This window comes from Hymenobacter monticola (assembly GCF_022811645.1).
Lineage (GTDB): Bacteria > Bacteroidota > Bacteroidia > Cytophagales > Hymenobacteraceae > Hymenobacter > Hymenobacter monticola.
Window position 1 is genome coordinate 4,481,236 of the sequence record NZ_CP094534.1, and the last position, 111,147, is coordinate 4,592,382.

The 111,147-nt window shown below is 61.9% G+C and carries 107 protein-coding genes (2 of these 107 cut by a window edge); 60 read left to right on the forward strand and 47 right to left on the reverse strand.

Annotation, left to right across the window (positions count from 1 at the left end; all coding sequences use genetic code 11):
• Positions 1-570, reverse strand: partial view of a carboxypeptidase-like regulatory domain-containing protein gene (locus MTP16_RS18610; RefSeq protein ID WP_243512781.1) — the 5' portion only. The gene continues 156 nt to the left of window position 1, outside the view; only the first 570 of its 726 coding nucleotides appear in the window; it begins with the start codon at positions 568-570; the stop codon falls past the left edge of the window.
• Between the two features lie 253 nt (positions 571-823).
• Positions 824-1,255, reverse strand: a complete 432-nt coding sequence (locus tag MTP16_RS18615) for a hypothetical protein (protein WP_243512782.1) — start codon at positions 1,253-1,255, stop codon at positions 824-826.
• Between the two features lie 122 nt (positions 1,256-1,377).
• Between MTP16_RS18615 and MTP16_RS18620 the strand changes: the two genes are divergently transcribed.
• The 4 genes from MTP16_RS18620 to MTP16_RS18635 all read left to right on the forward strand — a co-directional run bounded on the left by MTP16_RS18620 (position 1,378) and on the right by MTP16_RS18635 (position 5,505).
• Positions 1,378-2,709 (forward strand): NAD(P)/FAD-dependent oxidoreductase, encoded by a 1,332-nt coding sequence (locus MTP16_RS18620; RefSeq protein ID WP_243512783.1) that lies wholly within the window; start codon positions 1,378-1,380, stop codon positions 2,707-2,709.
• Positions 2,710-2,734: 25 nt separating this feature from the next.
• Complete coding sequence (locus tag MTP16_RS18625) at positions 2,735-2,962, forward strand: hypothetical protein (protein WP_243512784.1); 228 nt, start codon at positions 2,735-2,737, stop codon at positions 2,960-2,962.
• Positions 2,963-3,040: 78 nt separating this feature from the next.
• Positions 3,041-4,402: a 4Fe-4S binding protein gene (locus MTP16_RS18630; protein WP_243512785.1), complete on the forward strand. Its 1,362-nt coding sequence runs from the start codon at positions 3,041-3,043 to the stop codon at positions 4,400-4,402.
• 23 nt (positions 4,403-4,425) lie between these two features.
• Positions 4,426-5,505 (forward strand): formylglycine-generating enzyme family protein, encoded by a 1,080-nt coding sequence (locus MTP16_RS18635; RefSeq protein WP_243512786.1) that lies wholly within the window; start codon positions 4,426-4,428, stop codon positions 5,503-5,505.
• Between the two features lie 9 nt (positions 5,506-5,514).
• On the opposite strand, the gene MTP16_RS18640 is transcribed toward MTP16_RS18635, so the two are convergent.
• Genes MTP16_RS18640 through MTP16_RS18650 form a run of 3 tightly spaced genes read right to left on the reverse strand, consistent with a single transcriptional unit; the run spans position 5,515 to position 7,467 of the window.
• Positions 5,515-6,507 (reverse strand): alpha/beta fold hydrolase, encoded by a 993-nt coding sequence (locus MTP16_RS18640; protein WP_243512787.1) that lies wholly within the window; start codon positions 6,505-6,507, stop codon positions 5,515-5,517.
• Between the two features lie 37 nt (positions 6,508-6,544).
• Positions 6,545-7,000 (reverse strand): SRPBCC family protein, encoded by a 456-nt coding sequence (locus MTP16_RS18645; RefSeq protein WP_243512788.1) that lies wholly within the window; start codon positions 6,998-7,000, stop codon positions 6,545-6,547.
• Positions 7,001-7,011: 11 nt separating this feature from the next.
• Complete coding sequence (locus MTP16_RS18650; RefSeq protein WP_243512789.1) at positions 7,012-7,467, reverse strand: peroxiredoxin; 456 nt, start codon at positions 7,465-7,467, stop codon at positions 7,012-7,014.
• Positions 7,468-7,605: 138 nt separating this feature from the next.
• Here MTP16_RS18650 and MTP16_RS18655 point away from each other — a divergent pair, with 138 nt between their 5' ends.
• The 3 genes from MTP16_RS18655 to MTP16_RS18665 all read left to right on the forward strand — a co-directional run bounded on the left by MTP16_RS18655 (position 7,606) and on the right by MTP16_RS18665 (position 11,270).
• Positions 7,606-8,304 carry a glycosyltransferase family 2 protein gene (locus tag MTP16_RS18655; protein ID WP_243512790.1) on the forward strand — a complete coding sequence of 233 codons (699 nt, stop codon included), beginning with the start codon at positions 7,606-7,608 and terminating at the stop codon, positions 8,302-8,304.
• A 154-nt stretch (positions 8,305-8,458) separates the two neighbouring features.
• A complete protein-coding gene (locus MTP16_RS18660) occupies positions 8,459-9,916 on the forward strand; it encodes a glycosyltransferase (RefSeq protein WP_243512791.1) in 1,458 nt (485 codons plus the stop codon).
• Complete coding sequence (locus MTP16_RS18665; protein ID WP_243512792.1) at positions 9,906-11,270, forward strand: glycosyltransferase 87 family protein; 1,365 nt, start codon at positions 9,906-9,908, stop codon at positions 11,268-11,270. Before MTP16_RS18660 ends, MTP16_RS18665 begins: the two co-directional genes overlap by 11 nt.
• On the opposite strand, the gene MTP16_RS18670 is transcribed toward MTP16_RS18665, so the two are convergent.
• From MTP16_RS18670 to MTP16_RS18690, 5 genes are all read right to left on the reverse strand, one after another.
• A complete protein-coding gene (locus MTP16_RS18670) occupies positions 11,233-12,126 on the reverse strand; it encodes a hypothetical protein (RefSeq protein ID WP_243512793.1) in 894 nt (297 codons plus the stop codon). The genes MTP16_RS18665 and MTP16_RS18670 overlap by 38 nt on opposite strands.
• Positions 12,127-12,258: 132 nt before the next feature.
• Positions 12,259-12,795, reverse strand: coding sequence for a rhodanese-like domain-containing protein (locus tag MTP16_RS18675; protein ID WP_243512794.1), 537 nt, complete (start codon positions 12,793-12,795; stop codon positions 12,259-12,261).
• 44 nt (positions 12,796-12,839) lie between these two features.
• Positions 12,840-13,379, reverse strand: coding sequence for a heme NO-binding domain-containing protein (locus tag MTP16_RS18680; protein WP_243512795.1), 540 nt, complete (start codon positions 13,377-13,379; stop codon positions 12,840-12,842).
• Between the two features lie 131 nt (positions 13,380-13,510).
• Positions 13,511-14,422 carry an anti-sigma factor gene (locus tag MTP16_RS18685; RefSeq protein WP_243512796.1) on the reverse strand — a complete coding sequence of 304 codons (912 nt, stop codon included), beginning with the start codon at positions 14,420-14,422 and terminating at the stop codon, positions 13,511-13,513.
• 8 nt (positions 14,423-14,430) lie between these two features.
• Complete coding sequence (locus MTP16_RS18690) at positions 14,431-14,991, reverse strand: RNA polymerase sigma factor (RefSeq protein WP_243512797.1); 561 nt, start codon at positions 14,989-14,991, stop codon at positions 14,431-14,433.
• Positions 14,992-15,195: 204 nt separating this feature from the next.
• On the opposite strand from MTP16_RS18690, the gene MTP16_RS18695 reads away from it, so the two are divergent.
• Positions 15,196-16,596 carry an NAD-dependent succinate-semialdehyde dehydrogenase gene (locus tag MTP16_RS18695; RefSeq protein WP_243512798.1) on the forward strand — a complete coding sequence of 467 codons (1,401 nt, stop codon included), beginning with the start codon at positions 15,196-15,198 and terminating at the stop codon, positions 16,594-16,596.
• A gap of 296 nt (positions 16,597-16,892) precedes the next feature.
• Positions 16,893-18,731: a hypothetical protein gene (locus tag MTP16_RS18700; RefSeq protein ID WP_243512799.1), complete on the forward strand. Its 1,839-nt coding sequence runs from the start codon at positions 16,893-16,895 to the stop codon at positions 18,729-18,731.
• A 14-nt stretch (positions 18,732-18,745) separates the two neighbouring features.
• Here the strand turns inward: MTP16_RS18700 and MTP16_RS18705 are convergent, their stop codons facing one another.
• The 3 genes from MTP16_RS18705 to MTP16_RS18715 form a co-directional block, all read right to left on the reverse strand.
• Positions 18,746-19,513 (reverse strand): YdcF family protein, encoded by a 768-nt coding sequence (locus MTP16_RS18705; RefSeq protein WP_243512800.1) that lies wholly within the window; start codon positions 19,511-19,513, stop codon positions 18,746-18,748.
• Between the two features lie 44 nt (positions 19,514-19,557).
• The gene (locus MTP16_RS18710; protein ID WP_243512801.1) at positions 19,558-19,914 is read right to left on the reverse strand and encodes a thioredoxin family protein; all 357 of its coding nucleotides are present in this window, start codon (positions 19,912-19,914) and stop codon (positions 19,558-19,560) included.
• Positions 19,915-19,985: 71 nt separating this feature from the next.
• Positions 19,986-21,740 carry a DUF885 domain-containing protein gene (locus MTP16_RS18715; protein WP_243512802.1) on the reverse strand — a complete coding sequence of 585 codons (1,755 nt, stop codon included), beginning with the start codon at positions 21,738-21,740 and terminating at the stop codon, positions 19,986-19,988.
• A gap of 226 nt (positions 21,741-21,966) precedes the next feature.
• Here MTP16_RS18715 and aspA point away from each other — a divergent pair, with 226 nt between their 5' ends.
• From aspA to MTP16_RS18760, 9 genes are all read left to right on the forward strand, one after another.
• On the forward strand, positions 21,967-23,370 hold the full coding sequence (gene aspA / locus MTP16_RS18720) for an aspartate ammonia-lyase (RefSeq protein WP_243512803.1): 1,404 nt from the start codon (positions 21,967-21,969) through the stop codon (positions 23,368-23,370).
• Positions 23,371-23,549: 179 nt separating this feature from the next.
• Positions 23,550-24,425, forward strand: a complete 876-nt coding sequence (locus tag MTP16_RS18725; protein WP_243512804.1) for an alpha/beta hydrolase — start codon at positions 23,550-23,552, stop codon at positions 24,423-24,425.
• 70 nt (positions 24,426-24,495) lie between these two features.
• Positions 24,496-24,735 (forward strand): lipoprotein, encoded by a 240-nt coding sequence (locus MTP16_RS18730; protein ID WP_243512806.1) that lies wholly within the window; start codon positions 24,496-24,498, stop codon positions 24,733-24,735.
• Positions 24,736-24,816: 81 nt separating this feature from the next.
• Positions 24,817-25,836, forward strand: coding sequence for an aldo/keto reductase (locus MTP16_RS18735; RefSeq protein WP_243512808.1), 1,020 nt, complete (start codon positions 24,817-24,819; stop codon positions 25,834-25,836).
• Positions 25,837-26,141: 305 nt separating this feature from the next.
• Positions 26,142-27,530 carry a DNA/RNA non-specific endonuclease gene (locus MTP16_RS18740; protein ID WP_243512809.1) on the forward strand — a complete coding sequence of 463 codons (1,389 nt, stop codon included), beginning with the start codon at positions 26,142-26,144 and terminating at the stop codon, positions 27,528-27,530.
• 96 nt (positions 27,531-27,626) lie between these two features.
• A complete protein-coding gene (locus tag MTP16_RS18745; protein WP_243512810.1) occupies positions 27,627-27,995 on the forward strand; it encodes a DoxX-like family protein in 369 nt (122 codons plus the stop codon).
• A gap of 11 nt (positions 27,996-28,006) precedes the next feature.
• Positions 28,007-28,732: a DUF2071 domain-containing protein gene (locus tag MTP16_RS18750; protein ID WP_243512811.1), complete on the forward strand. Its 726-nt coding sequence runs from the start codon at positions 28,007-28,009 to the stop codon at positions 28,730-28,732.
• A gap of 2 nt (positions 28,733-28,734) precedes the next feature.
• Positions 28,735-29,499, forward strand: coding sequence for a class I SAM-dependent methyltransferase (locus tag MTP16_RS18755; protein WP_243512812.1), 765 nt, complete (start codon positions 28,735-28,737; stop codon positions 29,497-29,499).
• Positions 29,483-29,884 carry a hypothetical protein gene (locus MTP16_RS18760; RefSeq protein WP_243512813.1) on the forward strand — a complete coding sequence of 134 codons (402 nt, stop codon included), beginning with the start codon at positions 29,483-29,485 and terminating at the stop codon, positions 29,882-29,884. Before MTP16_RS18755 ends, MTP16_RS18760 begins: the two co-directional genes overlap by 17 nt.
• A 14-nt stretch (positions 29,885-29,898) precedes the next feature.
• Here MTP16_RS18760 and MTP16_RS18765 read toward each other — a convergent pair whose 3' ends face one another.
• The 6 genes from MTP16_RS18765 to rsmA form a co-directional block, all read right to left on the reverse strand.
• A complete protein-coding gene (locus tag MTP16_RS18765; protein ID WP_243512814.1) occupies positions 29,899-30,732 on the reverse strand; it encodes an alpha/beta hydrolase family protein in 834 nt (277 codons plus the stop codon).
• A gap of 99 nt (positions 30,733-30,831) precedes the next feature.
• Positions 30,832-31,671 (reverse strand): nuclease A inhibitor family protein, encoded by an 840-nt coding sequence (locus MTP16_RS26040; RefSeq protein WP_317244074.1) that lies wholly within the window; start codon positions 31,669-31,671, stop codon positions 30,832-30,834.
• A gap of 168 nt (positions 31,672-31,839) precedes the next feature.
• Complete coding sequence (gene greA, locus MTP16_RS18780) at positions 31,840-32,316, reverse strand: transcription elongation factor GreA (protein WP_243512816.1); 477 nt, start codon at positions 32,314-32,316, stop codon at positions 31,840-31,842.
• 102 nt (positions 32,317-32,418) lie between these two features.
• Positions 32,419-33,384 (reverse strand): NAD(P)-dependent oxidoreductase, encoded by a 966-nt coding sequence (locus tag MTP16_RS18785; protein WP_243512818.1) that lies wholly within the window; start codon positions 33,382-33,384, stop codon positions 32,419-32,421.
• 9 nt (positions 33,385-33,393) lie between these two features.
• Positions 33,394-34,008 carry a hypothetical protein gene (locus MTP16_RS18790; protein WP_243512820.1) on the reverse strand — a complete coding sequence of 205 codons (615 nt, stop codon included), beginning with the start codon at positions 34,006-34,008 and terminating at the stop codon, positions 33,394-33,396.
• 43 nt (positions 34,009-34,051) lie between these two features.
• Positions 34,052-34,876, reverse strand: coding sequence for a 16S rRNA (adenine(1518)-N(6)/adenine(1519)-N(6))-dimethyltransferase RsmA (gene rsmA / locus MTP16_RS18795; protein WP_243512822.1), 825 nt, complete (start codon positions 34,874-34,876; stop codon positions 34,052-34,054).
• 127 nt (positions 34,877-35,003) lie between these two features.
• On the opposite strand from rsmA, the gene MTP16_RS18800 reads away from it, so the two are divergent.
• From MTP16_RS18800 to MTP16_RS18865, 14 genes are all read left to right on the forward strand, one after another.
• Complete coding sequence (locus MTP16_RS18800; RefSeq protein WP_243512823.1) at positions 35,004-36,362, forward strand: TSUP family transporter; 1,359 nt, start codon at positions 35,004-35,006, stop codon at positions 36,360-36,362.
• Between the two features lie 115 nt (positions 36,363-36,477).
• Positions 36,478-37,935, forward strand: coding sequence for a leucyl aminopeptidase family protein (locus MTP16_RS18805; protein WP_243512824.1), 1,458 nt, complete (start codon positions 36,478-36,480; stop codon positions 37,933-37,935).
• A gap of 160 nt (positions 37,936-38,095) precedes the next feature.
• Positions 38,096-39,130: a 4-hydroxythreonine-4-phosphate dehydrogenase PdxA gene (gene pdxA, locus MTP16_RS18810; protein ID WP_243512825.1), complete on the forward strand. Its 1,035-nt coding sequence runs from the start codon at positions 38,096-38,098 to the stop codon at positions 39,128-39,130.
• A 104-nt stretch (positions 39,131-39,234) separates the two neighbouring features.
• The gene (locus tag MTP16_RS18815) at positions 39,235-39,768 is read left to right on the forward strand and encodes a YceD family protein (RefSeq protein WP_243512826.1); all 534 of its coding nucleotides are present in this window, start codon (positions 39,235-39,237) and stop codon (positions 39,766-39,768) included.
• A gap of 69 nt (positions 39,769-39,837) precedes the next feature.
• A complete protein-coding gene (gene rpmF / locus MTP16_RS18820; protein ID WP_243512827.1) occupies positions 39,838-40,068 on the forward strand; it encodes a 50S ribosomal protein L32 in 231 nt (76 codons plus the stop codon).
• Positions 40,069-40,183: 115 nt separating this feature from the next.
• Entirely contained in the window at positions 40,184-41,125 is a 942-nt protein-coding gene (plsX, locus tag MTP16_RS18825; RefSeq protein ID WP_243512828.1) for a phosphate acyltransferase PlsX, read from the forward strand.
• 150 nt (positions 41,126-41,275) lie between these two features.
• Complete coding sequence (locus MTP16_RS18830; RefSeq protein WP_243512830.1) at positions 41,276-42,283, forward strand: beta-ketoacyl-ACP synthase III; 1,008 nt, start codon at positions 41,276-41,278, stop codon at positions 42,281-42,283.
• A 135-nt stretch (positions 42,284-42,418) separates the two neighbouring features.
• Entirely contained in the window at positions 42,419-42,982 is a 564-nt protein-coding gene (gene efp, locus MTP16_RS18835) for an elongation factor P (protein ID WP_243512832.1), read from the forward strand.
• Between the two features lie 59 nt (positions 42,983-43,041).
• Complete coding sequence (gene accB, locus MTP16_RS18840; protein WP_243520090.1) at positions 43,042-43,521, forward strand: acetyl-CoA carboxylase biotin carboxyl carrier protein; 480 nt, start codon at positions 43,042-43,044, stop codon at positions 43,519-43,521.
• A 126-nt stretch (positions 43,522-43,647) separates the two neighbouring features.
• Entirely contained in the window at positions 43,648-44,991 is a 1,344-nt protein-coding gene (gene accC, locus MTP16_RS18845) for an acetyl-CoA carboxylase biotin carboxylase subunit (protein ID WP_243512834.1), read from the forward strand.
• Between the two features lie 75 nt (positions 44,992-45,066).
• On the forward strand, positions 45,067-45,663 hold the full coding sequence (locus MTP16_RS18850; RefSeq protein ID WP_243512836.1) for a hypothetical protein: 597 nt from the start codon (positions 45,067-45,069) through the stop codon (positions 45,661-45,663).
• Positions 45,664-45,679: 16 nt separating this feature from the next.
• Positions 45,680-46,033, forward strand: a complete 354-nt coding sequence (locus MTP16_RS18855; RefSeq protein WP_243512838.1) for a hypothetical protein — start codon at positions 45,680-45,682, stop codon at positions 46,031-46,033.
• Positions 46,034-46,109: 76 nt separating this feature from the next.
• Complete coding sequence (locus MTP16_RS18860; RefSeq protein WP_243512839.1) at positions 46,110-46,496, forward strand: hypothetical protein; 387 nt, start codon at positions 46,110-46,112, stop codon at positions 46,494-46,496.
• A 105-nt stretch (positions 46,497-46,601) separates the two neighbouring features.
• On the forward strand, positions 46,602-46,943 hold the full coding sequence (locus tag MTP16_RS18865; RefSeq protein WP_243512840.1) for a hypothetical protein: 342 nt from the start codon (positions 46,602-46,604) through the stop codon (positions 46,941-46,943).
• Here the strand turns inward: MTP16_RS18865 and hutF are convergent.
• Both hutF and MTP16_RS18875 read right to left on the reverse strand, forming a co-directional pair.
• Entirely contained in the window at positions 46,930-48,255 is a 1,326-nt protein-coding gene (gene hutF / locus MTP16_RS18870; protein WP_243512841.1) for a formimidoylglutamate deiminase, read from the reverse strand. The two genes, MTP16_RS18865 and hutF, sit on opposite strands and share 14 nt — an antisense overlap.
• A 25-nt stretch (positions 48,256-48,280) precedes the next feature.
• On the reverse strand, positions 48,281-49,084 hold the full coding sequence (locus MTP16_RS18875; RefSeq protein ID WP_243512842.1) for an N-formylglutamate amidohydrolase: 804 nt from the start codon (positions 49,082-49,084) through the stop codon (positions 48,281-48,283).
• On the opposite strand from MTP16_RS18875, the gene MTP16_RS18880 reads away from it, so the two are divergent.
• From MTP16_RS18880 to MTP16_RS18890, 3 genes are all read left to right on the forward strand, one after another.
• A complete protein-coding gene (locus MTP16_RS18880) occupies positions 49,083-49,493 on the forward strand; it encodes a Uma2 family endonuclease (protein WP_243512843.1) in 411 nt (136 codons plus the stop codon). The genes MTP16_RS18875 and MTP16_RS18880 overlap by 2 nt on opposite strands.
• A 123-nt stretch (positions 49,494-49,616) precedes the next feature.
• On the forward strand, positions 49,617-51,017 hold the full coding sequence (locus MTP16_RS18885; protein ID WP_243512844.1) for a dihydrolipoamide acetyltransferase family protein: 1,401 nt from the start codon (positions 49,617-49,619) through the stop codon (positions 51,015-51,017).
• A gap of 130 nt (positions 51,018-51,147) precedes the next feature.
• The gene (locus tag MTP16_RS18890; RefSeq protein ID WP_243512845.1) at positions 51,148-51,345 is read left to right on the forward strand and encodes a hypothetical protein; all 198 of its coding nucleotides are present in this window, start codon (positions 51,148-51,150) and stop codon (positions 51,343-51,345) included.
• A gap of 71 nt (positions 51,346-51,416) precedes the next feature.
• Here MTP16_RS18890 and MTP16_RS18895 read toward each other — a convergent pair whose 3' ends face one another.
• Complete coding sequence (locus MTP16_RS18895; protein WP_243512847.1) at positions 51,417-54,047, reverse strand: valine--tRNA ligase; 2,631 nt, start codon at positions 54,045-54,047, stop codon at positions 51,417-51,419.
• A 364-nt stretch (positions 54,048-54,411) separates the two neighbouring features.
• Here MTP16_RS18895 and MTP16_RS18900 point away from each other — a divergent pair, with 364 nt between their 5' ends.
• The 3 genes from MTP16_RS18900 to MTP16_RS18910 all read left to right on the forward strand — a co-directional run bounded on the left by MTP16_RS18900 (position 54,412) and on the right by MTP16_RS18910 (position 57,213).
• Positions 54,412-55,329 (forward strand): carbon-nitrogen hydrolase family protein, encoded by a 918-nt coding sequence (locus tag MTP16_RS18900; RefSeq protein ID WP_243512848.1) that lies wholly within the window; start codon positions 54,412-54,414, stop codon positions 55,327-55,329.
• Positions 55,330-55,465: 136 nt separating this feature from the next.
• A complete protein-coding gene (locus tag MTP16_RS18905; protein WP_243512849.1) occupies positions 55,466-56,674 on the forward strand; it encodes an adenine nucleotide alpha hydrolase family protein in 1,209 nt (402 codons plus the stop codon).
• Between the two features lie 179 nt (positions 56,675-56,853).
• Positions 56,854-57,213, forward strand: coding sequence for a hypothetical protein (locus MTP16_RS18910; RefSeq protein WP_243512850.1), 360 nt, complete (start codon positions 56,854-56,856; stop codon positions 57,211-57,213).
• A 154-nt stretch (positions 57,214-57,367) separates the two neighbouring features.
• Here the strand turns inward: MTP16_RS18910 and MTP16_RS18915 are convergent, their stop codons facing one another.
• Positions 57,368-58,228, reverse strand: coding sequence for a DUF4197 domain-containing protein (locus MTP16_RS18915; RefSeq protein WP_243512851.1), 861 nt, complete (start codon positions 58,226-58,228; stop codon positions 57,368-57,370).
• Between the two features lie 112 nt (positions 58,229-58,340).
• Here MTP16_RS18915 and MTP16_RS18920 point away from each other — a divergent pair, with 112 nt between their 5' ends.
• Positions 58,341-59,642, forward strand: coding sequence for a competence/damage-inducible protein A (locus MTP16_RS18920; protein WP_243512852.1), 1,302 nt, complete (start codon positions 58,341-58,343; stop codon positions 59,640-59,642).
• A gap of 1,295 nt (positions 59,643-60,937) precedes the next feature.
• On the opposite strand, the gene MTP16_RS18925 is transcribed toward MTP16_RS18920, so the two are convergent.
• From MTP16_RS18925 to MTP16_RS25930, 6 genes are all read right to left on the reverse strand, one after another.
• Positions 60,938-62,164 carry a bifunctional 3,4-dihydroxy-2-butanone-4-phosphate synthase/GTP cyclohydrolase II gene (locus MTP16_RS18925; protein WP_243512853.1) on the reverse strand — a complete coding sequence of 409 codons (1,227 nt, stop codon included), beginning with the start codon at positions 62,162-62,164 and terminating at the stop codon, positions 60,938-60,940.
• A gap of 64 nt (positions 62,165-62,228) precedes the next feature.
• A complete protein-coding gene (locus MTP16_RS18930; protein WP_243512854.1) occupies positions 62,229-63,398 on the reverse strand; it encodes a glycosyltransferase in 1,170 nt (389 codons plus the stop codon).
• Positions 63,395-64,651 carry a glycosyltransferase family 4 protein gene (locus MTP16_RS18935; protein ID WP_243512856.1) on the reverse strand — a complete coding sequence of 419 codons (1,257 nt, stop codon included), beginning with the start codon at positions 64,649-64,651 and terminating at the stop codon, positions 63,395-63,397. The genes MTP16_RS18930 and MTP16_RS18935 overlap by 4 nt, the downstream gene beginning before the upstream one ends.
• A 110-nt stretch (positions 64,652-64,761) precedes the next feature.
• Positions 64,762-65,817 (reverse strand): potassium channel family protein, encoded by a 1,056-nt coding sequence (locus tag MTP16_RS18940; protein ID WP_243512857.1) that lies wholly within the window; start codon positions 65,815-65,817, stop codon positions 64,762-64,764.
• A 214-nt stretch (positions 65,818-66,031) separates the two neighbouring features.
• On the reverse strand, positions 66,032-68,131 hold the full coding sequence (dnaG, locus tag MTP16_RS18945; protein ID WP_243512858.1) for a DNA primase: 2,100 nt from the start codon (positions 68,129-68,131) through the stop codon (positions 66,032-66,034).
• A gap of 188 nt (positions 68,132-68,319) precedes the next feature.
• The gene (locus MTP16_RS25930; protein ID WP_262922644.1) at positions 68,320-68,448 is read right to left on the reverse strand and encodes a hypothetical protein; all 129 of its coding nucleotides are present in this window, start codon (positions 68,446-68,448) and stop codon (positions 68,320-68,322) included.
• A gap of 232 nt (positions 68,449-68,680) precedes the next feature.
• Here MTP16_RS25930 and leuS point away from each other — a divergent pair, with 232 nt between their 5' ends.
• On the forward strand, positions 68,681-71,464 hold the full coding sequence (gene leuS, locus MTP16_RS18950) for a leucine--tRNA ligase (protein WP_243512859.1): 2,784 nt from the start codon (positions 68,681-68,683) through the stop codon (positions 71,462-71,464).
• 75 nt (positions 71,465-71,539) lie between these two features.
• Here leuS and MTP16_RS18955 read toward each other — a convergent pair whose 3' ends face one another.
• Positions 71,540-72,934 carry a discoidin domain-containing protein gene (locus MTP16_RS18955; protein WP_243512860.1) on the reverse strand — a complete coding sequence of 465 codons (1,395 nt, stop codon included), beginning with the start codon at positions 72,932-72,934 and terminating at the stop codon, positions 71,540-71,542.
• Between the two features lie 397 nt (positions 72,935-73,331).
• Here MTP16_RS18955 and MTP16_RS18960 point away from each other — a divergent pair, with 397 nt between their 5' ends.
• A complete protein-coding gene (locus tag MTP16_RS18960) occupies positions 73,332-75,854 on the forward strand; it encodes a M14 family metallopeptidase (protein WP_243512861.1) in 2,523 nt (840 codons plus the stop codon).
• Positions 75,855-76,001: 147 nt separating this feature from the next.
• Here the strand turns inward: MTP16_RS18960 and MTP16_RS18965 are convergent, their stop codons facing one another.
• The 3 genes from MTP16_RS18965 to MTP16_RS18975 form a co-directional block, all read right to left on the reverse strand.
• On the reverse strand, positions 76,002-76,352 hold the full coding sequence (locus tag MTP16_RS18965; RefSeq protein ID WP_243512862.1) for an MmcQ/YjbR family DNA-binding protein: 351 nt from the start codon (positions 76,350-76,352) through the stop codon (positions 76,002-76,004).
• Positions 76,352-76,540, reverse strand: coding sequence for a DUF6728 family protein (locus tag MTP16_RS18970; protein WP_196284434.1), 189 nt, complete (start codon positions 76,538-76,540; stop codon positions 76,352-76,354). The genes MTP16_RS18965 and MTP16_RS18970 overlap by 1 nt, the downstream gene beginning before the upstream one ends.
• Positions 76,541-76,668: 128 nt before the next feature.
• Positions 76,669-77,391 carry a phytanoyl-CoA dioxygenase family protein gene (locus tag MTP16_RS18975; RefSeq protein ID WP_243512863.1) on the reverse strand — a complete coding sequence of 241 codons (723 nt, stop codon included), beginning with the start codon at positions 77,389-77,391 and terminating at the stop codon, positions 76,669-76,671.
• A gap of 98 nt (positions 77,392-77,489) precedes the next feature.
• On the opposite strand from MTP16_RS18975, the gene MTP16_RS18980 reads away from it, so the two are divergent.
• Complete coding sequence (locus tag MTP16_RS18980) at positions 77,490-77,963, forward strand: nuclear transport factor 2 family protein (protein ID WP_243512865.1); 474 nt, start codon at positions 77,490-77,492, stop codon at positions 77,961-77,963.
• 38 nt (positions 77,964-78,001) lie between these two features.
• Positions 78,002-78,529, forward strand: coding sequence for a hypothetical protein (locus tag MTP16_RS18985; RefSeq protein WP_243512868.1), 528 nt, complete (start codon positions 78,002-78,004; stop codon positions 78,527-78,529).
• Between the two features lie 25 nt (positions 78,530-78,554).
• On the opposite strand, the gene MTP16_RS18990 is transcribed toward MTP16_RS18985, so the two are convergent.
• Both MTP16_RS18990 and ispG read right to left on the reverse strand, forming a co-directional pair.
• Positions 78,555-78,839, reverse strand: a complete 285-nt coding sequence (locus MTP16_RS18990) for a hypothetical protein (protein ID WP_243512870.1) — start codon at positions 78,837-78,839, stop codon at positions 78,555-78,557.
• Between the two features lie 13 nt (positions 78,840-78,852).
• The gene (gene ispG / locus MTP16_RS18995; RefSeq protein WP_243512872.1) at positions 78,853-80,850 is read right to left on the reverse strand and encodes a (E)-4-hydroxy-3-methylbut-2-enyl-diphosphate synthase; all 1,998 of its coding nucleotides are present in this window, start codon (positions 80,848-80,850) and stop codon (positions 78,853-78,855) included.
• Positions 80,851-81,171: 321 nt separating this feature from the next.
• On the opposite strand from ispG, the gene MTP16_RS19000 reads away from it, so the two are divergent.
• From MTP16_RS19000 to MTP16_RS19010, 3 genes are all read left to right on the forward strand, one after another.
• A complete protein-coding gene (locus MTP16_RS19000; RefSeq protein WP_243520092.1) occupies positions 81,172-82,047 on the forward strand; it encodes an SDR family oxidoreductase in 876 nt (291 codons plus the stop codon).
• A gap of 84 nt (positions 82,048-82,131) precedes the next feature.
• A complete protein-coding gene (locus MTP16_RS19005; RefSeq protein WP_243512873.1) occupies positions 82,132-82,620 on the forward strand; it encodes a TlpA disulfide reductase family protein in 489 nt (162 codons plus the stop codon).
• 35 nt (positions 82,621-82,655) lie between these two features.
• Positions 82,656-83,264: a thioredoxin family protein gene (locus MTP16_RS19010; RefSeq protein WP_243512875.1), complete on the forward strand. Its 609-nt coding sequence runs from the start codon at positions 82,656-82,658 to the stop codon at positions 83,262-83,264.
• A gap of 121 nt (positions 83,265-83,385) precedes the next feature.
• Here MTP16_RS19010 and MTP16_RS19015 read toward each other — a convergent pair whose 3' ends face one another.
• The 3 genes from MTP16_RS19015 to MTP16_RS19025 all read right to left on the reverse strand — a co-directional run bounded on the left by MTP16_RS19015 (position 83,386) and on the right by MTP16_RS19025 (position 85,411).
• On the reverse strand, positions 83,386-84,360 hold the full coding sequence (locus MTP16_RS19015) for an NAD(P)H-quinone oxidoreductase (protein WP_243512876.1): 975 nt from the start codon (positions 84,358-84,360) through the stop codon (positions 83,386-83,388).
• A gap of 107 nt (positions 84,361-84,467) precedes the next feature.
• The gene (locus tag MTP16_RS19020; RefSeq protein WP_243512877.1) at positions 84,468-85,010 is read right to left on the reverse strand and encodes a PAS domain-containing protein; all 543 of its coding nucleotides are present in this window, start codon (positions 85,008-85,010) and stop codon (positions 84,468-84,470) included.
• A gap of 35 nt (positions 85,011-85,045) precedes the next feature.
• A complete protein-coding gene (locus tag MTP16_RS19025) occupies positions 85,046-85,411 on the reverse strand; it encodes a hypothetical protein (protein ID WP_243512878.1) in 366 nt (121 codons plus the stop codon).
• A 200-nt stretch (positions 85,412-85,611) separates the two neighbouring features.
• Between MTP16_RS19025 and MTP16_RS19030 the strand changes: the two genes are divergently transcribed.
• The gene (locus tag MTP16_RS19030; RefSeq protein WP_243512879.1) at positions 85,612-86,148 is read left to right on the forward strand and encodes a hypothetical protein; all 537 of its coding nucleotides are present in this window, start codon (positions 85,612-85,614) and stop codon (positions 86,146-86,148) included.
• A gap of 158 nt (positions 86,149-86,306) precedes the next feature.
• On the opposite strand, the gene MTP16_RS19035 is transcribed toward MTP16_RS19030, so the two are convergent.
• Positions 86,307-88,496 (reverse strand): glutamine synthetase III family protein, encoded by a 2,190-nt coding sequence (locus MTP16_RS19035; RefSeq protein ID WP_243512880.1) that lies wholly within the window; start codon positions 88,494-88,496, stop codon positions 86,307-86,309.
• Between the two features lie 246 nt (positions 88,497-88,742).
• On the opposite strand from MTP16_RS19035, the gene MTP16_RS19040 reads away from it, so the two are divergent.
• Together MTP16_RS19040 and mtaB are read left to right on the forward strand one after the other, a co-directional pair.
• Entirely contained in the window at positions 88,743-90,605 is a 1,863-nt protein-coding gene (locus tag MTP16_RS19040) for an LTA synthase family protein (RefSeq protein WP_243512882.1), read from the forward strand.
• Positions 90,606-90,656: 51 nt separating this feature from the next.
• Positions 90,657-91,991 (forward strand): tRNA (N(6)-L-threonylcarbamoyladenosine(37)-C(2))-methylthiotransferase MtaB, encoded by a 1,335-nt coding sequence (mtaB, locus tag MTP16_RS19045; RefSeq protein WP_243512883.1) that lies wholly within the window; start codon positions 90,657-90,659, stop codon positions 91,989-91,991.
• Positions 91,992-92,171: 180 nt separating this feature from the next.
• Here mtaB and MTP16_RS19050 read toward each other — a convergent pair whose 3' ends face one another.
• From MTP16_RS19050 to MTP16_RS19065, 4 genes are read right to left on the reverse strand one after another with little or no spacing between them, the layout of a single operon-like run.
• Positions 92,172-93,011: a hypothetical protein gene (locus MTP16_RS19050; protein ID WP_243512885.1), complete on the reverse strand. Its 840-nt coding sequence runs from the start codon at positions 93,009-93,011 to the stop codon at positions 92,172-92,174.
• Between the two features lie 45 nt (positions 93,012-93,056).
• Entirely contained in the window at positions 93,057-93,935 is an 879-nt protein-coding gene (locus tag MTP16_RS19055) for a hypothetical protein (RefSeq protein ID WP_243512886.1), read from the reverse strand.
• Between the two features lie 9 nt (positions 93,936-93,944).
• On the reverse strand, positions 93,945-95,183 hold the full coding sequence (locus tag MTP16_RS19060; RefSeq protein WP_243512887.1) for an ABC transporter permease: 1,239 nt from the start codon (positions 95,181-95,183) through the stop codon (positions 93,945-93,947).
• Between the two features lie 43 nt (positions 95,184-95,226).
• Complete coding sequence (locus MTP16_RS19065; protein WP_243512888.1) at positions 95,227-95,667, reverse strand: YciI family protein; 441 nt, start codon at positions 95,665-95,667, stop codon at positions 95,227-95,229.
• A 142-nt stretch (positions 95,668-95,809) separates the two neighbouring features.
• Here MTP16_RS19065 and MTP16_RS19070 point away from each other — a divergent pair, with 142 nt between their 5' ends.
• The 3 genes from MTP16_RS19070 to MTP16_RS19080 all read left to right on the forward strand — a co-directional run bounded on the left by MTP16_RS19070 (position 95,810) and on the right by MTP16_RS19080 (position 100,072).
• Positions 95,810-97,072, forward strand: a complete 1,263-nt coding sequence (locus tag MTP16_RS19070) for an asparagine synthetase B (RefSeq protein ID WP_243512889.1) — start codon at positions 95,810-95,812, stop codon at positions 97,070-97,072.
• A 185-nt stretch (positions 97,073-97,257) separates the two neighbouring features.
• Positions 97,258-98,052, forward strand: a complete 795-nt coding sequence (locus tag MTP16_RS19075; RefSeq protein ID WP_243512890.1) for a phosphatase PAP2 family protein — start codon at positions 97,258-97,260, stop codon at positions 98,050-98,052.
• Between the two features lie 169 nt (positions 98,053-98,221).
• A complete protein-coding gene (locus tag MTP16_RS19080; protein WP_243512891.1) occupies positions 98,222-100,072 on the forward strand; it encodes a glycoside hydrolase family 2 TIM barrel-domain containing protein in 1,851 nt (616 codons plus the stop codon).
• Here MTP16_RS19080 and MTP16_RS19085 read toward each other — a convergent pair.
• Entirely contained in the window at positions 100,069-100,386 is a 318-nt protein-coding gene (locus tag MTP16_RS19085) for a hypothetical protein (RefSeq protein WP_243512892.1), read from the reverse strand. The genes MTP16_RS19080 and MTP16_RS19085 overlap by 4 nt on opposite strands.
• 206 nt (positions 100,387-100,592) lie before the next feature.
• Here MTP16_RS19085 and MTP16_RS19090 point away from each other — a divergent pair, with 206 nt between their 5' ends.
• The 4 genes from MTP16_RS19090 (at position 100,593) to MTP16_RS19105 (ending at position 104,068) form a co-directional block, all read left to right on the forward strand.
• The gene (locus tag MTP16_RS19090) at positions 100,593-101,696 is read left to right on the forward strand and encodes an Mrp/NBP35 family ATP-binding protein (protein ID WP_243512893.1); all 1,104 of its coding nucleotides are present in this window, start codon (positions 100,593-100,595) and stop codon (positions 101,694-101,696) included.
• Positions 101,697-101,703: 7 nt separating this feature from the next.
• Positions 101,704-101,961: a NifU family protein gene (locus MTP16_RS19095; protein WP_317244076.1), complete on the forward strand. Its 258-nt coding sequence runs from the start codon at positions 101,704-101,706 to the stop codon at positions 101,959-101,961.
• Between the two features lie 173 nt (positions 101,962-102,134).
• Positions 102,135-103,424 carry a fumarylacetoacetase gene (gene fahA / locus MTP16_RS19100; protein WP_243512894.1) on the forward strand — a complete coding sequence of 430 codons (1,290 nt, stop codon included), beginning with the start codon at positions 102,135-102,137 and terminating at the stop codon, positions 103,422-103,424.
• 161 nt (positions 103,425-103,585) lie between these two features.
• The gene (locus MTP16_RS19105) at positions 103,586-104,068 is read left to right on the forward strand and encodes a hypothetical protein (RefSeq protein WP_243512895.1); all 483 of its coding nucleotides are present in this window, start codon (positions 103,586-103,588) and stop codon (positions 104,066-104,068) included.
• Positions 104,069-104,091: 23 nt separating this feature from the next.
• Here the strand turns inward: MTP16_RS19105 and miaE are convergent, their stop codons facing one another.
• The 3 genes from miaE to lpxK all read right to left on the reverse strand — a co-directional run bounded on the left by miaE (position 104,092) and on the right by lpxK (position 107,930).
• A complete protein-coding gene (miaE, locus tag MTP16_RS19110) occupies positions 104,092-104,688 on the reverse strand; it encodes a tRNA-(ms[2]io[6]A)-hydroxylase (RefSeq protein WP_243512896.1) in 597 nt (198 codons plus the stop codon).
• 66 nt (positions 104,689-104,754) lie between these two features.
• Complete coding sequence (locus MTP16_RS19115; protein WP_243512897.1) at positions 104,755-106,740, reverse strand: putative porin; 1,986 nt, start codon at positions 106,738-106,740, stop codon at positions 104,755-104,757.
• A 92-nt stretch (positions 106,741-106,832) separates the two neighbouring features.
• Positions 106,833-107,930, reverse strand: a complete 1,098-nt coding sequence (lpxK, locus tag MTP16_RS19120; RefSeq protein WP_243512898.1) for a tetraacyldisaccharide 4'-kinase — start codon at positions 107,928-107,930, stop codon at positions 106,833-106,835.
• Positions 107,931-107,984: 54 nt separating this feature from the next.
• Between lpxK and MTP16_RS19125 the strand changes: the two genes are divergently transcribed.
• The 4 genes from MTP16_RS19125 to MTP16_RS19140 all read left to right on the forward strand — a co-directional run.
• Entirely contained in the window at positions 107,985-108,674 is a 690-nt protein-coding gene (locus MTP16_RS19125; protein WP_243512899.1) for a uracil-DNA glycosylase family protein, read from the forward strand.
• 62 nt (positions 108,675-108,736) lie between these two features.
• Positions 108,737-109,858, forward strand: a complete 1,122-nt coding sequence (locus tag MTP16_RS19130) for a Nif3-like dinuclear metal center hexameric protein (RefSeq protein ID WP_243512900.1) — start codon at positions 108,737-108,739, stop codon at positions 109,856-109,858.
• Positions 109,848-110,609: a zinc ribbon domain-containing protein gene (locus MTP16_RS19135; protein ID WP_243512902.1), complete on the forward strand. Its 762-nt coding sequence runs from the start codon at positions 109,848-109,850 to the stop codon at positions 110,607-110,609. The genes MTP16_RS19130 and MTP16_RS19135 overlap by 11 nt, the downstream gene beginning before the upstream one ends.
• Before the next feature lie 110 nt (positions 110,610-110,719).
• On the forward strand, positions 110,720-111,147 hold the beginning of the coding sequence (locus MTP16_RS19140; protein ID WP_243512903.1) for a tetratricopeptide repeat protein. It continues 1,120 nt past the right edge of the window; 428 of the gene's 1,548 nt are visible here — the first part of the coding sequence; it begins with the start codon at positions 110,720-110,722; the stop codon falls past the right edge of the window.

A 111,147-nucleotide genomic window follows, 5' to 3' on the forward strand; every position in this document is an offset into this window, starting at 1 on the left:
GGTGCTGGTGCCCTTGCTGCTGCCTTTTAGGAAAACGGTGGCGCCCGCCAGCGGCTTGCCGTTTTCGTCCTCAATCTTGCCCGACATGGTGACGGAGGCGGGCGCGGCTGAGGCCGCCGCGGGCGCCGGGGCCGCAGCTTCGGGCGCCGGCTCGGGTGCCGAAGCAGGGGCCGCAGTGGGCATGGCGGTGGCAGCAGGAGCCGCTGCCGAGGCGGTCGCCGAGGCAGTGGGGCGGCTGGCAGCAGTTTTGATGGTTGCTTTTGAAGCATCGGCGGCAGCTTCCTCATCGGCGGCCGGAGCGGCTTTGAGGCCGGCGGCTATGCTGTCGGCGGCCGTGGGCATTTTGGCGACTACGGCGGCATCATCCAGCATAAAGGATGGCGTGACGGACGACAGGCCGCTGCCGTGGCCCTTGGGCAGGGCCACGTAGCCCACCACCAGCGCCAGAATCACGCCCACCAGAATATACGTCAGGCGATTGTTGCCGCCCGAGGTCACGTCCTCGTCCTGCGCGTCCAGGTTGGGGTTGTAAGGTTGCTCTTCGGTTTTGGGTAAATTTTCCGGATTCATCGGCAAGGCATTAAAAAAGTGGGTGGTGAAAAGACCTAAAATCGCCGCGCGTGCCATTACTGCGGCCCTAGATATGCCCGGCAAGTTAATGATTTAGCCCAGCATCGCGCAGCCAGCTCCTCTTTTTTTGAACATATCGGGGAAGTAGCCCGACGGTGTTCGTCATCTAGCCAAACAAAAGCGGGGCCAGCGCCTTCCCTTTGGAAGAGCACTGGCCCCGCAATGAGGCAGTTGCAACGGGTGCGGCCGGCAGCTATTCGTCGCTGATGGTTTCGTTTTTGCCGGCTGGCGTGGGGGCACCGCTGGTGCCCTTTTCGCCAAATTCCTGGTCGCGGGTGCGAATATTATGGTCGAGCTCGTAGCTGCCTTCGGCCTCGAAGCCCGGGCCTTGCGCCTGCTCGCCGGCGCCGGAGTGGTCGTTGCCGCCCTGGGGGCTGGTTTCGGAACCGCCAATGTGCAGGTTTTCGAGTTGGTCCTTCTGGTTGTCGCGCTGGGTGTAGCCGTTGGCGCCGGTGTTGCGGGCGGCGGTGGGGTCGTTGCTAGACTTGTTGTTGCTCTGGTCCTGCTTGTACTCCTTTTGTTTTTCCAGCTCTTCGTTTTTCACGAAATTCTTGTTTTCGGTAATGCCAGCGTTTTCGCCTTCGTTGGGGTCGGTGCCGTCGCCGGAGAGGTTGTCGGGAATCATTGGTCGGATGGGTTGAGGTGAAAAGTACCTGGGCTTACGCAGGGCCCGGCATTCCGTTTCCGTTCGGGCGGTTCAGCGCCGCGGGGGCTACATTTGGCGCCCGGCTTCAGCTTTTATAATCCATGCACTTAGTCATCGTCGGCAACGGCATCACCGGCATCACATGCGCGCTCACCGTGCGGCGCCTGCGCTCCGAGGCCCGCATCACGCTGGTCTCGGCCGAAAGCGCCCACCACTACGCCCGCACCGCGCTGATGTACGTGTACATGGGCCACCTGCGCCCCCAGGACATCAAGCCCTACGAGGACTGGTTTTGGGCTGAAAACCGCCTGGAGCTGGTTCACGCCATCGCCACCAACTTGGATACCGCCCACCAACAGCTCATTCTCGACAACGGCACTACTCTCACCTACGACCAGCTGCTGCTCGCCACCGGCTCCGAAAGCCGCCGGCCCGGCTGGCCCGGCCAGCACCTGGCCGGCGTGCAAAGCCTCTACGGCCTGCCCGACCTCGAAGCCATGGCACGCGACACCCGCGGCATCACCCGGGGCGTGGTGGTGGGCGGCGGCCTCATCGGCGTGGAACTGGCCGAAATGCTGCACTCGCGCGGCATCGAGCCGCTGGTGCTGGTGCGCGACGGCCGCTACTGGGCATCGGTGCTCCCGCCCGAGGAAGCCCATTTGGTCGACCTGCAGTTCAGCGAAAACCACGTGCCGGTGCGCTACCACACCGAACTAGCCGAGATTTTGGGGGATGCCCAGGGCCGGGTGCGGGCCGTGCGCACCACCCAGCGCGAAGAAATTGCCTGCCAATGGGTGGGCATTGCCACGGGCGTGGCCCCCAACCTGGCGCTGGCCAAAACCTCGGCCGTGGAAACGGACCGCGGCATTTTGGTTGATGAATTTCTGCGCACCAGCGTCCCCCACGTATACGCAGCCGGCGACTGCGCCCAATTCCGCCGGCCCGCCGCGGGCGAGGTGCCCATCGAGCAGCTCTGGTACACCGGCCGCATGCAGGGCGAAACCGTGGCGCATACCATTTGCGGCCAGCCCACGCCTTACCGGCGCGGCGTGTGGTTCAACTCGGCCAAGTTCTTCAACCTGGAATACCAAACCTACGGGCAGGCGCCGGCCGGCCCTACGCCCAGCCTGGAGAGCTTTTACTGGGAACATGCAGCGGGGCGCGCGGCTTTCCGGGTGTACTTCCGGGCCGACGCACCGCACGCCGTGGTCGGCTTCAATGCCCTGGGGCTACGCCTGCGCCAGGCTGTGTGCGAGGAGTGGATTCGGCAGCGGGCGCCGGTGGCCGCCGTGCTGGCCGGATTGGGGGCGGCTAACTTTGACGCGGAGTTTGCGCCGCAGCACGAAGCCGCCATCGTGGCGGCGTTCAATCGGCAGTTCCCGCAGCAGGCCGTGGTGCTGCAGCGGCGCAAGGGCTTGTTTGCCCGTTTTTAGATTTTCCGTTTAACCTGCTTTTCCCGTGGATTTTTCCAAACTGTACCGCCCTTCGGCCCTCAACAGCTTCCAGTTCATTGCCCTCACCGGCCTGCTGATGAGCGCCGGCGCGCACCTGATTCTTTACTTTTTTGTGGGCCATATCCCGACGGGCTTCAACTGGCTCTACGTGTGTTGGATAGGTTTTTACATCTTCGGCACCCTCATCAACCTCTTCGGCAAGCCGGGCGACGGCCATCATCACCACCATTAATAGCCGGACCGCAATCTGCACGCGGCATTGCATCGTTTCTACCAGCCCACGCCCGTTTTTCTCTCCCTACCGGTCCCGATGACTCCAACCCTTGCCGCCCCGCCCCTGCCCGCCACCCCAGCCGCCGAGAAGCTGACCCTGGCCGTGGTGGCGGGTGGCCTGCTGGCCCTGCTCCTGGCCCTGGCCGATGCCGACGCCGGTCGCCAGCGCCTATGGTTTTGGGCAGCGCTGGCGCTCATCAGCGGGGGCACGCTGGGCTGGAGTTGGCTCAAGTTTGGCACGCGCCCGGCCGGCGTGCAGCACGACCACCTGTGGCAACGGGCCAGCACCAGCCGGGGCGTCATGGCCTGGGTGACGGGCCTGGTGCTCACTGGCTTCTACGTGCTGCTCTACTGGTTCAGTACCGACGATGGCCACGGCCATTTCGGCCTGCTCGACCACCTGGTGCACCCGCTCGACGGCTTCAGCCAGGCCCTGCGCGGCCGGCCGGCCGACCAGTGGTTTCTCTACGGCACCTTCTACACGCTGGCCGTGCTGCTGATGGGCGCCCGGGCCCTGTGGAAGTACCGACACTCGCGCTACCACCTCATCCGCACGGCATCGGTGATGTTTTTTCAGCTGGGCTTTGCCTTTTTGCTGCCGGGCCTGCTCCAGTTTTTTCAGCAGCCTGAGTACTATTTCAGCTACTTCTGGCCGCTCAAGTATGACTACCTGTTTCCAGCCACGGTGACGGGGCTGCTTCAACACGGCGGGCTGGGCGTATTCATGGTGTTCTGGGGCGCGATGATGTCGTTTTTGGCTACGCCCGTCCTCACTTATTTCTTTGGCAAGCGCTGGTACTGCTCCTGGGTGTGCGGCTGCGGCGGCCTGGCCGAAACCGCCGGCGACCCCTACCGCCACCTCTCCGACAAGAGCCGCGCCGCCTGGCGCTTAGAAGTTCGCCTCATCTATCCTATCCTTGCCATCATCGTGGCCATCACGGCGCTGCTGTGGGTGCATTTTGCCACCGGCAGCACCTTGCTGGGCGAGGCCGGCGGCGTGGCGGCCAAGTGGTACGGCTTCGCCATTGGCGCGGTGTTCTCGGGCGTGGTGGGCGTAGGCTTCTACCCGATTCTGGGCTCGCGGGTGTGGTGCCGCTTCGGCTGCCCTATGGCGGCTTACCTGGGCCTCTTGCAAAAGCACTTCTCCCGCTTCCGCATCAGCACCAACGGCGGCCAGTGCATCTCCTGCGGCAACTGCTCCAACGTGTGCGAGATGGGCATCGACGTGAAGCAGTACGCCCAGCGCGGCGAGCCCATCGTTCGGGCGGCCTGTGTGGGCTGCGGCCTGTGCAGCACCGCCTGCCCCCGCGGTGTGCTCAACCTGGAAAATGGACCGCGCGAAGGGCGGTATCAAGCTTCGCAGTTGATTCATGCGGACTCGCTGCGGATATTGAGCTAGCAGGCAAAAAGCAGCTTTCTACTATGGCCAGATTTATAAAAGCATTTGGTGCGGTGTTGGTATTAGCAGGTAGCGCCTGTAGTCCACTCACGAAGATTCAGTATTTGTGCCCAAACAGCAGCCGCCCTGCCGCTTACAGCACAACATCAGCCCTGCCGCTCTACCCTACCGAGCGGTATTCGGACCGGCCTTTTGCGTTCGAAACCTACCCAAAAGGATTTAATGAATCCCGCGTGTTCCGTTTTGAGGCCTGCCCTGATTCAGCAGCCCAAGCATTCCGACGCATTCCAGCCCTGCCTAAAATAGATAAATCACAACGCCTTGCACAGGGCCCCGGCACCGTTTTCATTGTCAGTAAAAACATTGAAATGGACGAGGCGGAAGTTACAAACAAGGAATGGCAGCATTTTCTCAACTGCATCCATACCGACTCCGCCGAAGAAGTTTATGAGTCCTTTCTGCCTAACGCGAACGCTCAACCACTACCGGATTATTTTAGTAATTCCTTCTACCAACACTTTCCGGTTGTGGGCATCTCTTACGAGCAAGCGCTGGGCTTTTGCCGGTGGCGTGGCGCTATTGTAACCGAGTACTTCAATAAAAGCAGTGGTCCCAAGGTCAAGCACCAGCGGTTCACTTTTCGGCTGCCGACCGAACAGGAATGGGAGTCTGCCGCCGGTAATTTTATCAGCCGCGAGTACGGCACGCCCTGTACCTCGCGCCAAGTGTACGTGCATCCGGCCTCGGCTGCTTATTTGCAAAAACGAGCTCGAACCGATATTCCAGTCGAACAAATTGCCCGCGACATTGCCCAATTCAACGCTGCCAAAACCAGGCTTATATGGTTTAACTGCCAACGTGAGCTGCCTTATTTCCTCAATTCGCCAACCCCTGATTACGCCTACAGCACCGCGCCCAATGACTATGGCCTTTACCACATGATTGGCAACGTAGCTGAATTCGTACAGGAACCAGGCATCACCAAGGGCGGCAGCTACCGCGACCCGCTGGCACTGTGTACCATTGCCAGCCGGGGTAAATACACCGGCCCCGCACCTACTGTTGGGTTTCGGTGTGTGGGCGAGGCGTCTTTTATGCCCTAGAACGGCTTGCTACCCCAAAAACGCCAGTAGCGCCTTATAGAATTGCGCCGGTGATTCCAAGTGCGGAATGTGGCCCACGTTGGGAAGTTCCACCAGCTTGGCTCCCTTGATTTGGGCGGCGGTGCGGCGGCCCAGCGCTGGGTACTGGCCCATTTGGGCCAGCACTTTGGGGTCTTTTATCAGCGCCTTGCCCACCACGGTACGGTCGGCCTGGCCGATAATGAGCAGCGTGGGCACGGTAATGCGGCTGAACTCGTAGCTGACCGGCTGCTGATAAATCATGTCGTAGGTCAGCGCGTTGGCGCGGGCCACTTTGGGGAAGTCGAGGCTGCGGGTTTGGGCGGCCAGGGGCAGCAGCCATTGGTCGTGGGCAGCCGGGTAGCCGTTGGGGTAATAGGTCGCGTGGTACTTGCGAATGCTGGCCTCGGTGCTATTCCGCTCGGTGGCTTCGGCCTGCGCCACGGGCTGGTACGGCACGCCCACGCGGTAGTCTTCTAGGCCAATGGGGTTTTCGAGCACCAGCTTTTCGGTGGTTTCCGGATACATCAGCGCGAAGCGGGTGGCCAGCATACCGCCCATGCTGTGGCCTACGATGGCGGCCTTTTTCACGCCCAGCGTGTCGAGCAGCTGCTTGGTATTGCGCGCCAGCTGGTGAAAGGAATAGTGAATGTCGGCCTTGTCGGACTTGCCAAAGCCGATTTGGTCGGGCACTACCACCCGGAACCCTGCGGCAGCCAGCGTCTTAATCGTTTCACGCCAGTAGGCCCCGAAGAAGTTTTTGCCGTGCAGCAGCACCACGGTCCGGCCGTTCGGCCGGGCGGCGGGCGCCACGTCCATATAGGCCATGCTTAGGGCCTGCCCCTCTATTTTCAACGGCAGCGTTTTGACTGGAAACGGGTAGTCGTAGCCATCCAGCGTGGCATTGAGCGGGGCCGTCTGGGCCGAAGCACGGGGGCCGGCCAGCAGCAACGGCAGCAGGAGCAGCAAGAGGAAGCGAAGCATAGGCAAGGAGATTTATATAACCACGCTTACGCAAAATCTATGGGCGCTGCTCAAGCTGTTGCTTGAGCATGGCGTTGCGGATTCGCAGGAACCTGGTCAGATAGCCGGTTAGAAAAAGGCGGTCGAACCAGCGACCGAGAAATCCCGCCGGGCTGCTGAATTCGAACACGTCGCGCATCCGTGTCCCGCCCGGTGAGGCCTCAAAATAATGGTCGTGCCGCAGGGTTTTGAAGGCGCCCTGCACCAGGTCATCGCGGAAATGATGGGGCGGACTGGCGGCCGTGATACGCACCGTGAGCCGCTGGCGAAAGCCCAAATGCCGGGCCTCCCAGGTCACTACATCGCCCAGCCCAAGGTTGCCGCAGGCGGGCGCATCCAGCACCCGTTCGCCGGTTTGCCGGGCCGAGTCAAGGTGGGCCTGCACGTTGAGCGCCAGCGCGTAGCAGTCCTCCGGCGGAGCGCCAATGAAAGTCTCCAGCTCGATGCGTGCCATGCCGCAGGGCTTTAAGCCGGCAGCCCGGCCAGCACTTTCTTCGCGTTGCTCACGTGGTCGGTGGCGCCGCTCAGGGAGTTGAAGATGTATTGAACAATGCCCTCTTTGTCAATCACAAACGTGACGCGGCCGGGCAGCAGGCCCAGCAGGGCGCGCGGCACCTCGTAGAGCTTGCGTACCTGGCCGTCGGTGTCGGCCAGCAGTTCGAAGGGCAGGCGGTGCTTCTGGGTGAACTTCTGGTGCGAAGCTTCGCTGTCGGAGCTCACGCCAACGACTTCGGCGCCAAGGTCTTTGAAATCTTCGTACTGGTCGCGGAACGAGCAGGCTTCGGCCGTGCAGCCGGGCGTGTCGTCTTTGGGGTAGAAGTACAGCACCACGTGGCGCCCGCGCTGGTCGGAAAGCCGGAAGGTGGCGCCGGAAGTGGTTTTGAGGGTGAAATCGGGGGCGGGCTGGCCTACTTGAAGCATGGGGGTCGGAGTTGATTGAGGGCCGCGGCACGAACGGGCACGGTGCGGCTTTCCGGCGGCGGCGGCATCTTTGCAGTGCATATAGTGCCGGCCGGTCCTTTTTGTTTGGCCGCAGCGGCTTGCTGCGCTCCCCGTTTTATGATTCAGCCCCGCATCAGCGTCATCATTCCGGCCCACAACGAGGCTGGCGCCATTGCATTGGTGCTAGGCGAAATCCCGGCTGGGCTGGCGCAGGAAGTCATCGTGGTCGACAACAACTCGACCGACGACACCGGCGCCATTGCCCGGGCCTGCGGGGCCACGGTGCTGCGCGAGCCCCGCCCCGGCTACGGCTACGCCTGCTTGGCCGGCATGGCCCACGCCTTCGCCCGGCCGCAATCCGAGTGGCCCGACGTCGTCGTATTTCTCGACGGCGACCATTCCGATTACCCCGAACAAATGCCCGAACTTCTGGCCCCGCTCCTGCGCGGGGAGGCCGACCTTGTGATTGGCTCGCGGGCCCTGGGCGAAAGCGAAAAAGGGGCCCTGATGCCCCAGCAGCGGTTCGGCAACTGGCTGGCGGCGCGGCTGCTCAACCTGCGCTACCACGGCAACGTCACCGATTTGGGCCCGTTTCGGGCCATCCTCGTCCCCGCCCTGCTGGCCATCGGCATGGAAGATAAAACCTACGGCTGGACGGTGGAAATGCAGGTGAAAGCCTTCCGCCAGGGCCTGCGCGTGGTGGAGGTGCCCGTGCGCTACCGCCGCCGCATCGGCACCAGCAAGGTGTCGGGCACTGTGCGCGGCACCCTGGGCGCAGGCTATAAGATTCTGTGGACCATTTTCCGGTATTGGTAATGCGCTATCAGGGCTTTTGTCATCCTGAGCGTAGCGAAGGACCTTATCACGACTGAATCCTAAATCATTATTACTAACGCAAGCTTGATAAGGTCCTTCGCAAGCCCAGGATGACAGACGCTTTCACATTGTTACCCCAACCCGCTCTTCGCTGATGCCGCTTCTGCCCATATTGCTGGTGGCGGTTTACGGCCTGTGCCTGCTGTTCATTTTGGGGTTTAGCCTGGGCCAGTGGGAGCTCACGCGGCTGGGCCGGCGGGCCCACCAGGCGCCCCCGCCCCCCCTCCCGCCGGTGCCCGCCGTGTGGCCGCGCGTCACGGTGCAGCTGCCGCTCTACAACGAACAAAACGTGGTAGAGCGCGTCATCGACGCCACTGCCGCGCTCGATTATCCAGCTGATTTGCTGCACATTCAGGTGCTCGACGATTCCAACGACGCGACCGTGGACCTGGCCGCCGCCCGTGTGGCCCACCACGCCGCCCGGGGCCTGCGCATCAGCCACGTGCGCCGGCCCAACCGTGAGGGCTACAAAGCCGGTGCCCTGCGCCACGGCCTGGAAGAAACAGACGGCGAGTTTATTGCCATTTTCGACGCCGACTTTGTGCCCGAAGCCGATTTTCTGCGCCGCACCATTCCATTTTTCCTGCAGGATGAGCAGGTGGGCGTGGTGCAAACCCGCTGGGGCCACCTCAACGAGAATGAGTCCTTGCTCACGCGCCTGCAGGCCTTCGGGCTCGATGCGCACTTTCTTATCGAGCAGGTGGGCCGCACGTTCGCGGGCTTTTTCCTCAACTTCAACGGCACCGGCGGGGTGTGGCGCCGCGCGTGCATCGACGATGCCGGCGGCTGGCACACCGACACCCTCACCGAAGACCTCGACCTGAGCTACCGCGCCCAGCTGCGCGGCTGGCGCTTTGTGTATCGCCCCGAAATCGTGGCGCCCGCCGAGCTGCCCGCCGTGATGGACGCCCTCAAGTCGCAGCAGTTCCGCTGGACCAAGGGCGCCGCCGAAACCGCGCACAAGCACCTGGGCCCCGTGTGGCGCTCCGGCCAGCCGCTGGCCGTGAAGCTGCAGGCCAGCTTCCACTTGCTTAACAGTAGCGTGTACGTCGTCATCATGCTCATGGCTTTGCTGAGCGTGCCGCTGGTGTTTGTGCGGGCGCAGTTTGCCGAGTACAAGGTGGTGTTCCAATTAGCCTCTGTTTTCCTGTTCGGCTTCACGCCGCTCGTTTATTACTACTATTCAGCTTGGCGGCTGGCGCACCCCGACAAGCCGTTGTGGCGCTACCCGGGCTTTTTTCTGCTGTTTCTGTCGGTCTCGATGGGGCTGGCGCTGCACAATGCCCGGGCGGTTATTTTGGGCTGGCTGGGCCGGCGCACGCCTTTTGTGCGCACGCCCAAGGCCGGTACGGCGCCCGCGGCCCGGCGCCGCCGCTACCGCACGGGCGGCGTGGGCCCGCTGGTGGCGCTGGAGGGGTTGCTGGCCGCTTACTTTGCTTTCGGCTGGGGCGCCGGCGTCTACTTCCACGATTTCGGGCTGCTGCCTTTCCACACCTTGCTCACGGTGGGCTTTGCAGCCATCTTTTATTATTCGGTGCGCCATGCCCGTTAAGCTTCCCTCGCTTTCGCAATGCGCCGCCCTGCTGCTGTCGGGCGCCGCCTACGCGGCCTTGGCCTACGCCACGCCGCGGGCGCAATTTGGGCAGCTGGTTGGCTTGTTTGCGGTAGCGGGGCTGGCCTATTGGTGGCTGCTGCGCACCCGCGTGCCGTTGCGCTGGGGCCTGGGCGCGGCGCTGGCGTTCCGGCTGCTGTGGCTGCCCGCCTTGCCGGCCTTGTCCGACGATGTGTATCGCTTCCGCTGGGACGGCCTACTGGTGGCCAACGGCGTCAACCCCTTCCGCTTTCGGCCCGACGAGCTGATTGCCGACGGCGCCCGCGCTGCACTGCCCGGCGAGGCCACCCGCGCCGCCGTGCTGCCCGAGCTGCAGCAGCTCTACCGGCAGCTCAACTCGCCGCACTACTACTCGGTGTACCCGCCCATCTGCCAATTCGTGTTTGGCACCAGCGCCCGGTTATTTCCAGCCTCCGAGGTGGGGTTTGCCACCTGTCTGCGTGTGGTCATTCTGGCGGCCGAGGCGGGCACGGCTTGGCTGCTGCTTACCTTATTGCCCTTACTGGGCTGGCCGGCGCAGCGGGCGCTGAGCTACCTCCTGCACCCGCTGGTCATAGTGGAGCTCACCGGCAACCTTCACTTTGAAGGCCTCGTGTTCGGCTTCGTGCTGCTGGCGCTGTGGCTGCTGAGCCGGCAGCGGTGGATGGCCTCGGCGGGGGCGCTAGGGCTGGGCGTGGCCACCAAGCTGCTGCCGCTGCTGGTGCTGCCGCTGCTGGTTCGGCGGCTGGGCGGGCGGCGCTTTGCGGCCTACGCGGCACTGTGTCTGGGCACGGCACTACTCCTGTTTGGTCCGTTTTTATCCGTTGATTTATTTGCCAATATCGCCCGCAGCCTCAAGCTTTACTTCCGCAGCTTCGAGTTCAACGCGAGTGTGTACTACCTCTTGCGACCCGTCGGCATATGGCTCACCGGCTACAACCAGATTGCTATTATCGGCCCTAGCCTGGCCCTGCTGAGCGGCCTGGCGGGCCTCACGCTGGCCTGGCGCGAGCGGCGGCTGGCAATGGCTTCGCTCTCGCCCACGCTGCTGCTCATGCTCACGGCCTACTACGCGGCAGCCACCACCGTGCACCCTTGGTACCTCACGCTGCTGGTGGGCCTGGGCACGCTCACACGCTTCCGCTTTGCCCACGTATGGGGCGGCCTGGCCATCCTCTCCTACGCCGCCTACCAAACCCCGTCCTATACCGAAAACCTATGGCTGGTGGCCCAGGAATACGCAGGTGCGTATGCGGTGCTCGTCTGGGAGCTGCGCGCTACTTGGGCCAGTAAGCGTAGCGGCGCTGGGCTTTGAGTTGCAGCGTGCGGCCGTCCCAGGTAGCCTGGTGCAGCAAAATATTGGGATACTCTTTGGCGAAGAGGTAGGTGTTCGCTTTGTCCGGCGCCAGCTGCACGGTCACGCGCCACGCGGCCGGGTTGAGGGCGTCGGCGGGGGCTTCAGCAGTCGTCAGGTGGGCCTGGTAATACACGGGTGGCTTGGCCCGGTTGGTTTGCTGCAGGTCGAGTACCGTGAGGTCGAAAGCCGGCTTCTGGTCGAATCGCAGGCTGCGCAGGGTGTAGGGCAAGGCATCTTCCAGAAACACATCACGGCGCAGGTCGCGGCTGTTGCTGCCCTCGCCGTCCCAGTACGAGTGGTACCACATTTCGAAGTTCACACCGTCGTCGATGATGGACTTGAACGTGTTGCCGCACCATTCCTGCGCCGTGGTGGTCATCTTGTAGAGCGCCACCGGCTGGTCGCGGCGGAAGAACAGCGACGTCAGGTAGTGGTACGGGTACTCGTCGGCCTGAATGGAGCAGAACTGGTTGATTTTCATCACCGGAAACAAGTCGGCCCGCTGGTAGTCGTCGGTTTTGACGTTATACTCCTGGTTGAACTCCTCTTTCACCGTAATCATGGTGTACTCGAAGGCGCGCTTTTTCTTATAAACCACCCGCTCCGCCGCGTACGTCGCCACTTCGGCCAGGCCATCTTCCCACAGCTTATTCATGGCCCAGCCCTGGTCGAAATGCGGCAGTACGGCCTGCAACGCCTGCGCCGAAGCAGGCGCCCGTCCTTGGGCCTTCTCTTTTTCGGGGGCGCTACAGCCCAGCACCGATGCACTTAGTAACAGCGGAAGCAGGGCAGTTCGAAGAGGAGAACGAGGCATAAGAACAGGGAGAAAAGGCCGTAAAGGTACCGGCACGGGCGCATTAAAAAATTTAATGCCGCGCGGCAGTCCATTCAATACGAAGAAAAGACCCTACCAAGATTGCCGTGCATCCCAAAGCAGCCCGTCCGACTACTTATATATCTTACGGCCGCGCTTCAGCCACGGGCTCCACACCGCCGAATAGGGGTGCACGTTCGGCGTAGGGCCGGCCGCATTCTCCACCGGGTAGCCCTCGTTCACCCACTCAAAAAGGCCGCCGTAGAGGTTGCGCACGTTCTCAAAACCCAACGCCCGCAGCCGGTCGCCGAGGCGCTCGCTGCGGTAGCCCACCGAGCAGTACACCACCACCGGGCGCCGGCGGTCCACGCCTGCCAATTCGGCCGTGGGCACCGCGTCGTAGGGCAGCAGCTCGGCGCCGCGCAGATGGCTCACGCCGTACTCGGCCGGGCTGCGCACGTCGAGCAGCAGCGGCGCGTCGGGGCCGCTCAGCTGCTGCGCCAGCGCGGCCGGCGCCACCGTGGGCACGGTGTGCTTGTACAAGAGCCGGAGCATTTGGTCGTAGGCCACGGACGAGCCAGCGGCGCGCGCGCCTTCGTCGGGGCCGCAGCTGCTCAGGCCAAACAGGCCCAGGCACAGGCAGGAACAGGCCAGGAAGGGAAAATACATGCCGAACATCGCGCGGAGTACCGTCTAAAACGCTATAAAAAAGGCTAGCGGCGGCGCACGTGGATGCGCACCCGCTCGCCGTCTTCGCTGGTGGTGGGCTGCACGTCGATGCGGTCGGCTTCGTCAAAATAAGTAGCCAGGCCGCGCACGATGCCCACGGCCAGCCCGCCCATGCGGCGCGGCGACACGTAGTCGATGTACAGCTCGTTAGGGCTCAAACGCGTCACGTCGAGCACGGGCGGGGAGTTTTCGGTGTGCTCGGCCCGCACCTGCTTGTGCATGGTCAGCTCGGTGTTTTCAATCATGTCCAAGGTTTTCCACTCGGGCTTGAGCAGCTTCTGGTACATGTACATCAGGTCGGGCACGAGGTACTCGCCGAACTTCTCGTGCAGCTCACCGGCCGGAATCCCGGTCATCTCGGCGGCATGGCCCACCAGGGCGTACACGTGGGCGTCGGGGTACACGGTTTTGTGGTCAAACTCCACGTTTTCCAGGCCTGAGAGCTCCATGAGCTTCACCCAGGTGCTGTGGTCGTATTGGGTTTGCACGTAGCGCTTTAACAAAGTGAGGATGGTTCCGTGCATGCAATCAGAATTATAGAATGGGGTATTAAGCAATTACCGCCCATCGGCCGGGCGGGCCAACGGGCGGTAACGCTTTGGTAAGTACGCGCAGATGGCAGCTAGGCTACCCCTATCGCGCACTTTTTGTTTCTTTAAATATTACCCACCACCGTCATGGTGCTCAAAGTGGGGTTCACGCTGCCGCCTTCGGGCTCCACAGTCATGGCAAAGGTTTGGGCGCTGGCGATGTCTTTCATCGACTGCAGGCCCTGGCCGGTAGCCGTGGTGGCCGTGAGCACGCCGGCGTCAATGGGCTTGCCTTTGTCGAGGGCCCACAGCTGGTACTGCTTGCCGGCGGGCAACGCGGGTAGGCTGCGCACGTCGACGAACACCTTGTGGGTGGCCGGGTTGAACAGCACGCGGGCCCGGGCCGCGGGCGCGGTTTTGGTGCCGGCCAGGGCCACGGCTTTGAATTCATCGCTGCGCAGCACCTGGTTTTCCTGGCGCAGCTCGCCCAACTGCCGCTGCACTACCTGCGTGGTGCTGGCAAAGCGCGACTGCTCGTTTTGCATGGCCACCAGCTCGGAACTGGCATTTTGCCAGCGCGAATACAGCATGGCGTTCAGCCCCAAACTCAGCAGCAAGGCCACCGAGGCGGCCATGGCCCACACCGAGCGCGAGGCCGCCGGCGCTTCGGCCGCGGGCGTGAAGGGGCGCACCACCGCTTCGCCGGCAGCCGGCTGGGCGGGAGTGGCAGCACGGGGCGCCTGAGCTGCAGCATCCACATCAGCGCGCAGGGCGCTATTGGGGGTAGCGTTGGGGGCGGGTGCGGCAATCTGGGCCATTACGTTGCCGAGTACCCGCTCGCGCAGGCCGGCCGGGGGCGTGAGGGCATGGGCTTCGGCGTAAAAACCAAGGGCCTGCTGCACTTGCTCCAACTCCTCGCGGACCTCCGGGTGCCGGGCAGCCTGAGCTTCCACCGCGGCCTGTTCGGCCGGCGAAAGCTCTCCGAGAGCGTATTGCTCCAGAATGCCCGATTCAATATATTCTTGGATATTTTCCACGATTTCAGTTAGCGAATGAGTTTGCTGAGGACTTTGATAGCAGTGCGGGCACGGGTTTTCACGGTTCCCAGCGGGATGTTGAGTTCCTCCGCCACTTCACTTTGGGTGAAGCCCTCGAAGTAGAGAAGGTCGATAATCTGCTTTTGCTCGGGAACCAGCTTTTGGGTGATTTCCTGCAGACCAATGTGCTCGGGGCGGAAGGACGTCGGCGCTGCCTGGCGTTGCGCGGTCAGACTATCGTCCAGCCCCTGAGTGCGGCTACCTACGCGGTGCTGCCGGGAGCGGATTTTATCAATGCTCAGATTTCGGCAAATATTCAGCACCCACGTAAAGAGGCGGCCCTTGCTGGGGTCGTAGCTGGCAAAGGCGTGCCAGATTTTGACCAGCGCTTCCTGCAGCACGTCCTCGGCCTCATCTTCGGCCTTCACAATGCGGAAGATGACGCCGTAGAGGGCCGCCGAATATCGGTCGTAGAACAGCGTCATGGCCGATTCGTCGCGCGCCTGCAGGCGTCGGACGAGGTCCGCCTCGGCGGCGGGTGGCAGGGAGATTAAAGATGTATCGGACACAGGAGTGACTGAAAATGAGAGATGAATGCCAACGCGGGCACCATGCGAAGCGCACGAAAATACGGCGGTGCCCGCAATAACCCGCCGCTGTATACGCCTATAACCGTATACACAACCGAACTGCCCGGCGGCTGGTTAGACCTGGCAGCGGCCCGGCGCGGCTGCACCTGGCCATTCAACTGCCCCTCCTCTCCTGCTTTTGCCATGCCCATCGAATCCTTCAACCCCCACACCGGGCGCGTGCTGCGCCGCTTCACGGCCTTTAGCTGGGTCAAAACCGAACGCATCCTCGGCCAGGCGCACCGCGCGGCGGCCGACTGGCGCGCCGCCACCTTTGCGCACCGCGCGGGCATCTTGCGCAAGGCGGCTACCCTGTTGCGCGAGCGCCAGGACGAGCTGGCCCGCCTCATGGCCCTGGAAATGGGCAAGCCCGTGACCGATGGCCGCGCCGAAGCCCTGAAGTGCGCCACCTGCTGCGACTTCTACGCCGAGCGCGCCGAAGGCTTTCTGGCCGACGAGCTGATTGAAACCGACGCCGGCCACAGCTTCATCAGCTACCAGCCGCTGGGCGTGGTGCTGGCCATCATGCCCTGGAATTTTCCGCTGTGGCAGGTGGTGCGTTTCGCTGCCCCGGCCCTGATGGCCGGCAACGTGGGCCTGCTCAAGCACGCCTCCAATGTGCCGCAGTGCGCGCTGGCTTTGGAAAAGATATTTCACGACGCGGGCCTGCCGCCGGCTTGTTTCCGCACGCTGCTCATTGGGTCCGATTTGGTAGAAAAGCTGCTGGCCGACGACCGGGTGCGCGCCGCCACGCTCACGGGCAGCGAGGGTGCGGGCGCCTCGGTGGGCGCTTTGGCCGGGCAGCACATCAAGAAAATGGTGCTGGAGCTGGGCGGGTCCGACCCATTCATTGTGCTGGCCGACGCCGACGTGGCCTTGGCTGCCAAAACCGCCGCCCAGAGCCGCATGATAAATGCCGGCCAGAGCTGCATTGCCGCCAAGCGCTTCATCGTGGAGAAGCCGGTGCTCAAGGATTTCCTCAACCAGCTGAAAACTCACCTCCTCGCCTTCCGCCCCGGCGACCCGCTGGATGATGCGACCCAATATGGCCCGATGGCCCGCCCCGACCTGGCCGACGAACTCACCCAGCAAGTAGAAGACTCGGTGGCCCAAGGCGCCAAAGTGGAGCTGCACGGCGGCCAGGCCAAGCCCGGCACCGCCCTGTTCCGTCCCATGATACTGTCCAACGTGAAGCCCGGCCAGCGCGCTTACACGGAGGAGTTCTTCGGCCCCGTGGCCCTGGTGCTCGAAGCCAAAAACGCCAATGATGCCGTGCGCCTGGCCAACGACTCCCGCTTCGGCCTGGGCGCGGCGGTGTGGACCCAGGATGCCAAGAAGGGCGAGGAAATGGCTCGCCAGATTGAAAGCGGGGCCGTATTCGTCAACGGCCTCGTGAAATCCATGCCCGAGCTGCCGTTTGGCGGCGTGAAGAAGTCGGGCTATGGGCGGGAGCTTTCGTATCTGGGAATCCGCGAGTTTGTGAATCAGAAGTCGATTTGGGTTGGGAAGGAAATGGCGCCGGAGGCGAAGAAAAAAGTGGAGTAAACGGCCCATCACCTGCCTTCGACACACGAGGGAGCTCCTGCTGCTGGTTTCGCTGGGCAGGCTTTTTGGGGCGGGCACAGCAGCTGGCTTCCTGGGCTGGCAGCGCCGTAACACCTTCCGGAACCCCCTGAAACTGGGGAAGCTGGGCGCTACGGGGCTGTCCCGTTACCTTTAGGCGTATGAACCGCTACTGGCTACTCTGCCTTCTGTGCTGGCTGACACTGCCGGGGATGGCCCAGCCGCGAGCCCGCGCAAAGCAGGAACCAGTTGATAAAGGCCGCGTCTTGCAGGATTCTATGCACGCCCTGCACCGGCATGCGGTGTACGGTTTCCCTCAAGATGTAGAACGGCTGGCTACGCAGTTGCTGGCGCAATACCCCGCCGCCTACGGAGCCGACTTCCAGTACCCGCCTACCTGGCCGCGATACTGGGGCACTGGAGTCCGCACGCCCTACCAGCCAATGGTGTACGCCTACCGCGCCGAGGCGCGGCGACAGCGCGGCAATTTTGCCGGTGCCGAAGCCGACCTGACCCAAACCATCGCCCTCGCGGCCAGCGACTACCCCTATTACGAAGGCCACCTGAGCTACTCAGCCCCCGCCCAGGTGCTGCTGAAACAAGCCTACTACGAGCGGGCTACCCTCCGCCGCGGCCCGCTCAACAACCCCGCCGGAGCCTGCGCCGACCTAGCCGCCGGGTACGAGCTGGACCCCGACCCCAAGCCGGCACTGGACTGGCACGGCTGCCTGGTACCCGCTACCCACGCGCCGCGCACCAGCGAAGAGATGCATCAGGCCCAACGCGACCTTGCCGATTCGCTGGCCAGCGCGCAGCGCCTGCTGGCCACGGGCCGCTTGGCGCGGGCCGAAACGCTGCTGGCTCAGCTGGAAGCGGGCCACGTGGGCCGTTACGCATGGGTGCAGCCACGCTATAAAAGCCCGGTCCCGCTCCTCAACACCACGTACCTGCGCAGCGAGCTGGCCCTTCGGCGCGGGCAGTACGCCGAGGCCCGCACGCTGCTCGAAAGCCTAGTGGCCCAACAACAGCCGCAGCCCTTGCACTACTACGCGCTGGGCACCCTGAAAATAGACCATTTCCAAGACCGCGATGGCGGCTGCGCCGACCTGCGCTGGGCCTACGCGCACAACCCCGACACCCTCGGCTGGCGCCCCGACTGGCGCGGCTGCGCATTGCCCCGCCGGCAGCTACCGGTGACGCCAGCAGACGTACTCACCTACCGCAACGCCTACGCTGACTCACTAAAGCAAGCTGATATTTATTTGACAGGCAAGCAGTTTCTGCGGGCCGAACGCCTGCTCACGCGGCTGCTCACGACCCGGGCCGCCGCCCGTTTTGTGGCCCCGTATGCGCCCCTGAATCGGCCTACGACCGATGCCGCGCTTACGCATGCCGACCGCATACTAACCCGCGACTACCGCTCCCGCGCCTACGAGGGACTTGCCGATTATGCCCGCGCCGCCGCCGACCTGGATACGCTCATCGACAACGTTTTCTATGCCGGCGGGTCGGGGCGGTACCACTGCCGGCGCGGCGTGCTCCGCGCCGACTACCTGCACGACCGGGACGGGGCCTGCGCCGATTTTGCCCGCTGCTACCAGACGCGCCGCTACGCCGATTTTCAGGCCCCGCCGGGGCGGCCCCAATGGCGCAACTGCTCTTTGCCTGGGCGCACCCCATTCACCTGGCTCGCCAACGCGCTGCCCGATGACGGGGCCCTGCGGCTGGGTTATTTCAGCCAGGGCGCCACCAAAGCCCTGGAAGTGGGCTACTACCGCTACACCACCGGAAACAGTTATTCCCAGCACGGCCCTTCGGCGGGGCTGGAAATGGGCGCCGGGCCACGGCATTACGTGCTGGCCCCTAAGCTGAGCTACGAGGCCACGGCCGCCTTTTGCGGTACCCGGCTGGACGTAGCGTATTACGTGGTCAATTTCCGAACTGGCGGCCTGCGCCTTACGCCCCAGGCAGGCCTGTTGCTGTGGGGCTTCCTCAACGTTTTCTACGGCTATTCCATCCCCCTCACGGGCAGCGACTTGCCGGAACTAGGCCCGCACCGCATCGGCTTCCACCTCAATTTTACGGACAACGGGCCTAGCTTCAAAATCGGCGGCTGAACCGGGTCACCAAATCAGCACCAACCCCGCAGCCGGTAAACCAACCAGCCGGTTGTTTCATGGATGAGCAAACTCAGGTTTTCCAGGGCCGAAGCATTGGGAACCAGCCAGTAGCCCGGCGACCAGCTGCGGTCGGTGCTGCGGTAGCCGGCCGGGAAGGCCAGGGGCTGCAGGCCCACCTTACGGAAGCAGCCCAGCGCCCGCCGCTCGTGGAAGGCCGAGGTGACGAGGACAAGCGTGTCGACGCCGGGGTAGCGGGCCAGCAGGCGCTTGGTGAACAGCGCGTTTTCGCGGGTGTTGCGGCTGCTGTCTTCCACGATGATGTCGGAATTGGGCACGCCGGCCAGGCGCAGCAGCGTGGCCAGGTCGGAAGCCTCGGTATGAGCTTTGGCCAACACGGCGCCCGAGCCGCCGGATACGATGATGCGCCGCACCCGCCGGGCCCGGTACAGCCACAAAGCGTGGGTGAGGCGGTCGGCCCCGGCGCCGAGGTAGGCGCGGTCGTGCGGCGACTTATTGACCTGGGTGATGCCGGTGAGCAGCACGGCGGCATCGGCGCGGGCAGGGAGGGCGGCCAGCGGCACGGCCGGCAGTTCCCAGGCCAGCAAGGCTTCGTTGGTGAGGGCGGGGTTGGTGGCCAGCAGCGCGAGGGCGGCGGCCGCTACCAGCCACTGCCGCTGCCGGCGCGGCTGCCGGGCCACCAGGGCGCCGAGCAGCAACACCAGCAGCCACACGGTGGGCAATAAAACGAGGTCGAGGACCTTGGAGAGGATAAAAAACATGCCCAAAGGTAGGCCGCCAGAGCGGCGGCCGGCCTTCGCTACTACTATTCGGTGTGGGGCATGAAGGCCCGCAGCCGGGCCAGCTGGGCCTGCACGGCTTCTTCGGTGGTGAGGTTGTCGCACTCGAGCATGCGCCCCTGGCAGTAGCTCACAAAGAAAGGCGCCACTTTCTGTTGCATCAGCTTCTTGGCCACGGGGTTCTCGTCGGAATCGAGGCGCACAAACAAGATGGTTTCATTGCCGGGGTCGTCCACGAACTTGGCAAAGGGCGGGGCCAGGGCCTGGCAAATGGCGCAATCCTCGGAGGTAAACTTGGCAAACACCTTCATGTGCTCGTGCGTGAGACGGCGCAAGCCTTCGTCGTTGGTATCGACCACGTGTTTGCGTTCTGCTTCGGTCATGGGAAACGGGCGTGAATGGGTGCCTTAAACTCTTTTTTTATGGAGGAGGTTTCTGGCACCCCATGCCGCGCCTACTTCCGCAGCAGCAGTTCGCGGATGTACTTCACCGGCGCGCTGCCGTAGCTCAGGAAGTTTTCGTTGAAGGCTTTCAAGTCGAAGTCCTTGCCTTGTTTCTGCTTGAGCTCTTCGCGCAGGGCGTAAATCTCGGTGTAGCCCGTGAAGTAGCTGCTGAGCTGCACCTGGCTCAGGGTGGCGCGCAGCCACTTGCCACGGGCCTCGGCTTCTTCCTGGAAACCCTCGCGGCGCAGCAGGCCCACCACCTCGGCCTCGCTCATGTTGTCGACCTGAATGGCGTGGTCGATGACAGCGTTCAGCGTGGAGCGCATGTTCCACTTGTCCCACAGCAGCCACATTTCGTCGGAGTTGCGGCCGTAGCCGTTTTCCAGCATCATGCGCTCGGCGTACACGGCCCAGCCCTCAATCATGGCGCCGTTGCCGAAAATGCTTTTCACCAGCGAGGGCGAGCGGTTGGCGTACACCAGCTGCGTGTAGTGGCCCGGAATGGCTTCGTGGATGTTGAGAATCTGCAGGGTGTAGTCGTTGTACTCGCGCAGGTAGCTTTCGGCCTGGGCGGGCGTCCAGTCGGCCGGAATGGGCTCCACGTTGTAGTAGGTGTTGGCGCCCTTGTCGTAGGGCCCAGGGGCCGACACGCTGGCGCCCGCGCCGCTGCCGCGCATGTAAAGCGGCGTTTCGCGCACCACCAGCGGCTTGCTGGGGTCCTGGGTGAGCAGCTTTTTCTCGTTCACGAACGCCACCAGCGTCGGAATCTGGCGCTTCACAGCGTCCACGAAGCCGTCGCGCGGGGCGTGCTTGAGCGTGAGCTGGTTGATGACGGCCGTAATCAGGCCCAGCGTGTCGGCCGGGGCTTTCTGGCCGGGGAAATATTTGGGATAGAGGCGCGCGGCGCGGCGGCCCATGTCGTGCAGCAGTTCGGCCTTGTGTTTTTGGGCTTCCTGGTACAGCTCGGCCGCCGAAAAGCGCGACTGAATATCGTAGGCAAATTTCTGCTCAAACAGCTCCTTGCCGATGCGGAACGAGCGGAACTGACCCTTGCTCAGCACATCCTTTTCCAGGAAGCTCATGTAGCCCTGCACGGCTGTGCGGGCGGCCGCCACGCGGTCCATCATCGCCTTTTTCTCGGCGGCGCTCAGGCCCGACTTCTTCACCGAATCGGCCAGGGCCGGACCAAGCACCGCGAGGCCGCCGGCGTTTTGCTTGAGGGCCAGGGCAGTGTGCTCCTTCGTGGGGTTGCTGATGTTGGCCTTGGCAGCGGCGTAAAACTCCGCCGCGTGGCTGATTTTGTCGGAGATGTTGCGCAGGCGGCGGTCCAGGCGGTAGTGGCGGCCGTTGAGCAGCTCGCCCACGGCTGCACCGAGGTTGTAGCTGGCGGGGTTCCACTGCCAGGACTTGAGCGTGTCGGCGTACCAGCGCTCGGCGCGCAACTCGTTTCGGAGCAGGCGCAGGTCAATCTGGTTGTTGGGCGAGAGGCTGTCGGCCGAGAACTTGCCCAGCGCAGCCAGGTACTTTTGGGCAAACGCGTCGTCGCTTTGTCGCTGGGCGGCGTTGGGAATCACCAGCAGCGAGTCGTATTTGTGGTAGCCCTGGCTGCTGGCGTAGTCGGGGTTTTGCCGCCACAGGGCTTCAATGAACTGGTTTTTGAAGGCATCGAAGCGGGTGTCGGCGCCAGCGGTAGCGGTGCCGGACTTTTCGGCTTGGGAACAACCGGCTAGCGCGAGGGCCAGCAGAGAGAGGTAGCGGAATTTCATAGGCAAGGATTGACCAGCGTCTCGGCGTTGCTGATGTTGAGTGATATTGCAAGGTTGGGTTCGTTCAACGCGGAGACGAGAAGTGTCACATCTCTGCAATCGCTCTTATGGACCCAATGCCCAAAGGAACACCCCAAACCCGCCGCGTTGCAAAGCGCCGCCGTAGGTTTGTCCCGCCGTTCGGCCTTTCCGTACAAGCCCAACCCTCTCCACCCAAAATTCCCGCATGAACTCCCGCATCGAACACGACTTTCTGGGCGAACGCAGCCTGCCCGACACCGCCTACTACGGCATCCAGACGCTGCGCGCCCTTGAAAACTTCGCCATCACCGGCATCCCCATCAAGGCCGAGCCGTTGTTTGTGCAGGCCTTGGCCTACGTGAAAAAAGGCGCCGCCCTGGCCAACAAAGAGCTGGGCGTGCTGCCCGCCAACATCGCCGACGCCATTGCCGCCGCCTGCGACCGGGTGGCCCAGGGCGAGTTCGACAACCAGTTCCTGACCGACATGATTCAGGGCGGCGCGGGCACTTCGGTGAACATGAATGCCAACGAAGTCATCGCCAACGTGGCCCTCGAAATGATGGGCCACCAGAAGGGCGAGTACCAGTACTGCCACCCCAACAACCACGTCAACTGCTCGCAAAGCACCAACGACGCCTACCCCACCGCCTTCCGCATCGCCCTCAACAACAAGCTGGTGGGCTACCGCGAAACCTTAGTGGCCCTGGCCGACGCCTTTGCCCAGAAGGCCGAGGAGTTCCGCGACATTCTGAAAATGGGCCGCACCCAGCTGCAGGACGCCGTGCCGATGAGCATGGGCGACGAATTCCGCGCTTTCGCCACCAACCTGCGCGAGGAGCTGCTACGCATCGACGACTCGCGCCGGCTGATTGACGAAATCAACATGGGCGCCACCGCCATCGGCTCGCGCGTGAACGCCCCCACCGGCTACCCCGAGCTCGTGACCGAGCACCTGCGCCGCATCACGGGCCTGAACCTGAGCCTGGCCGGCGACTTGTTTGAGGCCACCTACGACACCGGTGCTTACGTGCAGCTCTCGGGCGTGCTGAAGCGCACGGCAGTGAAGCTCAGCAAAATCTGCAACGACCTGCGCCTGCTGTCCTCGGGCCCGCGCACGGGCATCAACGAAATCAACCTGCCGCCCTTGCAGCCCGGCTCCAGCATCATGCCCGGCAAGGTGAACCCCGTGGTGCCCGAGGTGGTAAACCAAACGGCCTTCTACGTCATCGGGGCCGACCTCACGGTGACCATGGCCGCCGAAGCCGGCCAGCTGCAGCTCAACGTGATGGAGCCGGTTATCAGCTTCGCGCTGTTCACTTCCATTTCCTACATGACCAACGCCTGCCGCACCCTGCGCGACAAGTGCGTCATCGGCATCACGGCCAACAAGCAGCACGCCGAAAACCTGGTGCGCAACAGCATCGGCATCGTCACGCAGCTTAACCCGGTCATCGGCTACGAGGCCTCCGCCGAAATCGCCAAAGAGGCGCTGAAAACCGGCAAGTCGGTGCACGACATTGCCGTGACGGAGCGCGGGCTGCTGACGCAGGAAAAGTGGGACGAGATTTTCACGTTTGAAAACCTGATTCGGCCGGTATTCAAGCAGTAGTGCAATTCTGCTAAGCGCAGCCGCGAAACCTCACCCCTGGCCCCTCTCCTCAGGAGAGGGGAGCCTGACGATTAACGTTCGGAGTTGGACTGGTGTCCCCTCTCCTGAGGAGAGGGGGTCAGGGGGTGAGGTTTCGCGGCTGCGCTTGGCAGCATATTCTTTTTAATACTTCCTACCCCATGCGCCCCTTCCTCTTTCTCGCCTGCCTCCTGCTTGCCGCTTCCTCCGCCCGCGCCGCGCGGGTCGACACCCTCAACATTCCCAGCGCGGCCATGCATAAAACCTACCGTGCCAACGTGGTGCTGCCGGCCTCCTACGCCAAGAATAAGAAGGCCAACTACCCCGTGCTCTACCTGCTGCACGGCGCCTATGGCCACTTCGACAACTGGCTGACCAAGACGCCCGATAAACAACTTCTGCACCGCTTGGCCGACCAGTACAACCTGATTATTGTGAACCCTGAGGGCGAAACCTTTAGCTTCTACCTCGACAGCCCGGTGAAGGCCGACAGCCAGTTCGAAACCTACCTCACCAAGGAAGTCATTCCGGCCATCGACCAGGCCTACCGCACCGTGCGCGACCGCAAGGGCCGCCTCATCACGGGCCTCTCCATGGGCGGTTTCGGGGCGATGTACCTCTCGGCCCGCCACCCCGACCTGTACGGCGCTGCCGGCAGCATGAGCGGCGCGCTGGAGCTGAGCAGCGCCAACCGCAAGCTCACGCCCGACGAGCTGGCCTGGCGCACCAAAAACCTGCTGCCCATCATGGGCTCGGAGGAACAAAACCCTGCGTTTTTCAAAGCCAATTCGGTGGTGAACATGGTTGACCAGATGCAGCAAAACGGCCTGCCCCTCATCTTCGACTGCGGCGTCGACGATGGCCTCATCGACATCAACCGCGAGATGCACCGCCGGCTGGTGTACAACCACACCCCGCACGACTACACCGAGCGCCCCGGCGCCCACACCTGGGAATACTGGCAAACGGCGTTGCCCTACCAGGTGCAGTTTTTCGGGCAGGTGCTGAAGGCCAACGGCGTGGCCGTGCCGTTGTAAGAACCCCGCCCAGCTATATCCAATGGGCACCGGCGGCCGTACTGTTCAGGTAACCACCCTGCCCGTTGTCATGTCCACTTCCCTTCTCCCGCGCTTGCTGTTGCTGGCGTTGCTGGCCGGCTGCGGCCAAAAGTCCGACGGCACGTCCTACGGCGTGAACCCCGCCAAGCACCCCGACGGCCATTTGCTGGCCCCCAAAGACAGCGGGCGCGTCGACCACGAAACCCACCGGGGCATGCCCAAAGCCACCGAGGCCACCGTCATTAGCAACGGCAGCACGCAGGGGCACGTGGGCCACCCGGGGCAGTAGGGCCTCCGCGCATCGCACCGCCCGGCCAACAATCCCGCGCCGGCCCGGTTCTATGCCGCACCTTTCCCAAAACCCCTTTCCATGAAATACCACCTGCTGGGCCGTACGGGCCTGAAAGTTTCCGAGCTTTGCCTCGGTACCATGACGTTTGGCGCCGTCGGCGGTCGCTTTGCTGCCATTAATGGCGTCGACCAGGCCGGGGCCGATGCTCTGGTGAAACGCGCCGTGGAAGCCGGCATCAACTTCCTTGACACGGCCAACATCTATACTGAAGGCCAGTCGGAGGAAATCACCGGCCAGGCCATTCACAACCTCGGGCTGCGGCGCGACTCGCTCATCCTGGCCACCAAGGTGCGCGGCAAGATGGGCGACGGCCCCAACGACGCCGGCCTCACCCGCCAGCACATCATGGCCCAGGTAGAAGGCTCGCTCAAGCGCCTCAAAACCGACTACATCGACCTCTACCAAACCCACTCCTACGACCCGCTCACGCCCTTCGAGGAAACCCTGCGCGCCCTCGACGACCTCGTGCGCCAGGGCAAGGTGCGCTACATCGGGGCCAGCAACGTGGCCGCTTGGCAGCTGATGAAGGCCCTCGGCATCTCGGAGCGCCAGCACCTGGAGCGCTACCAGAGTCTGCAGGCCTACTACACCATCGCGGGCCGCGACCTAGAACGCGAGCTCGTGCCCCTGCTGCAAGACCAGCAGCTCGGCCTGATGGTGTGGAGCCCCCTGGCCGGCGGCTTCCTCTCGGGCAAATACACCCGCGAAAACCCCACCGGCGAAGGCCGCCGCAGCAACTTCGACTTCCCGCCCGTGAACAAGGAGCTGGCTTTCGACATCATCGACAAATTGCGCCCCATGGCCGAAGCCAAAAACACCACCGTGGCCGCCCTGGCGCTGGCCTGGCTGCTGCACCAGCCGGTGGTGAGCACCGTCATCATCGGCGCTAAAAAGATGGACCAGCTCGAAGACAACCTCAAAGCCGTGGACGTGCAGCTTACCCCCGACGAGCTCAAGCAGCTGGAAGAAGTGAGCAGGCTCGCCCCCGAATACCCCGGCTGGATGCTGACCATGACCGGCGCCGACCGGCAGTTATAATAGATTCTCCGAATCAAACAAAAAGGCCCGCTGGAATGCCCAGCGGGCCTTTTTTTATCGGCGATGCGAACGACGTCGGGCGTGGTTCGCCCCCGCCCACCGTTGAACGATACCGTGGTTTTGCGCGGACGTCCGGGCGGGGGCAAGCCCCGCCCCTACGTCGTTCAACGGCGGGCCACTGCTTCACCTTACGCAAGCCATATCTTCGCCCCATGCACACTACCGCTTACTTTTCCGCCTTTGCCCTTTTTGCCCTCCTAGCCTGCTCGCAGCAGTCGCCTGAATCAGCAACCAAACAGGCTTCAATGGCACCAACTGCCCAGGCACCAGCTACTAACGCGTTTCCTGAAACCTTCGAGTCGGGCAGCAAAGGCGCTTACGAGGAAGCCGACGAAACGCTGGCTACCGGGGTCTGGCACTTTCAGGACGCCCTCATCGGAAGCAGCGCCCAAGACCACAAGAATGGCGCCCACGCGGCCCGCCTGCGCAATATGGGCCGGCTTTCGATGCGCTTTAACGCGGTAGCGGGCGTGCGGCGCATCCGCATTTCGGCGGCGGCCTACGGCTCCGACGGGCCCAGCACCTGGGAGCTGTGGCTGAGCCGCGACGGCGGCCGCACCTACTCGCGCACCGGCCAGCCGGTGGTCACGAGCGGGCCCGGCCTGAAAACGCACGTCTTCGCCGGCCTCGCCAACGAGCCCCTGCGGCTGGAAATCCGCAAAACCAGCGGCCCCAACAACCGGCTTGACATTGACGACATCGTGCTGGAAACCGCCACCGGTCCCGCCGTGGCCGTGGGTGCCGGCGCCGCGGGCGGCTACTTCGAGAACCGCGACAAAACGCCTGCTCCCATTACCCAGAACCAAACACCCAACACCCCTAATCCGGCGCCCACTGCTGGTACGGGCACCGGCGTAGCCCAAGACCCCAACGACAGCAACCTGGCTCTGGGCAACCCCAGCGGCGCTACCTCCGACCCTGCCAACGCCACCAACTACCTGCTGGTGCATCCCGAATTCACCATCGGCTACAACGCCAACCGCGGCATCCCCACCTGGGTAAGCTGGCATATCGACAAAGCCGACCTCGGCGAAGCGCCGCGTCAGAACAATTTCCGCCCCGATGCGGCCCTGCCCCGCCAGTTTTATCAGGTGACGCCCGCCAGCTACGCCCGCTCCGGCTTCGACAAAGGCCACAACTGCCCCAGCGGCGACCGCACCGCCGACCTCGACGCCAACGCCAACACCTTCCTGATGACCAACATGGTGCCCCAGGCGCCCAAAAACAATCAGCAAGCCTGGGCTCACCTCGAAGAATACGGCCGCAGCCAGGTGCAGCGCGGCCAGGAAATCTACGTCATCATGGGCAGCTACGGGCGCGGCGGCACCGGCGCCAACGGCTTCGCCCAAACCCTCGACCAGGGCCGCGTGACCGTGCCCGCCCGCATCTGGAAAGTCATGGTCATCCTGCCCGATGGCACCAACGACCTGCAGCGCCTCGCCACCGGCCCCACCGTGCGCGTGCTGGCCATCGACACGCCTAACGACAACAACACCATCAACCCCGACTGGCGGCAGTACCTTACCTCCGTCGATAAAATCGAAGCCGCCACCGGCCTCGACCTGCTCAGCGCCCTGCCCCGCCCCGTGCAGGCCCGCCTGCAGAAGCTGGTCGACAGCGGCCGCGCCGAATAGCACGAGTACCCCGAAGCTCCGCTTCGGCTCGCGTAGATGTCGTTCAACGAGCCGAAGCGGAGCTTCGGGGTACTCGTGCCATACGCCTCCCTATTCATGCACCAACTTTTCACCTATCTCATTGCCCTGGTGTGGCTGGCCAACGGCCTGCTCTGCAAAGTGCTGATGCTGGTGCCGCGCCACGCCGCCATTGTGGCCCGTATTTTAGGGACTGAACATGCGCCGCTGATCACCCGCCTCATCGGGCTGGGCGAAATCGGGATGGCCGTTTGGGTGGTGAGCGGCGTCAAGCCGCGCTGGTGCGCCCTGGCCCAAATCGGGCTTATTCTGTCTATGAACACGTTGGAAGCGCTGCTGGCGCCTGACCTGCTGCTGTGGGGCCGCGCCAACGCTTTTTTCGCGGTCCTGTTTTGCTTGCTCATCTACTACCACTCCTTTAGGGCCGCCCGGCCCTTCCCGGAATAAGCCGCCTGCCCATGCTGTCTTGGCTCAAAACCCACCCTTTTCCGGTCGAAGCCTTTTTCGAGCATTCGCTGGTGCTCACCTTCGCCGTGCCGCAGGCCGAGTTGCAGGCGCTACTGCCGGCGCCCTTACTGGTCGATACCTTCGCCGAGGGCTGGGGCTTTCTGGCGGTGGCCTTGGTGCAAACGCGGCATTTGCGCCCCCAGGGATTGCCACAGTGGCTGGGGCAGGACTTTTTTCTGATTGGCTACCGCGCGTTCGTGCGCTACCCCTCGCCCATCGGCAAGCGCCTGCGAGGCCTTTACATTCTGCGTTCCGAAACCGATAAAAAGCGCATGACGGCCCTGGGCGACCTATTCACCCACTACCGCTACCACACCGTCGATATCGCGCAGCAGCAAACCGGCGGCCGCCTGCGCATCGAGTCGCAGCAGGCCAATTTTCACGTTGCGCTGGCCCCGCCCACGCCCGAGGTGCCGCTGCCGCCCCACTCGCCCTTCGCCACCTGGGCCGAAGCCCGTCGCTTTGCCGGCCCCCTGCCCTTTACCTTTTCGGCCGATGCCCGGGCGGGCCGTGTGCTGATTGTGGAGGGCGTGCGCGAGCATTGGCAGCCGCAGCCCGTGGCCGTGGAAAGCTACCGGGTTGGCTTTCTCGAACAGCTGGGCTTCAGCCAATTGCATCTGGCCAATGCCTTTGCGGTGCACGACATTCCGTATTCGTGGAAAAAAGGCCGCACCTAGCAATGGAAACCATAAGAAAACCGCTGCAGGGCCTCTGGAACGTGGTGCGCTTTAACTGGCCGCTCTACCTCGTGGCCGGGGGCGCAGCGCTGGCATTAGCCGGCGTGGGGCTAGCGGGGCCGGCCGCCTGGCGCCCCTACGCCGGGCTGCTGCTGGCCCTGGCGCTCCTGCCGCTGCTGGTGTCGCTGCTCGTCACGGCCTATGCCTACGACTTTTCGGGCTTGTACCGGTTCGATTGGCTTTTGAAAGCAAGGCCGGCGCCCACCGCCATACTCACGCTGAGCGCTGGTTTCGACGAAATCAGCGCGCCGCTGGCGCAACATTACCCGACGGCCAGCTTGCTGGCGGCCGACTTCTACGATGCCGCCCGCCACACCGAAGCGTCCATCGCCCGGGCCCGGCGCGCCTACCCGCCCTACCCCGGCACCCGCGTGGTAGATACCCGCGCCGCCCTGCCGTTGCCGGCGGGTTCCCTCGATTTGGTCGTGGCCTTTCTGGCGGCCCACGAAATCCGGGACGCCACCGAGCGGGCCGCCTTCTTCCGGGAAATAGCCCGGGCGCTGGCCCCGGCCGGCACCGTCGTGGTGACCGAACACCTGCGCGACCCGGCCAATTTTCTGGCCTACACCGTCGGCTTTCTGCATTTTCATTCGCGGCAAGCGTGGCTGGCTACCTTCCAGGCGGCCGGGCTGCGCGTGGAGCGGGAAGTTAAAATCACGCCGTTCATCACCTCCTTCTTCCTGCGTCCCAATGGTTCTGCAGCTTAAAGCCACCGGCTTTTTTCTTATCGTTTTGGCGCTGCTGCACGCGGCATTTGCCCGCTACTTCAACTGGCGCACCGAATTCGCCGCCGTCAGTCTTATCAACCGGCAGATGATGTACGTGCACACGTTCTTCATCGCCTTCACCGTGCTGCTCATGGGCCTGCTTTGCCTCACCTCGGCCGCCGAGCTGGTGGGCACGCCGTTGGGCCGGCGGGTGGCGCTGGGCTGCGGCGCGTTTTGGCTGGCGCGGCTGCTGGTCCAGTTTTTCGGTTACTCACCTGCGCTTTGGCGCGGCAAGCGGTTCGAAACCATCGTGCACGTGGCCTTCGTCAGCTTCTGGAGCTACCTGAGCGCCCTTTTCCTGCTGGTGGGGTTAGGCCGCAGCTGAGCAAAGCCGTTGCGTTAGCTCCGCTTTGCCGCCAAAAAGCGGGTTACCTCACGCACGTATTTGTCGCCGTACGCGGCCTCGCTCAGGCGGTAGAAACCCTCCTGGTGCCCGCCCTCGAAGCAGAGCACCTGCCGGCGCTGGCGCCAGCGGCGGGGTTGGCGGGCTACGGCCACCGAATCGGCCAGCGGCGTGTTTACATCGGCGGTGCCGCCTACCAGCAGCCAGGGGCAATGCACCCGGCGCGCCACCAAGGCGTAGTCGGCCGCCTCGGCGGGCAAGGATACCACCTTCTGGCTGCGCTGCAAAGCGGCGGCCGCCAGCCGCTGCGGACTGGCTACGTAGCCCTCGGCAATGAGGAAGTCACATTTGCTGGTGGCGGCCACTTCCGACCCCATGATGGTGCCCATTGAGAAGCCGATGATGCCCGTGTGGCTGCGCGGGTAGCGCTGCCGGGCATCGGCCAGCACGGTGCGCAGGTCGGTGCTGAATTCGGGGTAATAAAGTTGCTGCCGGTCGATGGCGAAGTCGCTGCTGTGCCCAAAACCGCGGTAGTCGAACATATATACCCGGTAGCCGCCCTGGCTCAAGGCCCGTGCCTGGTGCAGGAAGTACGACATGTTGTTCATGTCGCCGTAGGCCATCACCATGGTGGTGTGGCGGTCGGGCACGTTGGCGGCGGGCTCCACTATCCAGCCAGCCAGCTGGGCGTGGTCGGGCGTGGCAAGGAAAGTGGTCTGGTAGCGCAGGCCCAGCGAGTCGGGGGTGGCTACCCAGTCGCGGCTGGGCTTGAGGGCCCAGGCCCAATTGTTAAGCAACAGGAAACAACCTAACAGTAGCAAACGGCGCATAATCAGAACAAAACAGGGGTGAAAGACTGACCTACAGACAGCCTTTCACCCCTACCGTTGCAGCTTGCCTTAACTAAAAGCAGCTTTATTGCCGCCCTATCAGGTTTCGGTCAGCACCGTTTTGAAGCCGGCCAGGGTGCCGTCCATCGTCCGGCCTAGGGCATAGGCGTGGATTTGCGGGCCCTTGCCCACGCGGTACACCTGCGTGCCGTCCATGTCCTGTTTCATAAACATTTGCAGGCCCTTGTAGCGGTTGGAAAGCGCCACGTCGTTCAGCACGCCGTCGTCGGAGGTGTGGTTGCGCAGGAACTGCGTGAGCTCCACGGTTTCCACTTTGGCATCGGCGGGCTCGCCCAGCAGCTTGAGCAGCAGGGCGTTGCTCAGCTCGCCGCCCGGCGCGGCGTAGGCCACGGCTTCGAGCGGGGCGTCCGACTCGCTCAGGAAGTGTAGGCCGGCTACTTGTTTCTGCAGCTCCGGCGGCACGGGTGCGCCAGCTCCGGCGCCCGATTTGGCGGCGCTTTTGGCCTCGTCCAAGCCGCTGCCACCGTCTACTTTGGCGGCAATGGCGGCGGCTAATTCCTGCATGCGGGCCTCGGGCACCTTGATTTTAGGGTTGGTGAAGTTGAGGTCCTGCACCGTTTGCATGGGTATCAGGTGGATGTGGGCGTGTGGCACCTCCAGCCCAATCACGGCCACGCCCACGCGCTTGCAGGGCACGGCGGCTTTCAATCCCTTGGCCACGCGCTGGGCAAACACGTGCAGACCCGCCAGTTCATCAGCCGGCAAGTCGAAAATGTAGTCAACTTCCTTCTTGGGAATCACCAGCACGTGGCCCTCCACCAAGGGCGTGATGTCGAGAAATGCCAGGTGGCGGCCGTCTTCGGCTACTTTAAACGCCGGAAGCTCGCCGGAAACAATGCGGGAGAAAATGGAAGGCATGCGGTATTGCTTGGTTGTTGGTGCTTGGTGCATGGCTGCAAAGCCAGCGCTGATGACGCAAATAACGACTTTCGGAATGAAGCAAACCCATAAAAAAAGGCAGCTCCATTCGGAACTGCCCTTCTGCGAATGCCAGGCACCAATAACTAAGCACCAAGCACCAATTAACTACCGCGTAATCTCCAGAATCTCGAACTGCAGCTTGCCGGCGGGCACCGTGATTTCGGCCGTGTCGCCGGCCGATTTGCCGAGCAGGCCCTTGCCGATGGGCGACTTCACCGAGATTTTGCCGGCGGCCAGGTTGGCTTCTTCCTCGGCTACCAGGGTGTAGTTGAGCACCATGTTGTTTTTCAGGTTTTTCAGCTTCACCTTGCTCATGATGAGCACCTTGCTGAAATCCATGTTGGTTTCGTCGATGAGGCGGGCGTTGCCCACCACCTCTTCGAGCTTGGAAATTTTGAGTTCCAGCAGGCCCTGGGCGTCTTTGGCGGCGTCGTACTCGGCGTTCTCGCTCAGGTCGCCTTTGTCGCGGGCTTCGCGCAGGTCTTCGGCGGCCTTGGCCCGGCCCCGGATTTTGAGGTCCTGGAGTTCGTCCTTCAGTTTTTGCAGGCCTTCGGCGGTGTAATAATTGATGGTGCTGGCCATGGGAATTGTAGCTTGACGGTTTGGCTAAAAAGCAAGGAGAACGGCTGGCACTGCCAACCGTTCTCCCTTCTGTAGGTTCGAGACAAAGATACGCAAAACGAATTAGCTCCCCGCTACTCTGCCCAACTCGCCAGCCCGAAACGCCCTAATTTTCTTTACCAGCACCTCGTTGATGCGCCGGTAGCTCTCGTGCGTCCAGCCGCCCACGTGCGGCGTGAGCACCACGTTGGGCGCCTGCCGCAGAAAATCAAAGTTGGCCTGTTGGCCGGGCGTCAGCGTGCTGAGCTTTTCGTTGTCAAGCACATCGAGCGCCGCGCCCCGCACCCGGCCGCTTTGCAACGCTCCCACCAGCGCCGCGTGGTCGAGCACTTCACCCCGGGCCGTGTTCAGCAGCCAGATAGGCCGTGCGAAACCGGCCAGCAGCGTCTCATTCACGAAATGGTGGTTGGCTTTGGAATAAGGAATGTGCAGGCTGAGCACGTCGGCGCGGGCCTGCAGCTCGGCCGGGCCCACCAGTTCGGCATTGTCATCGGAAGCAATAGAAGAGTCTACATCGTGCGCCAGCACCGTGCAGCCAAAAGCGCCCAGCCGCCGCGCAAACGCCCGCCCCATGTGCCCGTAGCCCAGCAAACCGATGGTTTTGCCCCCTACTTCCTCGCCCCGGTTGGCTTCGCGGTGCCACTCGCCGCGCCGCACCTCGCCATCGGCCCGCACGATGTTGCGGAAAAGCGCCAGCAGCAGCCCCACGGCAAACTCTCCCACCGCGTCGCGGTTGCCCTCCGGCGCATTGAGCAGCGTCACGCCGGCGGCCAACATGGCGGCTTCGTCGATGTTGTCGGTGCCGGCGCCGGCGCGGGCCACGTAGCGCAGCTGCGGTCCATGGGCCAGCAGGTCGGCCGTCACGCGCAGCTTGCTGCGCACCACCAGGCCCTCGTAGGGCCGGGCGGCCAGCGCGGCGGGAATTTCGGCTGCCGTTAGCTCCGGCTGGTAGTCCGCCGCCACGCCGATTTCGGTCAGCAGCGGCAGCAGCGAATGGTGCATTTCGTCGACGACGAGGCAGAAGCTCATGAGTGCGATTTACTTGGCCAGAGATGTTTCCGTGAAGTCGGCAGCGGCCAGCGGCATGGCTTGCACCGATGTGGCTTCGCTAACCATGGAAAACCCCTGTTTGCGGTTGGTCACCACAAATTTCAGCGGCAGCGCCCCGTTGCTGGCTTTCAGATAAGTAGCCCAGTCGCCCATCTGGTGCTTGGCGAAAGGCGCGGGGTTTACGCGCACTTTGGGCGAGAAGTAATAAACGGTGGTGTTGCCATCGGAATCAATTTGCAGGCTCTGGCAGGCGTAACCGGCAATGGTGACTTTTTCGGCCAGGGGCTTCACCACCGCGCCGGGCGTACCCGCGTTGGCGTCCATTACCGTGGGCGTGCCATTCATGAAGAACTGAAACTTGTTGGTGCTGCCATTGTACAGCTCCAGCATCTGCTTCTTTTCGGTGTACGCCTTGTAATTGTCCCCGCTGATGTAATACAGATTTTCGCTCCCCAGCATGGGGCTGAGCCTGTCGGTAATGTCCTTGCCGTCGAGCGTCGAGAACGAATTGTGGTAAACAATTTTACCGCTGAACCAAGGTCCATCGGCGGCCATTTTAAAGGAAAACAGCAGCACGGAGGCGGCGAGTAGCGTTTTTTTCATTGTTGAGCAAAAAAGGGATGGGGTGATTTAAAACGCCGCGAAGCTATTCCACCACGTCGCTGGCATCCAACTCCGGCAGCGCTGCGCCGCCGGCCATGTGCTGGGCCACGTGCCGCGTGAGGCCCACAAACTCGGCCACGCCCAAGGTCTCGGCCCGGCGGTCGAAAATGGGGTCCGTAGTAGCTTCGGCGGGCATACCGAAGGGTTTCAGGGCGTTGCGCAGCGTCTTGCGGCGCGTTTGGAACGCCTGCTTCACCACCCGGAAAAACAGCTTCTCATCGCAGTCCAGCCGCTCGGTGGTGTTGCGGGTGAGGCGCACCACGGCCGAGTCGACCTTGGGCGGCGGGTTGAATACGTGCGGCGGCACCGTGAACAAGTACTCAATCTTATAATAAGCCTGCAGCAGCACGCTCAGGATGCCGTAGGTTTTCGAGCCGGGCGGCTCGGCCAGGCGCTCCGCCACCTCCTTCTGAATCATGCCCACCACCTCGCGCACCTGCTGGCGGTTATTGAGCACGGCAAAGAAAATCTGGCTGCTGATATTGTAGGGAAAGTTGCCGATAATGGCCAGCGGCTGTTCCGGGAACAGTTCACCGAGGTTCTGCTTGAGAAAATCGGTGGCGAAAATGCGTCCGTCCAGCGCCGGGTAATGCTCCTTCAGATAGGCCACCGACTCGGTGTCAATTTCGACCACGCTGGTTTGGTAAGCGGGGTTCTCGAGCAGGTACTGAGTGAGCACCCCCATGCCGGGGCCAATTTCCAGCACCGTGCGCACGGCGTCGGGCAGCTGCAGGGCGCCCACAATGTTGCGGGCAATGTTGGGGTCGGCCAGGAAGTGCTGGCCCAGGTGTTTTTTGGGACGTACCACGGAGAAGCGCGCCAGCGGCTAGGGGCGCGGCAGCCCGGCAAAGGTAGCAGCCCCGCCCGGCGGGGCCCCATAACCTTCCGCTCCTCATCGGGCTTTTACACCGCGCCCGCTGTACCTTTCCCCGGCTATGCCTGCCGACGCCAACGCCATTCCCGTCTCGCCCGCCACTGGCCCGCCGCCCGATGCAGCGGCGCAAAACACGCTGTTTCCGGTTTTGCTAAAGCTGGAAAATAGGCGCGTGCTGCTGGTGGGCGGCGGGCCGGTGGCCCTGGAAAAGCTCGGCTCCATCCTGCGCCACAGCCCGGCCATGGCCGTGACATTAGTGGCCCCAAATATTCTGCCCGCCCTGCGCGAACTGGCCGCTCAGCACCCCCAAGTGCAGCTGCACCAACGCCCCTTCCTGGACGCCGACCTCGACGGCCACGACCTCCTGTTCCTGGCCACCAACGACCCGGCCCTGCACCGCTACATCGGCGCGGCGGCAGCGCAGCGCCGCCTGCTTACGCATGTGGCCGACGAGCCCGATTTGTGCGACTTCCAACTCTCGCCCGTGCCTGCCAAGGGCAACCTGGCAATGGCTGGTGCTGCCCACCGCGGCCCGGGCTACGAAACACCCGCCACCGCCTACTGGCGGCGGGTAGCCACGGGGGCGCTGGCCACGTTTGCGCTGTTCATTTTCATCAATATCCTTTCGTACTACGTCACCTGGCAGCAGGCTTGGGACCTGGCCCGCTCGTCGGGCACGTTCTACACGTTTGTAGCCGTAGGCTTTGCCGCGCAGCTCATCGACGGCATGCTGGGCATGGGCTACGGCGTGGTGTCGGCCATTAGCCTGATGTCGTTGGGGCTGAGCCCGGTATCGGTGAGCGCCAGCATTCACACGGCCGAAATGTTTGCCAGCGGGGCTTCGGGCTACCAGCACTACCGTTTTGGCAACGTCAATAAAAAGCTATTCCGGGTGCTGCTGCTGCCGGGCATCGCGGGCTCCATTGGCGGGGCGTATCTGCTCTCGCGCTTCGGCGAGGAGTACGCTAACTGGGTGAAGCCGCTGCTGGCCGCGTACCTGCTTATCCTCGGCCTGCGCATTCTCAGCAAAGCCCTGCGCCCCCAGCGCGACAAACGGCGCAAAGTGAAAAACGCCGGCTGGCTGGCCGGCGCCGGCGGCTTCCTCGACTCGTTCGGCGGCGGCGGCTGGGGCCCGCTGGTCACCAGCACCTTAATCACCAACGGCCGCACCCCGCGCTACGTCATCGGCACGGTGAGCCTGGTGGAGTTCTTCGTCACGTTCGCCAGCGCCTTCACCTTTTTCGCCATGAAGGGCCTTTCGCACTGGCAGATTGTGGCCGGCCTCATCGTGGGTGGCGTGGCGGCCGCACCCATTGCAGCCCGCCTGGCCGGCCGCATCCCCACCCGCTGGATGTTCGTGGGCGTGGGCCTGATGGTGATACTTTGGAGCCTTTGGGCGCTACGAAAAGTAGTCTTTTAAGTCGAACGGGCGATGCGTTCCAACCCAATCGGGCAAGGCGCCGCGAAACATCCACAACTTTTAACTGCCCCCGGCGGCTACCTTCGCGGTCGTATTACCTCAGCTTTACCTGTCCATGTCCCTAGCTATTGCTCATGTCGCTGCCTCGCCGGCCCAGTCCACGCAGGTATTTATTCTGCCCCACGGCACCACTGCCCTCCCCGCTTCGGCCGCCGGCGACCTGCCCGAAGCAGCCGCCCGCTACGTGGAAAAAGCCCTGGCCGACGACCAGAAGCTCGTGCACCTCAACCATTTCAGCCACCACCACTATTTCGTGGTATTGGCCGATAAGCCCACCACCGCCCAGGTAGCTGAGCAGCTTCGCCGCGCCGGCCACACCCTGCACGGGCAGTTGAAAACGGAGAAAGTAGCAGAAGTTTTCATCGAAAACCACAGCGGCACCGCTAACGCTGCCCTGCTCCTCACCGAAGGGCTGGCCCTGAGCGCCTACCAATTTGAAGGTTACAAAACCGACGAAAAGTCGCAAAAGCCCGCCACGCTGGCCCGGGTCTACCTGGTGGGTGAAGCCGCAACTGTGGCCGAAATCACCGATTTGGAAGGCTTGCTGGAAGGCGTTATCCTGGCTCGCGACCTAGTCAACGCCCCGCTCAACAAGCTCAACGCCGTGCAGTTTGCCGAGCGCATGGCCGAAGCCGGCGACAAAGCCGGGTATACCACCGACATCCTCGACCTGGCCAAAATTGAAGCCCTGCGCATGGGTGGTTTGTTGGCTGTCAACCTCGGTTCGCCCGAGCCGCCCACCTTCAGCATCCTCGAATACAAGCCCGAAAACGCGCAAAACGAAAAGCCTTACGTCCTCGTCGGCAAAGGCGTGGTGTTCGATACCGGCGGCCTCAGCCTCAAGCCCACGCCCAACAGCATGGACATGATGAAGTGCGACATGGCCGGCGGCGCGGCCGTAGCCGGCACGCTCTACGCCTTGGCTAAAAACAACGTCCCACTGCACGTCATCGGCCTCGTGCCCGCCACCGACAACCGCCCCGGCGGCCTCGCCTATGCCCCTGGCGACGTCCTCACCATGCACTCCGGCCTCACTGTAGAGGTGCGAAATACCGACGCCGAAGGCCGCCTGCTCTTGGCCGACGCCCTAAGTTTCGCCAAACGCTACGAGCCCGAGTTGGTCATCGACCTGGCTACCCTCACCGGCGCGGCCGTGCGCGCCCTCGGCACCGAAGCCAGCGCCTCCATGGGCACCGCCGAGCCCGCCACCCTGCAAAAGCTCGCCGAAGCTGGCCACGCCGTGCATGAGCGCCTCGTGGAGTTTCCGCTTTGGGACGAATACGCCGACCACATCAAGTCCGACATCGCCGACATCAACAATCTCGGCAAGGGCGAAGCCGGCCACATCTCGGCCGCCAAGTTCCTGGAGCGCTTCGCCGTCGGCTACCCCTGGATTCACCTCGACATCGCCGGCCCCGCCTACCTCACCGCGCCCGAAAGCTACCGCGGCAAAGGCGGTACCGGCGTGGGCGTGCGCCTGCTGTATGAGTTCCTGACCAAGCAGCTGGCTTAAAGAATTGAGAACGTCATGCTGAGCGAAGCGCAGCGGAGTCGAAGCATCTCTACCGCTTCGTTGCCATCAGTTATGATTAGTATTGAGGTAGAGATGCTTCGACTCCGCTGCGCCACCGCTTGATACGCGGAATGCTCAGCATGACGTTCCTAACCATAACATGCCCCAAAACCTCCCTCGCCTCGGCTTCTCGGTGGGCGACCTCGCCGGTATCGGCCCCGAAGTCATCTACAAAACGCTGCTTGATGAGCGCCTGCTGAAAATCTGCACGCCGGTCATCTACGGCACGGCCACGGCGCTGTTCGACGACTTCCCCACCCCGGCCGATTCCGAGCACCTGCAATTTCGCCAGCTGCGCGACGCAGCCGACATTGCCCCCGGCCGCCTCAACGCCGTGACCTGCTGGGACGAGGATTTTGCCCTCGCGCCCGGGCAGCCCTCTGCCGCCACCGGCGCCGCGGCCCGCGAAAGCCTGCTTTGCGCCGCCCGCGACCTCAAAGCTGGCAAGCTCGATGCCATCGTCACGGCCCCCATCAGCAAGGACAACACCCAGGCCGACAACTTCCGCTACCCCGGCCACACCGAGTTTCTCACCAGCTTCTTCGCGGCGCCTGAGAGCCTGATGTTTCTGGTGGACGAGGACGCCGGGTTGCGCATTGCCACCGTCACCGGCCACGTGCCGCTGAAGGACGTGCCGGCCAAGCTCACGGCCGAGCTGTTGCGCACCAAAATTAACCTGCTGCTCAAGTCGCTGAAAAATGACTTTGGCATCCTCAAACCGCGCATTGCTGTGCTCGGTCTCAACCCCCACGCCGGCGAAAACGGCCTGCTGGGCAAGGAAGAAGGCGACTTGGTTTCGCCCGTCATCCAGCAGTTCGTGCAGGACGGGCACATCGTGCTGGGCCCCTTCCCGGCCGACGGCTACTTCGGCACCCAGCAGTTCCGGCAGTTCGACGCCACGCTGGCGCTTTACCACGACCAGGGCCTGATTCCCTTCAAGCTCATGGCCTTCGAGCGCGGTGTGAACTTCACGGCCGGCCTGCCCGTGGTGCGCACCTCGCCCGACCACGGCACCGCTTATGGCATCGCCGGCCAGTACCGGGCCGATGAATCGTCGTTTCGGGCGGCCGTGTACCTGGCCTGCGACGTTTGGAAACAACGTTGGGAAAATGCACAGCCACGTTCGGCTCGCTAACGTTTAAGACGGCTAGTTAAACGCCTTATTGACGAGAAATCGGCCTCTATTTTTGGCAAAAAGGCGGATTTTCACTACTTTTGCCCCCTGCTATCCAGCTCCCCGTGAAAAAAGAAAGTAAATACGACCTCAATCTGGCCAAGCTGGCGCTGAAAACGCACCACTTCGAGTTCGAGTTGGGTCCTGATTTTTTTGCCTTGTTTGAGGAGCCGCTGGTGGAGCAAGGCCAATTGCACGCCGACGTGGAGCTCATCAAGACCGAGCGTCTGATGACGCTTAACTTTCACATTACCGGCACCGTGCAGCTCACCTGCGACCGCAGCCTCGATGAGTTCGACCAGCCCCTCGACATTGAGGAGCAGCTTCTGGTGCGCTTTGGCGATGAGAACAAGGAGCTGGACGACAACGTGCTGCAAATCACGCCCGACACCCAGACCCTGCCGCTGGCCCAGCACCTCTACGACTACATCGGCCTGGCCCTGCCCATGAAGAAGCTGCACCCGCGCTTCCAGGACGAGGCCGACGACAACCCCGACGCCGAAACCAAGCTCATCTTCACGACCCGCAACGAAAACGAGGGCCCCGACGACGACGAGCCGGCCGACCCGCGCTGGGCCGCCCTGCGCAACCTGAATTGAATCCGTCAGCGCCCCGAGTCGCTCCCCCACTCCTAACTCATAATTCAAAACTCATAATTTACCGAAACCATGGCCCATCCTAAGCGCCGCACCTCTTCCGCCGTTCGCGATAAGCGTCGTACCCACTACAAGCTGACCCCTAAGGCCGTGACCCTCTGCCCCAACACGGGCGAGCTGCACCTGCGCCACAAGGCCTATGTGGTAGACGGCGACCTGTACCACAACGGCCAGCTGGCCATCAAAAACTACACGAAAACCAGCGCTGCACCTGCGGCTGATGCCACTGGCGACGACGAATAGCGCGTCAGGTTGTTACTTCGCGGTACCACACGGTCCGGCTTCGCTCCTTTTTTAAGCCAGCGGGGCCGGACTTGTGGTTCCTACCCTTTCTCCTGACTTCCCAAACACCTCGTTCATGAAAATAGCCCTCGACGCAATGGGCGGCGATTTCGCCCCCCAAGCCGCCGTGGCGGGTGCCCTGCTGGCCGCCGAGCAACTGGCGGGCCGGGCCACCATCGTCCTCATTGGCCAGCCCGATGCCGTGCAACCCCTGTTGCAAGCCGCCGGCCCGGCCAGCGCGGCCCTCGAATTTATTCCCGCGTCGCAGGTCATCGACATGGGCGAGCACCCCGCCAAAGCCTTCCAGCAGAAGCAGGATTCCAGCATTGCCATAGGGTATAAAATGCTATTGGCCGGCGAAGTCGATGCGTTTTGCTCGGCCGGCAATACCGGCGCCATGCTGGTGGGCGCCATGTTCACGGTGAAGACCGTGCCTGGCGTGATGCGCCCGGCCATTGCCAATTTCCTGCCCAAGCTCAATAGCGAGTTCGGCATTTTGCTGGACGTGGGCGCCAATGCCGAATGCAAGCCCGAAATGCTGGAGCAATTCGGCGAGTTGGGCTCGCTCTATGCCCAGTACGTGCTGGGCATTACCCAACCCAAAGTGGGCTTGATGAACCTGGGCGAAGAAGAAGGCAAGGGCACTCCCAACACCCAAGCTGCCTACCAGCTGCTGAAAGTGAACCCGCACGTGAACTTCGTAGGCAACTTGGAAGGCCGTGACTTGTTCGATGACAAGGCCGACGTTATTGTGTGCGACGGCTTTACGGGCAACGTGATTCTGAAAATGGCAGAATCCATCTACGACATCATGAACCACAAAGGCATGATGGACCCGTTTATCGCCAAATTCAACTACGAAGCCGTTGGTGGCTCGCCCATTTTGGGCATCAACGACAACGCCATCATCGGGCATGGCAGCAGCACCCCGCTGGCCATCTGCAACATGCTGGTGCAGGGCTTCCAGATGGCCGATTCCGGTATTGTAGACCAGATTAAAGCCACGTTTAAGTCGTAGCCGCATCCGGCCGGCACGGAAAATCTCCGGCTCCGGCCGGATTTTTTTTAACTGCTGCCCTGCTCATTTTCCGGTGCCTACTGTGTCCGGTCCCGGACCTTTTGCGGCGCTAACGCCCATTTATCGCCCGCCCCGCCTACTTTTGCCCGTATGAAGATTACTGCTGCCATCACCGGCGTGGGTGCCTACGTGCCCGACTACGTACTGACCAATGCCGAGCTTGAAAAGCTAGTAGACACCACCGACGAGTGGATTATGTCGCGCACCGGTATCCGGGAGCGACGCATTCTGAAGGGAACCGACCAGGGTACGTCCGTGATGGGCATCAAAGCGGTGCAGAACCTGCTGGACAAAACCGGCACCAACCCCGCCGATATCGAGCTGCTCATCTGCGCCACCGTGACGCCCGATGTGCTGTTTCCGGCTACCGCCAACATCATTTCTAACGGTGTGGGCATCACCAATGCCTTCAGCTACGACATGAATGCGGCTTGCTCTAGTTTCCTATACGGGCTGGCGACGGGGGCTCAGTTCATTCAGGCGGGCACCTACAAAAAGGTCATCGTGGTGGGCGCCGATAAGATGTCGGCCATTGTGGACTACACCGACCGCGCCAATTGCATCCTGTTTGGCGACGGCGCCGCCGCCGTCCTGCTCGAACCCAGCACCGACGGTTTTGGCATCCTCGACATGGTGCTGCGCACCGACGGCAGCGGCGAGCCCTACCTGCACCAAAAAGCCGGTGGCAGCCGCCGCCCGCCCTCGCACGAGACCATCGACCGCAAGGAGCACTACATCTACCAGGAAGGCGCCACGGTGTTCAAGTTCGCCGTGAAGAGCATGGCCGACGTGGCCGCCCAAGTGATGGAGCGCAACCACCTCGGCAAAGACGACGTGGCCTGGCTGGTGCCCCACCAAGCCAACAAGCGCATCATCGACGCCACCGCCAACCGCATGGGCGTGGGCCCCGAGAAGGTGATGCTGAACATCGACCGCTACGGCAACACCACCAGCGCCACCATTCCGCTGTGCTTGGCCGACTACGAAAGCCAGCTGCGCCGCGGCGACAACCTGGTGCTGGCGGCCTTTGGCGGCGGTTTCACCTGGGGCTCCATCTACCTGAAATGGGCCTACGACGGCTCCTCAGTGGCTCGCTAGTAGCGGTTTGCCCTTAGCTTTGTCTTTCCTTAGGATTTCCAGTTGGTTAAGCGTTGACCGCTTTTGACTAACTGCTCATAAAAACACCCACAAAAAAGCAGATGGCCCTTGGCTATTCGCTAAAAGCTTAACACCATGGCATCAACCGCCGACTTCCGCAACGGGCTCGTTCTTAACTACAACAACGAGCTGCACGTCATCACCGAGTTTCAGCACGTGAAGCCCGGCAAGGGCCCCGCCTTTGTGCGCACCAAGATGCGCAACATCAAAACCGGCCGCACCATCGACAACACTTTCAACGCCGGCGTGAAGGTGGAAACGGCCCGCGTGGAGCAGCGCCCGCACCAGTTCCTCTACAAGGACGACTACGGCTACACGTTCATGAACAAGGACGATTTCGAGCAAGTGGTGCTGCCCGAGGAAATGGTGCCCTTTGCCGACCTGATGAAGGAAGGCCAGGACGTGACCATCCTCATGCACGCCGAAACCGAGATGCCCCTCACCGCCGAACTGCCCACCACGGTGGACCTCGTGGTGACGTACACCGAGCCCGGCCTGCGCGGCGACACCGCTACCAACACCCTGAAGCCGGCCACGGTGGAAACCGGCGCCCGCATCCAGGTGCCGCTGTTCATTGACGTGGACACCAAAATCCGCATCAAAACCAGCGACTACAGCTACGTGGAACGCGTGAAGTAATCAAGCGAAAGCTGCTAACCAAGATGTCAAACTCGCCCAAAAAGGAAAAGGACGCTGCCATGAAAGCCAAAGAACTCCAAGAGCTGCTCGATTTTATTGCCAAATCGGGCCTCAACAAGGTCAACATTGAAACCGAGGAATTTAAAATCTCGGTGCAGCGCGAGCCTAACGTGAAGCAGGTGATGAGCGCCGCCCCGGCCCCAGCCGCCGCCCCGGCCCCGGTTCACGCCGCCCCGGCAGCTGCTTCGGCCCCCGCTGCTGCTCCGGCAGCCGCTGCTGCCCCGGCCGAAGCCGCTGGTGGCAACTACAAGCCGCTGAAAGCCCCAATGATTGGCACGTTCTACCGCAGCAGCGGGCCCGACGCGCCGGCCTTCGTGCAGGTGGGCGACATGGTGGAGAAAGGCCAGGTTATCTGCATCATCGAAGCCATGAAGCTTTTCAACGAGATTGAAGCCGAGGAAAGCGGCCGCATCGTGAAGGCCCTGGTGGAGAATGCTACGCCGGTGGAATACGACCAGCCGCTGTTTTTGATTGAGTAGTTAACTGGCACCTTCGTAGGGGCGGGGCTTGTCCCCGCCCGTCGTTGCACGAGGCCGTTTGCACGGCGCGAACGGCGGGCGGGGGCAAGCCCCGCCCCTACTGACCTTTTACCCCATCCCACCCCCATGTTCAAGAAAATACTCATCGCCAACCGGGGCGAAATTGCCCTGCGCATCATCCGCACCTGCAAGGAAATGGGCATCAAAACGGTGGCCGTGTACTCGACTGCCGACAAGGAAAGCCTGCACGTGAAGTTTGCCGATGAGGCCGTGTGCATCGGGCCACCGGCTTCGAAGGACAGCTACCTGAGCATGCCCAACTTGATTGCGGCTTGCGAAATCACCAACGCCGACGCCATTCACCCCGGCTACGGCTTCCTTTCGGAAAACGCGGAATTCTCGCGCATCTGCGCCGAAAACGGCATCAAGTTCATCGGGGCCTCGCCCGAGATGATTAACAAGATGGGCGACAAGGCCACGGCCAAAGACACCATGAAGAAGGCCGGCGTACCCTGCGTGCCCGGCTCCGAAGGCCTGCTGGAAAGCGCCGAGCAAGGCCGCAAAATCGCCGCCAAAATCAAGTACCCGGTGATGCTGAAGGCCACGGCCGGCGGCGGCGGGCGCGGCATGCGCGTCATCAATTCCGACGAGGAATTCCAGAAAGCCTGGGACGACGCCCGCACCGAGTCGAAGGCCGCGTTTGGCAACGACGGGATGTATTTGGAGAAGTTTGTGGAGGAACCCCGCCACATCGAAATCCAGGTGGTGGGCGACCAGTTTGGGCACGTGTGTCACTTGTCGGAGCGCGACTGCTCCATTCAGCGCCGCCACCAGAAGCTGGTGGAAGAATCGCCCTCGCCGTTTATGACCGACGCGCTGCGTGAGAAAATGGGCGCGGCGGCCGTAAAAGGCGCCAGTAGCATCGGCTACGAGGGCGTGGGCACCATCGAGTTTCTGGTGGACAAAAACCGCGACTTCTACTTCATGGAGATGAACACCCGCATTCAGGTAGAGCACCCCGTGACGGAGGAAGTAGTGAGCTACGACCTCATCAAGGAACAAATTAAGGTGGCGGCGGGCATTCCGATTTCGGGCAAGAACTACATCCCGCAGCTCCACGCCATGGAATGCCGCATCAACGCTGAGGACCCCCGCCACAACTTCCGCCCCACCCCGGGCAAGATTACCACCCTGCACATTCCCGGCGGCCACGGCGTGCGCGTCGACACCCACGTGTACGCGGGCTACACCATCCCGCCGAACTACGACTCGATGATTGCCAAGCTCATCACCGTGGCTCAGAGCCGCGAGGAGTGCATTGTGAAAATGAAGCGTGCCCTGAGCGAGTTCGTGGTAGAAGGCGTGAAAACGACCATTCCCTTCCACCTGGCGCTGATGGATGACGAGGATTTCAAGGCCGGGAATTTCACTACGAAATTCCTGGAGACGTTCGATTTCTCGGTGGTGTAAACCTTTGGAATTTAATTTAAGGCAAGGCCCAACCAAATCTGGTTGGGCCTTGTCATTTATTCTACCAGCGTGGCCATGAAAAAGCTCTTTCTGATACTGGCGGCGACTCTTAGCTTCTTCAAAGCTCAGGCAGATTACGACCCTACGCTGCTACCAACACTAATTGATGGCTCCGACCTAATTATTTACGGAGAGATTATTGGTGTTCAAAAGGAAGGCATAATCGTTAATGCCATAGAAATAGTTAAAGGGATTGCTCCAAAAGGCGGGATGATTATCGAAAGGTTTGAGAATTGGACCTGCGCCAGTCGTTTTGCCCCTTACAAAACCGGACAAAAGGAGTTCTTTTTCTTAAAAAAACGGAGGGGCATCGCCAAGTATTTTGCCCTAGGCGCCGCGAATGAAGGCGAAATGCCAGTGGTCAGCCACAAAGTTTATTATAAGTATCAGTATTTAAGCATTGATAAAAACCCACAATTATTTGCGGTGTATGGTGGGGCAGTGCGCGGATATGTTTATGATAAAACCGAATTCATTAATGCCTTAAAATTTTATTTGAGGCATAGTTCAGATATACAGACTAACATTGTCCATAATCAGGCCCGCATTGATACTACACGGAATACTGCTCTCTTGCGAATCTTTGAAGAATTAAAAGCACCCCATTTCTAAGAAAGTCTACTAGCCGATGTTGATTCGCTACTTACGTATTCTGGCAAGCGGCCTCGCCCTTACCGCCTGCTCCGACACCTGCAACGGCAACATTGAAACCACGGTGCTCTTCGCCAAGCCGGGGCCGAATGGCGTGGGTCGCCGCATCTACGTGGACGTGGTAAACAAGCCCGGCCTTGGCACCCAGAAAACGTTGCTCTATGAGGGTAAGGAATTTGGTACGTTTCCGCACGTCGTCATCATTCAGGACCCCAATAGCCGGTTTGCGAAGAATTCGAAAATCTGCTTCACCACCTACCGCACAGAGGCCGCTGCCACCGGTGGCGACTTGACCGAAGAGGGCATTCCCCAGATAACTATCGAAAAATAGTGGGCTTGCTATTCCGTGCAACCCCGCGGCAAGGCCGGGACTCTGACGAAGAGTTCCGGCCTTCCTATTTTGCGCCATGCTGCTTCGCTGCCTGCTATTTTACCTCTGCCTCATCCCCTGCCTGACGCAGGCCCAGGAGGTCTCGACGCCGCGTTCGGTGCGCGACTCGGCTTACGCGGTGCACAACCTATTTCGGGACCGGCGGCATCGCGCCCTGGAGGGCGGCTCGATGGGGCTGGCCGGCCTGGTTGGGGCTGGGATGGCGGCGGCCAACAAGCAGCCGGGGATGGCGGGCGGCCTGGTGCTCATCACCGGGTTTTTCACGGCGCTCGACCTGCGGCAAATGAGCCGCTACAGCGAAAGCCGGGAAACGCTGGTGACCACGCGCTACGAGCAGGGCTGGCCCCTGCCGCCCGACGTGCGGGGGCGGTTAAAGGCCAAATATTTTCACGCGCTAAAATGAGCAGCAACGGTTTTGCCACTACCGAAGTCTTGTCAGCTTTTCTGCTCTGCAATGAAACACTGTTACTTGTTCATCTTAGGGTTCGCCGTTGTCCCTGCCAAAACCATGGCTCAAGTTCCGGCTGTTCCCCGCCAATTGCCTCAGCAACCGGCCGCTTGGAACGCCCAGCCGGCAACCCGCTCCGCGCCGGCCTTGAGCCAGACGGCCTGGCGTTTCGAAACGATGCCCGTAGCAGAATTTGTGGATGAGCAACCGGGGGCCATTCGGTTCCGGCTGGTGGTCAATGCCGCGGGCCAGCTCGATTCGGTGGTCACGGTCAGCAGCAATGTGTCGGCCCGGCAGGAAGCCTTGTGCCGCCAGGCTTTGGGAACGGTTCGGTTCGTCAACAACCAGCCTACTCCAGCCCCGAGCGTGGGCTTCTACACGTTCAAATTCAGCGTGCGCTAGCATCGGCTTCCCCCGCCCGGTAGGCCCATTGCCCGTCTACCAGCGTGCCGAGAATGGCCGTGGGGTCGGCAGTGTAGACGAGGGCAGGCAGTAGGTGCGCGGTGCCGGCCTGGGCCAGCAGGGGCTGCTTCAGGTCGTACACCACGGCGTCGAGGGGCTGGCCCAATGCGAAGTAGTTGGCGGGGGTGCGGCCGGCGGCACGGTGGCCGGCAAAGAAGGTTTTATCAACCAGTACTGAGGCTCCATCGGCGAAGATGTTGCGGCGGCGGTGAATGAGGCGCTGCCCGTAATCGAGCCAGCGCAGGTCTTCCAGCGGGTTGAGGCTGATGTGGCTGTCGGTGCCAATGGACCAGCGGCCGCCTGCTTCGGCGTAGTCGACCAGCGAGAAGATGCCGTCGCCGAGGTTGCCCTCGGTGCCGGGGCAGAGCACCACATGGGCGCCGGACTGAGCTAGGCGGGTGATTTCGGCGGGCGTGAGGTGGGTGCAGTGCACGAGGTGGAACCGCTCATTCAGCGGCAGGTTGTCGACCAGCCACTCCACCGGGCGGGCGCCGAGGTGGGCCTGGCAGCGCTCTACTTCCAGGGTTTGCTCGGCGGCGTGCAGGTGAAAGGGCAGTTCCGCGGGGCCTTGGGCGTGGGTGGCCAGCACGTCGGCTGCTTCCACGGCCCGGAGCGAGTGCACGCCGAAGCCCAGGCTGGCGCGCTCGTAGGCTGCCACGGCCGGGCGACTGGCGTCGAGCAACTTCAAGTAAGCGTCGAGCGTGGGCGAGATGAAGCGGCGCTGCCGGGGCGCGGGCTCACGGCCGAAATCGCCCTTCTGGTAAAACACCGGCACCAGCGTGATTTTGATGCCGGCCGTGCGGGCGGCAGCCACCAGGCGCTCGCCCATCTCGGCCAGGTTGGCGTAGGGGCGGCCGGTGGGGTCGTGGTGCAGGTAGTGAAATTCGACTACCGAGGTGTAGCCGTTGCGCAGCAGATGGCGGTAGAGGGTGGTGGCCACCTGCTCGTTCTGCTCGGGCGAGAAGGTCTCGGCGCAGGCGTACATCGCCTCGCGCCAGCTCCAGAAATCGTCGCGCGTGCCGGGCTCGTGCTGCTCGGCGTGCCCGGCCATGCCGTACTGGAAAGCGTGCGAGTGAGCGTTCTGGAAGCCCGGCAGGGCCGCGCCTTCTACCTTTTCGATGCTGATTTCGGGGCCGATGGGCGGCTCTGCGGCGAGGTATTCGATGAGGCCTTGCGCATTCACGCCCACGTAAGCGGGGCTGAGCCAGCCGTCTTTCAGCAGCAGGGAGGAGAAACGGTAATAAGTCGTCATATCAGGCGAAGCGGGTGGGAAAGGTTTAAGCAGTGAAAAGCGACTGGCCCAGTGTGCTCAGCGTCTGGCGCAGGACGGCGCGAATCTGAGTGGCCCGCTCCGGGCTATAGGCTTGTTCGGTGTCGTCCATGTACACGTCTTTGGCCATTTCCAGCTGCAGCGCGTGCTGCTGCGCCTCGGGCCGCCCAAAATGCCGGGTGATGTAGCCGCCCTTGAAAGGCGTGTTGTGGCTGAGCGAATACGACCCGCTGCCAAGCTGTTCCAACGCCTGCTGAATCAGCGCGGCAGAAGCGGAAGCCTCATCGGCGCTGCCCAGAATCAGGTCCGGGAACGGGCCGTTGTGAATGGCCGGCACCTGGCGGCGGATGGAGTGGCAGTCCCAGAGCAGCACCTGGCCGAAGCGAGCTTTGGTTTCATCGAGCAGCTGTTGAAGGGCTTCATGATAGGGTTCGAAGTAGAGGGCTTTGCGGCGAGCTACTTCGTCGGGCGCCACTACGGTGCGTTCGTCTTGGTAAATGGGTTCGCCCAGGAAGGTGGTGCTAGTGCACAGGCCGGTGAGCACGCGGCCGTCGTGGTAAAGGGGACTGCTGTCGGGGTTGCGGTTCAAGTCGACCACCCAGCGGCTATAATTAGCTTTAAGTATGGGCAGCCCCAGCTCGGTGGCAAAATCGTAGAGCCGGTGCACGAACCAGTCGGTATCGTCGGGGGGCAGCAGGCTTGGCCTGAGCTCGGCTTGGATGTCGTCGGGAAAGGCAGTGCCGGCGTGGGGTACGCTGATGACGATGGGAAGAAGTGGGGCGGCGGGGCGGGTAAGGTCAAAAAGCTGCATGGCGGGCGGGATTGGCGCTGCGAAAGTAGCCCCGGTTTCGCTCGATTCAGGCGGCCGTGGTCCGGATTTCGCACTGGTAGAGCAGTCCGACATCCGGCATGAAAATGGCCGCGGCGAGATTTTTCCAGTGGACGGCTTCGACACGCCCGAGGCCATGGCGGGCGGTACCAAGAGCCACAACCGTTTGATTCAGAACTGCGCCTCCGCCCTGCGAACCGGCCTTGCAGGAAGCGACTGCGAGGTATTCGCCAAAAACGTGAAGCTGGCACTGGCGGATGCCAACTATTTTAATTACCCCGACGTGGTGGTGAGCTGCGACCCCGCCGATGACGCCCCACGCACGGTACACACCCCGACGCTGGTCATTGAAGTGCTACCGAAAAGCACCGAAGCCCGCGACAGTAATTGAGCCATTCTTACTCAAAAAACGCCCCTGCCGGACATTCCGGCGGGGGCGTTCGGCTTTTGGGCTACCTTTGCGGCACCAAACTCCCACCCCACCCCCAATTACTCCCAAAACTCCTCCTTACCTATGGCACGAGTGGAAATGACGATGCCCAAAATGGGCGAATCCATTATGGAAGGCACCGTCCTGAAATGGCTCAAGCAAGTCGGCGACACGATTGAACAAGACGAATCAGTGCTGGAAGTGGCCACCGACAAAGTGGATACCGAAGTGCCCGCCATCTACGCCGGCGTATTGCAGGAAATACTGGTGCAGGAAGGCCAGGTAGTGGCCGTGGGCGCCCCCATCGCCGTGGTCGAAACCGAGGCAGCCAACGCGGGTGCTTCGGCCCCGGCCAGCGCCCCCGCCGCTGCCAGCAACGGCAGCGCTCCCGACGCCGGCGTGGCCGAAGTGCCTTATTTGCCCAGCAACGATGCTGCCCCGGTTACCCAACCGGCCTTGAATGGCGCCGAGCACCAGCCCGGGCGCTTCCTCTCGCCGCTCGTGCTCAGCATTGCCCGCGAAGAAGGCGTGAGCATGGCCGACCTCGAATACCTGCCCGGCACCGGCAAGGAAAACCGCGTGACCAAGAAGGACATTCTGGATTACGTGTCTGCCGGCAAGCCCGCCCTCGGTCCGAAAGCGGCCACTGCGGCGGCTCCCGCCACGGCGGCCCCGGTCGCTCAGCCGCAAGCGGCCGCGCCTCAGCCAGCACCTGCCGCGGCACCAGCGCCCGCGTCGCAAGCCGCTGCCAGCAAGCCCGCCCCGAGCGTGAGCGGTGGCCAGGAGCTCATCGAGATGGACCGCATGCGCAAGATGATTGCTCAGCGCATGGTGGACTCGAAGCGCATTTCGCCCCACGTCACCAGCTTCGTGGAAGCCGACGTGACCGACATCGTGAACTGGCGCAACAAGCACAAGGATGCCTACAAGAAGCGCGAGGGCGAAAACCTCACCTTCACGCCCATTTTCATCCAGGCCGTGGCTCGCGCCATTCAGGATTTCCCGAACATCAACGTGTCGGTGGATGGCGACTACATCATCAAGAAGCGCGACATCAACATCGGCGTGGCCGTGGCCCTGCCCTCGGGCAACCTGATTGTGCCCGTCATTCACAACGCCGACCAGCTCAACCTCAATGGCCTCACCAAGAAGGTGAACGACCTCGCGGGCCGCGCCCGCATCAACAAGCTCACCCCCGCCGACCTCGAAGGTGGCACCTACACGCTGAGCAACGTGGGCTCGTTCGGCAACGTGATGGGCACGCCCATCATCATGCAACCGCAGGTGGCCATCATGGCCGTGGGCGCCATTAAGAAGAAGCCCGCTGTGATTGAAACGCCGCAGGGCGACCTCATCGGCATCCGCCACTTCATGTTCCTGAGCCACAGCTACGACCACCGTGTGGTGGACGGCTCGCTCGGCGGTATGTTCGTGCGCCGCGTGGCCGACTACCTGGAGCAGTTCGACCCGAATACGGCGATTTAAGCGCTGTTCAGTTGAACGTCATGCAGAGCGCAGCGAAGCATCTTGCGTGCAAGAGTAAATAATTACTTCTGCACGCAAGATGCTTCGCTGCGCTCTGCATGACGTTCTATTTTATCCCCTTTTGTTTCACATGAAAAATCTCCTCTTCATCGGGGCGCTGGTGCTGGCGCTGGGCCTCATCGGCTATTTGTACCAGCAGCTCACCGCCACCGAAAAAGCCCTGCAACAAGCCGAGCAACGCTTCACCGATTGCCAGAAAGTGACTTTTCAGCTTCAGAATCAGTTGGCGCCGCTGCAGAAAAAGCAGCCCGGTGGCATTCCGGAATAGCATCAAGACAACGCATCAAAAAAGCCGCTCCCAGATTTAGAGAGCGGCTTTTTTGATGCGTTGTCTTGAAACTACATTCCTTTCAAAGCCTGCTCCAGTGCGGCAATTTTCGTTTCGGCGTCGGCCAGCTTTTGACGCTCTTTCTCCAGCACTTCGGGCTTAGCGTTCTGGGCGAACTTCTCGTTGCCGAGCTTCTTCAGCACCGAGTCGCGGAAGCCTTGAGCGTATTCCAGGTCTTTTTCGAGGCGGGCGCGCTCGGCGGCCACGTCGATGTGGCCTTCGAGCGGGATGAAGAACTCGCTGCCGCCCAGCACGAAGCTCACCGAAGCGGCGGGGCCGGCATCGGCAAAGCTTACATCCGCGATGCTGCCCAGCTTGCGGATGATGCCGTCGTAGTCGGTCAGCAGCTGCGGCTCGTCGGTTTTGGCTACCAACGTCAGCGGCTTGTTGGGGCCGAGGTTTTTCTGGTTGCGCACGGCGCGGATGCCGGCCACAATGGCCAGCGCCTTGTCCATGTTGGCCAGAGTTTCGGCGCTGTTGGCCGGGGCGGTGGCGCGGGGCCAGGCGGCCACGGTCACGTACTCGCGGGGGCCGCGCTCGGCGAGCTCGTGCCACAGCTCTTCGGTGATGAAGGGCATGAATGGATGCAGCAGCTTGAGCAGTGTTTCGAGAAAGCCGACGGTGTGGCGCAACGTCTCGGCGTCGATGGGGTGCTGGTAGGCGGGCTTCACCATTTCGAGGTACTGCGCGCAGAAGTCGTCCCAGGTCAGCTTGTAGATGGTCATCAGCGCATCCGACATCCGGAACTTCTCGAAATGGTCGTCCATTTCCACGATGGCAGCCTGCAGCTTGGCATTAAACCAAGTCACGGCGGTAGAATTCACGAAGGGCAGCGACGCGTCTGGCTCCCAGCCTTTCACCAGGCGGAAGGCGTTCCAGAGCTTGTTGGAGAAGTTGCGGCCCTGCTCCACCAGCTTCACGTCGTAGAGCAGGTCGTTGCCGGCCGGGGCCGAGAACAGCATGCCGGTGCGCACGCCGTCGGCGCCGTACTGGGCAATGAGGTCGAGCGGGTCGGGCGAGTTGCCGAGCTGCTTGCTCATCTTGCGGCCCTGCGAGTCGCGCACGATGCCGGTGAGGTACACGTTTTTGAACGGCACCTCCTGGCGGTATTCCAGGCCGGCCATAATCATGCGGGCCACCCAGAAAAACAGGATATCCGGCCCCGTCACCAGGTCGTTGGTGGGGTAGAAATAGTTGATGTCGGCGTTGTCCGGGTCCTTGAAGCCGTCGAACACCGAAATGGGCCACAGCCACGACGAAAACCAGGTATCGAGCACGTCCTCGTCCTGGCGCAGGTCGCTGGCTTGCAGGTCGGCGTTGCCACTCTGCGCACGGGCTTTTTCCAACGCACTCTCGGCGGTGAGGGCCACCACGAAAGTGCCGTCGGGCAGGTAGTAGGCCGGAATCTGCTGGCCCCACCAGAGCTGGCGCGAGATGCACCAATCCCGCACGTTTTCCATCCACACCCGGTAGGTGTTCTTGAACTTGGCCGGGTGCAGCTTCACGGTGTCGTTTTCCACCACTTCCAGCGCCGGCTTGGCCATGTGCTCCATTTTCAGGAACCACTGCATCGAGAGCTTGGGCTCAATAACGGCCTTGGTGCGCTCCGACGTCTGCACGATGCTGGCGTACTCCTCCACTTTCTGGAGCAGGCCGGCCTCCTGCAAGTCCTTGGCAATCTGCTTGCGCACGGCAAATCGGTCCTGCCCCACGTAGAGCACGGCCTTCTCGTTCAGGGTGCCGTTGTCGGCCAGAATGTCGATAACCGGCAGGTTGTGCTTCACGCCGAGCTCGTAGTCGTTTAGGTCGTGGGCCGGCGTCACTTTCAGCGCCCCCGTGCCGAAATCCATCGACACATACTCGTCGAAAATCACCGGAATTTCGCGGCCCAGCAGCGGAATCCGCACCTTGGCACCGGCCAGGTGGGTAAAGCGCGGGTCGTTGGGGTTCACGGCCACGGCCACGTCGGCCATGATGGTTTCGGGCCGCGAGGTGGCCACAGTCAGAAACTGGCCCTCCTGCCCTACGATGGCGTAGTTCAGGTAGTACATCTTAGCCTGCACATCCTTGGCAATCACCTCCTCGTCGGAGATGGCCGTGCGGCCTTCGGGGTCCCAGTTCACCATGCGGATGCCGCGGTAAATCAGGCCCTTGTTATACAAATCAACGAACACGCGGAGCACGGCCTCGGTCAACTCCGGCTCCATGGTGAAGCGGGTGCGGTCCCAGTCGCAGGAAGCACCCAGCTGCTTGAGCTGCTCCAGGATGATGCCGCCGTACTTGTCTTTCCAGGCAAAGGCGTGGTCAAGAAATTGCTCGCGGGTGAGGTCCGTCTTGCTGATGCCCTGCTCCTTGAGCAAGGCCACTACCTTGGCCTCGGTGGCAATGCTGGCGTGGTCGGTGCCGGGCACCCAGCAGGCCTCCTTGCCCTGCATACGGGCGCGGCGCACCAGCACGTCCTGAATGGTGTTGTTGAGCATGTGCCCCATGTGGAGCACGCCCGTCACGTTGGGCGGCGGGATGACTACGGTGTAGGGCGTCTTTTTGGGGTTGGCTTTGGCCTTGAAGAAGCCTTGCTCCTGCCAGCGCTGGTACCATTTGGCTTCAACGTCGGTGGGCGAATAGGTGGTGGCGAGGGACATGGGAAAATGTAAGAAGCAGAAAGGGCAAAAATAGGCACTGGAAAAGCAGGCGAAAGCAACGCCCTTCCACTACCCTTTGGAAGTCCGACCTGGAACCGCCATTTTCGGACTTCACAAAAAATTCATGGTGCCGCCCTCTGTGTCAATACCCTATCTGCCTTCAATGTTGACTATGTGGTGAAATGCCTTGCCAAAACGCGGGTATACTCAGCCGAAACGGGCTATTATTGCTTTTAATGGCTCTTTAATTTGAGGCATGCCTTCGGCGTTTACCTTTGATTGGCGACCATGAAAAGGCTTCGGAGTTTAATCTCCGGGTTGTAACTTACTTCATATTTCGTCCGCTTTTTCTCCTTTTAAGTTAATGGCCGCGCTTTTCTCGTTTCGCAAATCGGTTCCCGCCGCAGCAGCTCCGCCCCAGGAGGTGCCGGCCCCGCTGGGCACTATTCGCGTGGGCATGGGGCAGCTGCTGGTGGAGGGAGGCGAGCCCGCCCGCAACCTGGCCCGCGCTGTGGAGCAAATTGCCCAGGCCGCCGCGCAAAAGTGCGACTTGGTGCTACTGCCCGAAACCCTCGACTTTGCCTGGACGCACCCCAGCGCCCTCTACGAAGCCCAGCCCATTCCGGGCCCCTTCAGCGACATGCTGTGCCAAGCCGCAGCCAAGCACCGCCTCTACGTGTGCGCCGGCCTCACCGAGCGCGCCGCCGACGGCCGCAACTACAACGCCGCCATCCTCATCGACCCACAGGGCGAAATTGTTGTCAAATACCACAAAATCAATCTTCTGTCCGTAGAGCAACCTTTCTACGCTGTGGGCCAGACGTTGAACGTGGTGGACACGCCCCTGGGCAAAATTGGCGTGAACGTGTGCGCCGACAACTACCTCGACGGGCTGCCCATCGGCCACACCCTGGCCCGCATGGGCGCCGAGTTTATCATCGCGCCAGCCTCGTGGACGGTGGATTACTCCATCACGGAGGAAAACGACCCCTACCAGGAAAAATGGGTGAAACCCTTTTCCATCCTGGCCAAGCTCTACAACGTGGTGGTGGTCAGCACCACCTCGGTGGGCTACATCGTGGGCGGGCCCTACGAGGGCAAGAAAAGCGTGGGCTGTTCGCTGGCCGTCGATGCGCACGGGGTGCAGGCCCAGGGCACCTTCAATGAGTTTGCCGGCGAGCTGGTGGTGGCCGACCTCCACCGCCCCCACCGCCCCGAACGCGGCACCGACATCGGCCTGATGCTGCAGCGCAAGGGCTACCGTTTCGACCAGTTGCCTTAGTTTTTGCGTATCAGCCCCGCCTGCCGTTTTATCGCTCTTCCTCCTGTTTCTATCGCACCTCCCCGCGCTTCCCTTTTGCTTTTAGCGGATGCTACCCACCCACCTTCCGTAGCTCCCACCTTTAGCCTCCTTCCCTTTGCTTACACAAGTACATCCTGCCGAAGACCCCGTTTTGGCCTCGCAACCGCATGACCACCAACGGTGCACGCGCTGCGTGATGGATACCACCGTGCCCGGCATCACCTTCAACGAAGCGGGAACCTGTTCGTTCTGCGACGTGCACGACCGCATGGAGCAGGCCTTCCCGACGGGTGAGGCCGGCCTGAAAACCGTACATCGGCTGGCCGACGAGATGCGCCGTGCCGGCCGCGGCCGGCGCTACGATTGCGTGCTGGGCGTAAGCGGTGGCCGCGACAGCTCCTACACCCTGTGGTACTGCGTCACGCAGCTCAAGCTGCGCCCGCTGGCCGTGCACTTCAACGACGGCTTTGGCAACCCCGTGGCCGGCGAAAACATGGTGCGCGCCTGCCAGCGCCTGGGTGTGGAGCTGCGCACCATCACCTCGGACTGGCGCGAGTCGAAAGACCTGAAAATTGCGTTCCTGAAGGCCTCCGTGCCCGACATGGAGGAAGGTACCGACCTGGGCATCGCCACGGCCCTCTACGGCGTGGCGGCCAAGGAAGGCGTGCAGCACTTGGTTATCGGCCAGTCGTTTCGCACCGAAGGCATTGCGCCGCTGAGCTGGAATTTTCTGGACGGCCGCTACCTGCGCGCCGTGCACAAGCAGTTCGGCACCGTGCCCCTGCGCCCTTGGAAGCCGGCCGACCCGGGCTTTAATCTGGGCGTGAAGGAAATGTTTTACTACGCCTTCCTGCGCCGCATTAAAACCGTGACGCTGCTCTACCACCTCGACTACGTGCGCACGGAGGTGGACGAGCTGCTGGTGCGCGAGCTGGCCTGGAAAAGCCCCGGCGCCCACTACGCCGACGACCTCTACCAAAGCCTCATCTACTACCTCAACCGCGTCAAGTTCAACATCGACCGGCGGCTGTTCAACTACTCGGCGCTGGTGCGCTCTGGGCAAATGAGCCGCGAAGTGGCCCTGGACCGCATCTCGCGCATCAATTCCATTGAGGATGAAACGGTTATATCTTTGTGCATCAAGCGCTTGGGGCTTAGCCGAGCTGAATTTGACCAGATTGTGGCGGCGCCGCCGAAGACCTTTCACGACTACCCGAACAGCTACGCCCTGCTTCGCTTGTTCCGTTGGCCCATCAAGCTGATGAGCCGGCTCAACCTGATTCCGGAATCGGCCTACGACAAGTATTTCAACTGCGGAACCTAAGGGCGGCAAGGAGCTGAGCTACCGAAAACAAAAGCGCAAAAAGGGCCCTGAGCTAGGCTTCAGGTTAGATTTTTGCAGCAAAATTGTGGCTTGACGTCAACCGAAAAAGTGCGGCTGACGTATCTTCGCCGCCACTGTTTCGGCACCATTTCTCACCTCACCCTCTTCCCGCCCCGGCCATGATAGATGACGACGACCTGGACGACGACTTGCTCGACGACGACGATACCCTGGACTCCTATGCCAAAAAAGGCGGCGCCGCTGCCCTTGGCAACACCGAAGACCGCCTCTCGGCCAAATATGCCGACTACCTGATGTGGACCGACACGGGCTCCTCGCACGACGAAGCCCTGGATTTGGCCAACATGACGGAAGAGGAATTTGTTGAAGCCGAACGGGCCGAAAACTCCGACCGCGGCGGCTTCACCAGCCTCGACGATGACGATGATGACGATTTTGGCGACGAAGATGACGAGGACGAAGGCTACAGCAGCGGCCGTGGCGGCCGGCGCAGCAGCTTCGAAGACGACGACTACTAGACCCTTGGTGCTCGGTGTCAGGTATTGGGGCTCCAGTAGCCAGACACCAAACCATCCCTCTTAAACACATAACAAGGCCCCGTCTGGAAATTCCAGACGGGGCCTTTTTTGCGATATAGTCAACTGATAATTAGCAAACAAGGCCATGCAGCCTCTACTTCCGGCCGAACACCGATTTCAGGATGTCGCTGGTGCGGGCGGCGGGGTTTTTGCGGATTTTGGCTTCCTCGTTGGCCAGCAGGATGAACAGACCATCTACCGCTTTTTGGGTGGTGTAGTCGGCCAGGCTGAGGGTGACGGGCTGCTGCAGCGGGATTTTGTTATAGGTGTTGGTGATGGTGGCGTAAGCCCGGCCGGCGCCCACTTGGTCGATGGCAGCCTCGATGTCGGGGTGGAAGGCCGACACGAGCTGCGCTTGCGTCGACTTGCGCAGGAACTGCGTGGCGGCGTCGGTTTGGCTGCTCGTCACCAGCGACAGGGCGTCGGTGAAGCTCATGTTCGACAGGGCATTCAGGAAAATGTCCTTGGCTTTAGGTGCGGCGGCCTCGGCGGCGCGGTTGAGCTGGGTTTCGAACGTTTCAAACAGCTTGGTCATGCCGGGCAGGCGGCCAATGGTGCCCTTCACCAGGTCGAGGTCGGGCGGCGTGGGGATGTGGATGTCGTCGTTGGCATTGAAGCCGTCGGGCTCCGAAGCAAACTGCACCGCCTTGATAATGCCTTTGTTGAGCGCCTCCTTCACGCCGGCGCTGGCTTGTGCTTCGGTGAGGGGGGCTGGGGCCGGAGTAGCGGCGGCCGCAGCCGCAGCGGCTTTGGCGGCCGCGGCCTTATCGGCGGCGGCTTTGGCAGCGGCTGTTTTGGCGGCTGCTGCTTTGGCCGCAGCGGCTTTTTGGGCGGCGGTCTGGGTGGTTTTGGTGGTCGTGGTTTTTTTGGTAGTGGTTTTGGTCTGAGCCTGGGCGGCGGGAGCTGCGGCCAGCAGGCCAACTACCAGCAAAGGACCGGCAATGCGCGTAAACATGGAATAAACTGACGCGGCGGGAAAACCAGAACGCCCCTATGGCTGTCCTTGGGCCGTCGCTTGCGCAAGTTGAAGACAATTTTGCGGCCAAACCTATTTTTTCGACAAACCCATGCCCGCCCCCACCCCTATTTCCGCCTTTTCAGCCGCTCCCATCACGCCCGCCGCGCCGCCCGATGTCGAGATTATGACCATTGGCGACGAGCTGCTTTACGGACAAGTGGTGGACACCAACTCGGCCTTTATGGGCCAGGAGCTGGGCAAAATAGGTTTGCGGGTGCGGCAGATTTCGTCGGTGTCGGACCGGGCCGATGAAATCGTGGCCGCCCTCGACCAGGCCCGGCAGCGGGCCCAGGTGGTACTCATCACCGGCGGCCTCGGCCCTACCAAGGACGACCTCACCAAGCACGTGCTGGCGCGCTACTTTGGCACCGAGCTGGTGATGCACGAACCCACGCTGCATCACGTGGAAGAAATTTTCAAGCGCTTCCAGCGGCCCATGCTCGACGTGAACCGCCAGCAGGCGCTGGTGCCCGCCAACTGCGAGGTGCTGCACAACGCCGTGGGCACCGCGCCCGGCATGTGGTTCGAGGACCAGGGCACCATCTTCGTGAGCATGCCCGGCGTGCCCTTCGAAATGAAGCGCCTGATGACCGACCACGTGCTGCCGCGCCTGCAAAGCCAGTTTCACATCGCGCCCATCGAGCACGTCGTCGTCATGACGGCCGGCCTGGGCGAGAGCTTCCTGGCCAAGCAAATCGAGGATTGGGAAGACGCCTTGCCCACCAACGTGAAGCTGGCCTACCTGCCGAGCTTCGGGGCCGTGCGCCTGCGCCTCACCGGCACCGCCGACGGCCAGCCCGACCTGCGCGGCCGCATGCTGGCCCTGCTGCCGGCCCTGCGCGCGCGCATCGGCGAGTACATTTTTGCCGAGGAAGAAACCACCCTCGAAGCCGCCATCGGCCAGCTGCTGCTTGCCAAGGGCCTCACGGTGGGCACGGCCGAAAGCTGCACCGGCGGCCTGGTGGCCCAGCGCCTCACCAGCGTGCCGGGCAGCTCGGGCTACTTCCGCGGCGGCATCGTGGCCTACCACAACGACATCAAGCAGGAAGAATTGGGGGTTAAATCCGAAACGCTGGCCCAGTACGGCGCCGTGAGCGAGGCCACCGTGCGCGAAATGGCCGAAGGCGCCCGTCGCCGCCTGGGCGTGGACGTGGCCGTGGCCACGAGCGGCATCGCCGGCCCCGGCGGCGCCACCGAAACCAAGAAAGTAGGCACCGTGTGCCTGGCCTACGCCGACGCCACCCAAACCATCAGCCGCGAATACGTGCTGGACCGCGGCCGGGCCCTGAACACGGAATACGCCGCGCAGCAGGTGCTCACGCTGCTGCGGCAGCAGCTGGCGGGCGTTTAAATCGTTTATCCTGAACAGTCACCTACAACATTTGAACGGTATATAGCATACTTAAACCACCGTTTTGCTAGACGGCTATTTACGGGGTGGCGGCTTTCCTCGCGGCGCGGTACCGTTTCGGACCTTCGGCTACAACGGGGCGCCTTTGGCTAAACCCAGCAGGGCTAAGGGCTATTCCTTGGGTAGACGCTCGTACGCGCGGGCCACGTGCCAGTGCCCTTGCAAGGGGGCTAAGCCCTCGACCAGCTGTCGAAAAAAAGCCGCCCGTGCTTGGTCTTTGGTTCTGTCCAACACGTAGTTGGCGCTATTGCCCTGTTGAATCAAGTACCGACGGCCGGCCGTTTCAACCAAGGCGCTGTTGGTGGACTTCGGGTTGAGTGGGGGCATGAACCGGAGCCGGTCTTCGGCCTGCCGAACCGCCAGACGGGGCAAGTCTAGGGCCCATAAAAAACGGAGCTGCGGGCAGGGCAAGGGCGTGGAAACGGTCGAGTCCGTTACTTGCACGACCCGCAGTTGGTTGTTTTCCGCCCAGATGAAATAGGTGATGTCCTGTTCGCGCTGGTGCGTTAGAAAAGTAACGAACCGGTCGCTCCGTCTTTCTCGCTTTAGGCTGTCTCGGAAGGAGTGTATAATCCGTTCGTCCAAATGAAAAGGAAAAGAGCGGATGTAAGGGCTTTGGCACGGCCCTTTTGTCGCACACAAAAGCAGCAACACGCTGATTACAAGCGTCAATCGACACATACTACTTTTATGGTCCTGGCGCATCGGAGGCAGGTGGTATAATGTGCAGCCCCACAGGGCCTGTTGGGAACAATAGACGAGCCGGCCCTATGGAATCCGAAAGAAACGCTCGGCTTACTAAACTACCGGCAGAGAGTCAAAAGACGTGCCCCACAAGCTATTGCAACACCTGGCGAGTCCAGGAAATAAGTCTACGATTCAACGTTTACGAAACGCGCCGAGGCAATGAGTTTTGTAAACTTAGAATGGGAGCGTTACCCCGTTGAAAAAGCCCCCGACTGACACATGCCAGTCGGGGGCTTTTTCAACGATGCCGCGTGTAGCTTGCTTCCCCGCCTTCTTCGCCTTGCCGCCGCCCGCATCCAGCAGCGCCCGGGCCGCTTTGTAGCCTTGGTTCTTCAGCAGCGACTGAGGGCTTAGCAGCGCATTAGGACAACTTCGCCCGCTTTCCATACCACTTCGCGACGCTTCCAGACGACTTGTTGCCTGCCCCGGCCGGGCACAAAAAAAAGGCCGGCTTGGCGGCCGGCCTTTTTCAGTAAATCGTGGGGCGGTTACGCCGCCGGCGCATCGGCCGCGGCCACACGCATGATTTCGTGGCCCATCTTGTCGCGCTTGGTGGCCAAGTAGGTTTCGTTGTGGGGGTTGGCGTGGATTTCGATGGGTAGCGTTTCCACTATTTCCAGGCCGTAGCCGATGAGGCCGGTGCGCTTGCGGGGGTTGTTGGTGAGCAGGCGCATCTGGCGGATACCCAGGTCGCGCAGGATGCTGGCGCCCACGCCGTAGTCGCGCTCGTCGGCCTTGTAGCCCAGGTCCTCGTTGGCCTGCACCGTGTCGCGGCCCTGCTCCTGCAGCTTGTAGGCCTTCAGCTTGTTGAGCAAGCCAATGCCGCGCCCCTCCTGGTTCATGTACACAATCACGCCGCGGCCTTCACGCTCAATTTCGCGCATGGCCTGATGTAGCTGCGGGCCGCAGTCGCAGCGGCACGAGCCGAAGATGTCGCCGGTCACGCAGGAGCTGTGCACGCGCACCAGCACCGGCTCGGGCCCGCTGATGTCGCCCTTCACCAAGGCCAAGTGCTTAGCGCCGTTCGAGTTCTGGGTAAAGGCGTAGAGGTCGAAGTCGCCGTGCTCGGTGGGCATCTTCACCGAGATTTCGCGGGTGATGAGGCTTTCCGTGGCCAGGCGGTACTTGATGAGGTCCTGCACCGACACCAGCTTTAGGTCCCACTTTTTGGCCACCAGCTCCAGGTCGGGCAGGCGGGCCATCTCGCCGTCTTCCTTCAGAATTTCGACCAGCACGCCGGCGGGCTCAAACCCGGCCAGCCGGGCCAGGTCCACGGCCGCCTCGGTGTGGCCGGCGCGGCGCAGCACGCCTTCCTTGCGGGCCTTGAGCGGGAAAATGTGGCCGGGCTTTCCCAGCTCCTCGGGCTTGGTGGCGGGGTCGATGAGGGCCAGAATGGTCTTGCTGCGGTCGGAAGCCGAGATGCCGGTGGTCACGCCGTTCTTCAGCAAATCGACCGACACCGTGAACGGCGTGGCGTGCAGGGCCGTGTTGGTGCCCACCATCAGGTCGAGGCCCAGCTCTTCGCAGCGGGCCTCGGGCAGCGAAGCGCACACCAGCCCGCGGCCGTGGGTGGCCATAAAATTGATGACTTCGGGCGTGGCCGAGCGAGCGGCGCAAATGAAGTCGCCCTCGTTCTCACGGTCCTCGTCATCGACAACGATGACGACTTTGCCAGCGCGAATGTCTTCGATGGCGGATTCGATGGTATCAAGCATGGGATGGGGTATTTCGGGCCATAACAACGGCGGCGCCCGCAAAGTTAGCCCGCGCAGCGCCGCCCTACCCGAACAGTGCCTCCAGCTGCGCCGTGGCGCCGGCCCAGGTGTAGCGGGCCTTCACAAAATCCTGCCCCCGGGCGGCCATGGCATCGGCGGCAGCTGGGGTATCGAGTAGGCCGACGATGTCGTTGGCAATGGCCTCGGCCGTTTCGGCCACGCACAGCTCCTGGCCGCTGGTGCCACCCAACGCGTTGTTGGCCAACGGCGTGGTCACGCAGGGCAAGTGCATGGCCATGGCCTCCAGCAGCTTGTTCTGGAGGCCTGTGCCCACGCGCATAGGCGCCACAAATACCCGCGCCGAGGCGTACGCCGCCCGAATATCGGGCACCCAGCCGCTAACCACCACGTGGGCCGAGGCCAGCGCCTGCACGCGCGGCGCGGGCGTGGTGCCGGCCACCAGCAGGCGCGCTTCGGGGTGGCGGGCGCGCACCAGCGGCATGATTTCCTCGGCCAGGAAGGCCGCAGCGTCCACGTTGGGGTGGTAGCTCATGTTGCCCGAAAACAGCACCTCATATTCCTTGGCCACCTCGGGCATGGGCCGAAACCGCTCGGCGTCGATGCCGTTGAGTACCACCCGGATTTCCTGGCGGCGCGGGTGTTGAATGAGCTGCCGGTCCTGGTCGCTGATGATGGTGTGGTGTTGAAACCAATCGAAGGCCGCGGCCTCGTAGGCCAGCAGGCGGCGGGCTTCCAGCGCCATCACGGGACGCTGCCAGAGCGGGGCCTGCGTGGCCCGCCGCGCCACGCCGGCCGAAAACACGTCCATGTAATCGAGCGTCATCGGCACGCGCCCGGCGTGTGACCGCAGGTACTCGGCCATGCGAATGAGCTGGCAGTACACGTGGGCGGGCCGGAAGGTGCGCAGCAGCTCGTCGACCCGCTTTTGCGCCGCGGCGTCGTAGAAATAGCCCACTTGCAGCGGCCGGCCGGTGGCCAGCGCCCGCGCCATGTTGGCCGCAATGCCGGGGCGGTACAGGCGGTGCACATGCAGCCCGCCGCGGCACAGGGGCCGCACGGCCGCGTCGGCTTCGGGCGTCACGGCCTCATCGGACACCGTGAAGAGGCAGATTTCGTGGCGCTGGGCCAGGTACTTCAGTTGGTGAAAGGCGCGCAGCTTGTCGCCCTTGTCGAGCGGATAGGGGAAGCGCGAGAGGAGCACAAGCAGCTTCATGCGGGCGACGAATGGGCGGGCGTGCCGGCCGGCGCGGGCAGGAGCAGCTGCTCGTATAAATCCACGAAGCGCTGTACTACGCGGCGGTTGTCATAAACTTCGGTGGCAGTGTGGGCGGCGTTGGCCCCGATTTCCTGCACGGGCACCTCGCCCCGGGCCCAGGTGCGCAGGAAAGCAAGCCATTCGGCCGGAGAGTCGCGCACGATGATGTCGTGGCCATCGCGCACGGCAATGCCCTCGGCGCCCAGCCGGGTGCTAAGAATGGCTTTACCCACGGCCATGCCCTCAATGATTTTGACCCGCATGCCGCCGCCGCTCAACAGAGGCACCAGCATCAGCCCATGCTCCTGCATAAAAGCCGGGGCCGACTCCACGAAGCCGTGCACAATGACGTTGTCGGCCTTCAGGTTCAACAAGTGCGCCGGGGCATTCCGACCGGCAATGTGCAGCTCCACATCCGGAAATTCAGCGTGAAAAGCGGGCCACACCTCGCGCAGCAGCCATTCCACCCCTTCCTGATTGGGCAGCCAGTCGAGCGAGCCAATCATGAATAGCGTGCGCGGCTGGGGTGCAAGGGCCGGGTTGGCTTGCAAGCGGGCCAGGTCGGCACCGGCGGGAATAAAGACGATGGGTTCGGGGCAGTGCAGGGCTCGCAGGCGGTCAGCATCGGCCTCCGTGATGGCCGCGATGGCGTCGAATTGCCGCAAGTGGCGGCGCTCAAATTTCTCCAGCCGGTCGGCCATTGTTTTCAAAAACCGGCGTTTGAGCGGGTTGGTCTCGCGGCCGGCTAGCATCTGCCAGATGGTATACTCCACGTTGTGCGCGCGCAGCACCAGCGGCGGCACCCGGAAATCCTGGCGGTGCTGGCGGCCCAGCAGTTCTGCGTACCAGGCCACAAAAGTGCCTTCCAGCTGCACCACGTCCACTTTATCGGTGCGCAGAATCTCCAGCAGCTTCTCGCCGACGGCCGTACTCATGAACCGTTCCACGTTATAAGGCTGGCGGCTGAAAAGCAGGTTTTTCAGCGCTTTTACCGGCGATAAGTCCGTATTCACGTCTACCAGCACCAGCCGCAGGCTGGGTCCCAGGTGCGCCAGGGCATCGGCGGGCTGGCGGTGCTTGGGCGTGTTGATGGCCAGCAGCGTGACGCGGTGCCCGGCTCGCACGAGGCCGGCCGCCACGTCGTACATGGCAATGGCCCCGCCATCGTGGGGCGGGTATGGGACGCGCGGACAGAGTTGCAGAATATGCATGGGGCCCGTAAAGGTAGTGCGCTGAGGCAGCAGAACGAGTACCCCGAAGCTGTGCTTCGGTCCGTTTGACAATCCCTACGCGGGCCGAAGCACAGCTTCGGGGTACTGTTCTACAGTTGTCGGAAGCGCACTTCGAAGGTTTCAATCTGCTCTTCGCTGCCGAGCACCAACAGCACGTCGCCGGGGGCCAGCACGTAGTCGACGGGCGGGCTCACGAGCAGGGAGCCGGCGGCCTGGCGCAGGCCAATGATGGTGGCGCCGGTGATGGAACGCACGTTGAGCTCCCGGATGCTGCGGCCGTGCAAGTCCTTGCGCAATTGGTCAAAGTTCATTTCTTCGAGCCGCAGTTTGTCGGCGCTCAGGCCCGAAATCAGGTCGAGAAAGCGGATGACTTCGGGGCGCACCACCAGATTGGCCATGTGCGAGCCGCCGATTTCGTCCGGCATCACCACCGAGTCGGCCCCGGCCGAGAGCAGCTTGCTTTCGGAGGTTTTTTGGGAGGCGCGGGCGATGATGCGCAGGCGCGGGTTGAGGGCGCGGGCCGAAAGGGCCACGAACACGTTGTCGGCGTCCTTGGGCAAGGCCGTGATGAGCGAGGAGGCCCGCTCCACGCCGGCCTGCTTGAGCACGCGGTCGGCCGTGGCGTCGCCAAACACGCTGTAGATGTTGCCGCCGGGCGCGCCGTCGCCGTTGTAATCTTCGTCGCCGTCGCCTTCGGCGTGGCTTTTCATCAGTTCCTGGTTCATTTCGATGACGACCACGCGCACGCCGTTGGCCACCAGCTCCTGGTAGGCGCGGCGGCCGTTGCGGCCGAATCCGCACACGATGACGTGCCCGCTGAAGCGCCGGATTTCCTGGTCGGTTCGAATCATTTTGTAAATTTTGCGCAGCTCGCCGTCAAAGATAAAGGAAGAGAAAACCGACACCAGGTAGGCCACCACCACCAGGTTGTAGAGGATATAGACCGACACGAATAGCCGCCCGGCCAGCGAAAACGGATGAATTTCGCCAAAGCCAACCGTGGCGATGGTCGTCACGGTCATGTAAAAGGCATCGATGGGGTGGTAGTGCTCGATGCCCATGAAGCCCGCCATGCCGAAAATCAGACTCAGCCCGGTGAGCGTGACGGCCAGAATCAGGCGGTTGATGTTGAGGCGGCGGAGCATGTTATTTAATCGAAGAATAAGAAACGGTCATTGCGAGGCGTAGCCGAAGCAATCCGTCCTGCCAATACCAGACAGCCACTTTCACCAGAAAGCCTCGTTGCTATACAGCGCTGGGGTTCGTTCGTAAAAAAGCTTTTTCACGTTAGAAAGCTAGTCGTTGAGAACAGAACGGATTGCCACGGGCTGCGCCCTCGCAATGACAGATGTTATTGACTTAGGCGCTGCGCCCCACCACCGTACCCAGGAGGCCAGCCAGCTCGTTGTCCAGCTCCTTGAGGCGCTTGATGTCGCCCAGAATCTCGAACATCTCGGCGTCGTCCAGCGGGTGGCGGAGTTTTTCGAGGCACTGGTCGAGCTCGCGCTGCACGTGCACCTTGTTGAGGCGCAGCACGGCGTTGTCGCAGGCCAGCTGGGGCAGGTCCACTTCGTTGAAGACGTAGATTTCCTTGGTGCGCCAGTTGGGGCTGATTTCGTAGCGCTCGGTGGCCAGGTCGGTGATGAGCTGGCGGATGTCTTCGCGCTCGTTCTGGGCCAACTGGCGGGCATCGGGGAAGCGGCCGGCCAACAGCTCCTGCCGGCAGATTTCCCACATCTCGGCGTAGAGCGGAAACGTGAGCGGGTACTCGCCGAGCTGACCCATGAGGTAGCCGGCCACGCTCAGCTCGTTGTCAATTTCGCGGCCCGCGTAGAGCACCAACAGGCGCAGCACCTCCCGCTCGCACACCTGCAGCATGTCGGGCATGGCCTCCTGCTCGGCGACTTTGGCCGGAGCCGAAGCAAACGAGTTGCTCAGCGACTCGGCCGCTTCGGCGCCGCCGTACATCAGCATTTCGGCTTCTTCCTCGTCGGTCATCGGCCGCGGCGCGGGAGCCGGGCGCGGGTTGCTGCTGGGTGGGAAGCCGGTGTTGGCGCTGCCGGCGCCCTGGCCGTAGTTGCCGCGGTTGTCGCTCTGGCCACTGCTGCGGCCGTCGGGGGCCTTCTGGCTGGCGGTTTTCACCAGCTTGTTGTACTCGGTGATGAGCACCTGCTCGTCGATGCCGAAGGTGGCCGAGGTTTGCTGCAAAAACACCTGACGCTTGATGGCGTCGGGCACTTTGGCGATGCTGTGCAGCACGTCGCGGATGGCCTCGGCCTTCTTCACCGGGTCGTTGGACGCCTCGCGGGCCACGAGCGTGGTTTTGAAGCTGATGAAGTCCTGGCTCTTGGTTTCGATGTACTCGGTGAAGCGCTGGTCGCCCACTTTGCGGATGTAGCTGTCGGGGTCGTCGCCGTCGGGGAAGAGCACCACGCGCACGTTCAGGCCACCTTCGAGCAGCAAGTCCGTGCCGCGCAGCGAGGCCTTGATGCCGGCCGCGTCGCCGTCATAGAGTACGGTCACATTGTCGGAATACCGCTTGATGAGCCGAATCTGGCCCTCCGTAAGGGAGGTACCCGACGAAGCCACCACGTTTTTGATGCCGCCCTGATACAACGACAAAACGTCCAGGTAGCCTTCTACCAGGTAGCAAACCTCTTGCGTACGAATGGCCTGCCGGGCCTGAAACAGCCCGTACAGCACGTCGGACTTGTGGTAAATCTCCGACTCGGGCGAGTTGAGATACTTCGCCATCTTGTCGTCGCGCTTGAGGGTGCGCGCCCCGAAGCCCACCACCCGGCCGCTGATGTTGTGAATCGGGAACATCACGCGGCCCCGAAACCGGTCGTAGCGCCGGCCGGTGTCTTTGCCCTGGTCGTCGGTGCGGATGACGGTGAGGCCGGTTTTTTCGAGGTATTTCTTGTCGAATCCGGCGGTTTCAGCGGCTTTCATTAGGTCGTCCCAGCTGTCGAGCGAGTAGCCGAGCTCGAAGGTCTGGATGGTACTCAGGTTGAGGCCGCGCTCCTTGAGGTAGCCGTAGCCGATACTCATCCCCTCCTCGGAGTTGAGCAGCAGGCGGTGGTAGTGGTTTTTGGCGAAGTCCGAGACGATGAACTGCGAGTCCCGCTCGTTCTGCTCCAGCTGCTGCTGGGGCGTCTTTTCCTCCTCCTGAATCTCGATGGCGTACTTGCGGGCCAGGTACTTGAGGGCCTCCACGTAGCTGGTGCCTTCCACGTCCATCACAAACTGCACCACGCCGCCGGCCTTGCCGCAGCCGAAGCACTTGTAGAGCGACTTGGCCGGGTTTACCGAGAACGAGGGCGACTTCTCGTTGTGGAACGGGCACGGGGCCCACAGGTTCTGGCCCTTGCGCTTGAGCTGCACGAAGTCGCCGACGACTTCCACGATGTCGGCGGTCTGGATGATGTGGTCAACTAATTCTTTGGGGATGCGGGCCATGTAGCGCGGACTTTGTAGTCCGCGTCCCCGAACGTCGGTCGTTGAACCGGCGCGGGGACGCGAACTACAAAGTTCGCGCTATAGCGGCCACTTCTTCCGAAAACTTCGCATCTTTGCGCAACTTCCGGCGACTGAGTACAGTTACAGCCCAAGGCAGGAAGGACTTGCGTCCCTCCTGCTGGCTACGGTTAGTGTTGCAGCACCGCGTAGGTGGCGGCTGCTAACACCAGCCACCGGCCAAACTGCGCGAGCAGCTTCACCGGGAGCCTGACGACGATTACCACGTAATCACCGTCGCTGTTTGGTTTGTTCTCCATGGGTTTTCAAGTTATGGAGTAGAACAAATCACCCACTTCTCGAAGCCCGTGGTCTGCCAACCACGGGCTTCGCTCATTTTGGCCGAAGCCAGAATAAGTGCCGTGGCGGCGGGAGACTACCGCACAGTATGGCAAAGCTACGCAGGTAAGGAGTACAGGACCTATTTGTTACAGAAGGGAAACAGTCCAAAAGGCCGGTCCTTACCTTTGCCCGGAATAAACTCCGCGCAAGATGCCCGCATACCGCCCCGAAGAAATCGAAAAGAAGTGGCAGGCCCACTGGAAAGAGCATAGCACATTCAAAGCCCAGAACCACTCCGACAAGCCCAAGTACTACGTGCTCGACATGTTCCCCTACCCGTCCGGGGCGGGCCTGCACGTGGGGCACCCGCTGGGCTACATTGCCTCCGACATCGTGACGCGCTACAAGCGCCTGCAGGGCTTCAACGTGCTGCACCCCATGGGTTTCGACTCCTTCGGCCTACCCGCCGAGCAGTACGCCATCCAGACCGGCCAGCACCCGGCCGTGACCACCGAGCAGAACATCAGCACCTACATCCAGCAACTCAGCAGCCTGGGCTTCAGCTACGACTGGAGACGCGAGGTGCGCACCTCAGATGCCTCCTATTACAAGTGGACGCAGTGGATTTTTCTCAAGCTGTTCAACTCCTGGTACAACCTCGACACCAACCGCGCCGAGCCCCTCACGGAGCTTACGGCCCGCTTTGCTGAGAGCGGCAGCGAGGGCATCCGCGCCGCCGGCGATGACGAGGAACGGCAGGTGTTCACCGCCGGGCAATGGCAAATGATGAGCGAAAAGCAGAAGCTGGCCGCCGTGCTCCCCTACCGCCTAGCCTACCAGCAGGACACCTACGTGAACTGGTGCGCCGGCTTGGGCACGGTGCTGAGCAACGACGAAGTGAAGGACGGCCTCTCCGAGCGCGGCGGCTTCCCCGTCGAGCGCCGCCTCATGCCGCAGTGGAGCCTGCGCATCACCGCCTACGCCGACCGCCTGCTGCAAGGCCTCGACCAACTCGACTGGCCCGACGCCGTGAAGGAGATGCAGCGCAACTGGATTGGCAAGAGCATCGGGGCTGAAGTGACGTTCCCGGTACAGGGCTCCGAAACGGCCCAAATCAAGGTGTACACCACGCGGGTTGACACCATTTACGGCGCCACCTTCCTCGTTCTGGCCCCCGAGCACGAACTGGTTGACCAGCTCACCACGCCGGAGCAGCGCGCGTCCGTGGACGAGTACATTGCCGCCACCAAGCGCCGCTCGGAGCGCGACCGCATGGCCGACGCCAAAACCGTGTCGGGCGTGTTCACGGGCGCCTATGCGCTGAACCCGGTCAACAACGAGCCCGTGCCCATCTGGCTGGCCGACTACGTGCTGGCCGGCTACGGCACCGGCGCCGTGATGGCCGTGCCCAGCGGCGACCAGCGCGACTACCTTTTCGCCCGGCACTTCAACCTGCCCATCCCGGCCATTTCCGATGCCCAGCAGGGCCTCGACCAGCAGGCCGACCCCACCAAGGAAGGCCGCTACATCAACTCGGGCATCATCAACGGTCTCACTTACAAAGAGGCCACGCAGAAGCTCATCGCCTTCCTCGAAGAGAAGGGCTTGGGCAAAGGCAAGGTCAATTTCCGCCAGCGCGACGCCATTTTCGGCCGCCAGCGCTACTGGGGCGAGCCCATCCCGATTTACTACAAGGACGGCACCGCCTACGGCATCGCCGAGAGCGACCTGCCGCTGGTGCTGCCCGAAATCGACGAGTACAAGCCCACCGAAACCGGCGAGCCGCCCCTCGGCCGCGCCCAAAACTGGCTCTACCGCGGCCAATACCCCTACGAGCTGAGCACCATGCCCGGCTGGGCGGGCTCCTCGTGGTACTACCTGCGCTACATGGACCCGCACAACGACGCCCGCTTCGTGAGCGAGGAGGCCGAGCAGTACTGGGGCTCCGTGGACCTCTACATGGGCGGGGCCGAGCACGCCACCGGCCACCTGCTCTACGCCCGCTTCTGGTACCTGTTCCTCAAGGACCTGGGCCTCGTGAGCAGCGGCGAGCCGTTTCAGAAGCTGATTAACCAGGGGATGATTCTGGGCCGGTCGAATTTCGTGTACCGCATCAACGGGACCAACAAATTCGTGACGCTGGGCAAGAAAGACCAGTACGAAACCACGGCTTTGCACGTCGATGTGAGCATTGTCGAGAATGATATTCTCAATATGGATGCCTTCCGCAAATGGCGTCCCGATTACAGCAATGCTGAATTTATTACGGAAGACAACGGCACATACGTAGCAGGGTGGGAAGTTGAAAAGATGTCGAAAGGCAAGTTCAACGTCGTCAATCCTGATACATTGATTAGCCGCTACGGCGCGGACGCCCTGCGCCTCTACGAAATGTTCCTCGGCCCGCTGGAGCAGTACAAGCCCTGGAACACCAACGGCATCAGCGGCGTGGGCGGCTTCCTCAAGAAGTTCTGGCGCCTCTTCCACCCCGAAGACGGCCCCCTCGCCGTGACCGACGAGCCCGCCACCCCGGCCGAGCTCAAGGTGCTGCACCGCGCCATCCAGAAGGCCCAGGAAGACATCGAGAAGTTCAGCTTCAACACCTCCGTTAGCCTGTTCATGATTACCGTGAACGAGCTCACGGCCCTCAAGTGCCACAAGCGCGCCATCCTGGAGCCGCTGGTGCTGCTGGTGTCCCCGTTTGCGCCGCACCTGGCCGAGGAGCTGTGGCAGGAGTTGGGCCACGAAGCCGGCAGCATCAGCACGGCCCGCTACCCCGAGTTCCGCGAAGAATATCTGGTGGAGGAAAGCGTGACCTACCCGCTGGCCATCAACGGCAAAGTGCGCGAGCAGATGCAGTTCGCCGCCGCCGCCACCGCCGCCGAGATTGAAGCCGCCGTGCTGGCGTCGGATTTCCTGGCCAAGCACGGTGAAGGCAAGGCTGCGAAGAAGGTGATTGTGGTGCCTGGCCGCATGGTGAACGTAGTGGTGTAACGACTGCGCACTTGCCACAAAAAAGCCCCGGTTTGCACGAGCAAGCCGGGGCTTTTTTGTAGGTTTCAGCACTATCTACTGCACTTTCTGCACCTTGGTGCGGCCGAGCACCTGCTCGCCGGCAAATACGGTGAGGTAGTAGGTACCGGCCTTATAAGCACTCAGGTCTAAGGTGAAATTGCCGGGCGCGGCCAGCACCGCCGTGCCTACGGGCTGGCCCATAGCGTTGGTCAGGAGCCAGCGCGTGGCCACAGCTTCGGTAGGGGGCCAAGCAATGATGGCCAGGTTGGCGGTAGGGTTGGGATAGGCGGCAATGGCGGCAGGGGCGGTGCGCGTCACAGTTTGTACCGGGCTGTAGTGGGCCGTGCCGTCGGCATCCACCTGCCGGAGACGGTAGTAGCTCACGCCACCCAGCGGCGCGGCGTCGCGGTAACGGTAGCTGCGGGGTGTCTGGCTGGTGCCAGCTCCGTCTAGGCGAGCTAGTTTGGCGAAGGCCTCGCCGTTGGCAGAGCGCTCTACCTCGAAGCCCACGTTGTTTTTCTCCGTAGCGGTGCGCCAGGTCAGGTCTACAGCCGCGCCGGCCGCCGTGGCCTGAAAAGCCGTCAACTCGACGGGCAGCGGGGCTACGTAGCTGCCCAGCACCTGCATTTCGTAGAGCGAAAAGCCGTAGCCGGTGTTTCGGGTCAGGCCGAACATGCGCACGTAGCGCCCGCTGGCCGAGAGGGCTAGTTCATTGACGTGGCTGGTGGTGTTGATTATCGTCTTAGCGGTGGTCCAGTTCGTAGCGTCGCTCGATACCTCCAGGCGAAAATCCTTACCGTAGGCAATTTCCCAAATCAGGTTTACCTGGGTGATGTTGGCGGTACGGCCCAGGTCCACGTACAGCCATTGGTTGTCGTTGTAAGTGCTGCCCCAGCGCGAGGTGTTATTGGCATCGAACGCCTTGGCCGGCTCAAACCCGCCCTGGTCCGATGAGGCCACGGCCGTTTTGCCTAAGGCCAGGTTGCTGCCCGGCCCGGGCGAGGTGCCGAATACTTCGAACTCGTACAACGAGTAGCCGTAGCTGGTAGCCCGAGCCGTACCCACCATTTTCACATATCGGCCAGAGGTGGCTAGGTTAGTAAAGTCATTGTAGGTGGTGGCGTTGCCGGTCACCGTGGCCACCGTGGTCCAGGAGGTGTTGTTGCTTGATACCTGCACGGTGAAATCCTTGCCGTAGGCATTCTCCCAACTCAACCGGACCCGGTCAATGGTTTGCACGGAACCCAGGTCGACGGTAAACTGCTGATTGTCGTTGGAGGCGCTTTCCCAACGGGTGTTGCCGTCGCCGTCGATGGCCCGGCTGGCGGGTTGATTTGCCGAAGAAGCGGTTGCCGTTTTGCCGAGGGCCAAGTTCTGGGCTTGCGTGGGCAGGGCCGTCAGGAGCCAAAGGCCTAGCAGACCCGTCAGGTATACAATTTTGTTTTTCATAATGGCTCGACTTCACTGCGATTAGCTTGCGCCCAAAATTACCGGCTGTACCAAAGAAGAAACCCGTAAAATCGTTGAATCAGGGGATTTGCGCGGTAGCCCGAACCATTCCTCCGGTGGTTGTCGGCGGCTACCCCCGCATATCCGCCGTTCAGAAAATTATGCTAAAAATTGTCCTACGATTCTTGGAATTGGTGCCTGCCGGGTCCTGTGCAGAAATAGTTAGTAATTACTACTAGCTTGTGTTTTGCTGGGGTAGCTGCTATGTTGCGGTGGGTTGGTCTTTTTTGCCCTTGTTCCTTAGTTCCCCATGCTACTTTTTCGCTTGCATCAACCTGTGGTTTGCCAACTTCTCCGCAATAAAACCGGCTTCTTCGCCTTATTACTAACCCTGCTGTTGGGCCTCCCCACCCACGCCCAAACTGCCGACGCAGCCGGCCCGCTGCTCACGCCCGACCAGTTCCTGGGCTACAAGCTCGGCACGCAGTTCACGCCGCACGCCGAGATGCTGCGCTACGTGGCCCACGTGGTGGCCCACTCCCCCAGCCGCATGAAGCTGGTGCGCTACGGCAAAACCTACGAAAACCGTCCGCTGGAAGTGGTGCAGGTGGCCAGCGCCGACAACTTCGGCCGGCTGGAAGACGTGCGCCGCAACAACCTGCGCTTGGCCGGCTTGGAAAGCGGCGCCGGCCAGCGACAGCAGCCCGCCGTGTGCTGGCTGAGCTACAACGTGCACGGCAACGAGGCCGTGAGTTCCGAAGCCGTGATGCAGGTGCTCTACGACCTGGCCAACCCGCAGGACCAGCAGGCTCAGGAGTGGCTGAAAAACACCGTCGTCCTCGTCGACCCTTGCATCAACCCCGACGGCCACGACCGGTACGTGAACTGGTACAACCGCGTGCGCAACCTCACGCCCAACGCCGAGCCCGACGCCTGGGAACACCGCGAGCCCTGGCCCGGCGGCCGCTTCAACCACTATTATTTCGACCTAAACCGCGACTGGGCCTGGCAAACCCAGCAGGAAACCCGCCAGCGCATCGCCCTCTACAACCAGTGGCTGCCCCAGGTGCACGCCGACTTCCACGAGATGGGCCCGAACAATACCTACTACTTCTCGCCCGCCGCCCGCCCCTACCACGCCGACCTCACGGCCTGGCAGCGCCAGTTTCAGGGCGTGCTGGGCGACTACAACAAAGTGGCTTTCGACAAGAACAACTGGCTGTATTTCACCCGCGAAGTATACGACCTCTACGCCCCCACCTACGGCGATACCTGGCCCAGCTTCAACGGCGCCATTGGCATGACGTATGAGCAGGGCGGTGGCCCCGCCGGCGGCCTGGCCTATGCCCGCCTCGACGGCGACACCCTGACACTGACCCAGCGCATTGCCCACCACCACGCCGCCAGCCGCGCCACCATTCAAGCCACCGCCGAGCGGCACGACGACCTGCTGCGCGAGTTTCAGAGCTATTTCGCTAATGCGGCCAATAAGCCCCGGGGCGAGTTCAAAAGCTACGTCATCGGGGCCGGCAACGACCCCGGCCAGCTCCGCGCCTTCACCCAATACCTCGACCGCAACCAGATTCGCTACGGCTACGCCTCCAAGCGCACCAAAACCAAGGGCTTCAGCTACCTCAGCGGCAAAACCGGCGATGTGACCGTGGAGCCACACGATGTGGTTATCAGCATGTACCAGCCCAAATCGACGCTGGTAAAGGTGCTATTCGAGCCCAAGCCCCAGCTTGAAGACTCGCTCACCTACGACATCACTTCCTGGGCCCTGCCCTACGCCTTTGGCCTGAAAGCCTACGCCGTGCCCGGCCGCCTCGACGCTGCGGCCAACGCCCCCGCTACCGCCAGCGTGAAGGGAAGCGCCGCCACCGACGACCGCCCCTACGCCTACCTCGCCCGCTGGAGCAGCCTGCAGGATGTGCGCTTCCTGAGCCGCCTGCTGCAACAGAAAGTGAAGGTGCGCTACGCCGAAAAGGTCTTCGAGTCGGAAGGGCAGCGGTACGCGCCCGGCACGCTCATCATCACCCGCACCGGCAACGAGGGCCTCGGCGCGCGGTTCGACCAGCTGGTGCGGGCCCAGGCCGACTCGGCCGGCACCACCGTCATGGCCGTGAAATCGGGCTTTTCAACCTCGGGGCGTGACCTGGGCTCCAGCTCGGTGCACTTCGTGCGCAAACCCACGGTGGCCGTGGTGGCCGGCCCAAGCGTAGACCCCACGGCTTTTGGCGAGGTGTGGCACTTCTTCGAGCAGCAGCTCGGCTACCCGCTCACGGTGCTCGGCACCGACTACCTCAGCCGCGTTTCGCTGAATAAATACGACGTCCTCATCCTGCCCAACGGCGGCTACAACGACGTGTACAACGACCGCAACCTCGAAAACCTGAAAGCCTGGGTGCGCGACGGCGGCCGCCTCATCGCCCTCGAAGGCGCCGCCAAATTCCTGTCCGGCAAGAAGGACTTTCTGCTCAAGCCCAAAACCACCGACTCCACCGCCATCAAAAAGGAGCTGAAAGCCAACCCCTACCGCCTGCTGCGCCGCTACGGCGACGCCGAGCGTGAGGAAGCCGAAGAGGCCGTGCAGGGCAGCATCTACCGTGTTCAGCTCGACAACTCCCACCCCCTGGCCTTCGGCTACGGCGACACCTATTTTTCACTGGTCCGCAACCCGCTCAACTACAACTTCCTGGGCAAAGGGGGCTGGAACGTGGGCGTCATCAAGAAAGACAGCTATTCGGCAGGCTTCACCGGCACCAAGGCCCGCAAGGAGCTCACCGATACTTTTGTAGTCGGTGCGCAGGACATGGGTCGTGGCGAGGTAATATACCTGGGCGACAACCCATTGTTCCGCGCCTTCTGGCAGGGCGGCAAGCTGATGTTTGGCAACGCCGTGTTTTTGGTGGGGCAGTAAAGCTCATCAACGCATAAAAAAAGCCCCGCTGAATATCCAGTGGGGCTTTTTTTATATCTAAGAACGATATAGAGACGCGACACTTCGCGTCTCGGCGTGGGTGCCATTCGGCTATCGTTCAAAAAGGAGACGCGAAGTGTCGCGTCTCTACATTTCCAACGTTGCCTTTATCGCTTTCGGCAACGATGCCCGCACCAAATCATATGAGTGGTCAATCAGCTCGCGGAGCTGGCCGCCTGGAATACCGGTGCCGATGAGTACTGTATTCCAGTGCTTCTTGTTCATGTGGTAGCCGGGCAGCACGTAGTCGTGCGCCTCGCGCAGCTCCACGGCGCGCTCGGGGTCGCACTTCAGGTTGATGCTGCCGAAGGTGTCGATATCGGTGAGGGCGAAGACTTTGCCGCCAACTTTGAACACCAGCGTTTCGGGGCCGAAAGGAGTTTCTTCGGTCACGCCGGGCTTGAGCAGGCAGTAGTCGCGAAAATCCTCAATGTTCATTAGCGCGTGAAGGCAGGCAGAATATAGCGCACAAACATCACCACCAGGCAAATCAGGAACATCGCCAAGCTGAGCTTGTTGATGAAGTGCATGGTCTTGAGGTTGAAGTTACTCTTACGGTTCGGGTCGTTCTTGCGGAAGTAATAACCGAGCACGGGGCCGAAGTTGAAAAGGTTTTTACCGTTCATGGCGGGGCGGGTTTTGGTTCGGAAAGGTAACACCGCGCGGGGCAGAATGATTTGCCAAAACACGGAATATTAGGGGATTTAACGGCTTTGGGCTCCCTGGCCGGCGCCTACATCCTGAGCGCTTTACACTACGTCATCAGCCGTTTGCCTTCGCGCCAAGCCAGTCCCGCGGGCAGTTCCACCGACGCAAACTCCAAGTGCATCACTCGGCGCGGCCGGTTGCTGGTGCTGCGGTTGGAGGCGTGGAGCAGCAGCGGCTTCATCAGCATAACGCCGCCGGCTGGTACGGCGCAGACGGTAGCTTCCGGCGTGAGGTCCGCAATGGTGGCGGCCGGTACCACCCCACGTTGGTGCGAGCCGGGCACCACTTTCAGCGCGCCATTGGTGCCGTCGCAGTCGTCGAGGTGAAGGCGCAGGGTCACCACGTTTTCCAATACCGCCACCGGTGGCTGCACCGACACGCCCTCCGGCTTACTGGTCCAGGGGCCAAAACCGTGCAATTCGGCGCGCTGGTTCACATTTATCATCAAGTCCTGGTGCCAGGCCACCAGCCAGTTCGAGCCGGCAGGTTTGTCGAAATAAATGGCCTTCACCAGCTGGCAGCCAGCCGGAAACAACTGCTCCAAAAGCTGCCGCAGGGCCGCCGTATCGAGCAGCGGCCATAGCGCCGGCACTTCACCCACCAAATCCCGGATGGCAAACACCTCCTGGCTGCGCCGGAAGTTGGGGCCGCTAATGGGCGCCCGCTCCACCGTGCGCAGCAAAGCAGCTACTTCATCCGGCGCATACAGGTCCGGCAGCACGGCAAATCCGTTTTCGGCAAACTGCGTGGCACTCGCCTCTTGGAGCATAGCTAATTTCATACGCCTGCAAAGCTACATTCGTCCCGCCGCCGCCCGCGCAACCTAAGCGCCTATGCAGCGCCTTTGCCCATCTCAACCGCGTGTTCATGAACCAACTCACTACCTCCCTCCTGCTCACGGGTCTATTGGCAGCTGCCGCGACTCCGGCCCACGCCCAAAAAGCTTCTCCAGAAACAGAAGCCGTGCAGCAAACCGTTAATGCTTTTTTTGACGGCATGCGACGGGGCGACAGCACCGCCGTGCGCCGCACGCTGGCCCCGGCGGCCGTTTTCCACGACTTTGGCGGCAAGGCGGGCCAGCCGCCCACCCTGGAAATCGAATCCATCAACGGCTTCCTGAAAGCCGTGGGCACGCCTCACCCCGCCGTCTGGGATGAGCGGATTACGTTCGAGCGGGTGCTCATCGATGCCAGTCTGGCCAGCGTGTGGACACCTTACGAGTTCTATGCAGGCAGCAAATTCAGCCATTGCGGCTACAACTCGTTCCAGTTAGTGAAGCTGGCCGACGGCTGGAAAATTGCGCACATCATCGACACGCGCCGCAAGGAAAAGTGTAAGTAGCCAACTGTAATTTTGGCTAAACCCAACCCCGCGCCCCCATGGAACCCAAACGCTACCCCAGGCAACTTTCGCGCGGTGCCAACAATGCGGCCATAGCCATTTCCGAAACCGAAGTCGGCAAATTATTCAACGACGATACCCGCTCCGATATCGGCTCAGAAGCCGAGAAAATGCGCTTCGCCAACGAAGTAAACGGGCTGGTAGTAAAATTCCTGCGCCTGGAAACCAACGAAGCCCTGGGCGCCGACATGCTGGTGATGGAGCGCATCTACCCCATCGATTTCCGGGCCTACGAAGTGGAAATGCGCGAAATCTGGTTCGACGTTTTCGCCGATGAGCTACGGGCGCTGCATCAGGCCGGCTTCGTGCACCGCGACCTGCTGCGTCCCTCCAACCTACCCGGCGACCGGTACGACAACATCCTTCTCACCCAGCAAGGCCTTCGCCTGATTGACGTGGGCATTTCCGTCTTGCAGCGGCAGGTGGGCGAGTCGTTTTTCCGGGCCTACGTACAGCGGGAGTTGGAGGAGTTGGAGGTGTTTCGGACGTTTTTTTTGGAGCGGTAAAATAGTTGTTCAGTAACGGGAGAAACTATTGTGCTGTTTTCACCAGATGCACAAAAATCTTCCGTCCACGAATCGAAAAAAATGTACCCCAGGTATTTATAGTACCTTCCAAAAGAACTGGCTTGGTTACTTCTGAATCTGTTTCAATCTCGCTTATAATCTGGCTTTTCAGTTTCTCTCCTAAACCAGAAATTTCTTTGTGATTCAGATTTAAAGACCACGCCTGAAGGGCATCAATTTCATCATCTGCCCTAACTTGGGAGACGTATGTTCCTCCATTGAAGTCCATCACAATGGTGAATAGGTCCATGTTCGCTTGAATATCACGCTCCCGCCGGCTCCCCCACCACTTCCTTCTCAATCCACTTGCCATCCTCGCGCATGAGCTCAATAAGCTCATCCACGGCGGCTTCCTCGGGCACGGCTTTCTTGATGACTTCCTGGCCGCGGTAGAGGGAGATTTTGCCCTTGCCCACGCCCACGTACCCGTAGTCGGCGTCGGCCATTTCGCCAGGACCGTTCACGATGCAGCCCATGATGCCGATTTTGATGCCCTTGAGGTGGTCGGTACGCTTGCGAATCATGGCTGTGGTTTCCTGCAGGTCGAACAGGGTGCGGCCGCAGCTGGGGCAGCTGATGTATTCGGTTTTGCTCATGCGGGTGCGGGCTGCCTGTAGGATGCCGAACGAAAGCTGATTGAGCATGTCCATGTCGCGCAGCCAGTCTTCCTGGGGCCGGTCGACGGGCAGCATGCGGGCGCCCAGCACCACGCCATCGCCCAGGCCATCAATGAGCAGGCCGCCCACATCGGTGGCGGCGTCGAGCTGGGTTTTCTCCACCGACTCCGGCCCGTAGAACCGGGCAATGACGACCGGGCAGGTCACGCCATGATTAATCAGCTCGAAGAAGGCCCGACGCAGGTCGGGCATGGCGTGCGGGTTGGGCGTGTCGAGCACCAGCACCACGGTGCGGTCGGTGCGCAGGTAGTCGAGCAGGCGCTGGTCGAGGGCATTTGGCTCAAGTATCAGGAAGTTGAGTTGCGGGTGACGAGCGGCGGGCGTGTCTTCCAGGTAAGAGCCCGCCGTCATCAGCGGGAAGTGGTCGAGGCGGCGGCCGGCATCTTTCCAGGCCGTGTAGGTGACGACTTCCTTCAGGCCGTTGGGCAGCATGTATGGCACCGGCCGCTCGCCGGTGTAGATGTAGTCGGCCCCGAGGTCCGACATTTGAAATTTGTCCAGAAACGGCGAATACAGGTGCCCGGCGGCGCGCAGGTCGGCGTACTCGCGGCGCGGCAGGCGCGACAAATCCGATATCACGCGCGGCACGTTCAGCCCGCCGAAGTTGGCCACTTCGTGAGTGGTGCGGCGGTGGTACTGGAAGGGGTCGATGGGCTCCTCGCTCACCAGCGGCCGGATGGGCTGGGCCACCGCGGCCCGCCCGGTGTAGCGGTCAATGAGCAGGCGGGCCACGGGCGCCTCGGCTTCGGGGGCTTCGGTGAGGCTCACGCGCACGGTGTCGCCGAGGCCGTCTTCGAGCAGCGTGCCGATGCCCACGGCGCTCTTGATGCGGCCGTCTTCGGCCTCGCCGGCCTCCGTCACGCCCAGGTGCAGCGGGTAGGGCTGCAGGCCTTCGGCATCGAGCTTTTGCACCAGCAGGCGGTAGGCCTGCACCATCACTTGTGTGTTGCTGGCCTTCATGCTCAGCACCACGTCGTAATAATTTTCTTCTTCGCAAAGGCGTAGAAACTCCAGCGCCGACTCCACCATGCCCAATGGAGTATCACCATACCGGCTCAGAATCCGGTCGCTCAGCGAGCCGTGGTTGGTGCCGATGCGCATAGCAGTGCCGTACTGCTTGCAGATTTTCACCAGCGGCCGGAACCGCTCGCGGATGCGTTCCACCTCGGCTGCGTAGGTGGCGTCGGTGTATTCAATCTCCTCAAATTTCTTTTTGTCGGCGTAGTTGCCGGGGTTCACGCGCACTTTCTCCACGATGCGGGCGGCCAGCTCGGCGGCGTTGGGCGTGAAGTGAATGTCGGCCACCAGCGGCACGTTGCAGCCGCGGGCGCGCAGCTGCTTCTTGATTTCCAGCAGGTTCTGGGCCTCTTTCATGCTGGGCGCGGTGATGCGCACGTATTCGCAGCCGGCCTCCACCATGCGTAGCGTCTGCTCCACCGAACCCAGCGTGTCCATCGTGTCCACGGTGGTCATGCTTTGCACGCGGATGGGAAAGTCGCCGCCCATGGGCACGCCGCCCACGTTCACTACGCGGGCTACGCGGCGCTTGTACTCGGTCAGGCTGGGGCAATACGTTTTGTTCATGAGCGAAAAACTACGGTCGGAAGGCGAAAGTTGCGCCGTAGCACAAAGGTAAAGCGGCGGCAGGCGGCAGCACAGGCTGGCTACCTGTGGATGATTTGCGGTTTATAAAAACTCGTCACCAACCCCAAACGCCTAAAGCAGGTATATGATTTTGAAGCGCTTAACATTCCTAAAAAACTATATTCCAGCAACATGAACGAAGAAAACAAGCTCAGCCGCCGCGACCTCATCAGCGGATTGGGCGCCAGCTTGGCGGTGGCAGCCGTGGCCCCGGCGCTGTCGGCGCAAGGCGCAGAGGTGCCCGTTGCGGCACCCGACCCCATGGTCAATCCGATGAATAAGTACCCCAAGCCGCCGTTCAAAGGACAGTCGCAACCCTGGCCCGGCCTGGCCAGCCAAATGGACCCGCGCCCCGACCACGGCGAAAAAAGCTACAAAGGCTCGGGCCGCCTGCAAGGCCGCAAGGCCCTGATAACCGGTGGCGACTCCGGCATGGGCCGCGCCGCCGCCATTGCCTACGCCCGCGAAGGCGCCGACGTGGCCATCAACTACCTGCCGGCCGAGGAGGCCGACGCCAAAGAAGTCATTGCCCTAATAAAAGCCGAAGGCCGCAAGGGCATCGCCATTCCCGGCGACCTGCGCGAGGAGGCCTTCTGCCAGCGGCTGGTGGCCGAGGCCGTGCGCCAGCTCGGCGGGCTCGACATCGTGGTGAACAACGCCGCGCGGCAGCAGCAGCGCCAGTCCATTCTGGAGCTGACGAGTGCTGACTTTGATGCCACCATGAAAACCAACATCTACGCGCCGTTCTGGATTATTAAAGCGGCCCTGCCTCACCTGCCAGCCGGCGCGTCCATCATCGGCACGGCTTCGGAGCAGGCATACGACCCCTCGCCCAACCTCTATGACTACGCCCAAACCAAGGCCGCCACGATGAACTACGTGAAGTCATTGGCTAAACAGCTCGCGCCCAAAGGCATCCGGGTGAACGCTGTAGCGCCCGGCCCCATCTGGACGCCTTTGCAAGTAAGCGGCGGCTCGACGCAGGAAAACCTGAAAGAGTTTGGGGCCAAGTCGCCCATGGGCCGGCCCGGCCAGCCGGCCGAGCTGGCGTCCATTTACGTGCAGCTGGCGGCTAATGACGCGAGCTATACCACGGGGCATGTCTACGGGGCTGCGGGCGGCGGCGGCCAGCCGTAAGCAGCCATTTCACCGCCCTGCAATCAACACTATGCAACCTCCCACAGACCCCGGCTGTTTGTGGGAGGTATCTTTTTATCAGGCATGAGCATTCCAAAATCTATTGCATTGGCGGCGAGCATCCTCCTATCAGCGCCGACCTTCGCGCAAAACGTCGCCGTTGTCAAGTTTCCGGAGTTGCAAAAGCGGCTGGCGCGGCCCTCTGACACCACCTACGTGGTGAATTTCTGGGCTACCTGGTGCGCCCCCTGCGTTAAGGAGCTGCCAGGCTTCGAGCAGTTGCGGGCGGCCAACGCGGGCAAGAAGGTGAAGGTGTTGCTGATTAGCATGGATTATGCCTCGCAGCTTGATAAGAAAGTCAAGCCCTTCGTGAAGCAGCGCGGGCTAAAATCGGAAGTGCTGCTGCTGAATGAGTCTGACCCGAATTCATGGATGGACAAGCTGGATGCGAAATGGTCGGGTGCGCTGCCGTTCACGCTCATTGTCAACAACAAAACCAAGCAGCGCGCTACATTTGAGCAGGAGCTTTCGCAGGCAGAGCTAACCGCCGCTTTGCAGAAATTTCCGAAATAGGTATTTTTAATCATCACCTTTTACCGCCAAATCTCATGAAAAAGCTCCTGCCCTACTTCACGCTCTGTTTTGCCCTGCTGCTGAGCAGCTTCATTGCCCGTCCCACCGCCGACGGCTACCAAGTGGGCGACAAAGCCACTGATTTCAAGCTGAAAAACATCGACGGCAAAATGGTGTCGCTGGCCGACGACAAGACCGCCAAGGGCTACATCGTGGTGTTCACCTGCAACACCTGCCCCTTCGCCAAAGCCTACGAAAGCCGCATCGTGGACCTGAACACTAAGTACTCGCCTAAAGGTTACCCCGTGGTAGCCATCAACCCCAACGACCCGGCCGTGGCCCCCGGCGACTCCTACGCCGACATGCAGAAAAAGAAGTACGCTTTCCCCTATCTGGTTGATGAATCGCAGCAGGTGGCCAGAACCTATGGCGCCACCCGTACGCCCCACCTTTACGTTCTCACCCGCCAGGGCAACGACTTCGTGGTGAGCTACATCGGCGCCATTGATGACAATTCGGAAGACGCTAAGCTGGTGAAAACGAAATATGTCGAAAACGCCATGACCGAAATCCTGGCTGGCAAACCCGCCACCACCAATTCGACCAAGGCCATCGGCTGCACCATCAAGTGGAAGCGGGCGTAGGCTAACGTCAAGTCTGCCAAAAACCGCCTGTCATCCTGAGCGCAGCGAAGGACCTTTTCACGTCAGAGAGCTCAAGCGTGAAAAGGTCCTTCGCTGCGCTCAGGATGACAGGCGTTTATTATTATACTTTCACCTCCAGCACAATTTTCCCGATATGTGCGCTGCTCTCCATTAGCTTATGCGCCGCCGCTGCCTCAGCAAGCGGGAATGTTTGATGGATAACCGGCCGGAATTTGCCCACCGCAATCAGCGGCCAAACGCGCTTTTTTACTTCCGCTGCAAGCCCTGCTTTAAACTCAGCGGAGCGCGGACGCAGCGTGCTGCCCGTGATGCTCAGCCGCCGCCGCATCACTTCCAGCGCGTTGAATTCGCCATTGCCGCCTTGCATGGCATTTACGAATACCAGCCGGCCGTCGTCCTTGAGCAGGCGCAGGTTTTTGGCGGTGTAGTCGCCGCCAATCATGTCCAGGATGACGTCGGCGCCTTCTTCGTTGAGAACTTGCTCAAAGTCCTCGGCTTTGTAGTTGATGGCCCAGTCGGCGCCCAACTCGCGGCAGGCGCTGCACTTGGTCTCGTCGCCGGCGGTGGCGGCTACCCGGCTGCCCAGCGCCCGTGCCAGCTGAATGGCCGTGGTGCCAATGCCGCTGCTGCCGCCGTGCACCAGCAGCGTCTCGCCCGGCTGCAGGGCCCCGCGCTGAAACACATTGTGCCAGACCGTAAACACGGTTTCGGGCAACGCAGCCGCTTCCACCATGCTTAGTCCGGTCGGCACAGGCAGGCAATGACGAGCATCAACCACCGCATACTCGGCGTAGCCGCCGGCAGGCAGCAGGGCGCACACCGCATCGCCGGGTTGCCAACGCGTGGCATCGGCCCCGCAGGCCTCCACAGTGCCGGCTATTTCCAGGCCGGGCACCATGCCGGCCACGTCGGTTACGCCACCGTATTTGCCCTGCCGCATCAGCACGTCGGGCCGGTTCACGCCCGCGGCCTGTATGCGGACCAATACCTCATGCGCCGCTGGCTGGGGCAGCGGCTGCTCCTGTAGCTGCAGCACCTCCGGACCACCCGCCTGTTGAATAACAATTGCTTTCATGGAGAAAGAATAGGTAAGCCGCGCCATCTGTTTGCGCGAATGCTTACTAACGAAAAACGGCTCCGAAGAGCCGTTTTATTGTCCGCGAACAGAAATTTTGTGCTGGCTTATTTATCAGCTTGCGCTTTCAACTCTTTTAGCTCACGTTCCAAATCCAGCGTGCGGAACATCACCTTGGCCTCCAAATCGGAATAAGCAGCTTCCAGCTGCTCGCGCATCTGGCGCTGTTCCTGGATGTCGGTGCAGGTACCGAACCACGCAATGATGCGCCCGTCTTCGCCGCGGCGCGGCAGCGCCTGACCCAAAAACCACCGATAAGCACCATCTCGCCCCTTAAAACGGTATTCGATGTTATAATCGTCGCCGGTGGCCAACGAGTGACCCCACACTTCGCGGGCCCGGGCGCGGTCGTCGGGGTGCAGGAGGTTGTTCCACATATCGGGCCCCACACTGCCAGCCAGGTCGTAGCCGGTGTAATTAATCCAGCGTTGATTGAAGTAAGTATGGAAGCCCGTGGGGTCCGTTATCCATACCAATTGCGGAATCATGTCGGCCAGAAACGTAAACTGTTCAGGACCCACTTGGCCCTGCGAGGCACCGGTCGGCAGCGCTTCGGCGGGCAAAGGATTAGCGGAAGGCGAATTACTCACGAACAAAGAGGAAATTGAGGTTCGGAAAGAATGGGTTAAGCGCGATTCAACTGCATTTCCATGCCCGAGGCAAAATACAGGTTCAGTTGGCTGTGCAGGCCATCGGCCGAGCGGCGCAGGCGCGTCACCAGGGCTCGGGTGGCCTCGTTGGGCAGTTCAAAACTCAGGTACGGCCGGTTCAGAATCTCGTCGCGCATCACGGCCCATTGGCCGGTTTGGCTAGGGCCCGGCGGAATGGGCTTGGCCTCGAGCTGGCCGGGGGCCAGCACCAGCCGCGCGGCCCGCGCCAGCGGGCTGCCGGGGTCGTTGTGGTTCAGCACGCGGTTGGCCACCTGCCACTCGCCACCGAAGTACTCGTCGGGCGATTGTTGTAAATTTATATCCAGCAGCAAATCTGACATAGAAGGAAAAGATACCTAAAGGGCAACAACTTAACAGGTAATACGGCTCCAGGTTATTAAGTTGGATGCTAAACGCGATTTTTAATTAACTTTTAATTAATCGCGCCGCAGGGCTCACCGCCGGGCTTAACCCAAATTGCAGCCCCTGCGTTCCTATCCGGCCAGTAAAAATAGACAGGTGCTGCCAACTGCCGCGTTACATGAAAAAACCCCGCTTTCTTCCCACGCTCATGAGCGCGGCCCGTTTCACCGGTCTGGCCGCCTGGCAAACCGGCCGCCTGTTTCGCCAGTTGGCCGCCCGCGCCCTCGACAGCGTGCAGGACGTGCTGCGGGCCGAAGTGGAGAAAGGCAACCTGAAGCTGGTGGCCGACTTTCTGGCCGATAAAGCCCTGCCCGCCGCCCGCGTGCTGCTGCTGGAGCAAATGACCACGCGCCTGCTGCTGCGCCTGGGGTTGCGCGGCGCCCTGGCCTCCAATGTGGTGGGCTGGGTGCTGCCCTTCGTCATCGAAAAGCTGATTGTGGCCGGCCACAAAAGCGGCCTGTTCGACAAGCTCAAGGCCAATGCCACCGTCAGCGAAGCCCTCGACAAGCTCGACGAGCTGCGCAGCGCCACCTGGCGCTTGCTGGTGCCCGACCCCGGTAGCGGCGCCGAAGTGGTAGAAGACGAAGAGGACGCCCAAGCCCTGCGGATGCCATTGCTGCTCGGACCCTCCGACCCCGCCACAATAGCCAAGTAACCTAACTCCCCGGTTCACGTATCAGGACGTATTCCAACTACCCGCAATCGTTTGCGGCCGACGGCCAAAAAAAGGCGCCTCACGGAGGCACCTCTTTAAAAACCGGGGCGCGGCGAGAATTCCCACCCAACACCGGACCCGATTCCGTCCGTCAGGAACTACCGGCTGAACAACAGCTCACGGTACTTCACCAGCGGCCAGTCCTCGTCGGCCACCATCTGCTCGAGCTTGTCTACGGCGCGGCGGATGAGGTCGAATTTTGGTTTAACCTGCTCGCAGTAGGTCACGGCGATTTCGCGGCCGTCTGCGATTTTGTTGGCTTGCTTGCGTGCCTCCGTCATAGCGTCGGCATTGGTTTTAATGGTAGCTACGTGGCGCGAGATGGCCTTAATCATTTCCACGGTCACCTGGCTGTGCTCGTCGTCGAGCCCGAGCTCGCGCAGGCCGCGCACGTTGTTGATTAGCTTGGTTTGGTATTGTAACGCAGTCGGGATGATATGGTTGATAGCCAGGTCACCCATCACGCGGCTTTCAATCTGAATTTTCTTCATGTAGTCCTCGAGCAAAATCTCGTGACGGGCATGCAATTCAACTTGCGAAAATATACCATGGCGGGCGAAAAGTTCCTCTGACTGCTCCGTCACCAGCGCGTCGAGGGCCTGGGGCGTGGTCGGAATGTTGCTCAGGCCGCGACGAGCAGCTTCTTCTTTCCATTCGTCGGAGTAGCCATTGCCCTCAAAACGAATGTCTTTTGAAGTGATGACGTAGTCGCGCAGCACTTCCACGATGGCTACTTCTTTTTTCTTGCCCTGGTCAATCAGCGCGTCTACCGAGGCTTTGAAATCGATGAGCTGGTCGGCAACAATGGTGTTGAGCACCGTCATGGCCGAGGAGCAGTTGGCCGACGAGCCCACGGCGCGCAGTTCGAACTTGTTGCCGGTGAAGGCGAAGGGCGAGGTGCGGTTGCGGTCGGTGTTGTCGAGCAGGATGGCCGGAATCTTGTCGATGCCCAGCTTGAGGTAGATGTTGTCGCCTTTATCGAGCGGCAGCTTGGCGGTGCGCTCCAACTCGTCGAGCACCGAGTCCAGCATCGAGCCCAGGAACACCGACATGATGGCCGGCGGGGCCTCGTTGGCGCCCAGGCGGTGGTCGTTGCTGGCCGAGGCAATGCTGGCGCGCATCAGGTCGCCGTAGCGATGCACGGCCTTGATGGTGGTGATGAGGAAAGCCAGGAATTGCAGGTTCTCCTTGGGACGGCGGCCGGGGGCGAGCAGGTTCACGCCGGTGTCGGTGCTCATCGCCCAGTTGTTGTGCTTGCCGCTGCCGTTCACGCCGGCGAAGGGCTTCTCATGCAGCAGCACTTTGAAGTTGTGCCGCTCGGCCACGCGGTCCATCACGTCCATCAGCAGCTGGTTGTGGTCCACGGCCAGGTTGGCATCCTCGAAGGTGGGGGCGCACTCAAACTGGTTGGGGGCCACCTCGTTGTGGCGGGTGCGCAGCGGAATACCGAGCAGGTTGGCCTCCTCTTCAAACTCCAGCATGAAGCCGTGCACGCGGGCCGGAATCGAGCCGAAATAGTGGTCGTCGAGCTGCTGCCCTTTGGCCGGCGTGTGGCCGAATAGGGTGCGGCCGGTCATCACGAGGTCGGGGCGGGCGTCATACAAGGCCTTGTCAACCAGGAAGTACTCCTGCTCGATGCCCAGGGTGGTGTTCACGCGGCTTACGTCTTTGTCGAAGTACTGGCAAACCTCCACGGCCGCCTTTTCCAGCACACCCAGCGACTTCAGCAGCGGAGCTTTGTAATCGAGCGCCTCACCGGTGTAGGCCACGAAAATGGTGGGGATGCACAGCGTTTTGGCGCCTACGGTTTCGATGATGAAGGCGGGCGAGGTGGGGTCCCAGGCGGTGTAGCCGCGGGCCTCGAAGGTGTTGCGGATGCCGCCGTTGGGGAACGACGAGGCATCGGGCTCCTGCTGCACGAGGGCCGAGCCCTTGAAGTTTTCAATCGGTCGGCCGTCGGAGTTGAGGTCGAAGAAGGAATCGTGCTTTTCGGCGGTGGCACCGGTCAGGGGCTGGAACCAGTGGGTGTAGTGCGTGGCGCCCTTGGCCATGGCCCAGGTTTTCATGGCCGAAGCCACGGCGTCGGCCACGTTGCGCTCTACGGTAGCGCCCTGCTTGATGGCGGCCTGCAGCTTTTTGAAATAGTCGCCGGGCATGGTGGCCCGCATGGCTTCCAGGTTGAACACGTTTTGCCCGTAGCTGTCGGAGCGGCGGGCGGCAGCGGGCACCACGGTGATAGGGCGGCGCTGGTTAACGAGTTCGAGGGCTTTGAAGCGAAGGGTGGCCATAGCGTAAAGAAACGACGGGGGCTGTTGAAAAGACGACTTATAATTTCTGGGGCAAAGATAAAGATGCAATTAGCTTTTGTTGCCCCCAACCCTAAAAATTTACCCCCTCTCTCGATAAAAACATCTTTTCTATTGCCTACCCCCTTTCAAACTCAAGAAAGCCCAAACCATTTCCAAGAAAAGAACGGTCTGGCAAAGAAGGCGGGTTACATCAGCATGGCTGTGTACGAAGGTTATCTTTGCCGCGTGAAAAACCGCTTTGCGTTTCAGCCGCGCTACTTCCTGTTTTGGCTGCTTTTTTTTGGGTTGGGCCGGGCGCTGTTCTTGAGTTATGAGCACAATGCCGCAAAGCAGCTTTCGTTCAGCACACTGGCGGCCACGTTTGGCTATGGATTGCGGTTGGATGCTTCGGCGGCGGCTTACGTGTGCCTGCTGCCTTTTGTGTTGTTTATAGTGGGCAGCCTCGTGCCCAAGCTGCCCTTGCGGGGGCTGATTAATGCGTATTCAGCTGCGGTGGGGGCTTTGCTGGCCTTGCTCACGGTGGTTGATTTGGAATTGTACCGCACCTGGGGGTTTCGGCTCGATGACACGCCGCTGCAATACCTCAACTCGCCGGCCGAGATGACGGCCTCGGCTGGCAGCGCGCCGGTGGCGCTGCTCCTGGCGCTATTGACCGGTTTGGGGCTGGCCAGCTGGTGGCTGTACCGGAGAGTAGTAGGACGGCTGCCGGAGTTGCCGCTGTGGTTCGGCCGCGGGCGGGCGGCGCTGGCCAGCCTGCTTTACGCGGCGCTGCTGGTGGTGCCGCTGCGGGGCGGCACGCAGCAGATTCCGGTAAACCAAAGCGACGTATACTTCTCGCGCATTGCCTTTGCTAACCATGCGGCCCTGAATGCGCCCTGGAACTTCATGAATGCGCTGGTGCGGCGAACCGAGGAACAGCCGCTGGTGCCTTTTATGGCCGATAGTACGGCCCGGCGGCTGGTGGCAGGCCTGTACCCACGGGCTGTGGGCGCCGCAGCGCCTGCCGACTCGGCCGTTTCGGTGCTCACGACAACGCGGCCGAATGTGCTGTTCATCATCCTCGAAAGCTTCACGGCTAAGCTGGTGGGCAGCGTGGGCGGCGAAAAGGGCGTGACGCCCAACCTGGACAGCCTGGCGCGCACGGGCATCCTGTTCGATAGTATTTACGCAGCCGGCGACCGCAGCCAGAAGGGCTTGGTGTCGCTGCTGTCGGGCTATCCCAACCAGCCCACCACAAGCATCATTAAGTTTCCGCGCAAAACGGAGAACCTGCCGCACCTATGCCGCACGCTGGCCACGGCGGGCTACAGCTCGGGCTATTATTATGGGGGTGAACTGGCCTTTGCCAACATGAAAAGCTACCTGCAAACGGCTGGCTATGAACACCTGACCGAGCGCGTCGACTTTGCCGCCGCCGACCAAAACTCGAAATGGGGCGCGCACGACGGCGTGCTGTTCAACCGCGTGCTGAGCGACCTGGCCCGGCAACGGCAACCGTTTTTCGTGACGGCCTTCACCCTGAGCAGCCACGAGCCGTTTGACGTACCGATGAAAACCCGGTTTCCAGGCCAGACCGAGGAGGACTTGTTTCGCAACTCGGTTTTCTACACCGATTATGCTTTGGGAGAATTTCTCCAAAAAGCCCGGCAGCAGCCGTGGTACGCCAATACGCTGCTGGTGCTCGCGGCCGACCATGGCCACATCTTGCCCGGCAATTCATCTAACCAGAGTCCACAGAAGTTTCACATCCCGCTGCTGCTGGCCGGCGGCGCCATCCGGCCCGAGAACCGGGGCCGCGTGGTGAGCACCATTGGCTCGCAAACCGACGTGGCCGCCACGCTGCTGCATCAATTGCACCTGCCCGCCGCTAATTATGTGTGGAGTCGCGATTTGCTGACGCCGCGGGCCACGCCCTTCGCTTTCTACACCTTCAACAACGGGTTCGGGGTGGTGTCGCCGTCCGGAATTGCAACCTATGACAACGTGAGCCGGCATACTTGGGAGCGCGACGCTGCCGTGCCCGATGCCCAGGTGCGCCTCGGCCAGGCGCTGGAGCAGGTTTCATTGGAAGACTTTGCTCGTCGTTAGGCCGGGCCGCTGCGGCGCGTTTTGGCCCCCGGCCGTACCTTTGCGCCCGCTATGCCTACCCCCCAATCCGTCGCCTTTTATACCCTCGGCTGCAAGCTGAACTTTTCCGAAACCTCGGCCATTGGCCGGCAGTTTGAGGATAAGGGCTTTGCCAAAGTCGCTTTCGAAGCCGGCGCCGACCTGTACGTTATCAATACCTGCTCCGTGACCGACCACGCCGACCGCAAGTGCCGGAAGGTGGTGCAGCAGGCCCTCAAGCACAACCCCGAGGCCTTTGTGGCCATCGTAGGCTGCTACGCCCAGCTCAAGCCGCAGGAAATCGCCAGCATTCTGGGCGTGAGCGCCGTGCTGGGGGCCGCCGAGAAATTTCAGTTGGTTGATATTCTGGTTGATTTCAAGAAGCCGGCCGCCGGGCAGCCGGGCGCGGTGCACGCCTCCCCTATCTCGGAAGCTACCGAGTTTGTGGCCGCGCACTCGTTTGGCGACCGCACCCGCACCTTCCTCAAGGTGCAGGACGGCTGCGACTACTCCTGCTCGTTCTGCACCATTCCGTTGGCGCGAGGCGGCAGCCGCTCGGGCAGCGTGGCCAGCGTGGTGGAGCGCGTGGAGAAGCTGGCCGAAACCGGCGTGAAGGAGATTGTGCTCACCGGCGTAAATCTGGGCGACTTTGGCTTGCAGGGCCCCGAGCGGGAGCGCCGCGAAGACTTCACCCAACTGGTGAAAGCGCTGGATGGGGTGAGCGGCATCCGCCGCTTCCGCATCAGCAGCTGCGAGCCCAACTTGCTGACGGATGATATTCTGACCACCGTGGCCGCCTCCGAGCGGTTCATGCCGCACTTTCACATTCCGCTGCAAAGCGGCTCCGACAAGATTCTCGGCCTCATGCGCCGCCGCTACCGCCGGGCGCTCTACGCCCAGCGCGTGGCCCGCATCAAGGAACTGATGCCGCACGCCTGCATTGGGGTAGATGTGATTGTGGGCTTCCCGGGCGAAACCGACGCCGATTTTCTGGACACCTACAACTTCCTGAACGAGTTGCCCATTAGCTACCTGCACGTATTCCCCTACTCGGAGCGCCCCGATACGCTGGCGCCCAGCCTGCCCGGCCGGGTGCAAGACCGCGTGCGCCACGAGCGCACCACGCAGCTGCGCAGCCTTTCGGAAAAGAAGAAGCGCTACTTCTACGAGCAGCACCTGGGCCTGGAAACCGACGTGCTGTTTGAAGACGACGTGACCGATGGCCGCATGGAAGGCTTCACGCCCAACTACATCCGCGTGGCGGCCAAGTACGACCCGCTGCTGGTAGGCGAAATGAAAACCCTGCGCCTCTCGGCCGTGAATGCACAGGGTTTGATGGAAGCAGAGGAAGTGGGCATTCTTGTTTAAACCACGGATTAGTCGGATTTTTTGGATTAATCGGATTTCGTGGACTGCTTTACGCGGCTTACAATGCGAAAAAAGGCCACTCTGTGAGTGGCCTTTTTCCATTTGAAAGTTTTCAACCGGTTTTAGTTGAGCCGTCTACAAAATCTGATTAATCCAAAATTCCGACGACGAATCCGCCGTTCAGACCATTGCCTGCCGGGCCATGGCCAGCATCTCGCGCAGCATCTGCTGCTGTTCCAGCAAATGCTGGTTGCGCAGCTCGGCCATAGCTAACTGGTGCTGCATGTGCTGGGCATGGAGTGCAGCCGAGATGTAAGCTTCAGGATTCGGGGTAGCTGCTGGCGCAGCTGCGGCGTTGGCCACGGGGGCCACAACAGGTGACGCCGCTACGGCCGCCGCCGGAGCAGGTGCGGGTGCAGGTTCAGGTGCGGCGACTGGCGCTGTTGCTGCCTCAAAGGGTGCAACGGTACTTTGCGCTGCCGTTGCTGGAGCGGCTTGGTGTGCTGGAGAAGCAGGCGCTTCAGCAGCATTGGGAAATGCAGTCGCTTGTGGCGCGGGTGCATGTCCGTTTAGTGCTGGCGCGGCAGAACGGGCAGGTTGCTGAGCCGCCGCCGCCAAAGCAATCATGGCGGTAATTTCTTCCGGCTGCAATTGCGTAGCCGCCACCCCGGCGCTGGCGCGGCGGGGGCTTCGAACCTCAATGTCCGAAAGGTCAATGGGCTCTAAGGGCGGCTCGGGCGCTACGAATGCAACGCGGGGTGCCGGTTTGGCGATGGGCTCGCCGCCCACCAGCATGGGTCCGCGGCCCAGCAACAGCCAGTCTCTTGAAACATTTGGGTAGACCTCGAACACCTTGCACAGCAGGTCGTAGCCGGGCTTGTTGCGGCCGTCGATGAGGTGCTGCACCACGCTGGCGGTTTTGCCCAGCGAGATGGCAAAGCTGTTTTTTGTCAGCCCAAACTGCTGGATGAGTTGGGCAAAACGCCGGTCAATGGTTTCAGAAGCGGGAATGGCCACCATGCTTGCACAAATGAGATTTGCGCAAATGTATAAAAGCCTGCGTTGCTACTTGCTTTTAGGCTTTTTCACGGCAGCGGCTTTGGCTAAAGGCACCAAAGGCTGAAGCAACGGTTTCACGTGCAGCCGGGTGTACGGAAACCGGTAAGTGTTGTCAGGTTGAGGTGCCTGGCTCAGGCGATGAAACCCTGCATTGTGAAACAGCAGCAGGGCCGCAGACGTCAGGGCAAAAGTTTCCACATCCGGGTCAGCGGCGGTGAGTGCCAGCACTGCGGCCGAGGTATCACCCACGAACCAGCGCACCCGCCGGGCATTCCAATCCCAGTGAAACACTTCTGTCATTTCGGCTATCGTGGCCGAGTCGGTACGCGCTTCCGCCGCGATAGCCAATGCCTCGGCGTAGCGGCGGTTGATGGCTCCCTGCATTCGACGCACGAGTTGCGGGGCGGGGTCGGCTACCACATCGGCCAGCGCCAGCCGGTGGCCCGTGCGCAGGTCGAAGGTAAAAAACTGCGTGTCAAACGTGTGATGGGCCCCGGTGTATTGCCTGGTCAGACTCAACGAAAGCAGCCCTGCCCGGTTGAGCAGCACGCTATACCAACTGCCGGTAAGGCCGCCACCCGCCGCCGCCCACGTTCGAGTATCGGCATCGTAACAGCATTTCCGCGCCGCCAAGTAAAGTTGCCGCTGCGGCGTAGCCTTGGCATTCACCTCTTCTTCCCCCAACACGCCTCGCAGTAACTGCCGGTTGATAAGCCGGGCCACGGCCGCATCCTGTAGCCGCACCTGCGGCACCTGAAAGCGGCCTGCTTCGCCGGGAGCCGGTACCCGGTATATCTCGGCCTGGCCGACGGCCTGCGCCCTAGCCTCACGCCACGGCCCGCTAGCCAGTATGCACCAGAACGCAAGCTGTTTCACCCTTTTCATCTGCGGTTCTTACTCGTAGCGCAACGAATCAATCGGGTCCAGGGCCGCCGCCTTGCTGGCAGGATAGTAGCCCGACGACAGCCCCACGCCCACGCAGATGAGCAGGCCCAGCATCATCCAGCCCCAGGGCACATAGAAGGACTCTGAGCCGATGAGCTTGGCCACGCCGTTGCCGCCCAGCACACCCAGCACGATGCCCAGCGTGCCGCCCAGCAGGCAAATGACAATGGCTTCGATGAGAAACTGCTGCCGGATTTGCAGCGCTGTGGCGCCCAGTGCCTTGCGAATCCCAATTTCGCGGGTGCGCTCCGTCACGGATACCAGCATGATGTTCATGAGGGCAATGCTGGCGCCCAGCAGCGTGATGAAGGCCATGACGCTGCCGCCGGCCTTCACCTTGCCCGAAATAGAGTCGAGGTCGGCGGCCAACGACTCGCTGCTTTCCACCGTGAAGCTGTCTTCCTGGCCCAGGCGGTCGTGGCGCACGGCGCGCATCTTGCCCGTGGCCTGGCCCATGAGAAAGGCCAGCGTGCCGGGCTTGTCGGTGGCGGTTTTGATGTCGTAGGTGAGGGCGCGCTGGCGGGGCATCTGATTGCCGGTTTCGAGGGGCAGCAGGGCCAGGCGGTCGGCCCCGCCGCCGCCCATGCCGCTGCCGCTTTTCTCCAGCAGGCCCACTATCAGGAAGCGTCGGCCCAGGGCCGACACGTACTGGCCGACGGGGCTTTGCTTGGGAAACAGCTTCTGCTTGATTTCGTCGCCCACTATCAGCACGTTGGCGCCGCTGCTGAGCTCGGTTTGGGAGAAGATGCGGCCTTCGCTGAGGTTGTAGCCTTGGATTTTGAGGTAATTCTCGTCGCCGGCAATCACCTGCATGTTGGGGTTGGTTTTGATGCCGTTGGCTTTCATTTCGGCCGCGCCCGAGATGAAGGCCGACACGCCCACCTGGGCGTCGTCGCCCATGGCTTTTTTGTAGAGCTTGGCTTGCAGGTAATCGATGGGCGGGTATTGCTTGCCCTTCACGCCGCCGCGCTGGAAGCGGTTGGTGTAGCCCTTGGCGTGCAGCTCAAAGGAGTTGGCCCCCAGGCTGGCGAAGGTTTCCGACAGCGCGTTTTTCATAGCGTCGATGCTGGTGAGAATGCCCACCAGCGCAAACAGCCCGATGCTCAGAATCAGGGCCGTGAGGACGGTGCGCAGCAGGTTGGCGCGAATGGAGCGAAAGGCTTCGCGGACGTTTTCAAAAGGGCTCATATATCAACTAAAATCAGCAGTAGTCGGCAGCGGGGTGCGAAAGCTACATCACATGGATGTCCTGTAGAATTACATGCAGCCGGTCGTTGCGCTTTTCCAAATTAAAGGTGGCGGTTAAATCTGAAACGAAACCATTGATGTTCAAATCGTACCAGACGTCTCCTCTGTTCTCGTCAAACCAGCCAATTCCTTCTTCTAAACTTCTTTTCTCGCTGTACCACTCTACTTCCTTCCGCTGTTTAGCCGGTCTTATATTACCGGCACTGTCCACCGCTGTTCCATTATTTAGCAACGTGACCTTGTTCTTGAGTTCATCGCCATATGCTTGAATGATTTCCTTGATTAAAACAGCGGACCAGAAAGGCTCGGCCTCAAGGAAAGCGTATGCTTCCTCATATTTTTCCTGCTCTAACAAAACGGTCCACTGGTCAACAAGACCGATGACTTCTTCACTGGTAGCAGCAGAAGCTAAAGTAGCCGGCATAGCGCTTTGATTCGAAGGGAACAAGGCCGCACCGGTTACCGCAGGTGCTGCCAAAGTGCCCAAAGTTCGGCGGCCGGCGCTTAACTTGAACCACCGCCGCCGCAACCTCGTTGCGGAGCTGCGTTTCTTTTGCTAAAATCCTATGCTCTTCAAGCGTTTTTTACTGCTGTTGCTGCTGGCCGCGCCGCTGGCCGCCCGCGCCAACCACGTGCTCATCCCGATGGACAACACCCAGAAGGAGTGCCTGAAAGCCTACGGCGTGGCATTCTGGCTACTGCAGCGCGAGGTACCCGTCGACTGGCTGCTGAACTATCGGGGCGGCGCCTTCGCCTTCGAAACCAGCTCGGCGGCCGAGAATGAGCTGGCCGTGCGCGGCGTCACGTTCCAGGTCATCAGCGAGGCCCAGTACACCGGCATTCTCCAGGAAATAGCCGACCCCAACGCCAACATGGACGTGATGAAGCTGGAGAAGGTGCCCAAAATCGCGGTGTACACGCCCAAAGGCAAGCAGCCCTGGGACGACGCCGTGACCATGGTGCTCACCTACGCCGAAATCCCCTACACCCAGATTTACGACGACGAAGTGCTGAAGGGCGAGCTGCCGAAGTACGACTGGCTGCACCTGCACCACGAGGACTTCACCGGCGAGTACGGCAAGTTTTACGCCTCCTATCGCAACTACCCTTGGTACCAGCAGCAGGTGCGCGACGCCGAAGCTGCCGCCAAGCGCAACGGCTTCAGCAAAGTGAGCGTGATGAAGGGCACCGTGGCTACCAAAATGCAGGAATTCATTGCCGGCGGCGGCTTTTTGTTCGCCATGTGCTCGGCCACCGATTCCTACGACATCGCCCTGGCCGGCTTGGGCATCGACATGGTGGAAAGCATGTACGACGGCGACCCCGCCGACCCGGCTGCGCAGTCCAAGCTCAACTTCAACCGCTGCCTGGCTTTCCAGAACTTCCAGCTGGAGCGCAACCCCTTCCAATACGAGTACTCCAACATCGACATGCAGCCCAGCGAGCGGGGCCTGGGCGAGCAGAACGACTACTTCCAGCTCTTCACCTATTCGGCCAAGTACGACCCGGTGCCCACCATGCTCACCCAAAACCACGAGAAAACCATCCACGGCTTCATGGGCCAAACCACAGCCTTCCGCAAAAGCCTGATTAAGTCGGACGTGGTGGTGATGGGCGACACCAAGCAAACCGGCGAGGCGCGCTACATCCACGGCAGCCTGGGCAAAGGCACCTGGACGTTCTATGGCGGCCACGACCCCGAAGACTACCAGCACCTTGTGGGCGAAGAACCTACCGACCTCGCCCTGCACCCCAACTCGCCCGGCTACCGGCTCATCCTGAACAACATCCTCTTCCCGGCCGCCAAGAAGAAAAAGCAGAAAACCTAAGCCGGACCTAGCAGGCCCGAGAGTAGCCCCAACCGCTCGGCGGTTGGGGCTTTTTTATGGCCCAAATAGCACTGGCCAGTTCATTGCCGGCCGCTGGCAGGGAAAAGGCTGCCACTCACCGTTTTTTGCTTTCGCGCCGGTAGCCAAGGAGTTAATTTTAAGCTCCACGTTTGCATCCTGCCTTTATGCTGATTCGGTTACGCTTGCTTTTGCTGCTTTTAGCCGGTTTGCCGGCCGTTCCGTCCCGGGCCCAAGCCGTTGATACCACTGGGGTCACCCTTGTTCGCCCCGCGTCTATTGCCGGCACCAAAAAAGCCGCTTTGCTGCGCGTGGCCGTCCCTTCGGTGCTGATTGGGGTGGGTGTGTTGGCCCACAGCCCCAAGGTGAACCAGACGCTGTGCCAGGCCAAGCAGGATTTTCAGGCCGAAACGCAGGAGCTGTTTCGCGGCTTCAACTCCTATGGCATCGACGACTACACCCGCCACGTGCCCCTGGCCATGGCCTACGGCATGATGGCCACCGGCCACCGCGGCGAGCGCACCGCCGTGGGCTTCACCCTGATTTACCTCGTGGCCCACGAGCTGGACGAGGGCGTGGTGAGCCACCTCAAGCGCTACACCGCCGAGCCCCGCCCCTACAACCCACAGGATTTTAGCTCGTTTCCCTCGTCGCACACCTCGCAGGCCTTCCTCACGGCCACGCTGCTGCACGAGCAGTATGGCCGCCAGTACCCCTGGCTGAGCGTGAGCGGCTACGCCGTGGCCGCGGCCACCGGCGCCATGCGTGTGCTCGGCAATAAGCACTGGGCCACCGACGTGCTGGCCGGCGCCGCCATCGGCTTCCTCTCGGCCGAAACCGTGTGGCATGCCTACCCCGCCCTCACCAAGCTCCTGCCGCAGAAAGTAGCCCACAAGCTGCTGCTAGTACCCAGCTACAGCCCGGCCGGCGGCGCGGGCGTGGCCATGGGCCTGCAGATGTAGCGGGCCCGCGGCACATCGCGCCCGCATCAGAAAATAAAGTCACAGCGTCAGCAAACGGCCCAGCTACCGATAGGATAGCTGGGCCGTTTGCATCATTATCAGGCCGAAGGCCGTTAGCAGGACACGCGAGGCTCCGCTTTAGGATGCGGCGCCGCTTAGTCTTGCCCGCATGGACGACCTGAATCAATCCAATTACTCGCTCTCGGCCAGCCGGCCCGAAGAAGAATCCCCCGAGGAATTCACCAACCCCCTGCCCCGCGCCGTGCTGCGCATGAACAGCCACGCGCTGCTCGACGGCGAATGGCATTTTGCCCACGACGTGGAGGATGTGGGCCTGCGCGACGACTGGGCCCTGAGCCATACCTATGCGCACCGGGCGCAGTGGCCGGGCTCGGTAGAAGCTCACCTGGCCGAGGTGCGCGGGCAGCAGGATGGCGCTGCCTGGCACGACAAAATCGTGGTGTGGTACGAGCGGGAGTTTAACCTGCCGGAAGTGGCCGAGCCCCAGCCCCGCTCCCTCATTCAACTCACCTTTGGCGCCTGTGGCTACGAAACGCGGGTGTGGCTCAATGGCAAGCCCCTGCAAACCATTGAGGGCGAAGAAGTGCACTACGGCGAGTATACCTCCTTCAGCTACGAGCTCGACGCGGAAAACCTGCACCTCGTGAACCGCCTCACGGTGCGCATCGTAGACACGATGGACGCCGAAACGCCGCGCGGCAAACAGGAATCGCACGTGTACAAGCGCGGCGGCATCTGGTACCAGACCTACACCGGGGCCGTGCGCAGCGTGTGGCTCGAAACCGTGGAGCGCAACCGCCTGCGCTCCCGCGTGGGCGTGGTGAGCGTGGTAGAAGACCAATTGGTGCGCTTCAACCTCACGCTGCGCATTCATGACGCGGGCGACTACACCATCCGCATGCAGGTGTTCGACCCGCAGACGCCCAACCGAACGGCGCCGCTGGCCGAGTCGGACTTCCCGCTGCACCTCGAGCCCGGGCAGTGGCAGCAGCGCGTGGTGATGGAGTTGCCCGGCGCGGAGCTGTGGAGCCCCGAAGCGCCGAACCGCTACCGCCTGCTGGCCCAGCTCATCGACTCCGAAGGCTACGCCGCGCCCATCGAAACGCTGTTTGGGCTGCGCAAGGTGGAGTCGCGCGGCCGCTACGTGTACCTCAACAACCAGTCCGTGTACCTCGACGGCATCCTTTACCAGCCCGGCACGGCCACGCTGGAGGAGATGCAGCGCCACATGCACGCCATGAAGGCGCTGGGCTGCAACCTGGTGCGCGTGCACATTGCCGGCGTCGACCCGCGCATCTACAACCTGGCCGATGAGCTGGGCCTGCTGCTGTGGGTGGAAGTGCCCAGCCCGCACAGCTCCACGCCGCGCAGCCGCGAAAACCACCGGGCCGAGCTGCTGCGCCTCGTCACGCTCAGCGAAACCCACCCCAGCATCATCATCTGGAGTCTCTACAATGAGGACTGGGGCGCCCAGGACATTGCCACCAACCCCGAAACGCGGCAATACATCGTTGAAACCTATCACTTCATGCAGATTGCCTACCCGCAGTTTCTGGTGGTGGACAACGACGGCTGGCACCACATATCGAACACCGGCCGCCTGAAATCGGACTTGCTCACGGCTCACCTTTATACCCCCGACCTCGGGCGCTGGAAAGAACTGCTCGACCGGCTGGTGGGTGGCGAAATGGAGGGCACCGCCGCCTTCCCGCTGGTGGTGGGCGACCCGTTCTTCTACCGCCGCCAGGTGCCGCTGGTGGTAAGCGAGTGGGGCGGCTTCGGCTTCTCCGACTACGGCGGGCCGGCCGACGCCGAAGCGCGCACCAACAGCATTCGCGCCTTCAAGCAGGAGCTGCGCCAGCGCCCCATTGCCGGCGACGTGTACACCCAAGCCACCAACATCGAGGACGAGCGAAACGGCCTCATCGACCCCCACACCGGGGCACTCAGCGTGCCCGAGGGCCTGCTGGCCTCGCGGCTAATGGAACGGTTGGACTAGGCTTTCGAGGAAAGCTGAGCGGGGCGCACGGGCGCGGCTTTCAGGGTGGCCGTGGTCGACCAGTCGGCCTGGCAGGCGGTATTGTTCATTTGTAAATCGACGAGGACGGTGCTGAACACGGTGCTGCTCACCGAGGCCGGGCGCACCCGCAGCCGCGCCGTTTCGGGTTGCTGGTGCAGGGCTGGCACTTTGGCGGCGCGCGGCACTACCAGCTTCACCACCACGACCAACTGCTGGTCGTTGTCGTTGGAACTATCGGAGATACCACCAATTTCCACGTTGGCAGTACGAAAAGCATGGTCGAGGTTTGGCATAGAAGGGCGAGTAGGCGGTAAGCGGAATACTATGGGGTAAAGTGCGTTTGTAAATATCGGAGGATTTCATCAAATTTTCATCAAATTTTTGCAGGGCCATATTGCGTTTTTTAGCTGGCTGGATTTCCAATTTTGCCCGGCTCGAACCGCGCCGCCGCTTCCGGGGTTATCTTTGCAGACCGCCCCTCCGGCGATTTGCCTGCCCCATGACCATTACCAAAGAAGCCGTTCTCAAAGCCCTGAGCTACGTGGAAGAGCCCGACCTGGGCCAGGACCTCGTCACGCTCAACATGATTGAGAACATCGAGATAGAAGGCCTTACTGTCGCCTTTACCGTGGTGCTCACCACGCCTGCCTGCCCGCTCAAGCAGCTCATTCACGATGCCTGCGAGCGCGCCATTCACACCATGGTTGACAAAGACGCCAACGTCGTCATTACCATGACGTCGCGCGTGACCACCGGCCGCCACAACCGCGGCGACCTGCTGCCCGGCGTGAAAAATATTATTGCCATTGCCTCGGGCAAGGGCGGCGTAGGGAAAAGCACCGTGACCGCCAACCTGGCCGTGGCCCTGGCCGCTACCGGCGCCAAGGTGGGCCTGGTGGATGCCGATATTTCCGGCCCCAGCGTGCCCGTGATGTTCAACGTGGAGGGCGAGGCCCCGCACGTTTTTCAGGGCCCGAATGGCAAGAACCTCATTCAGCCCATCGTCAAGTACGGGGTGAAGCTGATGAGCATTGGCTTCCTGGCCCCGGCCGAAAGCGCCATTGTGTGGCGCGGGCCCATGGCCTCGTCGGCGCTCAAGCAGTTCATCACCGAAGTGGATTGGGGCGAGCTGGATTACCTGCTGCTCGACCTGCCGCCCGGCACGTCCGATATTCACCTCACGCTGGTGCAAACTGTGCCCGTGACGGGCGCCGTCATCGTGACCACCCCGCAGAAAGTGGCCCTGGCCGATGCACAGAAGGGCTTGCAGATGTTCCGCCAGCCCCAAATCAACGTGCCGGTGCTGGGCGTGGTGGAAAACATGGCCTGGTTTACGCCGGCCGAACTGCCCGAGAACAAGTACTTCATTTTTGGCGAAGGCGGCGGCCAGCGGCTGGCGGCGCAGCACGAGGTGCCGCTGCTGGGCCAGCTGCCGCTGGTGCAAAGCATCCGCGAAAACGGCGACCAGGGCCAGCCGGCCGTGCTCGACCCCAAGTCGGCCGTGGGCGTGCTCTTCGCCGATTTGGCCGAGTCTGTGGCTCGCCAGGTCAGTATCCGCAACAACGTGGCCCCCAAAACGGCCGTCGTGCAGATGAACTCCTAACCCACCCGTGGAAAACGTAACCCTCGCCCCCACCTTCGACCATCCGCTGATGCCTCGCATCGAGGCGGTCCTCGACACCCTGCGCCCCTACCTGGCCACCGATGGCGGCAATGTGCGCGTGGCCAACATCACGCCCGACGGCGTGCTCCAGCTGCAATGGGAGGGTGCCTGCGGGGCCTGCCCTATGTCCCCGATGACGCGCGCCGGTTTGGAAGATACCGTGAAGAAAGCTGTGCCGGAAATCACGGCCGTTGAAGCCCGCTAGTACCAGAACAACTTGTAGCGCGGACTTTTGGTCTGCGGCCCTGGCCGTCAACAAACCGTTGACAAGGCTCGGGGTCGCGGACTGAAAGTCCGCGCTACGTTTCCCACCGCCGAGCATAACCGTGCTCTGAACGTCATCGCCCTACTTTTGTGCCTTAACCCCTTCCGTATCGCATGGCCACCGCTCCCAACTCGCCCACGCTCCGCTCCTGGATTGACATTCCGCCCGGCTCCGATTTTCCCATCCAAAACCTGCCTTTTGGCGTGTTCGAAACCGAAGAACGGGGCCCGCGCCTGGCCGTGGCAATCGGACTCTACGTGCTCGACTTGTACGCCGTGAGCCAATACGGCTTCTTCGAGGACCTCGCCGAGCTTGGCGAGGCCCAGCCTAAGGTGTTTCGCCGCCGCTCGCTCAATGCCTTTTTGCGCCTGGGCCGGCCGGCGTGGCGCGCCGTGCGCCAGCGCGTGAGCGAGCTGTTGCGCCACGACGAGCCCCGCCTTCGCGACAACGAAGAAGCCGTGCGCGCCTGCCTGCTCCGCCAAACCGACGTGCGCATGCTGCGCCCCACCAAGCCCGCCAATTACACCGATTTCTACAGCAGCATCGAACACGCCACCAACGTGGGCACCATGTTCCGCGACCCGGCCAACGCCCTGCTGCCCAACTGGCGCCACATCCCCATTGGCTACCACGGCCGCACCAGCAGCATCGTGGCGTCGGGTACCGACATCCGCCGGCCCAACGGCCAACGGAAAGCACCCGACGAAACCGCCCCTACCTTCGGCCCCAGCCGCCAGCTCGACTTCGAGCTGGAAATGGCCTTTGTGGTGGGCACCGGTACCGCGCTGGGCAGCACCGTGGCTATTGCCGATGCCGAAGAGCACATTTTCGGTCTCTGCCTGTTCAACGACTGGAGCGCGCGCGACCTGCAAAGCTGGGAATACGTGCCGTTGGGGCCATTTTTGGGCAAGAACTTCGGCAGCAGCGTGGCGCCCTGGGTAGTGACGCTGGATGCGCTGGAGCCCTTCCGCATCGCCGGCCCGGCGCAGGAGCCCGCGCCCCTGCCCTACCTCAGCCAGAGCGGCGCCCACAACTTTGACGTGCACCTCGAAGTGGCCCTCACGCCCACGGGCGGCCCCGAAACCACCATCAGCCGCACCAACTTTGGGCTGATGTACTGGAGCATGGCCCAACAGCTCGCCCACCACGCCTCCAACGGCTGCAACCTCGAAGCCGGCGACCTCTACGCCTCGGGCACCATCTCAGGCCCCACACCCGACTCGTTGGGCTCGATGCTGGAGCTGGCCTGGCGCGGCACCCGCCCCGTGTCCCTAGCCGACGGCTCAGAACGCAAGTTTTTGCTTGATGGCGATACGGTGACAATGCGCGGCTTTGCCGAAAAGGACGGCGTGCGCATCGGTTTTGGCGAGGTGCGCGGCACTGTGCTGCCGGCGCTGTCTTAGCAACCATTCATAAAAAAACAAAGCCGCTGTTTTCTTTCAGGAAGAAAACAGCGGCTTTGTATCTGGATATCCTAAAGCCTAGTTATTTAGCAGTGATGATTTTTACATTCTAAGTGACCAGCCATTTATTCTGCGATAAAAGCCAATAATACTTTTTTAAAATGAATAAGGCCAGCCTTTTAGAAAGTATTTACCTCGTTTTAGGACCACTGCTTTTCCTTTCTTTCATACTAGCGCTAGTAGGGTTTTACTTGATGAAGTTTGGAAAAAGCAAATCTTCAACTTTGTATGGTCCTCTATTATTTGGTCAAGTATTTTTTCTTGGCTTTTTGATAGGCATCATTAAAACATCCATGGAAAGCGAGTACAGAGACATGACTGTTAACTTTTTATCAAGGAAAGAAATCAATATTAAGCTAGATGGGAAAAACTTTTTCTCTGAACGGAAAGACTCAATAATTACCCAAATAGCTAACATGAAAAGTACTCCAGCGCATCATTCCAGTCCGATAGATGAAAGAGGCGTAGTGCTTACCTCAGGCACCGATTCTATGGAATTGCAATTATTCCGAGATTCAAATAAGAAAGGCGAATATTGGGTCTTCTACAGGGGCTACGAGATTGGCAGATACCACACGGAATAAGCAGGCAAATGCAAATAATTACGTTAGTGCATGCGGTCGTCGCGCACGGGTAGGTTCGTTACAATCTCGCCTTCGATAACCAGCAGTTCCTGCAGGCGCTCGTCTACCTGTTTGGGGTCGCAGTATTCCTTGGCCAGGTCCACGTAGCTCACGAAGTGCGCGGCTTCCGACACCATCAGCTCGTAGTAGAACTTGCTGAGCTCCTGGTCGGCAATGTTTTGCCAGAGCAGCTTGAACCGCTCGCAGCTGCGCGCCTCGATGAGGGCCGATACCAGGAGCTGGTCCATGAGCTGGCGCTCGCGGGCGCCGCCCTTGCGCACGTGGGCCAGCAGCTGCACCACGTATTCGTCTTTGCGCGGGCGGCCCAGGGCGTAGCCGCGCTTGCGCAGCTCCAGCAGCACCCGCTCGAAGTGGCTCCACTCCTCGGCTACGAGGTCGGTTAGCTCGTCCACCAGACGGGTTTTCTCGGGGTAGTGGATAATCATGCTGATGCCGGTGCTGGCCGCTTTCTGCTCGCACCAGGCGTGGTCGACCAAGATGTCCTCGATGTTCTTCTCGGCAATGTTCACCCAGCGCGGGTCGGTGTTCAGCTTGAGCTTAAGAATGGTTTTCTCTTTCATGAGCTGCGCTATGAAAGCCAAGCAACAGAACTAAATTCTTGCTGCTTGGCTCTTAATTCTGAATGCTTAATTAAAGAAATTCCAGCGCACTCCAAACTGGAAGCGCCGCGGGTAGCCCGTGTAATAAGGCGTAGTGAAATAACCGCCTGAAATAATGCCTTGGTTGACGTAGGCTACTTTCAGGAACGCCGACACGGCCTTGATATCGGCCGAGAAAAAGACGTCGGCTACGGCGTGGTTGGTGATGGTGAAATGGTCTTGCTGGTAGAACTGCTGGGTGCTGGGGCTGTAATCGAAGGCCTTATAAGCCGACTGATAATACACCTGAATGCCGGTCTGGCTGAACAGCGCCTTGCGGAATATGTAGCTCTCGTAGAACACCCGCGAGTTGGTCACCAGCTTGGGAATGCGGATGCCCGTCACGTCGCCGCCCTGCGTGTAGGTGGCCTGGTTGTCGAAGCCCACACGGCCAAAATGCACCTGGTGCCGGGCAAATACCACCTGCAGGTTCTTGGCCACGGTGGCCTGCTCCGGCATGCCGGCCGTGTTATAATACACCAGGTTGGTGAGGTTGACGAGGCTGGCGCTGGCCTCGAAACGCTGCTGGCTGAGGCGGCCGATGTCGGGCAGATTAAAGCGCAGGCGGCCAGTGAGCTGGGTGCTGCTGGTGTTGCTGAACTCGGTGGGGGTGCCGGGCAGGTGGTGCCACTCGTAGTTGTTGCCCACTAGCTCCTGCTGCGTGAGCGTGGGCGAGTACGAGGAGCGCAGCGCCTCCACCCACAGCGGCCCCGTGCGCACCGAAGCGCGCAGCCAGTACTCGTCGAACAGCTTGTACTCGCCAGCCGCCTCTACGGCGTAAATCTTGTGGTAGTTGAACGCCACGGTGCCGCCCACAAAGGCCTGCGTGAACGTGCGGGTGGGCGCGCCCACCACCAGCGAGTCGCCGGTGGTGCTGCGGGCCGCGCGCACCTGGTTCGAATACAACGTCTTGGTGGCCAGGCTGGCGTTGCGCAGGCGGCCGTAGAGGCGGTACTCTGCGAAGTCGGTGCGGCCCAGCACGCCGAAGGTGTTTTCCACCTGCTTGAACTCGGCCCGGTCGAGAATGGCGCGGGTGTTGCGCAGCACGCGCGGGTAGAACCGCACGCGCGGAAAATACAATTCGCCCCGATTGAGGGGCGTCAGTTCGGTGTCGGAGTAGTTGTTGAACTGGCGCTTGGCGTCGAAGGTATGGTACACGGTGAGGCCGCGGCCCAGCAGCCGGTAAGTTTGGGTGAAGTACAGCTCGTCGCGGTCCTCCCGGTTAATGGCTTTGGTCAGGTAAACGCGTTGGGCACCGTAGTTGAACAGCTGGTTGGGGGCCGACTCGCCCAGCGTGATGCTGTCGCCGGTTTCCGCGTTGAGGGCACGCCGGATGATGGGCCAGATGCCGCCCTGCTCCGCGGCGCTGTGCCGGGCATTGCCAATATTGAAGAGCAAGTGGTACCGCTCGTTCTCGGATTGCAGGCGGCCGTAGAGCATCAGGTTGGAATGCTCGACCAGGCCCCGGCCCACGCCCCCGGTCCCGCCGGTGGTGGCCAGAATTTTATTGGAGGCGATGCGCTCGTAGTTGAAGCCCACGCTGAAATTCTTCTTCAGGCTGCGGCTGTAGTTGAACTCAAACACCTGCTCGCCGGCCCCGGACTGGATGTAGCGAAAAAACGAAAACGGCGAGCGGGAGTCGTAGTAGGGAATCTGGCTGGCGTCGTGCGCATACTTGTTGAACACGTCGCGCCCAAAGCGGGCCCCCAGTTGCAGGTTGGGTTGGTAGAGCAAGGGCCGCGAGGCCGTGCCCAACGCGCCCAAATCCTGCTGGAAAGTGGTGTCGTGCGCCCAAAACCTATCTTGCGGAAAGCGCGTGAGCGTGGTGTCGAGCAAGGTGCCGCCGGTGGAGTCGCGCAGCACTTCGGCCTCGTAAATGACGCGGGTGGTTTTCGGGCCGTACAGCACTTTGGTGGAGTCGTCGAGCACCTGCGCGTGGGCAGCGGCTGCGGCCAGCTTGGTGAGCAACAGCAACAGGGCCAGCAACCGCAGCCAGCATCCTAAAAATCCTCGTTTCGGGGCCTTCAAACAGGTAACAGATGCGCCGGAGCCCGGCAGGGTGAAAGTCAAATGGATGAGGCGACGGCCGGCGCGCCGGGCAGGAGCTGTCGCAGCTCGGCCGCGCCCGTGCCCAGAAACGCCACCCGCACCGGAATGGTATAGATGGGAAGCCCCGCCAGCGCCGGCTGCAGGGCAGCAGCGTGCAGGCGCGTGGCGTCCTTTTCCGTTGTAAAAATAGGCCAGCCCGGCTGCCAATGCGCCCGCAAGGCCTCAAGGTCTTTCTGCTGAAAAGCGTGGTGGTCGGGCAGTCGCGCATGATAACGAACCGTATACCCCTGACCTTCAATATACTCACGCAGCGGCTGCGGCTGCGCAATACCGGTCAGCAACAGAGCCGCGCCCACTGGCGGCGTAGGCGGCGAAGCTGGCAGCACCTCACCTTCCTTCAACTTTAAGGTTTTTGCAAAAGGCTGCGGCGTGCCGTATTCATACTTCGAAAACAGCACCGGCACATTAGGCCGGCCGTAGCAAACAATGCCTTGCTGCACAGTACCTTGCAGTGCCGCACTCAAGTCCGGCGGGCATTTCGTGACAATGACCACGTCGGCCCGGCGGGCCCCGCCGCGGCTCTCGCGCAGCCGGCCAGCGGGCAGCACCTGGTCCTCGTAAAACGGCCGGGCGTATTCCGTCAGCAGCACGTTGAGCGTGGGGCGCACGGCGCGGTGCTGGTAGGCGTCATCAAGCACGATGATGCTCGTATCCGGATGCATTTGCAAGAGCAGCCGCACGCCCAGGCCGCGTTTTTCGGCTGCCGCCACGGGCACGTTTTGCGGCGCAAAATGCTCGAAATACTGCCAGGGCTCGTCGCCCACCGTGGCGGCCGAATCCTGGAGGCCGGCCAGGCGCGGGCCGGTGGTTTGGCGGCCGTAGCCGCGGCTCAGGATGGCCGGGCGGTGGCCCTGGCGCAGCAGTTCCTCCACCAGCCAGATGACGTGCGGTGTCTTGCCCGTGCCCCCCACCCGCAGGTTGCCCACGCCCAGCAGCGGCACGGCGAAAGCTTCTGATTTTTTCCAGCCGGCGTCGTAGAGCCAATTGCGCACGGCCAGCACACCGGCGTAAAGCCAGGAAAACGGCAGCAATAAAAACACCAGCAATCGGCCCATACGCCCCCAAAAGTACGGCGGGTTTGGCCGGCACCGGGCGCGTACTTTTGACCCATGTCTACCCTGGCCGACCGTCTGCTGCATTTTCTGACCACTTTTCCGCTGCCCCCTGTTCTGCCCGCAGGTATGGAAGCCGTCAGCCCATTCCGCGAGCCGCCTGTACGGGAGCTGCTCAGCCGCTTTGCCCAGAAATATTACGCTGATAACCAGCCTCGCGTGGCGTTGCTCGGCATCAACCCCGGCCGCCTGGGCATGGGCCGCACCGGCGTCGCCTTCACCGACCCCGCGGCCCTGGCCGAACACTGCAGCATCGCCAACGACCTGCCGCGCGGCCGCCCCGAAACCTCTACGCAGTTCGTCTACAAGTTCATCAACGCGCTGGGCGGCCCGGCCGAGTTCTACCAGCATTTCTACATCAGTTCGCTCTACCCGCTGGTGCTCCTGAAAAACGGGCTGAATTACAACTACTACGACTCGCAGGCCCTCACCAAAGCCCTATGGCCCGACATTCAGCTTTCATTGCGCCAGCAAGTTGAAGAATTGGGCCTGCGCCGGGACGTGGCTGTGAGCCTTGGCAAGCGCAACGGTGAGTTTTTGAAGCGCCTGAATGCGGAGCTGGGCTTATTCGACAACGTCATCGTTCTCGACCACCCGCGCTACCTCATGCAATACAAAAGCCGCGAAGAAGCTACCAACGTAGCCAAATACGTGCAAACGCTGGGCGGTTTGATTCACGCAGATTGAACGACAAACCGCGTACAGCCCAAACAAGTCGTCCTTTTCTCTTTTTTTATTCCGCACTGATAATGCCCACCGTCCAAGACCTTGCCCGCCTGCTCGAAGCCGCCGCGCCCCTCGCCTACCAGGAAAGCTACGACAACGCCGGCTTGCAGTGCGGCAACCCGCAAGTTGAAATCACAGGCGTGCTCATCACCCTCGACTGCACGCCCGCCGTGGTGGCCGAGGCCGTGCGCCGCGGCTGCAATGTGGTAGTGGCCCACCACCCGGTCATTTTCCGCCCCCTCAAGCGCCTCACCGGGGCCAATGAGGTGGAGCAAACCATCATCGCGGCCCTCAAAAACGACGTGGCCATCTACGCCGCCCACACCAACCTCGACAACGTGCGCGGCGGCGTCAACGACAAGCTGGCCGAAAAGCTGGGCCTGCTGAAAACCCGCGTGCTGGCCCCGCAAAGCGGCATTTTGGCCCGCCTCATCACCTACGTGCCCAACCGGCCCGCAGACCAGCAGGCCGACGTGGCCGGCCGCGTGCTGGCCGCCCTCTACGCCGCCGGTGCTGGCCAAATAGGCCAGTACTCCGCCTGCAGCTTCCAAGCCGAGGGCACCGGCACCTTCACGCCCGGCGCGGGCACCCGGCCCGCCATCGGGGCCGAACACCGGCCTGAAACGGTGCCCGAAAAGCGCTTGGAAGTGCTACTGCCCCTGCACCGGCAGGCGGCCGTGCTGCGGGCCCTGCGCGCCGCGCACCCCTATGAGGAGGTGGCCTACGAGCTCATCAAGCTGGAAAACGTGCACCAGGAAGTGGGCGCTGGCTTGGTGGGTGAATTGCCGGAAGCCTTGGCCCCAGCCGCGTTTCGACAGTTACTGAAGCGGCAGCTGCTGGTGCCGGTGGTTCGCCACACGGCGTTTGAAAAACCTATCAAAACGGTGGCCATTTGCGGCGGGGCGGGCGCGTTTCTCATTGGCGCGGCGCGGGCCAGCGGGGCCGATGCTTACGTGACCGGCGACGTGAAATACCACGAGTTTTTTGGGGCCGAGGGGCAGCTCATGCTCTGCGACGTGGGCCATTTCGAGAGCGAGCAGTTCACCGGCGAGGTGTTCCGGGATTTGCTAACGGCCGGATTTGGACGTACTTTTGCGGTCTTAATCGCTGAAACCCCTACGAACCCCGTTCAATATGACTGCTAACAGTGCCGCCGTGGCGCCCGCCGACGTTCCCGTAGCCGCCAAGCTCGAAGCCCTGCTCACCCTGCAGCACCTCGACTCGCAGCTCGACGAAATCCGGCGCGTGCGGGGCGATTTGCCCGAAGAAGTGCGGGATTTGGAAGACGAAATCGCGGGCTACGAAGTGCGCGTGAAGAAATTCGACGAAGACATTCAGGGCCTGAACGACTTCATCAAGAGCCGCAAACAGGCCAGCAAAGACGCCGAGTCGCTCATCAAAAAGTACGACGAGCAGCAGCAGAACGTGCGCAACAACCGCGAGTTCGAAGCCATTGCCAAGGAAATTGAGCTGCAGCGCCTGGAAATCCAGATTGCCGACAAGAAAATCAAAGAGGCGCAGTACCAGATTGACGTGAAGAATGCCGAAATCAGCGGCACAAAGTCGAAGCTGGACGAGCGCCGCAAGGACCTCGACAACAAGAAAGGCGAGCTCGACACCATCGTGGCCGAGAACGAAGAAGAAGAGCGCGGCCTGATGGCCCAGCGCGACGAAGCCACCAAGCCGGTGGAAGACCGCCTGCTGACGGCCTACACCCGCATCCGCGGCAACGTGCGCAACGGCCTGGCCGTGGTGCTGGTGCGCCGCGACGCCTGCGGCGGCTGCTTCAACACGGTGCCGCCCCAGCGCCAGGCCGATATCATCTCGCACAAGAAAATCATTGTGTGCGAGCACTGCGGCCGCATCCTGGCCGACGTAGAAGCCCGCACGGCCTAAGCTCCGCCGCAAGCAACTCATCAATCTGATTTGCTGATTAGAATCGTAAAAAGGAACGGCCCCGCGTCGTTCCTTTTTTATTTAAGCGTGACATGACCTTTTTGGCTGCAATGGTTCGGGGAAAGGCCGCTGGTCGATGGAAGGGCGCCGGGCGGGTGGGCGGAGTGGCTGCGTGCCTGCTGCTGTCGGGCTTTGCCCCGCGGCAAGCGGTTCCGGCCCTGGAGCAGCCCGCCGAAACCGCTGCCAGTGCCGGCGAGCTTACCCCCTCTAGCCGGCGCGCCTACGCCGAGGTACTCAAGCTGCGCCTGGGCTCTGCCCGCGAATTGCTGCGGCCCGAGCTGACCAGCACGCCCGCCGCGCCCGCGCCCCTGCTGGTGGCCAACTGCGTCGACTTTGCCGACTTGCTGCTGAGCCAGGACGCCGCCCGCTACGAGGCCATCGAAACGGCCCAGGAAGCCCGGTTGTCGGCACTGGACAGGGCGCCGGCCAGCGCTATGCGCGACTACGCCCGGGCCGAAATCACGCTGCACCTGGGGCT

What these genes read in the sequence shown, in the direction of transcription:
- MTP16_RS18615 (WP_243512782.1), bottom strand. Translation starts at nt 1,255, where the DNA reads ATGATTCCCGACAACCTCTCCGGCGACGGCACCGACCCCAACGAAGGC.
- MTP16_RS18620 (WP_243512783.1), top strand. Translation starts at nt 1,378, where the DNA reads ATGCACTTAGTCATCGTCGGCAACGGCATCACCGGCATCACATGCGCG.
- MTP16_RS18630 (WP_243512785.1), top strand. Translation starts at nt 3,041, where the DNA reads ATGACTCCAACCCTTGCCGCCCCGCCCCTGCCCGCCACCCCAGCCGCC.
- MTP16_RS18635 (WP_243512786.1), top strand. Translation starts at nt 4,426, where the DNA reads ATGGCCAGATTTATAAAAGCATTTGGTGCGGTGTTGGTATTAGCAGGT.
- MTP16_RS18640 (WP_243512787.1), bottom strand. Translation starts at nt 6,507, where the DNA reads ATGCTTCGCTTCCTCTTGCTGCTCCTGCTGCCGTTGCTGCTGGCCGGC.
- MTP16_RS18645 (WP_243512788.1), bottom strand. Translation starts at nt 7,000, where the DNA reads ATGGCACGCATCGAGCTGGAGACTTTCATTGGCGCTCCGCCGGAGGAC.
- MTP16_RS18650 (WP_243512789.1), bottom strand. Translation starts at nt 7,467, where the DNA reads ATGCTTCAAGTAGGCCAGCCCGCCCCCGATTTCACCCTCAAAACCACT.
- MTP16_RS18655 (WP_243512790.1), top strand. Translation starts at nt 7,606, where the DNA reads ATGATTCAGCCCCGCATCAGCGTCATCATTCCGGCCCACAACGAGGCT.
- MTP16_RS18660 (WP_243512791.1), top strand. Translation starts at nt 8,459, where the DNA reads ATGCCGCTTCTGCCCATATTGCTGGTGGCGGTTTACGGCCTGTGCCTG.
- MTP16_RS18665 (WP_243512792.1), top strand. Translation starts at nt 9,906, where the DNA reads ATGCCCGTTAAGCTTCCCTCGCTTTCGCAATGCGCCGCCCTGCTGCTG.
- MTP16_RS18670 (WP_243512793.1), bottom strand. Translation starts at nt 12,126, where the DNA reads ATGCCTCGTTCTCCTCTTCGAACTGCCCTGCTTCCGCTGTTACTAAGT.
- MTP16_RS18675 (WP_243512794.1), bottom strand. Translation starts at nt 12,795, where the DNA reads ATGTATTTTCCCTTCCTGGCCTGTTCCTGCCTGTGCCTGGGCCTGTTT.
- MTP16_RS18680 (WP_243512795.1), bottom strand. Translation starts at nt 13,379, where the DNA reads ATGCACGGAACCATCCTCACTTTGTTAAAGCGCTACGTGCAAACCCAA.
- MTP16_RS18695 (WP_243512798.1), top strand. Translation starts at nt 15,196, where the DNA reads ATGCCCATCGAATCCTTCAACCCCCACACCGGGCGCGTGCTGCGCCGC.
- MTP16_RS18700 (WP_243512799.1), top strand. Translation starts at nt 16,893, where the DNA reads ATGCACGCCCTGCACCGGCATGCGGTGTACGGTTTCCCTCAAGATGTA.
- MTP16_RS18705 (WP_243512800.1), bottom strand. Translation starts at nt 19,513, where the DNA reads ATGTTTTTTATCCTCTCCAAGGTCCTCGACCTCGTTTTATTGCCCACC.
- MTP16_RS18710 (WP_243512801.1), bottom strand. Translation starts at nt 19,914, where the DNA reads ATGACCGAAGCAGAACGCAAACACGTGGTCGATACCAACGACGAAGGC.
- MTP16_RS18715 (WP_243512802.1), bottom strand. Translation starts at nt 21,740, where the DNA reads ATGAAATTCCGCTACCTCTCTCTGCTGGCCCTCGCGCTAGCCGGTTGT.
- aspA (WP_243512803.1), top strand. Translation starts at nt 21,967, where the DNA reads ATGAACTCCCGCATCGAACACGACTTTCTGGGCGAACGCAGCCTGCCC.
- MTP16_RS18725 (WP_243512804.1), top strand. Translation starts at nt 23,550, where the DNA reads ATGCGCCCCTTCCTCTTTCTCGCCTGCCTCCTGCTTGCCGCTTCCTCC.
- MTP16_RS18730 (WP_243512806.1), top strand. Translation starts at nt 24,496, where the DNA reads ATGTCCACTTCCCTTCTCCCGCGCTTGCTGTTGCTGGCGTTGCTGGCC.
- MTP16_RS18735 (WP_243512808.1), top strand. Translation starts at nt 24,817, where the DNA reads ATGAAATACCACCTGCTGGGCCGTACGGGCCTGAAAGTTTCCGAGCTT.
- MTP16_RS18740 (WP_243512809.1), top strand. Translation starts at nt 26,142, where the DNA reads ATGGCACCAACTGCCCAGGCACCAGCTACTAACGCGTTTCCTGAAACC.
- MTP16_RS18745 (WP_243512810.1), top strand. Translation starts at nt 27,627, where the DNA reads ATGCACCAACTTTTCACCTATCTCATTGCCCTGGTGTGGCTGGCCAAC.
- MTP16_RS18750 (WP_243512811.1), top strand. Translation starts at nt 28,007, where the DNA reads ATGCTGTCTTGGCTCAAAACCCACCCTTTTCCGGTCGAAGCCTTTTTC.
- MTP16_RS18755 (WP_243512812.1), top strand. Translation starts at nt 28,735, where the DNA reads ATGGAAACCATAAGAAAACCGCTGCAGGGCCTCTGGAACGTGGTGCGC.
- MTP16_RS18760 (WP_243512813.1), top strand. Translation starts at nt 29,483, where the DNA reads ATGGTTCTGCAGCTTAAAGCCACCGGCTTTTTTCTTATCGTTTTGGCG.
- MTP16_RS18765 (WP_243512814.1), bottom strand. Translation starts at nt 30,732, where the DNA reads ATGCGCCGTTTGCTACTGTTAGGTTGTTTCCTGTTGCTTAACAATTGG.
- MTP16_RS26040 (WP_317244074.1), bottom strand. Translation starts at nt 31,671, where the DNA reads ATGCCTTCCATTTTCTCCCGCATTGTTTCCGGCGAGCTTCCGGCGTTT.
- greA (WP_243512816.1), bottom strand. Translation starts at nt 32,316, where the DNA reads ATGGCCAGCACCATCAATTATTACACCGCCGAAGGCCTGCAAAAACTG.
- MTP16_RS18785 (WP_243512818.1), bottom strand. Translation starts at nt 33,384, where the DNA reads ATGAGCTTCTGCCTCGTCGTCGACGAAATGCACCATTCGCTGCTGCCG.
- MTP16_RS18790 (WP_243512820.1), bottom strand. Translation starts at nt 34,008, where the DNA reads ATGAAAAAAACGCTACTCGCCGCCTCCGTGCTGCTGTTTTCCTTTAAA.
- MTP16_RS18800 (WP_243512823.1), top strand. Translation starts at nt 35,004, where the DNA reads ATGCCTGCCGACGCCAACGCCATTCCCGTCTCGCCCGCCACTGGCCCG.
- MTP16_RS18805 (WP_243512824.1), top strand. Translation starts at nt 36,478, where the DNA reads ATGTCCCTAGCTATTGCTCATGTCGCTGCCTCGCCGGCCCAGTCCACG.
- pdxA (WP_243512825.1), top strand. Translation starts at nt 38,096, where the DNA reads ATGCCCCAAAACCTCCCTCGCCTCGGCTTCTCGGTGGGCGACCTCGCC.
- rpmF (WP_243512827.1), top strand. Translation starts at nt 39,838, where the DNA reads ATGGCCCATCCTAAGCGCCGCACCTCTTCCGCCGTTCGCGATAAGCGT.
- plsX (WP_243512828.1), top strand. Translation starts at nt 40,184, where the DNA reads ATGAAAATAGCCCTCGACGCAATGGGCGGCGATTTCGCCCCCCAAGCC.
- MTP16_RS18830 (WP_243512830.1), top strand. Translation starts at nt 41,276, where the DNA reads ATGAAGATTACTGCTGCCATCACCGGCGTGGGTGCCTACGTGCCCGAC.
- efp (WP_243512832.1), top strand. Translation starts at nt 42,419, where the DNA reads ATGGCATCAACCGCCGACTTCCGCAACGGGCTCGTTCTTAACTACAAC.
- accB (WP_243520090.1), top strand. Translation starts at nt 43,042, where the DNA reads ATGAAAGCCAAAGAACTCCAAGAGCTGCTCGATTTTATTGCCAAATCG.
- accC (WP_243512834.1), top strand. Translation starts at nt 43,648, where the DNA reads ATGTTCAAGAAAATACTCATCGCCAACCGGGGCGAAATTGCCCTGCGC.
- MTP16_RS18850 (WP_243512836.1), top strand. Translation starts at nt 45,067, where the DNA reads ATGAAAAAGCTCTTTCTGATACTGGCGGCGACTCTTAGCTTCTTCAAA.
- MTP16_RS18855 (WP_243512838.1), top strand. Translation starts at nt 45,680, where the DNA reads ATGTTGATTCGCTACTTACGTATTCTGGCAAGCGGCCTCGCCCTTACC.
- MTP16_RS18860 (WP_243512839.1), top strand. Translation starts at nt 46,110, where the DNA reads ATGCTGCTTCGCTGCCTGCTATTTTACCTCTGCCTCATCCCCTGCCTG.
- MTP16_RS18865 (WP_243512840.1), top strand. Translation starts at nt 46,602, where the DNA reads ATGGCTCAAGTTCCGGCTGTTCCCCGCCAATTGCCTCAGCAACCGGCC.
- hutF (WP_243512841.1), bottom strand. Translation starts at nt 48,255, where the DNA reads ATGACGACTTATTACCGTTTCTCCTCCCTGCTGCTGAAAGACGGCTGG.
- MTP16_RS18880 (WP_243512843.1), top strand. Translation starts at nt 49,083, where the DNA reads ATGGCGGGCGGGATTGGCGCTGCGAAAGTAGCCCCGGTTTCGCTCGAT.
- MTP16_RS18875 (WP_243512842.1), bottom strand. Translation starts at nt 49,084, where the DNA reads ATGCAGCTTTTTGACCTTACCCGCCCCGCCGCCCCACTTCTTCCCATC.
- MTP16_RS18885 (WP_243512844.1), top strand. Translation starts at nt 49,617, where the DNA reads ATGGCACGAGTGGAAATGACGATGCCCAAAATGGGCGAATCCATTATG.
- MTP16_RS18890 (WP_243512845.1), top strand. Translation starts at nt 51,148, where the DNA reads ATGAAAAATCTCCTCTTCATCGGGGCGCTGGTGCTGGCGCTGGGCCTC.
- MTP16_RS18895 (WP_243512847.1), bottom strand. Translation starts at nt 54,047, where the DNA reads ATGTCCCTCGCCACCACCTATTCGCCCACCGACGTTGAAGCCAAATGG.
- MTP16_RS18900 (WP_243512848.1), top strand. Translation starts at nt 54,412, where the DNA reads ATGGCCGCGCTTTTCTCGTTTCGCAAATCGGTTCCCGCCGCAGCAGCT.
- MTP16_RS18910 (WP_243512850.1), top strand. Translation starts at nt 56,854, where the DNA reads ATGATAGATGACGACGACCTGGACGACGACTTGCTCGACGACGACGAT.
- MTP16_RS18915 (WP_243512851.1), bottom strand. Translation starts at nt 58,228, where the DNA reads ATGTTTACGCGCATTGCCGGTCCTTTGCTGGTAGTTGGCCTGCTGGCC.
- MTP16_RS18920 (WP_243512852.1), top strand. Translation starts at nt 58,341, where the DNA reads ATGCCCGCCCCCACCCCTATTTCCGCCTTTTCAGCCGCTCCCATCACG.
- MTP16_RS18925 (WP_243512853.1), bottom strand. Translation starts at nt 62,164, where the DNA reads ATGCTTGATACCATCGAATCCGCCATCGAAGACATTCGCGCTGGCAAA.
- MTP16_RS18930 (WP_243512854.1), bottom strand. Translation starts at nt 63,398, where the DNA reads ATGAAGCTGCTTGTGCTCCTCTCGCGCTTCCCCTATCCGCTCGACAAG.
- MTP16_RS18935 (WP_243512856.1), bottom strand. Translation starts at nt 64,651, where the DNA reads ATGCATATTCTGCAACTCTGTCCGCGCGTCCCATACCCGCCCCACGAT.
- MTP16_RS18940 (WP_243512857.1), bottom strand. Translation starts at nt 65,817, where the DNA reads ATGCTCCGCCGCCTCAACATCAACCGCCTGATTCTGGCCGTCACGCTC.
- dnaG (WP_243512858.1), bottom strand. Translation starts at nt 68,131, where the DNA reads ATGGCCCGCATCCCCAAAGAATTAGTTGACCACATCATCCAGACCGCC.
- MTP16_RS25930 (WP_262922644.1), bottom strand. Translation starts at nt 68,448, where the DNA reads ATGGAGAACAAACCAAACAGCGACGGTGATTACGTGGTAATCGTCGTC.
- leuS (WP_243512859.1), top strand. Translation starts at nt 68,681, where the DNA reads ATGCCCGCATACCGCCCCGAAGAAATCGAAAAGAAGTGGCAGGCCCAC.
- MTP16_RS18955 (WP_243512860.1), bottom strand. Translation starts at nt 72,934, where the DNA reads ATGAAAAACAAAATTGTATACCTGACGGGTCTGCTAGGCCTTTGGCTC.
- MTP16_RS18965 (WP_243512862.1), bottom strand. Translation starts at nt 76,352, where the DNA reads ATGAACATTGAGGATTTTCGCGACTACTGCCTGCTCAAGCCCGGCGTG.
- MTP16_RS18970 (WP_196284434.1), bottom strand. Translation starts at nt 76,540, where the DNA reads ATGAACGGTAAAAACCTTTTCAACTTCGGCCCCGTGCTCGGTTATTAC.
- MTP16_RS18975 (WP_243512863.1), bottom strand. Translation starts at nt 77,391, where the DNA reads ATGCTCCAAGAGGCGAGTGCCACGCAGTTTGCCGAAAACGGATTTGCC.
- MTP16_RS18980 (WP_243512865.1), top strand. Translation starts at nt 77,490, where the DNA reads ATGAACCAACTCACTACCTCCCTCCTGCTCACGGGTCTATTGGCAGCT.
- MTP16_RS18985 (WP_243512868.1), top strand. Translation starts at nt 78,002, where the DNA reads ATGGAACCCAAACGCTACCCCAGGCAACTTTCGCGCGGTGCCAACAAT.
- MTP16_RS18990 (WP_243512870.1), bottom strand. Translation starts at nt 78,839, where the DNA reads ATGGACCTATTCACCATTGTGATGGACTTCAATGGAGGAACATACGTC.
- ispG (WP_243512872.1), bottom strand. Translation starts at nt 80,850, where the DNA reads ATGAACAAAACGTATTGCCCCAGCCTGACCGAGTACAAGCGCCGCGTA.
- MTP16_RS19000 (WP_243520092.1), top strand. Translation starts at nt 81,172, where the DNA reads ATGGTCAATCCGATGAATAAGTACCCCAAGCCGCCGTTCAAAGGACAG.
- MTP16_RS19005 (WP_243512873.1), top strand. Translation starts at nt 82,132, where the DNA reads ATGAGCATTCCAAAATCTATTGCATTGGCGGCGAGCATCCTCCTATCA.
- MTP16_RS19010 (WP_243512875.1), top strand. Translation starts at nt 82,656, where the DNA reads ATGAAAAAGCTCCTGCCCTACTTCACGCTCTGTTTTGCCCTGCTGCTG.
- MTP16_RS19015 (WP_243512876.1), bottom strand. Translation starts at nt 84,360, where the DNA reads ATGAAAGCAATTGTTATTCAACAGGCGGGTGGTCCGGAGGTGCTGCAG.
- MTP16_RS19025 (WP_243512878.1), bottom strand. Translation starts at nt 85,411, where the DNA reads ATGTCAGATTTGCTGCTGGATATAAATTTACAACAATCGCCCGACGAG.
- MTP16_RS19030 (WP_243512879.1), top strand. Translation starts at nt 85,612, where the DNA reads ATGAAAAAACCCCGCTTTCTTCCCACGCTCATGAGCGCGGCCCGTTTC.
- MTP16_RS19035 (WP_243512880.1), bottom strand. Translation starts at nt 88,496, where the DNA reads ATGGCCACCCTTCGCTTCAAAGCCCTCGAACTCGTTAACCAGCGCCGC.
- mtaB (WP_243512883.1), top strand. Translation starts at nt 90,657, where the DNA reads ATGCCTACCCCCCAATCCGTCGCCTTTTATACCCTCGGCTGCAAGCTG.
- MTP16_RS19050 (WP_243512885.1), bottom strand. Translation starts at nt 93,011, where the DNA reads ATGGTGGCCATTCCCGCTTCTGAAACCATTGACCGGCGTTTTGCCCAA.
- MTP16_RS19055 (WP_243512886.1), bottom strand. Translation starts at nt 93,935, where the DNA reads ATGAAAAGGGTGAAACAGCTTGCGTTCTGGTGCATACTGGCTAGCGGG.
- MTP16_RS19060 (WP_243512887.1), bottom strand. Translation starts at nt 95,183, where the DNA reads ATGAGCCCTTTTGAAAACGTCCGCGAAGCCTTTCGCTCCATTCGCGCC.
- MTP16_RS19065 (WP_243512888.1), bottom strand. Translation starts at nt 95,667, where the DNA reads ATGCCGGCTACTTTAGCTTCTGCTGCTACCAGTGAAGAAGTCATCGGT.
- MTP16_RS19070 (WP_243512889.1), top strand. Translation starts at nt 95,810, where the DNA reads ATGCTCTTCAAGCGTTTTTTACTGCTGTTGCTGCTGGCCGCGCCGCTG.
- MTP16_RS19075 (WP_243512890.1), top strand. Translation starts at nt 97,258, where the DNA reads ATGCTGATTCGGTTACGCTTGCTTTTGCTGCTTTTAGCCGGTTTGCCG.
- MTP16_RS19080 (WP_243512891.1), top strand. Translation starts at nt 98,222, where the DNA reads ATGGACGACCTGAATCAATCCAATTACTCGCTCTCGGCCAGCCGGCCC.
- MTP16_RS19085 (WP_243512892.1), bottom strand. Translation starts at nt 100,386, where the DNA reads ATGCCAAACCTCGACCATGCTTTTCGTACTGCCAACGTGGAAATTGGT.
- MTP16_RS19090 (WP_243512893.1), top strand. Translation starts at nt 100,593, where the DNA reads ATGACCATTACCAAAGAAGCCGTTCTCAAAGCCCTGAGCTACGTGGAA.
- fahA (WP_243512894.1), top strand. Translation starts at nt 102,135, where the DNA reads ATGGCCACCGCTCCCAACTCGCCCACGCTCCGCTCCTGGATTGACATT.
- MTP16_RS19105 (WP_243512895.1), top strand. Translation starts at nt 103,586, where the DNA reads ATGAATAAGGCCAGCCTTTTAGAAAGTATTTACCTCGTTTTAGGACCA.
- miaE (WP_243512896.1), bottom strand. Translation starts at nt 104,688, where the DNA reads ATGAAAGAGAAAACCATTCTTAAGCTCAAGCTGAACACCGACCCGCGC.
- lpxK (WP_243512898.1), bottom strand. Translation starts at nt 107,930, where the DNA reads ATGGGCCGATTGCTGGTGTTTTTATTGCTGCCGTTTTCCTGGCTTTAC.
- MTP16_RS19125 (WP_243512899.1), top strand. Translation starts at nt 107,985, where the DNA reads ATGTCTACCCTGGCCGACCGTCTGCTGCATTTTCTGACCACTTTTCCG.
- MTP16_RS19130 (WP_243512900.1), top strand. Translation starts at nt 108,737, where the DNA reads ATGCCCACCGTCCAAGACCTTGCCCGCCTGCTCGAAGCCGCCGCGCCC.
- MTP16_RS19135 (WP_243512902.1), top strand. Translation starts at nt 109,848, where the DNA reads ATGACTGCTAACAGTGCCGCCGTGGCGCCCGCCGACGTTCCCGTAGCC.